The 115,343-nt window shown below is 40.4% G+C and carries 125 protein-coding genes, 4 pseudogenes and 2 riboswitches (2 of these 131 running past the window's edge); of the genes and pseudogenes, 50 read left to right on the top strand and 79 right to left on the bottom strand.

Going from position 1 to position 115,343, the window contains the following annotated elements; translation table 11 throughout:
• The 9 genes from ilvD to ilvA all read left to right on the top strand — a co-directional run.
• Positions 1 to 1,311, top strand: partial view of a dihydroxy-acid dehydratase gene (gene ilvD, locus KS242_RS07065; protein ID WP_217323676.1) — the 3' portion only. It extends 357 nt beyond the left edge of the window; only the last 1,311 of its 1,668 coding nucleotides appear in the window; its start codon lies off the left edge, out of view; its stop codon occupies positions 1,309 to 1,311.
• A 322-nt stretch (positions 1,312 to 1,633) separates the two neighbouring features.
• The gene (gene ilvB, locus KS242_RS07060; protein WP_217323675.1) at positions 1,634 to 3,367 is read left to right on the top strand and encodes a biosynthetic-type acetolactate synthase large subunit; all 1,734 of its coding nucleotides are present in this window, start codon (positions 1,634 to 1,636) and stop codon (positions 3,365 to 3,367) included.
• Positions 3,364 to 3,888, top strand: coding sequence for an acetolactate synthase small subunit (gene ilvN, locus KS242_RS07055; protein WP_077309939.1), 525 nt, complete (start codon positions 3,364 to 3,366; stop codon positions 3,886 to 3,888). Before ilvB ends, ilvN begins: the two co-directional genes overlap by 4 nt.
• A 33-nt stretch (positions 3,889 to 3,921) precedes the next feature.
• Positions 3,922 to 4,968: a ketol-acid reductoisomerase gene (ilvC, locus tag KS242_RS07050; protein WP_217323674.1), complete on the top strand. Its 1,047-nt coding sequence runs from the start codon at positions 3,922 to 3,924 to the stop codon at positions 4,966 to 4,968.
• Positions 4,946 to 6,487 carry a 2-isopropylmalate synthase gene (locus tag KS242_RS07045; protein ID WP_217323672.1) on the top strand — a complete coding sequence of 514 codons (1,542 nt, stop codon included), beginning with the start codon at positions 4,946 to 4,948 and terminating at the stop codon, positions 6,485 to 6,487. The genes ilvC and KS242_RS07045 overlap by 23 nt, the downstream gene beginning before the upstream one ends.
• Before the next feature lie 23 nt (positions 6,488 to 6,510).
• A complete protein-coding gene (gene leuB, locus KS242_RS07040; protein ID WP_217323671.1) occupies positions 6,511 to 7,596 on the top strand; it encodes a 3-isopropylmalate dehydrogenase in 1,086 nt (361 codons plus the stop codon).
• A gap of 19 nt (positions 7,597 to 7,615) precedes the next feature.
• Positions 7,616 to 9,031 (top strand): 3-isopropylmalate dehydratase large subunit, encoded by a 1,416-nt coding sequence (gene leuC / locus KS242_RS07035; RefSeq protein WP_217323670.1) that lies wholly within the window; start codon positions 7,616 to 7,618, stop codon positions 9,029 to 9,031.
• A 12-nt stretch (positions 9,032 to 9,043) separates the two neighbouring features.
• Positions 9,044 to 9,628, top strand: coding sequence for a 3-isopropylmalate dehydratase small subunit (leuD, locus tag KS242_RS07030; RefSeq protein ID WP_217323669.1), 585 nt, complete (start codon positions 9,044 to 9,046; stop codon positions 9,626 to 9,628).
• A gap of 6 nt (positions 9,629 to 9,634) precedes the next feature.
• Positions 9,635 to 10,633, top strand: coding sequence for a threonine ammonia-lyase (gene ilvA, locus KS242_RS07025; protein WP_217323667.1), 999 nt, complete (start codon positions 9,635 to 9,637; stop codon positions 10,631 to 10,633).
• Positions 10,634 to 10,664: 31 nt separating this feature from the next.
• On the opposite strand, the gene KS242_RS07020 is transcribed toward ilvA, so the two are convergent.
• Complete coding sequence (locus tag KS242_RS07020) at positions 10,665 to 10,829, bottom strand: type II toxin-antitoxin system antitoxin (protein ID WP_077309951.1); 165 nt, start codon at positions 10,827 to 10,829, stop codon at positions 10,665 to 10,667.
• A gap of 12 nt (positions 10,830 to 10,841) precedes the next feature.
• A complete protein-coding gene (locus KS242_RS07015; protein ID WP_217323665.1) occupies positions 10,842 to 11,681 on the bottom strand; it encodes an SPFH domain-containing protein in 840 nt (279 codons plus the stop codon).
• Between the two features lie 124 nt (positions 11,682 to 11,805).
• Here KS242_RS07015 and KS242_RS07010 point away from each other — a divergent pair, with 124 nt between their 5' ends.
• On the top strand, positions 11,806 to 12,597 hold the full coding sequence (locus tag KS242_RS07010; RefSeq protein WP_217323664.1) for a serine/threonine protein kinase: 792 nt from the start codon (positions 11,806 to 11,808) through the stop codon (positions 12,595 to 12,597).
• Here the strand turns inward: KS242_RS07010 and KS242_RS07005 are convergent.
• Both KS242_RS07005 and KS242_RS07000 read right to left on the bottom strand, forming a co-directional pair.
• A complete protein-coding gene (locus tag KS242_RS07005) occupies positions 12,594 to 12,815 on the bottom strand; it encodes a hypothetical protein (RefSeq protein WP_217323663.1) in 222 nt (73 codons plus the stop codon). The genes KS242_RS07010 and KS242_RS07005 overlap by 4 nt on opposite strands.
• 72 nt (positions 12,816 to 12,887) lie before the next feature.
• Positions 12,888 to 13,217: a thioredoxin family protein gene (locus KS242_RS07000; protein ID WP_217323662.1), complete on the bottom strand. Its 330-nt coding sequence runs from the start codon at positions 13,215 to 13,217 to the stop codon at positions 12,888 to 12,890.
• A gap of 143 nt (positions 13,218 to 13,360) precedes the next feature.
• Here KS242_RS07000 and KS242_RS06995 point away from each other — a divergent pair, with 143 nt between their 5' ends.
• Positions 13,361 to 14,398 carry an LCP family protein gene (locus KS242_RS06995; protein WP_217323660.1) on the top strand — a complete coding sequence of 346 codons (1,038 nt, stop codon included), beginning with the start codon at positions 13,361 to 13,363 and terminating at the stop codon, positions 14,396 to 14,398.
• A 12-nt stretch (positions 14,399 to 14,410) separates the two neighbouring features.
• On the opposite strand, the gene KS242_RS06990 is transcribed toward KS242_RS06995, so the two are convergent.
• Positions 14,411 to 15,292: a diacylglycerol/lipid kinase family protein gene (locus KS242_RS06990; RefSeq protein WP_217324094.1), complete on the bottom strand. Its 882-nt coding sequence runs from the start codon at positions 15,290 to 15,292 to the stop codon at positions 14,411 to 14,413.
• A gap of 129 nt (positions 15,293 to 15,421) precedes the next feature.
• Between KS242_RS06990 and KS242_RS06985 the strand changes: the two genes are divergently transcribed.
• Both KS242_RS06985 and KS242_RS06980 read left to right on the top strand, forming a co-directional pair.
• Complete coding sequence (locus tag KS242_RS06985) at positions 15,422 to 16,000, top strand: DUF2087 domain-containing protein (RefSeq protein WP_217323659.1); 579 nt, start codon at positions 15,422 to 15,424, stop codon at positions 15,998 to 16,000.
• A 49-nt stretch (positions 16,001 to 16,049) separates the two neighbouring features.
• Positions 16,050 to 17,249 (top strand): annotated as a pseudogene (locus tag KS242_RS06980) (MFS transporter); the annotation flags it as partial.
• A 23-nt stretch (positions 17,250 to 17,272) separates the two neighbouring features.
• Here KS242_RS06980 and KS242_RS06975 read toward each other — a convergent pair.
• The 4 genes from KS242_RS06975 to KS242_RS06960 all read right to left on the bottom strand — a co-directional run bounded on the left by KS242_RS06975 (position 17,273) and on the right by KS242_RS06960 (position 20,724).
• Positions 17,273 to 17,488, bottom strand: coding sequence for a DUF6366 family protein (locus KS242_RS06975; RefSeq protein WP_217323656.1), 216 nt, complete (start codon positions 17,486 to 17,488; stop codon positions 17,273 to 17,275).
• 91 nt (positions 17,489 to 17,579) lie between these two features.
• Complete coding sequence (locus KS242_RS06970; protein WP_217323655.1) at positions 17,580 to 19,286, bottom strand: UbiA prenyltransferase family protein; 1,707 nt, start codon at positions 19,284 to 19,286, stop codon at positions 17,580 to 17,582.
• A gap of 77 nt (positions 19,287 to 19,363) precedes the next feature.
• A complete protein-coding gene (locus tag KS242_RS06965) occupies positions 19,364 to 20,245 on the bottom strand; it encodes a TIGR01777 family oxidoreductase (RefSeq protein ID WP_217323654.1) in 882 nt (293 codons plus the stop codon).
• 35 nt (positions 20,246 to 20,280) lie between these two features.
• A complete protein-coding gene (locus tag KS242_RS06960) occupies positions 20,281 to 20,724 on the bottom strand; it encodes an immunoglobulin-like domain-containing protein (protein ID WP_217323653.1) in 444 nt (147 codons plus the stop codon).
• A gap of 205 nt (positions 20,725 to 20,929) precedes the next feature.
• Between KS242_RS06960 and KS242_RS06955 the strand changes: the two genes are divergently transcribed.
• Entirely contained in the window at positions 20,930 to 21,466 is a 537-nt protein-coding gene (locus KS242_RS06955; RefSeq protein ID WP_254391836.1) for a PAS domain S-box protein, read from the top strand.
• 328 nt (positions 21,467 to 21,794) lie between these two features.
• Here KS242_RS06955 and KS242_RS06950 read toward each other — a convergent pair whose 3' ends face one another.
• Entirely contained in the window at positions 21,795 to 23,060 is a 1,266-nt protein-coding gene (locus KS242_RS06950) for an erythromycin esterase family protein (protein ID WP_217323651.1), read from the bottom strand.
• A gap of 312 nt (positions 23,061 to 23,372) precedes the next feature.
• Here KS242_RS06950 and KS242_RS06945 point away from each other — a divergent pair, with 312 nt between their 5' ends.
• The 6 genes from KS242_RS06945 to KS242_RS06920 all read left to right on the top strand — a co-directional run bounded on the left by KS242_RS06945 (position 23,373) and on the right by KS242_RS06920 (position 29,091).
• On the top strand, positions 23,373 to 24,608 hold the full coding sequence (locus KS242_RS06945; RefSeq protein WP_217323650.1) for a cation:proton antiporter: 1,236 nt from the start codon (positions 23,373 to 23,375) through the stop codon (positions 24,606 to 24,608).
• Positions 24,609 to 24,695: 87 nt separating this feature from the next.
• Positions 24,696 to 24,795: riboswitch (TPP riboswitch) on the top strand.
• 77 nt (positions 24,796 to 24,872) lie between these two features.
• On the top strand, positions 24,873 to 25,478 hold the full coding sequence (locus KS242_RS06940) for a YkoF family thiamine/hydroxymethylpyrimidine-binding protein (protein ID WP_371747629.1): 606 nt from the start codon (positions 24,873 to 24,875) through the stop codon (positions 25,476 to 25,478).
• Positions 25,475 to 26,053 (top strand): ECF transporter S component, encoded by a 579-nt coding sequence (locus KS242_RS06935; protein WP_217323646.1) that lies wholly within the window; start codon positions 25,475 to 25,477, stop codon positions 26,051 to 26,053. The genes KS242_RS06940 and KS242_RS06935 overlap by 4 nt, the downstream gene beginning before the upstream one ends.
• Positions 26,050 to 27,657 (top strand): ABC transporter ATP-binding protein, encoded by a 1,608-nt coding sequence (locus KS242_RS06930; protein ID WP_217323644.1) that lies wholly within the window; start codon positions 26,050 to 26,052, stop codon positions 27,655 to 27,657. Before KS242_RS06935 ends, KS242_RS06930 begins: the two co-directional genes overlap by 4 nt.
• Positions 27,650 to 28,387 carry an energy-coupling factor transporter transmembrane component T family protein gene (locus KS242_RS06925; RefSeq protein WP_217323642.1) on the top strand — a complete coding sequence of 246 codons (738 nt, stop codon included), beginning with the start codon at positions 27,650 to 27,652 and terminating at the stop codon, positions 28,385 to 28,387. The genes KS242_RS06930 and KS242_RS06925 overlap by 8 nt, the downstream gene beginning before the upstream one ends.
• Before the next feature lie 41 nt (positions 28,388 to 28,428).
• On the top strand, positions 28,429 to 29,091 hold the full coding sequence (locus KS242_RS06920; protein ID WP_217323640.1) for an SOS response-associated peptidase: 663 nt from the start codon (positions 28,429 to 28,431) through the stop codon (positions 29,089 to 29,091).
• A 367-nt stretch (positions 29,092 to 29,458) separates the two neighbouring features.
• On the opposite strand, the gene KS242_RS06915 is transcribed toward KS242_RS06920, so the two are convergent.
• From KS242_RS06915 to KS242_RS18075, 4 genes are all read right to left on the bottom strand, one after another.
• Positions 29,459 to 29,914, bottom strand: coding sequence for an immunity protein YezG family protein (locus KS242_RS06915; RefSeq protein ID WP_217323639.1), 456 nt, complete (start codon positions 29,912 to 29,914; stop codon positions 29,459 to 29,461).
• Positions 29,915 to 29,934: 20 nt separating this feature from the next.
• Positions 29,935 to 31,221, bottom strand: a complete 1,287-nt coding sequence (locus KS242_RS18080) for a DNA/RNA non-specific endonuclease (protein WP_254391835.1) — start codon at positions 31,219 to 31,221, stop codon at positions 29,935 to 29,937.
• A gap of 174 nt (positions 31,222 to 31,395) precedes the next feature.
• Positions 31,396 to 31,887 (bottom strand): SMI1/KNR4 family protein, encoded by a 492-nt coding sequence (locus KS242_RS06905; RefSeq protein ID WP_217323637.1) that lies wholly within the window; start codon positions 31,885 to 31,887, stop codon positions 31,396 to 31,398.
• Entirely contained in the window at positions 31,884 to 33,086 is a 1,203-nt protein-coding gene (locus KS242_RS18075; RefSeq protein WP_254391834.1) for an HNH endonuclease, read from the bottom strand. Before KS242_RS18075 ends, KS242_RS06905 begins: the two co-directional genes overlap by 4 nt.
• Before the next feature lie 147 nt (positions 33,087 to 33,233).
• Between KS242_RS18075 and KS242_RS06895 the strand changes: the two genes are divergently transcribed.
• Together KS242_RS06895 and istB are read left to right on the top strand one after the other, a co-directional pair.
• The gene (locus KS242_RS06895) at positions 33,234 to 33,569 is read left to right on the top strand and encodes a hypothetical protein (protein ID WP_217323635.1); all 336 of its coding nucleotides are present in this window, start codon (positions 33,234 to 33,236) and stop codon (positions 33,567 to 33,569) included.
• A 168-nt stretch (positions 33,570 to 33,737) separates the two neighbouring features.
• A pseudogene (gene istB, locus KS242_RS06890) lies at positions 33,738 to 34,487 on the top strand (IS21-like element helper ATPase IstB).
• A gap of 58 nt (positions 34,488 to 34,545) precedes the next feature.
• Here the strand turns inward: istB and KS242_RS06885 are convergent.
• The 26 genes and pseudogenes from KS242_RS06885 to KS242_RS06765 all read right to left on the bottom strand — a co-directional run bounded on the left by KS242_RS06885 (position 34,546) and on the right by KS242_RS06765 (position 60,160).
• Complete coding sequence (locus KS242_RS06885; RefSeq protein ID WP_217323633.1) at positions 34,546 to 34,830, bottom strand: DUF6018 family natural product bioysynthesis protein; 285 nt, start codon at positions 34,828 to 34,830, stop codon at positions 34,546 to 34,548.
• Between the two features lie 245 nt (positions 34,831 to 35,075).
• On the bottom strand, positions 35,076 to 36,119 hold the full coding sequence (locus tag KS242_RS06880; RefSeq protein WP_217323632.1) for a serine hydrolase: 1,044 nt from the start codon (positions 36,117 to 36,119) through the stop codon (positions 35,076 to 35,078).
• Between the two features lie 19 nt (positions 36,120 to 36,138).
• Positions 36,139 to 37,527, bottom strand: coding sequence for a DCC1-like thiol-disulfide oxidoreductase family protein (locus KS242_RS06875; protein ID WP_254391833.1), 1,389 nt, complete (start codon positions 37,525 to 37,527; stop codon positions 36,139 to 36,141).
• A 13-nt stretch (positions 37,528 to 37,540) separates the two neighbouring features.
• A complete protein-coding gene (locus KS242_RS06870; RefSeq protein WP_217323630.1) occupies positions 37,541 to 38,194 on the bottom strand; it encodes a DUF5819 family protein in 654 nt (217 codons plus the stop codon).
• Positions 38,195 to 38,435: 241 nt separating this feature from the next.
• A complete protein-coding gene (locus KS242_RS06865) occupies positions 38,436 to 38,765 on the bottom strand; it encodes a hypothetical protein (protein ID WP_217323629.1) in 330 nt (109 codons plus the stop codon).
• Between the two features lie 206 nt (positions 38,766 to 38,971).
• Entirely contained in the window at positions 38,972 to 39,949 is a 978-nt protein-coding gene (locus KS242_RS18250; protein ID WP_305852603.1) for a M23 family metallopeptidase, read from the bottom strand.
• 352 nt (positions 39,950 to 40,301) lie between these two features.
• A complete protein-coding gene (locus KS242_RS06855; protein WP_254391891.1) occupies positions 40,302 to 40,655 on the bottom strand; it encodes a hypothetical protein in 354 nt (117 codons plus the stop codon).
• A gap of 614 nt (positions 40,656 to 41,269) precedes the next feature.
• Positions 41,270 to 41,452, bottom strand: a complete 183-nt coding sequence (locus KS242_RS18060; protein WP_254391860.1) for an ADP-ribosylglycohydrolase family protein — start codon at positions 41,450 to 41,452, stop codon at positions 41,270 to 41,272.
• Between the two features lie 17 nt (positions 41,453 to 41,469).
• Positions 41,470 to 42,102 (bottom strand): ADP-ribosylglycohydrolase family protein, encoded by a 633-nt coding sequence (locus tag KS242_RS18055; protein ID WP_254391832.1) that lies wholly within the window; start codon positions 42,100 to 42,102, stop codon positions 41,470 to 41,472.
• A gap of 390 nt (positions 42,103 to 42,492) precedes the next feature.
• Positions 42,493 to 42,842 (bottom strand): annotated as a pseudogene (locus KS242_RS06845) (T6SS immunity protein Tdi1 domain-containing protein); the annotation flags it as partial.
• Positions 42,843 to 42,920: 78 nt separating this feature from the next.
• Positions 42,921 to 43,376, bottom strand: coding sequence for an immunity protein YezG family protein (locus KS242_RS06840; RefSeq protein WP_217323627.1), 456 nt, complete (start codon positions 43,374 to 43,376; stop codon positions 42,921 to 42,923).
• A 19-nt stretch (positions 43,377 to 43,395) separates the two neighbouring features.
• Positions 43,396 to 44,121: a DNA/RNA non-specific endonuclease gene (locus tag KS242_RS06835; RefSeq protein ID WP_254391830.1), complete on the bottom strand. Its 726-nt coding sequence runs from the start codon at positions 44,119 to 44,121 to the stop codon at positions 43,396 to 43,398.
• A gap of 396 nt (positions 44,122 to 44,517) precedes the next feature.
• Positions 44,518 to 45,060, bottom strand: a complete 543-nt coding sequence (locus KS242_RS06830; RefSeq protein WP_217323625.1) for a T6SS immunity protein Tdi1 domain-containing protein — start codon at positions 45,058 to 45,060, stop codon at positions 44,518 to 44,520.
• A 14-nt stretch (positions 45,061 to 45,074) separates the two neighbouring features.
• Entirely contained in the window at positions 45,075 to 45,680 is a 606-nt protein-coding gene (locus KS242_RS18320; RefSeq protein ID WP_371747628.1) for a polymorphic toxin type 15 domain-containing protein, read from the bottom strand.
• 1,158 nt (positions 45,681 to 46,838) lie between these two features.
• Positions 46,839 to 47,162 carry a hypothetical protein gene (locus KS242_RS06820; RefSeq protein ID WP_217323624.1) on the bottom strand — a complete coding sequence of 108 codons (324 nt, stop codon included), beginning with the start codon at positions 47,160 to 47,162 and terminating at the stop codon, positions 46,839 to 46,841.
• Complete coding sequence (locus KS242_RS06815; protein ID WP_217323622.1) at positions 47,163 to 47,867, bottom strand: DUF5081 family protein; 705 nt, start codon at positions 47,865 to 47,867, stop codon at positions 47,163 to 47,165.
• Positions 47,864 to 48,166 (bottom strand): WXG100 family type VII secretion target, encoded by a 303-nt coding sequence (locus KS242_RS06810; RefSeq protein ID WP_217323620.1) that lies wholly within the window; start codon positions 48,164 to 48,166, stop codon positions 47,864 to 47,866. The genes KS242_RS06815 and KS242_RS06810 overlap by 4 nt, the downstream gene beginning before the upstream one ends.
• 3 nt (positions 48,167 to 48,169) lie before the next feature.
• The gene (locus tag KS242_RS06805) at positions 48,170 to 48,508 is read right to left on the bottom strand and encodes a nucleoside phosphorylase-I family protein (RefSeq protein WP_217323619.1); all 339 of its coding nucleotides are present in this window, start codon (positions 48,506 to 48,508) and stop codon (positions 48,170 to 48,172) included.
• A 33-nt stretch (positions 48,509 to 48,541) separates the two neighbouring features.
• On the bottom strand, positions 48,542 to 52,981 hold the full coding sequence (essC, locus tag KS242_RS06800) for a type VII secretion protein EssC (protein WP_217323618.1): 4,440 nt from the start codon (positions 52,979 to 52,981) through the stop codon (positions 48,542 to 48,544).
• A gap of 45 nt (positions 52,982 to 53,026) precedes the next feature.
• Complete coding sequence (gene essB / locus KS242_RS06795; RefSeq protein ID WP_217323617.1) at positions 53,027 to 54,331, bottom strand: type VII secretion protein EssB; 1,305 nt, start codon at positions 54,329 to 54,331, stop codon at positions 53,027 to 53,029.
• Between the two features lie 41 nt (positions 54,332 to 54,372).
• Positions 54,373 to 54,627 carry an EsaB/YukD family protein gene (locus KS242_RS06790; protein WP_217323615.1) on the bottom strand — a complete coding sequence of 85 codons (255 nt, stop codon included), beginning with the start codon at positions 54,625 to 54,627 and terminating at the stop codon, positions 54,373 to 54,375.
• Between the two features lie 10 nt (positions 54,628 to 54,637).
• Positions 54,638 to 55,135, bottom strand: coding sequence for a type VII secretion protein EssA (gene essA / locus KS242_RS06785; protein ID WP_217323614.1), 498 nt, complete (start codon positions 55,133 to 55,135; stop codon positions 54,638 to 54,640).
• Positions 55,110 to 58,727 carry a type VII secretion protein EsaA gene (gene esaA, locus KS242_RS06780; RefSeq protein WP_217323612.1) on the bottom strand — a complete coding sequence of 1,206 codons (3,618 nt, stop codon included), beginning with the start codon at positions 58,725 to 58,727 and terminating at the stop codon, positions 55,110 to 55,112. The genes essA and esaA overlap by 26 nt, the downstream gene beginning before the upstream one ends.
• Before the next feature lie 179 nt (positions 58,728 to 58,906).
• Positions 58,907 to 59,203, bottom strand: coding sequence for a WXG100 family type VII secretion target (locus KS242_RS06775; protein WP_217323611.1), 297 nt, complete (start codon positions 59,201 to 59,203; stop codon positions 58,907 to 58,909).
• A 304-nt stretch (positions 59,204 to 59,507) separates the two neighbouring features.
• Positions 59,508 to 59,822, bottom strand: a complete 315-nt coding sequence (locus KS242_RS06770; protein WP_217323609.1) for a DMT family transporter — start codon at positions 59,820 to 59,822, stop codon at positions 59,508 to 59,510.
• Entirely contained in the window at positions 59,822 to 60,160 is a 339-nt protein-coding gene (locus tag KS242_RS06765; protein WP_217323607.1) for a DMT family transporter, read from the bottom strand. The genes KS242_RS06770 and KS242_RS06765 overlap by 1 nt, the downstream gene beginning before the upstream one ends.
• A 40-nt stretch (positions 60,161 to 60,200) precedes the next feature.
• Positions 60,201 to 60,297: riboswitch (guanidine-I (ykkC/yxkD leader) on the bottom strand.
• A 94-nt stretch (positions 60,298 to 60,391) separates the two neighbouring features.
• Between KS242_RS06765 and KS242_RS06760 the strand changes: the two genes are divergently transcribed.
• The 5 genes from KS242_RS06760 to KS242_RS06740 all read left to right on the top strand — a co-directional run bounded on the left by KS242_RS06760 (position 60,392) and on the right by KS242_RS06740 (position 62,285).
• Entirely contained in the window at positions 60,392 to 61,153 is a 762-nt protein-coding gene (locus KS242_RS06760; RefSeq protein WP_217323606.1) for an arylamine N-acetyltransferase family protein, read from the top strand.
• Between the two features lie 121 nt (positions 61,154 to 61,274).
• Positions 61,275 to 61,505: a hypothetical protein gene (locus tag KS242_RS06755; protein ID WP_217323605.1), complete on the top strand. Its 231-nt coding sequence runs from the start codon at positions 61,275 to 61,277 to the stop codon at positions 61,503 to 61,505.
• The gene (locus KS242_RS06750; RefSeq protein ID WP_217323603.1) at positions 61,502 to 61,789 is read left to right on the top strand and encodes a spore coat protein; all 288 of its coding nucleotides are present in this window, start codon (positions 61,502 to 61,504) and stop codon (positions 61,787 to 61,789) included. The genes KS242_RS06755 and KS242_RS06750 overlap by 4 nt, the downstream gene beginning before the upstream one ends.
• Positions 61,786 to 61,983, top strand: coding sequence for a hypothetical protein (locus KS242_RS06745; protein WP_217323601.1), 198 nt, complete (start codon positions 61,786 to 61,788; stop codon positions 61,981 to 61,983). Before KS242_RS06750 ends, KS242_RS06745 begins: the two co-directional genes overlap by 4 nt.
• Positions 61,980 to 62,285 carry a spore coat protein gene (locus KS242_RS06740; RefSeq protein ID WP_217323600.1) on the top strand — a complete coding sequence of 102 codons (306 nt, stop codon included), beginning with the start codon at positions 61,980 to 61,982 and terminating at the stop codon, positions 62,283 to 62,285. The genes KS242_RS06745 and KS242_RS06740 overlap by 4 nt, the downstream gene beginning before the upstream one ends.
• A 107-nt stretch (positions 62,286 to 62,392) precedes the next feature.
• Here the strand turns inward: KS242_RS06740 and KS242_RS06735 are convergent, their stop codons facing one another.
• The 4 genes from KS242_RS06735 to KS242_RS06720 form a co-directional block, all read right to left on the bottom strand.
• The gene (locus tag KS242_RS06735) at positions 62,393 to 62,686 is read right to left on the bottom strand and encodes a putative quinol monooxygenase (RefSeq protein WP_217323599.1); all 294 of its coding nucleotides are present in this window, start codon (positions 62,684 to 62,686) and stop codon (positions 62,393 to 62,395) included.
• A 12-nt stretch (positions 62,687 to 62,698) separates the two neighbouring features.
• Positions 62,699 to 63,343 carry a nitroreductase family protein gene (locus KS242_RS06730; RefSeq protein WP_217323597.1) on the bottom strand — a complete coding sequence of 215 codons (645 nt, stop codon included), beginning with the start codon at positions 63,341 to 63,343 and terminating at the stop codon, positions 62,699 to 62,701.
• On the bottom strand, positions 63,340 to 63,792 hold the full coding sequence (locus KS242_RS06725) for a MarR family winged helix-turn-helix transcriptional regulator (protein ID WP_254391859.1): 453 nt from the start codon (positions 63,790 to 63,792) through the stop codon (positions 63,340 to 63,342). The genes KS242_RS06730 and KS242_RS06725 overlap by 4 nt, the downstream gene beginning before the upstream one ends.
• 117 nt (positions 63,793 to 63,909) lie before the next feature.
• Complete coding sequence (locus KS242_RS06720) at positions 63,910 to 64,734, bottom strand: SDR family oxidoreductase (protein WP_217323594.1); 825 nt, start codon at positions 64,732 to 64,734, stop codon at positions 63,910 to 63,912.
• 188 nt (positions 64,735 to 64,922) lie between these two features.
• On the opposite strand from KS242_RS06720, the gene KS242_RS06715 reads away from it, so the two are divergent.
• Positions 64,923 to 65,981, top strand: coding sequence for a tetratricopeptide repeat protein (locus tag KS242_RS06715; protein WP_217323592.1), 1,059 nt, complete (start codon positions 64,923 to 64,925; stop codon positions 65,979 to 65,981).
• Here the strand turns inward: KS242_RS06715 and KS242_RS06710 are convergent.
• Together KS242_RS06710 and KS242_RS18205 are read right to left on the bottom strand one after the other, a co-directional pair.
• Positions 65,978 to 66,589, bottom strand: a complete 612-nt coding sequence (locus KS242_RS06710) for a cell wall hydrolase (protein WP_217323591.1) — start codon at positions 66,587 to 66,589, stop codon at positions 65,978 to 65,980. The two genes, KS242_RS06715 and KS242_RS06710, sit on opposite strands and share 4 nt — an antisense overlap.
• 36 nt (positions 66,590 to 66,625) lie before the next feature.
• Positions 66,626 to 66,757 (bottom strand): hypothetical protein, encoded by a 132-nt coding sequence (locus tag KS242_RS18205; protein WP_256444535.1) that lies wholly within the window; start codon positions 66,755 to 66,757, stop codon positions 66,626 to 66,628.
• Between the two features lie 61 nt (positions 66,758 to 66,818).
• On the opposite strand from KS242_RS18205, the gene KS242_RS06705 reads away from it, so the two are divergent.
• Positions 66,819 to 67,088: a hypothetical protein gene (locus KS242_RS06705; protein WP_254391828.1), complete on the top strand. Its 270-nt coding sequence runs from the start codon at positions 66,819 to 66,821 to the stop codon at positions 67,086 to 67,088.
• A gap of 79 nt (positions 67,089 to 67,167) precedes the next feature.
• Positions 67,168 to 67,320: a DUF4021 domain-containing protein gene (locus tag KS242_RS06700; RefSeq protein WP_217323590.1), complete on the top strand. Its 153-nt coding sequence runs from the start codon at positions 67,168 to 67,170 to the stop codon at positions 67,318 to 67,320.
• Between the two features lie 486 nt (positions 67,321 to 67,806).
• Here KS242_RS06700 and KS242_RS06695 read toward each other — a convergent pair whose 3' ends face one another.
• The 6 genes from KS242_RS06695 to KS242_RS06670 form a co-directional block, all read right to left on the bottom strand.
• Complete coding sequence (locus KS242_RS06695; protein WP_217323589.1) at positions 67,807 to 68,178, bottom strand: DUF2513 domain-containing protein; 372 nt, start codon at positions 68,176 to 68,178, stop codon at positions 67,807 to 67,809.
• An 86-nt stretch (positions 68,179 to 68,264) separates the two neighbouring features.
• Entirely contained in the window at positions 68,265 to 69,344 is a 1,080-nt protein-coding gene (locus KS242_RS06690) for an ABC transporter ATP-binding protein (RefSeq protein WP_217323587.1), read from the bottom strand.
• Complete coding sequence (locus KS242_RS06685) at positions 69,341 to 71,047, bottom strand: ABC transporter permease (RefSeq protein WP_217323585.1); 1,707 nt, start codon at positions 71,045 to 71,047, stop codon at positions 69,341 to 69,343. Before KS242_RS06685 ends, KS242_RS06690 begins: the two co-directional genes overlap by 4 nt.
• Before the next feature lie 18 nt (positions 71,048 to 71,065).
• Positions 71,066 to 72,076 (bottom strand): ABC transporter substrate-binding protein, encoded by a 1,011-nt coding sequence (locus KS242_RS06680; protein ID WP_217323584.1) that lies wholly within the window; start codon positions 72,074 to 72,076, stop codon positions 71,066 to 71,068.
• Between the two features lie 13 nt (positions 72,077 to 72,089).
• Entirely contained in the window at positions 72,090 to 72,875 is a 786-nt protein-coding gene (gene surE / locus KS242_RS06675; protein WP_217323583.1) for a 5'/3'-nucleotidase SurE, read from the bottom strand.
• Complete coding sequence (locus KS242_RS06670) at positions 72,872 to 73,252, bottom strand: hypothetical protein (RefSeq protein ID WP_217323581.1); 381 nt, start codon at positions 73,250 to 73,252, stop codon at positions 72,872 to 72,874. Before KS242_RS06670 ends, surE begins: the two co-directional genes overlap by 4 nt.
• A 527-nt stretch (positions 73,253 to 73,779) precedes the next feature.
• On the opposite strand from KS242_RS06670, the gene KS242_RS06665 reads away from it, so the two are divergent.
• Both KS242_RS06665 and KS242_RS06660 read left to right on the top strand, forming a co-directional pair.
• The gene (locus KS242_RS06665; protein ID WP_097042129.1) at positions 73,780 to 73,980 is read left to right on the top strand and encodes a cold-shock protein; all 201 of its coding nucleotides are present in this window, start codon (positions 73,780 to 73,782) and stop codon (positions 73,978 to 73,980) included.
• A 347-nt stretch (positions 73,981 to 74,327) separates the two neighbouring features.
• Complete coding sequence (locus KS242_RS06660; RefSeq protein WP_217323580.1) at positions 74,328 to 74,501, top strand: hypothetical protein; 174 nt, start codon at positions 74,328 to 74,330, stop codon at positions 74,499 to 74,501.
• Between the two features lie 30 nt (positions 74,502 to 74,531).
• Here the strand turns inward: KS242_RS06660 and KS242_RS06655 are convergent, their stop codons facing one another.
• The 5 genes from KS242_RS06655 to solA all read right to left on the bottom strand — a co-directional run bounded on the left by KS242_RS06655 (position 74,532) and on the right by solA (position 80,340).
• Positions 74,532 to 75,311: a nucleotidyltransferase domain-containing protein gene (locus KS242_RS06655; protein WP_217323578.1), complete on the bottom strand. Its 780-nt coding sequence runs from the start codon at positions 75,309 to 75,311 to the stop codon at positions 74,532 to 74,534.
• A 20-nt stretch (positions 75,312 to 75,331) separates the two neighbouring features.
• Positions 75,332 to 77,044, bottom strand: coding sequence for an IS1182 family transposase (locus KS242_RS06650; RefSeq protein WP_217323577.1), 1,713 nt, complete (start codon positions 77,042 to 77,044; stop codon positions 75,332 to 75,334).
• A 180-nt stretch (positions 77,045 to 77,224) separates the two neighbouring features.
• On the bottom strand, positions 77,225 to 78,733 hold the full coding sequence (locus tag KS242_RS06645) for a murein hydrolase activator EnvC family protein (RefSeq protein ID WP_217323576.1): 1,509 nt from the start codon (positions 78,731 to 78,733) through the stop codon (positions 77,225 to 77,227).
• A gap of 214 nt (positions 78,734 to 78,947) precedes the next feature.
• A complete protein-coding gene (locus KS242_RS06640) occupies positions 78,948 to 79,118 on the bottom strand; it encodes a hypothetical protein (RefSeq protein WP_217323575.1) in 171 nt (56 codons plus the stop codon).
• A gap of 100 nt (positions 79,119 to 79,218) precedes the next feature.
• On the bottom strand, positions 79,219 to 80,340 hold the full coding sequence (gene solA, locus KS242_RS06635; protein ID WP_254391827.1) for an N-methyl-L-tryptophan oxidase: 1,122 nt from the start codon (positions 80,338 to 80,340) through the stop codon (positions 79,219 to 79,221).
• Positions 80,341 to 80,523: 183 nt separating this feature from the next.
• Here solA and KS242_RS06630 point away from each other — a divergent pair, with 183 nt between their 5' ends.
• The 3 genes from KS242_RS06630 to KS242_RS06620 all read left to right on the top strand — a co-directional run bounded on the left by KS242_RS06630 (position 80,524) and on the right by KS242_RS06620 (position 81,559).
• Positions 80,524 to 80,664 (top strand): hypothetical protein, encoded by a 141-nt coding sequence (locus KS242_RS06630; RefSeq protein ID WP_217323573.1) that lies wholly within the window; start codon positions 80,524 to 80,526, stop codon positions 80,662 to 80,664.
• 108 nt (positions 80,665 to 80,772) lie between these two features.
• A complete protein-coding gene (locus KS242_RS06625; RefSeq protein WP_217323572.1) occupies positions 80,773 to 81,057 on the top strand; it encodes a hypothetical protein in 285 nt (94 codons plus the stop codon).
• A gap of 100 nt (positions 81,058 to 81,157) precedes the next feature.
• Positions 81,158 to 81,559 (top strand): hypothetical protein, encoded by a 402-nt coding sequence (locus KS242_RS06620; RefSeq protein WP_217323571.1) that lies wholly within the window; start codon positions 81,158 to 81,160, stop codon positions 81,557 to 81,559.
• Positions 81,560 to 81,592: 33 nt separating this feature from the next.
• Here KS242_RS06620 and KS242_RS06615 read toward each other — a convergent pair whose 3' ends face one another.
• A complete protein-coding gene (locus KS242_RS06615) occupies positions 81,593 to 82,246 on the bottom strand; it encodes a reverse transcriptase-like protein (RefSeq protein WP_217323570.1) in 654 nt (217 codons plus the stop codon).
• A gap of 157 nt (positions 82,247 to 82,403) precedes the next feature.
• Here KS242_RS06615 and guaC point away from each other — a divergent pair, with 157 nt between their 5' ends.
• Both guaC and KS242_RS06605 read left to right on the top strand, forming a co-directional pair.
• Complete coding sequence (gene guaC, locus KS242_RS06610; protein WP_217323569.1) at positions 82,404 to 83,387, top strand: GMP reductase; 984 nt, start codon at positions 82,404 to 82,406, stop codon at positions 83,385 to 83,387.
• A gap of 119 nt (positions 83,388 to 83,506) precedes the next feature.
• Entirely contained in the window at positions 83,507 to 83,824 is a 318-nt protein-coding gene (locus tag KS242_RS06605; RefSeq protein ID WP_217323567.1) for an antibiotic biosynthesis monooxygenase, read from the top strand.
• Positions 83,825 to 84,089: 265 nt separating this feature from the next.
• Here the strand turns inward: KS242_RS06605 and KS242_RS06600 are convergent, their stop codons facing one another.
• The 6 genes from KS242_RS06600 to KS242_RS06575 all read right to left on the bottom strand — a co-directional run bounded on the left by KS242_RS06600 (position 84,090) and on the right by KS242_RS06575 (position 93,779).
• Positions 84,090 to 87,131, bottom strand: coding sequence for a beta-galactosidase, LacZ type (locus KS242_RS06600; protein WP_217323565.1), 3,042 nt, complete (start codon positions 87,129 to 87,131; stop codon positions 84,090 to 84,092).
• A 25-nt stretch (positions 87,132 to 87,156) separates the two neighbouring features.
• Positions 87,157 to 87,981 (bottom strand): carbohydrate ABC transporter permease, encoded by an 825-nt coding sequence (locus KS242_RS06595; RefSeq protein ID WP_217323563.1) that lies wholly within the window; start codon positions 87,979 to 87,981, stop codon positions 87,157 to 87,159.
• Positions 87,978 to 88,880 (bottom strand): carbohydrate ABC transporter permease, encoded by a 903-nt coding sequence (locus tag KS242_RS06590; RefSeq protein WP_217324087.1) that lies wholly within the window; start codon positions 88,878 to 88,880, stop codon positions 87,978 to 87,980. Before KS242_RS06590 ends, KS242_RS06595 begins: the two co-directional genes overlap by 4 nt.
• Before the next feature lie 102 nt (positions 88,881 to 88,982).
• On the bottom strand, positions 88,983 to 90,257 hold the full coding sequence (locus tag KS242_RS06585) for an ABC transporter substrate-binding protein (RefSeq protein WP_217323562.1): 1,275 nt from the start codon (positions 90,255 to 90,257) through the stop codon (positions 88,983 to 88,985).
• Positions 90,258 to 90,518: 261 nt separating this feature from the next.
• On the bottom strand, positions 90,519 to 92,294 hold the full coding sequence (locus tag KS242_RS06580; protein ID WP_217323560.1) for a sensor histidine kinase: 1,776 nt from the start codon (positions 92,292 to 92,294) through the stop codon (positions 90,519 to 90,521).
• 12 nt (positions 92,295 to 92,306) lie between these two features.
• Positions 92,307 to 93,779, bottom strand: a complete 1,473-nt coding sequence (locus KS242_RS06575; RefSeq protein ID WP_217323558.1) for a response regulator transcription factor — start codon at positions 93,777 to 93,779, stop codon at positions 92,307 to 92,309.
• Positions 93,780 to 93,960: 181 nt separating this feature from the next.
• Here KS242_RS06575 and KS242_RS06570 point away from each other — a divergent pair, with 181 nt between their 5' ends.
• Positions 93,961 to 94,119 (top strand): hypothetical protein, encoded by a 159-nt coding sequence (locus KS242_RS06570; RefSeq protein ID WP_217323557.1) that lies wholly within the window; start codon positions 93,961 to 93,963, stop codon positions 94,117 to 94,119.
• Positions 94,120 to 94,246: 127 nt separating this feature from the next.
• Here the strand turns inward: KS242_RS06570 and KS242_RS06565 are convergent, their stop codons facing one another.
• From KS242_RS06565 to KS242_RS06555, 3 genes are all read right to left on the bottom strand, one after another.
• Entirely contained in the window at positions 94,247 to 95,113 is an 867-nt protein-coding gene (locus KS242_RS06565) for an SDR family oxidoreductase (protein ID WP_217323555.1), read from the bottom strand.
• A 103-nt stretch (positions 95,114 to 95,216) separates the two neighbouring features.
• On the bottom strand, positions 95,217 to 95,726 hold the full coding sequence (locus KS242_RS06560; RefSeq protein WP_254391826.1) for a DUF402 domain-containing protein: 510 nt from the start codon (positions 95,724 to 95,726) through the stop codon (positions 95,217 to 95,219).
• 56 nt (positions 95,727 to 95,782) lie between these two features.
• Positions 95,783 to 96,217: a DUF3139 domain-containing protein gene (locus KS242_RS06555; RefSeq protein WP_217323554.1), complete on the bottom strand. Its 435-nt coding sequence runs from the start codon at positions 96,215 to 96,217 to the stop codon at positions 95,783 to 95,785.
• A 189-nt stretch (positions 96,218 to 96,406) separates the two neighbouring features.
• On the opposite strand from KS242_RS06555, the gene KS242_RS06550 reads away from it, so the two are divergent.
• Entirely contained in the window at positions 96,407 to 96,793 is a 387-nt protein-coding gene (locus tag KS242_RS06550; RefSeq protein WP_217323552.1) for a nuclear transport factor 2 family protein, read from the top strand.
• 42 nt (positions 96,794 to 96,835) lie between these two features.
• Positions 96,836 to 97,684, top strand: a complete 849-nt coding sequence (locus KS242_RS06545; RefSeq protein ID WP_217323551.1) for a nucleotidyltransferase — start codon at positions 96,836 to 96,838, stop codon at positions 97,682 to 97,684.
• A 46-nt stretch (positions 97,685 to 97,730) separates the two neighbouring features.
• Here the strand turns inward: KS242_RS06545 and KS242_RS06540 are convergent, their stop codons facing one another.
• The 3 genes from KS242_RS06540 to KS242_RS06530 form a co-directional block, all read right to left on the bottom strand.
• Entirely contained in the window at positions 97,731 to 98,753 is a 1,023-nt protein-coding gene (locus KS242_RS06540; RefSeq protein WP_217323550.1) for an NADH:flavin oxidoreductase/NADH oxidase, read from the bottom strand.
• Positions 98,754 to 98,880: 127 nt separating this feature from the next.
• Positions 98,881 to 99,300: a MarR family winged helix-turn-helix transcriptional regulator gene (locus KS242_RS06535; RefSeq protein ID WP_217323548.1), complete on the bottom strand. Its 420-nt coding sequence runs from the start codon at positions 99,298 to 99,300 to the stop codon at positions 98,881 to 98,883.
• A gap of 130 nt (positions 99,301 to 99,430) precedes the next feature.
• On the bottom strand, positions 99,431 to 100,408 hold the full coding sequence (locus KS242_RS06530; protein WP_217323546.1) for an aldo/keto reductase: 978 nt from the start codon (positions 100,406 to 100,408) through the stop codon (positions 99,431 to 99,433).
• A gap of 381 nt (positions 100,409 to 100,789) precedes the next feature.
• Here KS242_RS06530 and KS242_RS06525 point away from each other — a divergent pair, with 381 nt between their 5' ends.
• From KS242_RS06525 to KS242_RS06515, 3 genes are all read left to right on the top strand, one after another.
• Positions 100,790 to 100,957, top strand: coding sequence for a hypothetical protein (locus KS242_RS06525; RefSeq protein WP_217323545.1), 168 nt, complete (start codon positions 100,790 to 100,792; stop codon positions 100,955 to 100,957).
• A 197-nt stretch (positions 100,958 to 101,154) separates the two neighbouring features.
• A complete protein-coding gene (locus KS242_RS06520; protein ID WP_217323543.1) occupies positions 101,155 to 101,718 on the top strand; it encodes a DUF7010 family protein in 564 nt (187 codons plus the stop codon).
• 230 nt (positions 101,719 to 101,948) lie between these two features.
• On the top strand, positions 101,949 to 102,227 hold the full coding sequence (locus tag KS242_RS06515) for a hypothetical protein (protein WP_217323542.1): 279 nt from the start codon (positions 101,949 to 101,951) through the stop codon (positions 102,225 to 102,227).
• Between the two features lie 55 nt (positions 102,228 to 102,282).
• Here KS242_RS06515 and KS242_RS06510 read toward each other — a convergent pair whose 3' ends face one another.
• Positions 102,283 to 103,257 (bottom strand): MBL fold metallo-hydrolase, encoded by a 975-nt coding sequence (locus KS242_RS06510; RefSeq protein ID WP_217323540.1) that lies wholly within the window; start codon positions 103,255 to 103,257, stop codon positions 102,283 to 102,285.
• A 78-nt stretch (positions 103,258 to 103,335) separates the two neighbouring features.
• The gene (locus tag KS242_RS06505) at positions 103,336 to 103,944 is read right to left on the bottom strand and encodes a transglutaminase-like domain-containing protein (RefSeq protein WP_217323539.1); all 609 of its coding nucleotides are present in this window, start codon (positions 103,942 to 103,944) and stop codon (positions 103,336 to 103,338) included.
• Positions 103,945 to 104,468: 524 nt separating this feature from the next.
• Between KS242_RS06505 and KS242_RS06500 the strand changes: the two genes are divergently transcribed.
• A complete protein-coding gene (locus KS242_RS06500) occupies positions 104,469 to 104,669 on the top strand; it encodes a cold-shock protein (protein WP_217323537.1) in 201 nt (66 codons plus the stop codon).
• 111 nt (positions 104,670 to 104,780) lie between these two features.
• On the opposite strand, the gene KS242_RS06495 is transcribed toward KS242_RS06500, so the two are convergent.
• Positions 104,781 to 105,671: an alpha/beta fold hydrolase gene (locus KS242_RS06495; protein ID WP_217323536.1), complete on the bottom strand. Its 891-nt coding sequence runs from the start codon at positions 105,669 to 105,671 to the stop codon at positions 104,781 to 104,783.
• Positions 105,672 to 105,955: 284 nt separating this feature from the next.
• Positions 105,956 to 106,618: pseudogene (locus KS242_RS06490) on the bottom strand (Type 1 glutamine amidotransferase-like domain-containing protein).
• A gap of 525 nt (positions 106,619 to 107,143) precedes the next feature.
• Here KS242_RS06490 and KS242_RS06485 point away from each other — a divergent pair.
• From KS242_RS06485 to KS242_RS06460, 6 genes are all read left to right on the top strand, one after another.
• Entirely contained in the window at positions 107,144 to 107,527 is a 384-nt protein-coding gene (locus KS242_RS06485; protein WP_217323535.1) for a hypothetical protein, read from the top strand.
• Positions 107,528 to 107,720: 193 nt separating this feature from the next.
• Complete coding sequence (locus KS242_RS06480) at positions 107,721 to 108,755, top strand: serine hydrolase domain-containing protein (RefSeq protein WP_217323533.1); 1,035 nt, start codon at positions 107,721 to 107,723, stop codon at positions 108,753 to 108,755.
• Between the two features lie 430 nt (positions 108,756 to 109,185).
• The gene (locus KS242_RS06475) at positions 109,186 to 109,341 is read left to right on the top strand and encodes a hypothetical protein (protein ID WP_217323532.1); all 156 of its coding nucleotides are present in this window, start codon (positions 109,186 to 109,188) and stop codon (positions 109,339 to 109,341) included.
• A gap of 935 nt (positions 109,342 to 110,276) precedes the next feature.
• Complete coding sequence (locus KS242_RS06470; RefSeq protein WP_217323531.1) at positions 110,277 to 110,885, top strand: hypothetical protein; 609 nt, start codon at positions 110,277 to 110,279, stop codon at positions 110,883 to 110,885.
• Between the two features lie 5 nt (positions 110,886 to 110,890).
• Positions 110,891 to 112,720 (top strand): DUF6792 domain-containing protein, encoded by a 1,830-nt coding sequence (locus KS242_RS06465; protein ID WP_217323530.1) that lies wholly within the window; start codon positions 110,891 to 110,893, stop codon positions 112,718 to 112,720.
• 3 nt (positions 112,721 to 112,723) lie between these two features.
• Positions 112,724 to 113,059 carry a hypothetical protein gene (locus KS242_RS06460; protein ID WP_217323529.1) on the top strand — a complete coding sequence of 112 codons (336 nt, stop codon included), beginning with the start codon at positions 112,724 to 112,726 and terminating at the stop codon, positions 113,057 to 113,059.
• Between the two features lie 82 nt (positions 113,060 to 113,141).
• Here KS242_RS06460 and KS242_RS06455 read toward each other — a convergent pair whose 3' ends face one another.
• From KS242_RS06455 to KS242_RS06440, 5 genes are all read right to left on the bottom strand, one after another.
• Positions 113,142 to 113,636 (bottom strand): hypothetical protein, encoded by a 495-nt coding sequence (locus KS242_RS06455; protein ID WP_217323528.1) that lies wholly within the window; start codon positions 113,634 to 113,636, stop codon positions 113,142 to 113,144.
• 22 nt (positions 113,637 to 113,658) lie between these two features.
• Positions 113,659 to 113,799, bottom strand: a complete 141-nt coding sequence (locus KS242_RS06450; RefSeq protein ID WP_217323527.1) for a hypothetical protein — start codon at positions 113,797 to 113,799, stop codon at positions 113,659 to 113,661.
• A 607-nt stretch (positions 113,800 to 114,406) separates the two neighbouring features.
• Positions 114,407 to 114,733, bottom strand: coding sequence for a hypothetical protein (locus tag KS242_RS06445; protein ID WP_217323526.1), 327 nt, complete (start codon positions 114,731 to 114,733; stop codon positions 114,407 to 114,409).
• Positions 114,730 to 114,900 (bottom strand): DUF6792 domain-containing protein, encoded by a 171-nt coding sequence (locus KS242_RS18315; protein WP_371747627.1) that lies wholly within the window; start codon positions 114,898 to 114,900, stop codon positions 114,730 to 114,732. The genes KS242_RS06445 and KS242_RS18315 overlap by 4 nt, the downstream gene beginning before the upstream one ends.
• A gap of 130 nt (positions 114,901 to 115,030) precedes the next feature.
• Positions 115,031 to 115,343, bottom strand: the 3' portion of a protein-coding gene (locus KS242_RS06440; RefSeq protein ID WP_217323525.1) for a hypothetical protein. The gene runs 302 nt beyond the window's last position; 313 of the gene's 615 nt are visible here — the last part of the coding sequence; its start codon lies beyond the right edge, outside the window — the gene reads right to left on this strand; it ends in the stop codon at positions 115,031 to 115,033.

Here is a 115,343-nt window from a genome sequence, read left to right as displayed (position 1 = left end):
GATAAGATCACACCAGGAATGCTAATGGCGGCAGCGAGAACAAACGTCCCTTCCGTTTTTGTATCCGGAGGTCCAATGGAAGCTGGTGTTAGTCCAGAAGGCAAACCATTGAATCTAGTATCTATGTTTGAAGGTGTAGGTGCCGTTCAGAATGGCACCATGACAGAAAAAGAATTAGCAACCATCGAGACACTAGCTTGTCCAACATGCGGCTCCTGCTCAGGTATGTTCACTGCCAATTCGATGAACAGCCTTATGGAAATGCTCGGCATGACTGTTCCTGGAAACGGAACACTGCTGGCAACGTCTGATGAGCGTCACGAACTAATCTACGAAGCGGCCAGGCATTTGGTTCGCCTCGTGAAAGAAGATATTCGTCCTCGTGACATTTTGACAAAAGAAACCTTTGATAATGCCTTTGCTTTGGATATGGCAATGGGCGGATCTACCAATACGGTACTCCATACCATTGCAATAGCGCATGAAGCAGGTATTGATTATAACTTAGCTGATATTAACAAGATTGCTGAAAAGACGCCTTATCTATCTAAAATCAGTCCAGCATCTGACTATTCGATGCATGACGTTCATCTCGCCGGCGGAGTCAGTGCCATTATTAAAGAGCTTTGTAAGATTGATGGCCTGCTTCATAGAGAACGCATTACCATTACCGGTAAAACAATTGCAGAGAATGTAGAAGATCACGAGATATTGAACAAAGATGTAATCCGTCCGCTGGATAACCCTTACAGCCCTGTAGGCGGTCTAAGTATCTTATATGGCAACTTAGCGCCTGATGGCAGTGTCATTAAGGTTGGAGCTGTTGACCCTTCCATCAAAAAATTCCTAGGAGAAGCAATTGTATTTAATTCCCAGGACGAAGCACAAGAGGGTATTTCGAATGGTACGGTGCAAGCAGGTCATGTTGTTGTGATCCGTTATGAAGGGCCAAAAGGCGGACCAGGAATGCCAGAGATGCTAACCCCCACTTCTGCTATAGCCGGGCGCGGGTTAGCAAAAGAAGTTGCACTAATTACAGACGGACGTTTTTCTGGGGCGACACGAGGTATCTCTGTCGGACACATTTCTCCAGAAGCAGCCGAAGGTGGTCCAATCGCATTTGTTGAGAATGGCGACCCAATCTTAATTGACCTAGAGACGCGCAGTATTGAATTGCTCGTCGATGAAGATGTACTCAAAGAACGCAGTAAGAACTGGGAGCAGCCGGAACCGAAGATTAAAACCGGTTACCTAGCAAAATATGCAAAACTCGTAACTTCTGCTAATACTGGCGGCGTTATGAAGATATAACCAAATCAAAGACGGGACCATAGTGACGGATACATTATATTCACAGAGAGCCAGGGACGCTGAAATCCTGGCAATATAATCCGTCATCTCTCTTCCCCGAGTGCAAAGCTGAAATCAGAGTAGGCTGAGCCAGGTGTGCAGCACCTGTTATCAAAACGGAGCGGAAGTTCAGCTCCACGAGGCAGTTTACCGTGAGGAAACTGTGAACTTGGGTGGTACCGAGAAAAGAAGAGTCTTTTTTCCCCATTTCTTGCAAGCTTGCTTGAATGGAGAAAGAAGGCTTTTTTATATATAACAAACAATCTTTTGGAGGGATAAAACCATGAAGGTGAAGGCGCAAGCCGTACAGGAAAGAAATCCTGCCGCAAAAGTTCCCAAGACTGGTGCTGATCTATTCGTAGAAACATTGCAAGCAGCCGGTGTAGATACGATTTTCGGCTATCCAGGAGGAGCAGTACTTCCAATTTACGATGCCTTGTATCGCGCTGAACCACAATTCAAGCATATTCTAACCCGCCATGAACAAGGTGCAATTCATGCAGCAGAAGGATATGCAAGAGTGTCTGGAAAACCTGGCGTTGTGATTGCTACTTCAGGGCCTGGTGCCACCAACCTGATTACTGGAATTGCTGATGCCATGATGGATTCTTTGCCTTTAGTTATTTTCACTGGCCAAGTAGGCAGAAGTGTGATTGGTACTGATGCATTCCAAGAATCAGACGTGATGGGTATTACGACACCAATCACGAAACACAACTATCAAGTGCAGCGACAAGAAGATTTGCCGCGCATTGTCAAAGAAGCATTCTACATTGCGACAACAGGACGACCTGGTCCCGTTGTAATAGATATTCCAAAGGATATTTCAGGCGAAGCTTACCAAACGGCTGCAACATCACAAGCGATTCACCTTCCAGGTTACCAGCCGACAACAAAACCGAATACCAATCAAATCAAGAAACTGATTCATGCGATTGCAAAGGCGAAACGTCCAGTACTTTTAACTGGTGCGGGAGTATTACATGCAAAAGCAGCACAGGAAGTTGAGCATTTCGCAAAACGTTTCCAGCTGCCTGTCGTTTCAACCCTGCTTGGACTTGGTGCCTTCCCTTCCAGTGATCAACAATTTCTTGGGATGGCAGGCATGCACGGTACGTATGCCGCTAATCGTGCCCTGTACGAATGCGATTTACTAATCAATGTAGGTGCTCGTTTCGATGACAGACTGACTGGAAACTTAGCACACTTCGCTCCTGACGCAACAATCGCGCATATCGATGTTGATCCGGCTGAGATTGGTAAGATTATTCCAACAAGCATACCGGTTGTGTCAGATGCCAAAGCAGCAATCGAGGCACTTATGGCTGAAGAATCGAACGCAGCAGCTAGTGAAGACTGGCGCAATCATTTACAGCAATACAAAGCAGATTTTCCGCTTTGGTATAACAATCCAGTACAAGATCTAACCCCGCAATGGGTCATGCAAGCTGTGCATAAAGCAACGGACGGTAAAGCAATCATTACGACTGACGTCGGCCAGCACCAGATGTGGGCAGCGCAGTATTACGGATTTGATCAGCCCAACAGATGGGTCACTTCCGGAGGTCTCGGCACAATGGGCTTTGGCTTCCCTGCTGCTATCGGAGCTCAGCTAGCGAGTCCTGATAGTACCGTTATCAGTATTGTGGGTGATGGAGGCTTCCAAATGACAATGCAGGAACTGTCTGTTCTGCAAGAACGCAGACTGCCTGTCAAGGTACTCATTGTCAACAATCAAAGTCTAGGTATGGTTAGGCAATGGCAGGAATTCTTCTACCAAGAGCGCTATTCGGAATCATTGCTAAATGTACAGCCTGATTTTATCAAGTTGGCGGACAGTTACAGCATCAAAGGAGTGCGACTTGATACACAGGAACAGCTGGTCCAGCAGCTCCCTTCCCTGCTCCATTCTGATGAACCTGTTGTTATTGATTGCCGTGTTCTGCGGCAGGAGAATGTATTCCCAATGATCGCACCTGGAAAAGGTTTGCATGAAATGATTGGAGTGAGTCGATGAAGCGAGTCATTACTGCTACTGTTCAAAATCGGAGCGGGGTGCTCAACCGGATTACTGGTCTGATGCAAAAACGCCAATTTAACATTGATAGCATTTCTGTTGGCAAAACAGAAGTCGAACAAATCAGCCGCATGACATTCGTCGTCGAAGTCGAAGACATGCAAAAGCTGGAACAACTCACAAAGCAGCTGCACAAGCAAATTGACGTGCTGAAAGTTGCGGACATTACCGATCATGCCATTGTGGCCAGGGAACTCGCACTAGTAAAAGTTGTCTGCCCCCCTGCCAGCCGCAGTGAACTGCAAAGTATCATTGCCCCCTTCCGCGCAAGTGCGGTCGACATTAGCAAGGATAGCATGATTGTTCAAGTCACTGGCGACTCCGATAAGATCGAAGCATTTCTCGAGCTTGTTAGGCCTTATGGCATTAAAGAACTGACTCGAACTGGTGTAACGGCCTTCCTGCGTGGGCACCAGCCGCAAACTGCGGATGGAAACACGTATTCACTTATAACAAACTAAAACCTATTAAAAATGGAGAGGAATGACACGTTTATGGCAAAAGTAGTCTATCACAATGATATCCAAGAAGAGGTACTAACAGGGAAGAAAATCGCAGTAATCGGTTATGGCTCCCAAGGCCATGCTCATGCGCAGAACCTAAAGGAAAGCGGATTTGATGTTGTTGTTGGGCTTCGTCAAGGTAAATCTTGGAATCAAGCAATCGAGGATGGACATGATGTTCGTTCAGCAGCTGAAGCCGCACAAGCTGCAGAAGTTATCATGGTGCTTGTACCGGATGAATTGCAGCCTGCTGTTTATAAGGAAAGCATTGAGCCACACTTAGAAACAGGCAATGCACTAGTATTTGCACATGGTTTTAACGTTCATTTTAATCAAATTACACCTCCTTCAAATGTTGATGTGTTCTTAGTTGCGCCAAAAGGTCCCGGACATCTTGTTCGCCGTACTTTTTCAGAAGGAGCTGGCGTACCTGCACTTTATGGTATATACCAAGATGTAACCGGCACAGCTAAAGAAGTCGCACTTGCTTATGCAAAAGGGATTGGAGCTGGCCGTGCCGGCATCTTGGAAACTACTTTCCAAGAAGAAACCGAAACCGATCTGTTCGGCGAGCAGGCAGTGCTTTGCGGCGGACTTACAAGTCTTGTGAAAGCTGGATTCGAAACGTTGACAGAAGCTGGCTATCAGCCAGAAGTTGCTTACTTCGAATGTATGCACGAACTAAAACTGATTGTTGACCTGATGTATGAATCTGGTTTGGAAGGAATGCGTTACAGCATCTCTGATACAGCACAATGGGGTGACTTTGTTTCCGGCCCGCGTGTAGTGAACGCTGAAACAAAAGAGCGTATGAAAGACGTATTGACAGATATCCAAAACGGTACATTCGCTAAAGGCTGGATCTTGGAAAACCAAGTAAACCGTCCGCAATTTAATGCTATTAACACGAAAGAATCAAATCATCCAATTGAAACAGTCGGTCGTGAGCTCCGCGAATTGATGCCATTCGTCAAACAAGGCAAGAAAAATCAATCCGCTGAGGAAGTGATCGTCCATGGCTCAAATAAATTTTTTTGATACAACTCTTCGGGATGGTGAACAAACACCCGGAGTCAATTTGAACAAACTGGAAAAGCTTGAAATTGCCCGGCAGCTGGAGCGCCTCGGAATGGATGTTATGGAAGCGGGATTCCCCGCTTCCTCCGAGGGTGACTTTCTGGCTGTTCAGGAAATCGCACGTTCCATCAAGACTACTGCGGTTACCGCATTAGCTCGTGCAAAGAAAAGTGATATCGATACGGCGTGGGAAGCCTTAAAGGACGCGGAGCAGCCAAGAGTGCACGTGTTCCTCGCCACCTCCCCTATCCACATGGAGTATAAGTTAAAAAAGACACCGGAAGAAGTATTGCAAACTGCTGTCGAGATGGTTTCTTATGCCAAAGAGCGATTTCCAATCGTCCAGTTTTCGGCAGAAGATGCTTCTCGTTCTGAACTCAGCTTTTTGGCACAAGTTGTGGAGGCAGTCATCGATGCAGGCGCAACTGTGGTAAATCTGCCTGATACAGTTGGTTACGCAACACCAGCCGAATATGGCAAGATGTTCGCTTATATGAAAGAACATGTGCCCAATATCGAAAAAGCTGACCTTTCTGCCCACTGCCATGATGATTTAGGAATGGCTGTTGCTAATAGCATTGCTGCTATCGAAAACGGCGCCACTCAAATTGAAGGAACAGTCAATGGTATTGGTGAACGCGCCGGTAATGCCGCTTTGGAAGAAGTTGCAGTGGCTTTGCATATCCGTAAAGACGCTTATGAACATACATCTCGTCTCGTCTTACAGGAAATTAAACGAACGAGCAGCCTTATCAGTAAACTGACGGGCATGAATGTTCCAGGAAATAAAGCAATTGTCGGAGATCATGCTTTTGCTCATGAATCCGGCATTCACCAAGATGGCATGCTGAAACACGCTGAAACGTATGAAATTATAACACCTGCCTTAGTCGGCATGAACGCTACCAACCTTGTACTTGGAAAGCATTCAGGTCGCCATGCTTTTAACACAAGATTAAGTGAACTGGGCTTTGTTCTATCTGACGTGCAGCTGCAAGAAGCATTCGACCGTTTCAAGCGTCTGACTGACAAGAAAAAAGAAGTGACAGATGATGATCTGTTTACCATTGCACTAGACGTCCAAACGAAGCATGATCCTGTACGGACATACGAAGTAAAAGCGCTGCAAGTAACGATGGGGCCGCAAAATCTGCCGACAGCAACAATCGCTCTGCAAACACCGGATGACGGAATCAAAGAAACAGCCCGAACTGGTCACGGGACAGTAGAAGCTATTTACAACACGTTGGAAGCTTTAATTGCCGAACAAGTAACACTCACCGACTACCGTATTCATTCGGTCGGCAAAGGAGAAGATGCGCTGGCGGAAGTACATGTGCAGCTGCAAGTGGACGGAGAGCCGTATACCGGCCGAGGCACAGCTAATGATGTCTTAAAAGCTTCCAGCCATGCCTTTGTAAATGGCGTGAACCGCGCTCTGCGGGCAGCTACCCTAAAGAAAACACAACCAGTAACCTAAAACTTGTTTGGAGAGTGTTGATTATGCAAAAAACAATTGTTCTGCTTCCAGGAGATGGAATTGGCCCTGCCGTGACAGAAGCTGCTGCTTCTGTCCTGCAGCAAGTAGCAGCTAATTTTTCTCATACGTTTACCTTTCATACAAAAGAAATCGGCGGTGCAGCCATTGATGCAACTGGTGAGCCGCTGCCAGCTGAAACGCTGCAAGCTTGTGAGGAAGCAGATGCTATTTTATTAGGTGCTGTAGGAGGTCCGAAATGGGAACAGCATCCCCCTCATTTACGGCCTGAAAAAGGATTGTTGCAGCTGCGTAAAGGGCTTGGACTGTTTGCCAATTTACGCCCTGTAAAGACCTTCCCTTCCCTGCTGGGCAGCTCGCCGCTGAAGCCCGAAATTGTTGCTGGCAGTGATCTGTTGATTGTTCGGGAATTAACTGGCGGTCTTTACTTCGGGCTCCCAAGTGAGCGTCGTGACAACGGGCAGACTGTGGTAGACACGCTGCATTATAAAAAAAACGAGATTGAAAGAATTGTCGATATCGGTTTTCAAAGTGCAATGCTTCGGAATAAGCGTCTTGCTTCTGTTGACAAAGCAAACGTTCTTGAATCTAGCAAAGTCTGGCGGGAAGTTGTTAATGAAAAAAGTATAGATTACCCGGAAGTAACCGTTGAACATATGCTTGTTGACTCCACTGCAATGAAGCTGATTACCAATCCGACCTACTTTGATGTCATTGTGACAGAGAATTTGTTCGGCGATATCCTGAGCGATGAAGCATCTGTGCTTACGGGATCTCTCGGCCTCCTCCCTTCAGCAAGTCTTCGAAAAGATGAGCTCGGGCTTTATGAGCCAGTGCATGGCTCCGCTCCGGATATAGCCGGAAAGGATATCGCAAACCCGCTTGGTGCCATTTTATCGGCAGCTATGCTGCTGCGCTACTCCTTCGGGTTGGAAAAAGAAGCAGACAGTGTTGAGACAGCTGTAGACCATGTACTAAAAAAAGGATATGGCACAACTGACATGCAAGCTGAACCGGCATTTACTGTTGGTACCGAGAAAATGACATCTCTAGTTCTTGAGCAGCTGCAAGCTGAGAAAGTACGCGCTTAACGAAAGGAGTAAGATTACGATGAAACAGCCTAAGACAATCATCCAGAAAATCTGGGAAAAACATACCGTTGTACAAGAGACCGATAAGCCTGATTTGCTCTATATCGACCTGCATCTTGTTCACGAAGTAACTTCGCCGCAAGCTTTTGAAGGACTGCGCTTAACAGGACGCAAAGTACGTCAGCCGGAACGAACATATGCCACAGTAGATCATAATGTTCCAACGATCAACCGCCCAATCATTCGCGATGAAGTTGCTCGTAAACAAATGGATACATTACGAACCAATTGCGCGGAGTTTGGTATCCGATTGGCCGATATTGATCACCCGGACCAAGGCATCGTTCATGTAATCGGACCGCAGCTTGGTCTGACTCAGCCTGGTAAAACAATTGTTTGCGGTGACAGTCATACGTCGACACATGGTGCATTCGGAGCGCTTGCATTCGGTATTGGAACAAGTGAGGTTGAACATGTTTTAGCGACCCAGACACTTTGGCAAAACAAGCCAAAAACATTGAACGTCCAGATTGACGGTCCGCTCGGTCCTGGTGTGACAGCGAAAGATTTGATACTTGCCATCATTGGTACATTTGGAGTCAAATTTGGTACTGGTTACGTCATTGAGTACACGGGAGAAGCAATTCGCGGCTTGTCTATGGAAGAACGCATGACAGTTTGCAACATGTCAATCGAAGCTGGTGCTCGTGCTGGATTGATTAGCCCAGACGAAACGACATTTGAATATTTGCGCGGCAGAAGATATGCACCTGATGCTGCAGCATTTGAAGAAGCAGTGGCAGAATGGAAACTGCTTGCCACGGATAAAGGCGCCACCTACGACAATACTGTTACGCTAGATGCAACAACAATAGAGCCGCAAGTAACCTGGGGAACAAACCCTGGTATGTGCCTGCCTATTTCTGCTAGTGTGCCGGATCCTGCTTTAATTGAAGATCCAGACGAGAAAAGTGCAGCAGAACAGGCAATTGCTTATATGGGACTAGAACCAAACCAACAGTTAACATCGATTGAAATCCAGCATGTATTTATTGGTTCCTGTACGAATTCTCGAATTACCGACTTGCGCAAAGCAGCAAGTGTCATTCGCGGAAGAAAAGTGCACCCTTCCGTACGAGCAATGGTGGTTCCAGGTTCTTTTACAGTTAAAATGCAAGCGGAGCAAGAAGGACTGGATACTCTCTTCCGGGAAGCAGGGTTTGAATGGCGCGATGCAGGCTGCAGTATGTGTTTGGCAATGAATGAAGATGTTGTGCCTGCTGGTGAACGCTGCGCTTCCACTTCTAACCGGAATTTTGAAGGCCGCCAAGGTACGGGGGCACGGACCCACCTAGCTAGTCCAGAGATGGCAGCAGCAGCAGCCATTGAGGGCCGCTTCGTCGATGTTCGGCAAGTGATGACACCAACTGTGTAAGGAGGATGAATAATGGAACCAATTCACACACATAATGGCCTCGTATACCCTTTGCCAAAAAGAAATGTCGACACTGATCAAATTATCCCGAAGCAATTTTTAAAACGGATTGAGCGCTCAGGTTTTGGCCAGTTCCTTTTCTATAACTGGCGTTTTGATGACGAGGGCGAGCCAAGACAAGACTTTACATTGAATGAACCAAAGTACAAAGGTGCATCTGTATTAATTGCCGACGATAACTTTGGCTGCGGCTCCTCACGTGAGCACGCGCCATGGGCCCTTTTAGATTATGGCTTTAAAGTAATTATTGCACCGAGCTTTGCCGATATTTTCTATAGTAATACGACAAAGAACGGCATCTTAGCTATTAAACTTTCAGAAGAACAAGTAGACTACTTGCTCAAGCAAGCAGAAAAGAAATCGTATATACTGACAATAGATCTGAAAAATCAGATAGTATATGATAATCTTGAGTTCAAGGCAGGCTTTGATATTCCAGCCTACCATAAGCATATGCTTTTAAATGGACTAGATGAAATCGGCATTACACTGACGTATGCCGATCAGATCAAACAATTTGAACAGACACATAATTAAAGGAGTGTGAAGGGCATTGGGGATTGCTTAAGTCAGAAGAAAATACAAGCAGCAGCAGCTTATTTGGAGGATTTGGTGCATCATACACCGATTCGAACTTCAACCACTTTGGACCAATCGGTAGGAATGAACGTTTATCTGAAGATGGAAAACGAACAAAAGACAGGTGCTTTTAAAGCTCGTGGGGCTTGCTTTAAGATTGGCTGCCTGGATGATGAGGCTGCAAAACGCGGCGTTATCGCGGCTTCTGCAGGCAATCATGCACAAGGTGTGGCATTGGCTGCGGCAAAACGGGGTATTCAAGCGAAAATCTTTATGCCGATTCATACACCAAAGCCTAAAGTAGAAGCAACCAAGAGTTACGGAGCATCTGTTGAGCTAGCAGGAGAGAACTTTCAAGAAGCTCTTTTTGCTGCCCAGAAAGAACAGCAGCAAACGGGGAGCACTTTCATCCATCCCTTTGATGATGTGGATATTATTGCAGGTCAAGGTACGATTGCCATTGAGATGCTCAAAGATCAGCCTCAGCTGGATACTTTAATCGTCCCTATCGGTGGCGGCGGGTTAATTAGCGGTATTGCTTTTGCTGCTAAACAAATGAAACCGTCCATCCGAGTTATCGGTGTACAGACAGAGGCAGCTTGTGCAACGTATCATACTTTTCACAAGCATCTGCTGCCTTCCTTAACTTGCAAGACAATTGCTGAGGGAATTGCTGTGAAGGAACCTGGCAAAGTGACGATGCCGTTGATTCAGCAATATGTGGATGATGTGGTTACCGTTTCAGAGCATGATATTGCAGCAAGTATCCTGCAGTTGCTCGAACGGCACAAAACGCTTGCAGAAGGAGCTGGTGCTGCAGCATTTGCTGCCTTGATGCGCCATCATCAGAGCATTCATTCCAAGCATTGTGGAATTATCATCAGCGGTGGGAACTTCGATCTTCAAAAACTGTCTGAGCTGCATGCACATACGATGCATCTCCCCGCCAACAGCATGGCATAAAAAATGAGCAGAAAGCACATCGCTTTCTGCTCTATTTTTCTTTCTCTGACTTCAGTCGTCCAGCTTGCTTCAACTGCTCGCGAAGCAGATATTCGATTTGAGCATTCACACTGCGAAAATCATCGTCTGCCCACTTCTGCACCATGTCGTAAATTTCCTGATTGATGCGCAACGGAAAACTCTTCTTCTTTGCCATAATACCCCTGCTTTAATATAGCGATCCATTGTTTACAACGGGCTGTGTCCCGCGATCGGAAACAATGGCCACCATCAAATTATTCACCATCTGTGCTTTTCGTTCTGCATCCAGCTCTAGATCACCATCATTCAAAGCTTCGACAGCATCCATTGACATGCCGACTGCACCTTCTACAATCATCTTACGTGCAGCAATAATAGCAGATGCTTGCTGACGCTGCAGCATTGCTTGTGCAATCTCTGTCGAGTAAGCTAAGTGTGTGAAACGTGCTTCCATCACTTCCACGCCTGCTTCACTTAACCGCGCTTCCAGCTCTGCTTGCAGTTTTCCAGTGATTTCATCTCCGTTTTCACGCAGCGAATAACCGGTCTCTTTAAAATTATCGTACGGATAATTGGAAGCAATATAACGTACCGCTGCTTCACTTTGGATCGCGACGAACTCTTCATAGTCATCCACGTTAAATGCCGCCTTGGCCGTATCTATTACACGATACACAATCACGGCTGCTATTTCAATTGGATTTCCTTCTATATCATTTACTTTTAGGGTCTTGGAGTTGAAGTTGCGAATACGCAGTGTAATTCGCTGTCTTGTTGTTAACGGAATTGTCAGGAACAGCCCGTTGGCGCGTATAGTGCCGATGTACTTTCCGAAGAAAGTCACCACATAGGATTGGTTTGGAGGTACAATGACGATGCCGGTTATAAGCAGCAAACCAACAATAAACAAAAGGATAGCCGGAAAAATAACCCCTTGTGCCAAACTAAAGATACCAGCACCCACCAGAGCGAGAATAATTAATACACCGAGGAAACCATTCAAGACAGCAGCCTGCTTTTCTTTCATATACGTCACTCCTACATTTTAATATTAAAGTGATATCACTTTAATATTATTATATATTCTGATATCTTTCTTTGCAACCTCCGAACAAGCCGATATACTAAAAGAAAAAGACTGGAGAAACTACATGCTTTATCACATGATTAGACCATTTCGATTGCTGCACCGTCAGTTAGTTGATAAGAATTATCCGCCTGGCACGCACATAATGGAAAGATACAATGTTATACGAAAACTCGGTTCGGGAAGCTACGGCACAACTTACCTATGTAAAGATATTGCGCACGATCAAACCTGCACTGTGAAACAGCTGCGGCGCAGCAGACAAAAGCGCAAAAAATATTTCGCTATGTTTCAGCGTGAATTTGAGCTTTTGCAAGCACTTCAGCATCCTGCAATTCCTGGAGCTACATCCTTTTTCCATACAGAAGATGGCTATTTCTTTGTTATGGACTATCTAACTGGTGAGAATATCGAACAGCATATTTTTGATACAAAGAAAACGTACACCGAAGAAGAGGCAATCAAACTGACAATTGATATTGCCCATATTGTGGAATACCTGCATGCAAAGCGTGTTTACCATGGTGATATTCGCATTCCGAATATCATGTTAACAGAAGGACGTGCTTCTTTAATTGATTTTGGTTTGGCAGCACAATTTACAGGGACGGAAACGAGAGAAGAACAGCTGCGAAAGGAACAAGATTTGTTTGATCTAGGCGATATCCTGCTATACCTCTTGTATACAACGTACGAACAGACAAATAAAAAAGCCCTTCCTTGGACAGAAGAGCTTACCTTATCAGCAGATTGCAAATTAGTGCTGGAAAGATTACTTGGCATTCGAGAGCCATTCGCCACGGCTGCGGGGGCAGTTAAAGCAATGGAAAGAGCAAAAGAAAAAACAGCAGATTAACTGCTGCTTCCATAACCCCGGCGTTTATATCGGCTGCTGCCTCCATAACGATTGCGGCCATAACCGCTGCTTCCGCTCGAACCATGACGACGGCGGCCGCGATGGCTGCTGGAATCGTAGCGACGGCCTCGGTGGCCGCTGGAATCGTATCTTCTGCCGCGGCGATGACTGCTGCCGCCAGCGGATTCTTGTAATTTACGGATAAACTTCTTGAACATAAGATTTCCTCCCTTAGTTCTGCTGTTTTCTATACGACTGAGGAGCCATGTAAGTTCCGAAAGATTGTTTCTTTATTTCTGTTTTTTCATTAACGAACTGATTTTTTCGAGTTTCGCAGCGAAGTCTTCCAGACGGACGAAGCGGCCTTCTCTAAATTGTTCCTTACCTTCTGCAAATACTACTATTGTTGGTGCTCCAAAAGCCATAAACCTGCCGACTACTTCTGGCACCTCACTTGCATCTGTATACCCTAGCTGTACATCGGGCTGACTTGCTGCAAGTTCCCTTATGCGGGGCAGAAGTGCTTCACAAACACTGCAGCCAGGTGACGAGATAAACAAAACAGCTAGCTGATTTTCGTTTATAAATCGCTCAGTCGTTTCCATACTATGCAATTGCACATGTATCACTCACTTCTTGATTCTTCCCTTCATCATATAGAAAATCTCCCTTGAAAGCGAATGATATGTTATAGTAGACTCTGATAATATTTAAACAAATATTGACAAAAAATTAGTTTAGCAATTAAAGGAGAAACCTATATATGCCTAAAGAAGAAAGACAGGAGCTGCGCAGATCGCAGAAGAAACGGAAGAAATCACGCAAAAAGCGCGTTATCCGAAATATCTTCCTAATTGTTATACTTTTGCTCCTTATCCCGGCAGCATACGCCGGTTATCTATACGTGAAAGCCGGAAACTTAGCCAGCGATTCTTATCAAGATGATGGCCGCGATAAATCTTCGCTTCGCGACAGTGCTGTCGATCCCGCTGAGGACAGTGTCAGCGTGCTGTTTATTGGCTCTGATTCTAGTGAAAAACGGAAAGATCAAAACATTGGTAAACGATCTGACACCATGATTCTTGCAACATTTAATAAAGAAGAGAAAAGCATTAAAATGCTTAGCGTTCCGCGTGACACATACACATACGTCCCTTATTTGGAACGGAACACTAAAATAAACGCTTCCTATAACGGCGGGCCTACTGCAACAGTTGAAGCTGTAGAAGAATTGCTTCAAGTACCCGTTGATTATTATGTGGATGTTAATTTTGAAGCCTTCATTAGTGTTGTAAATGCTTTAGACGGTGTTACAGTTGATGTTCCATATGAACTGGAAGAGATGAATTCCAAAGATAAAAAAGGTGCTATCCACCTGCAGCCCGGGGTTCAAAAGCTGAACGGTGAGGAAGCTCTAGCTCTTGCCAGAACGCGCAAACAGGATAATGATTTTGCCCGCAGTGAAAGACAGCAGCAGATCATTAAAGCTATGATGGACAAAGCAACAGACCTCAGCTCTGTGCTGAAGTATTCTGACTTGTTAGAAGCTGTTGGAAGCAATATGCAGACAAATATGACGTTTGATGAAATGAAGAGCTTCGTCTCTTATGGCGTGAATAATAACCTGTCTATGGAAACGATTGAACTTGAAGGTCAAGGCGGAACAGGTATCGTTCCCGGATATAATGCTTGGGCATTTGTTCCAGATCCCACTTCCCTTGCTAACGCTACGCAAACACTGCGTGATCAATTGGAGCTGCCAGCACTTGACTCTAGCACTTCTACAACCTCGCCTTCATAAGGTGGGGTTTTCTTATACCTCTTTTGGTACAATCACCTGAATCTCCTCTGGCAACACCTCCGCTTGGAACGGAAGCGGCACTCCTTCATCTCCATCAATATTCACAACCAACTCTGTATCTGCTTTAACTCGAATCGACTTTGCTTTAAAATAAGCTACTTGCGCATTCGAATCCAAACTTCCTTTGAACAGGTCTGGAATAATGGAAACAGCCTTTGGAATGGAAAGGTCCTTTAATAAGAATATGTGCAATTGATGGTCGTCTACTTCGGCTTGCTCTGCAAACTTCTCAAATCCAGCCACAGAATTCGTCATGGCCGCCAGCATCATATATGCTTTATCATGGTAAGCTTCTTTCCCGTCCGCTTCAATTTGCAGCTGAAATGGCGTCTTGTTACGAAATGCCTTTGCCCCTTCCATCAGATAAGCAAAGTGACCGTATTTGCTTTTCTCCTCCGGTGAGACATCGTAAACAGCCTCGGCAATAACTCCAACTGCCAGTACATTCATAAAGTAACGATCCCCCAATTTCCCGATATCCACACGCTTTGTATAATAATCTTCCAGCAAAGCCAGTGCTTCCTTCGGCTTTTTGGGAATCTGCAATGCACGCGCAAAATCATTTACGGTCCCAAGCGGAACAAAGGCAAAAGCAGGTTTTTGTTTCTTCTCAGCCAAACCATTCACACATTCATTAATTGTGCCGTCGCCGCCCATAGCAAGCAGCGTTTCATATGTACCATCACAGGCTTCAGCCGCAAACTTTGCCGCGTCCCCTTCTTTTTCTGTGTATCTAATTACAACTAAATCATGCCGTTTACCAAGTATTCCAACTGCCCTTTCTTCATAGTCCATTGCCTTTTCCTTCCCCGATGAAGGATTAATAATAAGCATAGCTCGCACCGTTTTCACCTCTCTTATGTTTTTTCCTATCTATACCTTTTTCTTACATAATTAAAACCATCACTAATTTTACCCATATCTAATTAGATGATAATCTAATCTATAAAGGAGATGATTGGAATGCAGCTCGATAAAATTGTCCGTTTCCACAAAGCTGTCGGCGATACGACAAGAATGCGAATCATCGCAGTGTTAAAACGAGGACCTCTTCATGGGCAAGCTATTGCGCATAAGCTTGGACTAAAGCCCCCGACCATCACACATCATATAACAAAGCTGCGAGAAGCAGGTATTATCTACCCAATTAGAGACGGCAACAGTATTTACTTTTACTTAGACGAACCGCACTTAGAAAGACTATCCAAGAGTATCTTGCAACTAGGGGAAGAAAGTGTGCATCCAAGTGCGCAAGTAAATTCAGAGGAAAAGCTTAAATTGGTAAAGAGTTTCTTTTCTTCCGATGGGAAGCTTGTCCAGTTACCAGCCAAAGAGAAAAAACGCGTCATCGTTTTAGCGTATATGATTCAGCATTTAGAAAAGCATCGTGTTTATGAAGAACAAGAAATAAATGCGTATATCCAGCGGTACCACTCCGATTATGCGACTATCCGTCGTGAGTGGATTACACATCAATTTCTTTATCGTGACAATAACAACTACCAACTGAATCCAGAGGAAATGTGGCCCGCTAGCTTTTGAGAGCGGGCAGCTTTCCCACTACTAATTAGATACTCATCAAACTAGGAGGGAAAAGATGAATTTATTGATCAATCGTGATTTCCGTCTGCTGCTTGTTTCCAGTATCTTTTCGAGTTTATCCATATCTATGTATCTGCTAATTGAACAATGGTATGTGATTAACGAGTTAGACGCCCCTGCACTAGTCGGTATTGTGCTGTTAGCGACAACACTGCCTCGTGTGATTTGTATGGTTTTCGGCGGTATACTTGCAGATCGACTGCGAAAAAGCCGTATTATTTTCTGTTCACTTTTTGTTAGAAGTTTGCTGCTTATGCTGGCAGCTTTTCTTGCAGACAGTAACATGCTGCAGTTTATTCCACTGTTATTTTTTGCTGTTACTTTTGGTATATCAGATGCTTTCTTTTGGCCGGCACGAGACAGTATCGTACCGCAAATTGTACCAGAAGCCAGTTTAGCAAAAGCTAACGCCATGATGCAGACGATAAACCAGCTTGGTGTTGTACTCGGACCTCTTACTGCCGCACTCCTGTTATCCAAATTTTCATATGCAGCGGTGTTCTGTCTGATAGGCGCATCCCTTCTCTTAGGAAGTATTTGTCAAATGATGATCAAGGAACCGAAAAATAACAGCCATGTTAACTTTTCCTTACGCACCGAGATGAAAGAAGCTATTCAATTTATTAAAAATAGTCTTATACTCAAACTGCTAATGCTGACATTTATTGTGGATAATTTACTTTATATAGGTCCATTAATGCTAAGTATTCCGCTTTTTGCAGGAAACATTTTGGAAGGAGACGCATTTACACTTAGCTTCCTGCAAATCTCTTTTTCAGGCGGAATTGTTATCGGCGGATTTCTGCTTAGTTTTTTTCCAATAAAAAAGCAAGGACGCTGGATTGCAGCAGTCTTGCTTTTAGAGGGCTTTTTGCTCGGTATATACAGCCAGTCTGATAGCTTTGTTGCAATTAGCCTATTTCTTTGCCTGCTCGGAATATGTGTCTCTGCCATTAACATACCCGTTATCAGCTTAATCCAGCAGATTGTACCAAAACACTTAATTGGCAGAATAATAAGTGTAAGTACACTAGTTTCCATTGGATTGATTCCTTTATCTTACGGAATTGTTTCTCTGTTACTGCTGTCAGGTATCTCGATTCTAACCATTCTGTTATTGTCGAGTTTTAGCATCATTGTATTCAGCACAATTCTTTTGCTGCAGCGAAATGGTTTACGTAGAATCTGACCATCACTTATCAACACAGTCGTTTAACTAAAAAATAGCCAGACGGCTGCCAAAGCTATGATAATAATTAGCAAGATAATGCCAGTACCTTTCCAACCTAAACCACCAACTAAGTCTGCAAGATTGCCTTGCTCAGAACGGTTTAATCCATCATGAAAATTTCCGCCAGGATTATGCTTTCGCTCTTCTTGGCGCAATCTTTCTCTTCTTTCTTTTGGTGATTCTTTCTCCTTACTCATACCATCACTCCTTTTGCTTTTGATTATAGTGTTCTATACCCAACTAGATAAATAAAATAAAGCCAGCTTCCTTAGAAAGCTGGCTTTAAGATTAATTTAGCCCATCAATGGTGACTTGTTCAATTGTTGCTGATGAAGCATCCTCGTGCATCGCAGCTTCAAAGCTGACTTGATCTCCTTCTTTCAAGAAGATCGCATATGGTGCATCAGCCGAACTAATGCTGTAAATGGTATCCTGACCTTGCAGCAGGAACTGAATTGTTTTCGTCCCGGAACTTTCTCCGGAAATGTACAAGCGGGTTACTTCTCCGCTCACCTGCTGTACGGGCGCATCACCAGTAGATTCAGCGGTGCTTGGATCGGTACTAAGCTGTAATCTGTAGGCCTGTAGTGTACTTTCTGCATCATCGCCGAACACAACATAATCAGAATCCGCGGCTCGCACGTAGGCATATTTTTTAAAGATGCCATTTGCATCAAGCACGCTGACTACCCAAGTCGGATTGCCGTCAATATTGTACAGAACCGGCATCTTGCCTTCCCACTTTTTCTCGGGATATTCTTTTTCGACAACTTGCACTGCACCGGAGGAATCCATAATACCATTGTTCTTTTCCCCGCCAAAGAAGGTTACTTCCCCTGTTCGGCCATCTACCATACTATATCCAAGAGCCGAGTCAATATTTTCTTTTGGCGATTTGAAATCGGTAAAGTACTGGATGCTGCCGTCTTCAGAGAAAACAGCTGTCACACCATGCTCTGTGCCATTATCATTCGGTATCTTCACACCAGCTTTCCCAAAGTATCGATTCCAGAAACCGCCGCTGTACTCGCCATAATACGTGTTCAGTTTGCTTGCCATTTCCGGAGCAATCGTATTCTCAATAAAGGCAGGTGCTTTTGCCGCATCATAAATTTCAGACTCGCCATTATACGGATTCACGACAACCACTTGGATGTCATCTCCATTTGCCTTTCCAGTGAACAGCTTCGGCTGGTATACTGTCTGCACATACCATGCTTTTCCATCTTCGTCGATTTCTAAACGAGCTTCTCCTTCTCGGATGTACGTTGGATAACGAGAATAGATAATACGTTCTAAATCTTTGTGAAAGTAGGCAGATGGTACATAAGCTAGCTTGTTTTCAACGAATTCCGGCTGTGCGCTTAAACTAGTTGCATCGATAACAAAGTACCCTGACGTTTCGCCGCCTTTTATCCATTTAAAAAATCCATCAAATTCAACAGGAGCAATATATTCATTCGTCTCCCCGACAGTCTGCGTCTGAAGACTGCCAAGCTGATACAGTTGTGTCTCCGGAACGACGCTCATCTTCTTGTTCATCATATTTCGCACCGAGCTTGGAGCAATAGCAATTGGCGTTTTCTCTTCATCAAGCGGCTTTGCTTCATCTTCGGTTGATTTGACAACATGATCATATGTCGATTGATAAACTGCGAAATTCGCAATCACACAAACAACTGCTCCTATTAGCAGCACTGCAAACAGTCCTGCTGTCAGTTTCAATCCTGTCGTCTTTTTCGTTTCCTTTTCTGTCTGTTTGTTTGCAATAAGCACAAAAATAGCGAAGAGGATACCGATGGCGTTCAGCCAAAGTATATTTTGAATAATAAAAGCAGGTAAAACGAAGTAAATAATTAAGAAAAGCACAATGTAGCCCGTGATTCCTGAGAAAACATATTGTTTAAGTCTTGCTTTTCCTCCTCCAGCTGCCAAATCGGCCAGAGCAATCAAGATAAAACCAGCCATGCTGGCTAACGCGATAAGAAATATCATGCTGTTCCCCCTTAAGTGTCGTACTTTCTATACGAAACAAAAGCAGAAAAGTTTCACTCTCCCTATATACGAAGATCTTACAGTATATCTTGTAAGGTCTTCTCTAGAGATTTAAAACGGAACGTATAGCCTTCCCGCTCTAACCGTTCTGGAACAACCCAGCGGCTTTTCAAAACTAACTCTGTTTCCGTTCTGATCATAACGGACCCTGCTTCCAGCATCCATTTAGGCGCAGGCAAACCAAACGGTACACGCATGGTCTTTCTCAGCGTTCGCATTAACTCGCGATTGGAAACTGGCTCCGGAGACGCACAATTAAAAACACCACGCAGTTCTTGTTTCTTTTGTAAGAAAAGAATAATCTGATATAAGTCTTCCACATGTATCCAGCTGAACATCTGATTCCCCGTCCCCTGATTACCTCCGAGTCCGAGTTTCACTAAGTTCTTGTAGGGCGTAATTACACCGCCATCTTTTCCTAACACAATAGCTATGCGTAAAGCAGCTTGCCTCGTTCCCGGCAGTTCATATGAAAAGAAAGTCTCTTCCCATTTCGTCCCTACATCAACAGAAAAGCCCGTTCCAATCTCTCCTTCAGCTTCTGTCATCGGCCGATCTTCTGCATGCCGATATATGGTGGCAGTACTGGAATTAATCCACAATGAAGGCGGGTTTTCGCACGCTTGGACAGCTTCTCCTAATAATGTTGTCGTCTTTACCCTTGAATTCATTATTTCTTTTTTATTTGCTTCATTATAGCGGCAATTTACTGATTTCCCAGCTAAATTGATTAGCAGTTCTGCTCCTTCTACAGCCTTTATCAGTCCTAGCTTATTGTCCCAAGAAAAATATGGATTTTTCCTAGAGATAACAATAACCTCATAACCTGAATCTTTGAATTTATTAGCTAAATACTCTCCAATAAAGCCAGTTCCGCCCGCAAGTACTACTTTTCTCATATAATTCTCCTTTCTGATTCTGTTTATCTCTAATTTCACCTGATGACATGGAAAGTATCACTCAAAATAATATCTCCATAAGGTTTAATCAATCTGTACTCGCCTTCTGTCAAGTTATAATCTAATACATTAAAAGACGTGTTGAATCCCCCTTCTGTATGGGAAGACAAAAGCATACCATCCTCTTGAAATGCAATATTCTTTTTAAATGGTATCCGCATCCATTTTCCATCAACATATTTCTCAATACTATATTCACGACCAAAGCCTATTTGTTTATCGGTATCGTTCCGTATCACGTAGGCTAATTCGTCTTCCTCCATTGCTATTGTATCTTCCTCTATGACGAGTGTTATTCCAGTCGATTGATCCATCTTTAAGATTTTATTTCCATATGTACTTGGTTTTAATTGTTCCGTTTGCTGACTACAACCTGTAAACATAATTATCAGACACAAAGTTAACCCACGTTTTCTCACCTTTTCCCTCCCTCTAGTTTCCGTGAACCATCCTCTTTAATAGGAGCAAAGTTAGACATAATTCTTTTATCTATGTATATACTTCTAGTTATTTAGAGATTTCCCTTGTTAAAACAATCACAAAGTCTACTCATTTCTACTAAGAAAGTGTCTCCCTTGTTTCACCAAGACAAGTTATCTATACTTATAGTTTAAGAGGGATAATATGATTGAGGATATATCGAAAATTGATTATCAAGAAGTTATTGAATATGCACTGAATCCCTTGATTGTACATACTGATCCTAAGATACTCTATGTTAATGCTGCCGCTGAGGCATTTTTCAAAGGAAGTAGGAATGACATTGTAGGAGCAAGCCCTTTAGATATTTTCCAAGAAAGATCAAAGTCCGCCATTGATAAAAGAATCCAATCCGCTTACGATGCGCCTGCAGAAGTGATAGAAGAAACAATTTTCAAACTGGACGGGGAGAAAGTGGATGTCGAACTATATTGCCATCCTGTTTTTATCGGCAATAAAAAGGCAATTCAAACTTATGTAACAGATATCTCGGAAAGAAAAAAAACAGAAATGAAACAACAATTAATGACGAAACAAATAAACGAGCTTTCTGCTACCTTAGTGCCTTTATTAAAAGGAATTGCTGTACTGCCCCTGGTAGGTGAAATAGATACAATATGCGCCTCTCAACTATTCCAGCTCGTTCCGGAGAAAGCAAACAGCAAGATGTTGATTGCCTAATTATCGATTTTTCTGGCACTTATCAGTTACACCAAGTTGCTACAGATTATTTATTAAAACTCAGCCATGTTCTTGATTTATTAGGAATAAAGTCGATCTACACTGGTATACAGCCAAAACATGCTATCGAAGCAGCAAACTTAGATATAAGCCAGCTTCGAACGCCTACTATGACGACAGTAAAAGAGGCGCTAGAACACCTCGGTGTGCATTAAATTGCAATCCCCCGCGTTCTTTTTATTCATTTAAAGCAGGAAAAGAAAATCCTAATACGGATTATTTCTTTCCTGCGGATGCGCCAACATGTTATCAACTTCTTAATTCCAGTTTAAAGCACTACCCTCTCTAAAACTAATGGCTGCAGCGCTCTCGATTCCTCGATATAAATAAAAGCATCGTATCGCTCAGACATGACAGAGGGTACATAATTACCGAACTGTTCGAACTCGGGCCGATATACAACACCAATTGCGCGGTGACCTATCCGCTGCTGAAAGTTTGTTTCGTTCTCCTTGTTAAAAATCAGTATCTTGTCATATGCGCCTGCTCGATGCATCAGTTCCTCCCATGATCCTTTGATTGCATTTGGTACTATCTTCACATCATGATTGACTCCCCATTCATCTGCCGCAATGACTGTTCCACTGTAAGTTCCAAGTCCAACTGCAAATACATCCTCTGGGGCATTTTGCTGCCGGATAAGCTGGCCAACATTGACCATGCCGTTATGCACCATATCCGTAGCTCTCGCATCTCCTATATGCGTATTATGTTCCCAAACAATTGCTTTTGCAGCTACTCCGTAAAATTTCATTACCTCATTCAGCGCGTCCACCATGTGGGTATCTCGTATGTTCCAGGATTCCTCATCACGCAGTACCATCGAGCGGTAATAGTGCTCCGCGTTATAGGCGACTAGTGCATTGACTTCCAGATTCAGTCTAGTCTCTTGTTCACATGGATATTGTTCCCTTTTCCGCTGAATTGTTGCGAGCAATTTTGACACCTCTGCGACACAGCCGTCGGAATACAACCCAGCTGATACGGCATATTCCTGGTTGTCACGGTTAAACGGTTCAAAGCATGTAAAAGCTTTCTTTGCTACTTCCACATCAGGTGAATCAATTCTTGTTAAATAAGCAATCACTTCTTCCATGGATTCCCACAGACTATACATATCTATTCCGTAAAACCCTACCTTAGGCCGCGTATCTTGCTTTTCATTGTGATCTTTCATCCACTCTATCAAGTCAATCATCTCTTCGTTCGCCCACATCCATGTTGGCCATCTATTGAAATTGCTAAGCACATCACGGGCAGTATTGTGTTTTGTGTCGTAGCCCTTGATGTAGCGATTCACTGCCTGACAAGCCGGCCAATCTCCTTCCACAGCAATAAAAGTAAATCCTTTTTCTATAATAAGTTTTTTGGTTAACTCGGCACGCACCGTATAAAATTCTGACGTACCATGAGAAGCCTCCCCCAGCAGGACAAATTTTGCGTTACCAGCAGCATCCTTTATTTGTTCCAAGTCAGCTGAACCTGATAAAAGCGTGCTGTATTTTTCTATTGCTTGAACCACTTTATTTTCCATACTACCCCAGCTTTCGTTTGCAGATATACAATTACTTTTTGATAAATTCTTCAAAAAGATACTGTATTTAAATCTTTTTCTCCAGCTGGCATTACTTGTCTCAAGTAAATCATCAAAAGTGAAAGACGAACACTTTGTCAAAACGTACCCATTTTAAGTATTTTTATATAGTGACTCAATTATTTCCTTATCAAAATGGATTATCAGTAGAGAAATATTAAATATGAAAAAATCATGCTATACCAGACAGCATGTTGGGGAACTATTAAGGAGAATTTATTATCCAGCACATCTTCTAAGGAGCGTATCATCTTGCATCATTTTAATGAAACATTTATCCAATTACTTATCCTGCTAGCAATATCTGTAACAGTTATTGCTCTATCCAAGACATTTAAGAAACCTTATTCGATTGCCTTAGTGCTTGTCGGATTAATTCTAGGTCTTGTTGATATTCCCTTTTTAGAAGAAGCAGAGAACTATATCGTTCAATCCAATGTATTTCAAGCTGTAGTGATTTCTTTATTCTTACCAATATTATTGGGTGACGCGTCTATTAAGTTACCTTTTTCTCACTTAAACCAAGAGAAGAAACCTGTAATTGCGATGGCATTCGGCGGAACACTAATTACATTTATAGCCGTCGGTTTCAGTGTTTATTACTTCATGGATTTGCCTATTGTCGTTGCCTTTACGTTTGCAGCATTAATGAGCGCAACCGATCCGATCAGTGTTATCTCTATCTTTAAATCGTTAGGAGTCCCAAAAAAACTGACTACAATCATTGAAGGAGAATCCTTGTTTAACGATGGTATTGCCGTGGTGCTGTTTCAAATTGCATCTATGTACTTGCTTACATATATGGAAATGGGATGGGAAGGCCTTGGTCAAGGTTTATTACTATTTTTGAAATTCAGTCTAGGCGGCGCTGTTGTCGGTGCTGTATTAGGCTGGATTATTTCTCGGATTTTCAAATTTTATGATGACTATCCTTTGGAAATTGTGTTTTCTATGCTGTTATTTTTCGGGAGTTATTTTATTGCCGAGCATTTTGAAGTTTCCGGTGTTATCGCCGTCGTCGTTTCAGGACTGATCTTGGGGAATTACGGAGCAAGAATCGGAATGTCTGAAACAACGAGGATGAACATTGATTCTTTCTGGGATACAATAACGCTGATTGCCAACTCACTCATATTCTTAATGATCGGATTAGAAATACAAAACATTGATTTATCAGGAAAATGGGGGCTGATTGTTGCGGCAATTGTCATTGTGTTAGCTTCAAGAACGATTGCTATCTACGTAAGCACACTGCCGATTAAAGGCTTCGAGTCAACCTACAAACTTATATTAAATTGGGGCGGGCTCAGAGGAAGTTTGTCCATCGCATTGGCATTAAGTTTGCCGCAGTCTTTTGAAGGCAGAGATAATATACTCATCTTAACCTTCGGGGTTGTACTATTTTCTTTGCTCATTCAAGGTCTTACTGTTGGTCCATTAATTAATAAGCTGAAAATCGGCCAGCAAACAGCGAAAACAGATGAATAAATCTTTATAAGTTCAAAGAATTTGGAAAGAAACCCTTTACAAAAGTACGTGTATTTCTTACTATATACCTAACAATTGCATAAAATTGCGACGCACTAGGGGAGCTGGAAACGGCTGAGAGGATTTGTTCTGACCCTTATAACTCGATCTGGATAATACCAGCGTGGGGAAGTGCAGCCAGAATGCTCTTACTCTTTTTGTATATATTCTGCGACTGCACCCTATGGTGCAGTCGCTTTTTTTATGCAAAAAATAGGAGGATTCATAATGGAAAATGTTTGTGGAACAAGCCGCATTGCCGGCTGTAGTTTTTCGATTTACCCGATGGCAGACAAATTTAAGGAAATTATTTTAGACGCACTAAATCAAGTAGACACGTCAAAGGTTTGGATAGAAACAGACGATGTGACTACACTTGTGCGCGGAAGAATCCCTCATGTATTTGATGTTACATCGGCAATCTTTTTAGCAGCCGCGAAAACAGATGAACATGTTGTTTTTAACGGCACCTATTCGATCGGATGTCCAGGTGATTCAACTGGCGATGTGTATATGGCAGAAGATGAAACAAAATTAAATATGTACAACACCAAAGATATAAAACTGGAAACCGCTTCTAAATTTTCTCTATATCCATTAGGCGGCGGTAATTATATGGATATCATTTACACACAAATTGAAAACATGCGAGCGCAAGGGATTACGGTATCAAAATCACATTACTCCACTCGCCTCGATGGCGATGCATACGATGTGTTTACAGGATTGGAGCACGTCTTTACCGAAACAGAAGCATCTGGTTCTTCTCATACTGTGATGACAGTTACCATGTCGGCAAACAGTCCTTCTGCCAAAGGAGCAACCATATGAAGAACTGGCGTATGAAGGATATTGTTGTTATGGCAGCACTAGCTGTCGTATTTGGAATTGTGTACTTGGTATTTCTCCCTGTCAACGTTGTGATGATGGGATTGATTGGACCTATTGGAACAGACATTATCTTCGGAGTTTGGTTCCTCGTATCCATTGTTGCTGCTTATATCATTCAAAAACCTGGTGTCGCTCTTGTCTCGGAGACAATTGCTGGAATTGTTGAAGTGCTGATTGGCAGCAGTGTCGGACCAATTGTTATACTTTCTGCTGTCGTTCAGGGGCTTGGGGCGGAAGCTGCTTTCGCTATAACCCGTTATCGCTCTTATCATGTGTTTGTTTTGATGGGAGCCGGCATAGGAGCTGCAATCACAAGTTTTATTTGGGGATATTTTCGCGGCGGTCTCACTGCTCTAGATCCTTCCTACGTCGTACTCATGCTGGTTGTACGTATCATTAGCGGTGCGGTAATCAGCGGATTAATCGGAAAAGCAATCAGTGAGGCGCTGGCTAAAACAGGCACATTGACGAGCTTCCCGCTCGGCAAGACCTATCGTCAGCGAAAAGCAGGATGAAAGATATTCTGCTCGAAGTTAATCAACTGTCCGTTACATTTGAAGAAGAAAGCCGCCCTACTCTAAATGAATTGAGCTTCAGCATTAAGAAAGGTGACAGCATTCTTTTACTAGGTCCAAGCGGATCTGGCAAGAGTACGCTCACTTATTGTTTAAACGGTTTATATCCAAAGGAGCTTGATGGAGAGATGGGTGGAACCATCTCATTCTGCGGCAAGTCACTCCAACAATATGCCAGCGGGCAGCTCAACCTAGAAGTAGGAACGGTTTTTCAAGACCCAGAAACACAGTTTTGTATGCTGACGGTAGAAGATGAAATTGCTTTTGGCTTGGAAAACAAGAAAACAGCTCCCGGGCGAATGGATGCAGAAATCGAGCGGGTTCCCTCTCTTGTCGGGTTAGCGCACCGGAGAAAAGATAAAATTCATACACTCTCTGGCGGACAAAAACAAAAACTCGCCTTAGCAGCAGTTCTTGCGTTAAATCCTAGCATGCTTATTCTCGATGAGCCAACAGCTAATCTGGATCCAGCCGCCAGCAACGAGCTGGCAGAGACAATTCATCAGCTGAAAGAGCAGCAGAACCTTACACTTCTAATCATTGAGCACAATATTGATTACTGGCTTCCAGTAATTAATCGAACGATATTATTAGACCAAGATGGCACCCTTTTCTTTGATGGGGAGATGACAGAAGCAATCAATCAATACGATGCCGAACTCGAGCAGCGCGGAATTTGGCTGCCTGAGGCAACCCGACTTGCCAAAAGTGCAAAACTAGCAAAGCCATGGCCGCTCGCAGCCGATCAGCTGCCTAAAGGATTAACTTTGCATGCAGAGAGACAATCCGCTAACCAATTTGATAAGGTTCTGTTAAGAATTGATCGCGGCCGCTTTAAGAGTAAAGATAAACTCCTTCTGGACATTCCATCACTTGTTATCCATCGGGGAGAATTCATCGCAATTACTGGAAGAAACGGCAGCGGAAAAACGCTTCTATCGCAAATGATGACCGGCCTGCTAAAGCATGCATCAGGGAAAATAGAATTTATGGGCAAACAGCTCAAACGGTGGAAGCAGGAGGAACTGTATCAGCAAATCGGATATGTGTTTCAAAATCCAGAACATCAATTTCTGTCAGATTCCGTTCGCGAAGAAATTGCTTTTGGCCAATCAGCCAGTACAGCTAAAACGGAAAAATTATTAAAGGAAATCCAGTTAATCGAACATGCTGATAAACACCCTTTCCTCTTAAGTCAGGGTCAAAAAAGGCGACTCAGTGTCGCGACGATGCTCGTTCAAGAGCCGCAGCTGCTTGTGCTGGATGAGCCAACCTTCGGACAAGACAGCCGTACGACAGCTATGTTAATGCAGCAAATGACAGCACAGCATCAGCGCGGTTGTACAATTGTCATGATAACGCATGATATGGAGCTGGTTAACCGTTATGCATCTCGTGTTCTCCTGGTTAATGAAGGAAAAATTATTCTTGATAACACACCAGAACTTCTTTGGAAAACGGCCAGCTTGGCGGAATATGGGCTCTCTCTGCCATTAACAGAAACCTATCAGCAACAAGAACAGAAGGTGAGCCTTCATGCATAACATCAACCCTAGTATAAAAGCAGGTACTGTTACAATTGCAGCCATCGCCGTTGCATTTCTGTTTGACCCTGTTACCTTGCTGTTATACGCCGGCTGGACAATGGCTGTCACCTTGCTGTTCGGGAAAGTACAGATAAGAAAATACCTCCTCTATCTGCTTCCCTTCACAATCTTTGCACTTGGTATGCTAATTTCGACTTTGCTATTTGCTAAAGCACCAGAGCATCCTTCTGTCACACAGCAATTTCTATTCTGGAACTTACCATCGGAAACTGTGCAAGATGCACTGGCTTTGGCTATTCGCGTGTTTAGCTATGCTACCTTATCCCTTTTGTTTGTCCTGACGACCGACAAAGTTGCCTTTATTTTAAGCTTAATTCAGCAATGCCGTGTATCGCCAAAGCTTGCATACGGCATATTAGCCGGGTATCGTTTTTTGCCGTTACTGACAAACGAATTAGCTACCATCCAATCTGCCCACCTTGTTCGGGGAGCCAGAACAAAAACAAGCAGACTGACGAGATATAAACAATATACGATTCCTTTGTTGGCAAGTGCTATTCGTAAAGCCGAAAGAACTGCCGTAGCCATGGAATCCAAAGGTTTCACCGGAGAAAGAGATCGAACATATTACCGCTCTTATCACATACGATGGACAGATTGGGTCTTCAGTTTTGTCATGATCTTCGCACTTGGCTTGTGCATAGTCTTTTCTAAATCGTTTCAGTAGCTGCCAGAAAGGTTATACTGGAGGAAAAAAGGAGCTTTAACATGTGCGGCAGATTTACACTACTAACGCCCTGGGAAGAACTTTTGCGAACGTTTGACGCTGTCTCGGAAATAGAATCACTTGAGCCAAGCTACAACATTGCACCAACCCAGCAAATTGCAGCAATTATCCATGACGGCAAAAAACGCAAACTAGGCAGTCTGCGATGGGGACTGATCCCGCCATGGGCACCTGATAAGAAGATCGGCAGCAAAATGATCAACGCCCGAGCGGAAACACTTCAGGAAAAACGCAGCTTCAAGAAAGCCTTCCAAAAACAGCGCTGCCTCATTCCTGCCGACAGCTTCTACGAATGGAAAACCGAAGACGGCAAAAAACAGCCCATGCGCATCCAGCACAAGGACAAAACCCCATTCGCCTTCGCCGGCCTCTGGGAAAAATGGCAAGACGACGACGGAAGCAGCATCTACACCTGTACCATCATCACAACCGAAGCCAACAGCTTCATGCAACAAATCCATCACCGCATGCCCGTTATTTTACCAGCCCATTCACAAGACATCTGGCTGGATCGATATGAGCAGGATACGGAAGCACTACAGCAAATACTAAAGCCTTTTTCAGAAGAACTGACTGCGTATCCAGTTTCAACGCTAGTAAATTCACCGAGGAATAATAGAGAGGAATTGATTAATCCATTGTGAGAGGAGGCATGTGTAGAGCATGCTTCTTTTTTCTATAAAATAAGCAAAGATGGATTTTCTTTTTTAGATGCTCATCATGAGTTTTTGTCTATATCATCCCTTAGTCGACCTTGACTCAAGGCTTGCATACACTCAAAACATTACGAAATTTACAATCTTACTGCTTATTATGTATTTATTAATTTCATTCTAACGCTTTTTTAGTGAGTATTATTAGGCTAACTCTTATCCTTATACCCTATTTTATTCTGTGTTCATCATTGCACATAAGTTTTCTACATGAAAAAAGTACTTGTTGTCCTTTTGACAATCATGTACTTTATAATAACGTCCAAAATAATTAAAATCTTTTTGAGCAGGTTCCACCTTAAAGGTTGTTACTTTTTATTTCTTCAAACCACTCATCTGCAATTTGACGAGCGGTTTTAGTATCGTGATTAGTATAGACTGGCTCATATTTATACTCAGCTTTGAAACCACCACTTTTCACATCAAATATTAATTTCATTTCCGTTGGCATATCTTTTCCAAATTCTTCACACAAAACTTTTATTTTTTCAATATCATCATTTATGGTGTCTAAAACTTGAAATCCTCGCTCCGGAGACACATCATACTTTTTAACTCCATCTTCAATTGCATCATTTAATCTATGACTCTTCACATAATTATTGTTAATTAAATAAAAAAACCTACTAGAAATAATACTTTCTTCATACGAAGCATAGACATAAACTCTATCCGCCCTGTCTTCAACAAACTCCATACAGATAGATATCATATCTGCCTGCAATTCAGTAAATCTGTCTTCAAATTCTTTCATAACAAATATTCACTCCCCAATCAATTTAGAAGAACTTCTTTGTTCCACTCACCATCTATAGTATATTTAACTATAAACTTTTCTGGTCGCATATCTTTCCCACTATACATTATTTCGACATCAGTCGTTACCTTTTTAGGAGGAACTTCATTTAATGCCGCAGCCCATTCATCCTCAATCTTCTTATACTGTTTCAAATTAACATCAGATAACTGCGATACCAAATTATCCAGCTTAGGTGAACCACCAAATCTATCGGCTGCCAAATGACCTGCATGGTCCTTTCCTTTTATTTCACCTAAGGTATTTCTGCTATGGGAAAGTCTTGTTTCTCTAGAAGTTAATTGTAAGTTGTCCGTTTCAAACTTAGAGATTCTACCAACATTATCAGTTTCATAGAAGTAATCGTATTCACCTGTTTGGTATCTAATATTCGGCTTTAATCTATTTCTTCTACCGTTCGTGAATTGTCTTCCCTTATCAACAAATGTCTTTATATCACTTACTTCAGTTGTAAGCTTATCCGTACCCTTAGAACCTGCCCCAAGTCTATCTACTACCTTCGTAGTCCCTGATTCTAGTTTATTAAAATTACCGGGAGATGCAAACATTATACCGTTATCTGTCGCTAAGCTTGCTTGTGGGAACATATTCAGGACTTTTGTAATTCCTGCGTCTCCCTTTTGTGCGACTTTGATTGCTTCTTCGCCGAGTTTGTTTTTTAGAACGCTTGTGGAATTTCTAACAGAATGACTGGCGTTTCTTAATCTGGATGATGTTTGCTGACCTGCTGTTTCTACTAGTTGTTTTACTTTAGATGTTTGATGAGCGGTTTCACCTGCTAGTGAGGAGCTTAGTTTTGTTTTATTTAGTGCGCCCCCTAAGTCGACCACTTTATTAGTGGTGCGCGCTGTTCCTGTGAAGGTTGTTGCGGCTTTTCCTACGGGCAATATATCGACTGGTGCCGCTAAGCCGCGCACCCAGCGCTCTGATGTTTCTAGCTCCCGTCCAGATGCCCAGTCCTTCCCGGATATAGCGCTACCCATTTCTGCGCTCGCATAGGCGACACCCAATACCGCTCCCGCCGGAGGACATACAACTGTAACCGCAACTGTAACAACAAGGGCGGCTATGTTAACCCAAAATTCCTTGGTGAATTGATCGTCCTCTATAGACTCATATTCGAAAGCACGCGTGTTAACCGCAGTGGTTCGGTAGTCTTCTTCGCTGATATCTTCGTCCGGGTTTTCAGCTTTATATTCTGCAATGGATACTGTAAAATGGCTGTTCGATGATGTTAATATCATAGCCACACTTCTTCAACTCTCGTTGTATCTTAGTCATCATGAATTCTCTATTTCTCATAAGTTTTTTGATTGATTTCCACCAATTTTAAACATGCGAAAAAGCACTTGATGCCTCAAGTGCTTTTTCTCTTTTGTAACTATTATTAATACATGTAGCCTTATCTTATTTCAATGTTAGTCATGCAGTTTATCCAGAAATTCTGTAAATGTTGCTGCAACATAATATACATTTTCTCTTGCACTTTCTTCAGCCTGATCTTCTGTTAATCCTTCTTCTTCCAATAACATTTCTTTTTCAGCAGCGTTTTCATGTTCCCAAAAAACTACAATTGGATTATTTTCATGATTTTTATAATCAAAACATATTAAATTTCCTGCAGGGTCAAAAGCAAAAGGTACTAAATCCTTAGGTAAGGAAGAAACATAGTTATCATATACTTTAACGATATTTTCACTACTATCGTTATTGTAAGAAAGGAGCGTTCCAAACACTCTAGTTATTCCATCAACATCAAAATTATAAGGTATTACTGCAGAACCGTTATTTTGAACAGCACATTCTACATAATCATTCGGAAGTATATAACCAATTTTTTTTCCTACCTCAATAACATAATCCTTTGAAACTGTTTCATCTGGTATTGGCCATGTCAAATCGCTTCTCATCTTATTCCGCCTCCCCATAATTTGTTACCGCCAAGGTGATTCACACCATGTTTATCCGATATTACTAGTTGCATTTTACCAGGTACTTGGTGATGATGCCATGTTAGCCCCTCTATACGTGGTAATTCTAGTTCTATCATCTTTAATTGTCTTGATGTAAAAATGTCCCTTGGTATATTTCCTTGCTTTATTTCTTCTTTCAATTGCTTTGTACATTCCACAAATTGTTTATCATCTTTGGCAATATATAAATCTACTTCTAACTTATGTGTAAATTTAACATCATCACCTTTAAAAATCGGAAAACCTAAAACATCATAATCTACGCCTTTCACGTGTTTTCCTCCCGCCAATCCTTTATTAACTATATTGTTCTTTGGTGAAGCATTTAAGTAGTCGTCTACATGTCCTACAACCACCTTAAATTCCTCTACACTGTCGTAACCAAATTCTTTTATCGTTCTATCGTCAACAACCTTTAAAAAGTCTTCAACACTATCGTAACCTTTTGGAACAATAGATCTATTTACCAAGTTTCCATTCAAATCATAATCTTTTTTTATTACTTCATCAAATTCAGAACGGTGAACATTATCCGTACCCTTAGAAGCAGACCCAAGTCTATCTACTACCTTCGTAGTTCCTGCTTCTAGTTTATTAAAATTACCGGGAGATGCAAGCATTATACCGTTATCTGTCGCTAAGCTTGCTTGTGGGAACATATTGAGAACTCTTGTAATGCCTGCATCTCCCTTTTGTGCGACTTTGATTGCTTCTTCGCCGAGTTTGTTTTTTAGAACGCTTGTGGAGTTCTTCACTGACTGGCTGGCGTTTCTTAATCTGGATGATGTTTGCTGTCCTGCTGTTTCTACTAGTTGTTTTACTTTAGATGTTTGATGAGCGTTTTCACCTGCTAGTGAGGAGCTTAGTTTTGTTTTATTTAGTGCTCCCCCTAAGTCGACCACTTTATTAGTGGTGCGCGCTGTTCCTGTGAAGGTTGTTGCGGCTTTTCCTACGGGCAATATATCGACTGGTGCCGCTAAGCCGCGCACCCAGCGCTCTGATGTTTCCAGCTCCCGTCCAGATGCCCAGTCCTTCCCGGATATAGAGCTGCCCATTTCTGCGCTCGCATAGGCGACACCCAATACCGCTCCCGCCTGTGGACATACAACTGTGACGACAAGGGTGATTACAGCCACGGAAATGTACCACCTCTGCCATCTTATTTACCACAGAGTGACAAACAATTTACCAGTTAATGCCACGGCCTTTACCACTAAAACTAATACCATTTATATAATGAACTTGCACACCTATTGGCGTGACATTATATAGGAGGTTTTTTTATGCTTCAATATTCTAGAATTTTGAGATTGAAAGCAAAGGGACTTAGTTTAAGAAGCATTGCATCAAGCACAGGGAATTCAAGGCAGAAGATTACGGAGGTCATCGAAAGAGCGAAAAAGAAGGGGTTAGTTCCGCCTTTAGATGACGAGATGAATGATAAGTGGCTTGAGGAATTCCTATTCCCTGCAAAGTCGTTTGAGAATTCAGGAAGGTTCCCAATTGATTTCGATTACATCTATGCGGAGCTGGCAAAACCTAATGTCACCTTATCTTTATTGAATTATGAATATGAGTCAGACTGTCGAATCCTATCAGAGTTTTGTTCGTCATTATAGTAACTATGCGAACAAGCACAAGACGACCATGCGTATACGGTGCAAACCCGGAGAACAACAAAAAAATCGATAACGAACAAGAATTGACGAGAAAAACAGAAGCAAGAAATAATAATTACGGTTTCGTACGTGGAGCTGCCTCTGCCTATTACGGAGGGACTGAGACAAATGAATAAACAGACATTGAGCAAATTACACGAGATGAAATTAAGTGGAATGGCAGAAGCTTATATGGAACAGGCATCAAGAAGAGATTTTCACAAGATGGACTTTGATGAGCGCCTCTCTTTGCTTGAGGACTTGGAACATTCACGTAGAAAAAGCAACAAACTTCAACGTCTCATTCAGGCAGCCTCCTTTTTAGATATGAATGCGTGTATCGAAGATATTGAATAGCATGCTGATCGGAGACTGAATAAAGAATTAATTTTAAAACTAGCCGGCGGAAGTTATATTCTAAATGGCCATAATATTATTTTAAAAGGTCCAACTGGATCGGGAAAAACATATTTGGCGACAGCACTTGGTGTATCCGCATGCAGGCAATCTTTCAAAGTCAAATACATCCGTCTCCCAGAGTTGCTTGATGAGCTGACATTAGCTAAGCTCGCAGCGGACGGAAGTTACCGAAGGTTGATTAAGAAGTACACAAAAGTGGATTTACTGATTCTTGATGAATGGTTGTTGACTGATCTTTCTACAGAAGAGTCCGCCATCTTGCTTGAGATTTCTGAATCACGTCACAAAAAGGCTTCTAACATATACTGTTCCCAAATAGATACGAGCGGATGGCACGTAAGATTAGGAAATGAAACAATAGCGGAGGCCATCTTAGATCGTATAATCCATGACTCCTATCAAATAATGATCGACGGTGAGGTCTCCATGCGTGAGCGATACGGTTTGAACCCAGCCTAAATAACAGAAAGACTCCATAGAAGCATCGTTAGAAAAAGTATATAAGCCCCACGGTTTGTCAGGCGCCGTAGGGCTTATAATGATAAGTGGTAAAGTGGTTGGCACTCACTGGTACAAAGGTTGTCACTGAGTGGTAAATATTTTGGCAGAAGTGGTAAAAAATCATGGTTGTAATCACTTCCTGGAGCGCCTCTTTTTTATTACGTGTCTTACAACGATAGAACTCTCTTTGACCACCTTTGTAAATGTACTCAATTTGAGCTCTTGCCTTCATGAACCGTTCGATCCTTGCTAAGCCATTACTTCTTGCACTTATACTTGATTTTGCTGTGTTGCTCCCCATGTTTAAAACATCCTTTCTGAAGATAATTTATATAAAACGCAAAAAGCGCTCTCCAGAGTCTATTAAATACACTAATGTGTAGACAATAGCTCCAAAGAGCGCGTAACGTTTCATAGTAAGGTTATTAATCACCGCGAACCAATAATGGTTGCTTTAAAATAAAAAAGAAATTTCTTTATAAACTTAGTATACAATAAATTTCGGCTTTTAATAAAGTTGTAAAGGATTTGTGTTAGCCCAGTGCTTTAGTAATATCTTATGGAGTACTCTCCCTTTAAGACCATTTCAACAAATTCATCTATATTATTAGTAACTTTAACTTTTTCATAGTCGTCTAAATCTTTCGTGAAAATTACGATATCTTTCTCGCCTTCTTCATCAATCTCTTTGAATACTCTATTTACGACATTGATAGTCTCTCCATTCTTACCTCCTTTATAATCAACTTGGTTTTGATTAATCTCTAATATGTCTAAGAGCAACGAATTATATTTGTCTTCATTGAATTGAGTATCCAGATTATTTAATAGCTTTAAATATTCTTTTGCTGTAGATTTTGGTGCATTATCTGACCATAATTTCTGCTCTTCTGCTGTAGGATAAAAATTTTTATATTTGGGATAGTTGTTGGCTTTCAATAGTTTGTTTATTTCTAAAGAAAGTTCTTCGTATTCCGCTTCGTCCATACTTGAAATCGTATTTACGATATCCTCGTTATCTAAACCCTTTACTTCATTTAGATAATGAGGAATAAGAACACTTGCTCCAATTGGATATATATTTGTATGTGAGCTTGATAATGTCTTTGCGGTATGATTTATTTTATCTAACCCTAATCGTTGAATCAGATAATCAGTGTTCGGGTTTGAACTATAAGTAATCATTCCTTTTGCTATTTCCTTTATTGTTACGTACTTTTTATCTCGTACTACTTCATCTTTCCAAGTTTCGTGAGTTGAGTTAGCGTCCTTTATAAAGTTATAAAATTCAACCTCCTCTAATGGTATCTTTTCATTAATATCAATTGAGTTACCCTGATATTGATTAACTAATTCCACTGCAATAATTACTTTGAAAACACTTGCTAACGGCATTAGTTTATCTGCACCAAACTCAAATGAAATATTGTCATTTTCACTCATCACTACACTAATCTTCTCTGGATTTGTTTCAACTAGTCTTGCAACAAATCTAGGATCATCTTTCTCCAAAAGATAATTCCCAAGTAATAAAGAGGAAACAGCAAGTACTAATATTGAGATAGCAACAATTATTATCCATTTTTTCATGATTAAATATCACCTTAATTTATTCATCTTTGAATTTATTAGAATAGCTGTGATAGTCCACGCTACAATTATCGGTGCACTGTCCTACTGGAATAATGTTTCTTTTAGACGCAATATAATCATACAAACGCTGACCAAATCCTAAGATCTTTGCAGTGTACAGAATTGGAAGAGAGATCCATAACAAAGGCATTCTTTGTATTATTTGAATAAATGCATCAATACCTTCCTTTGGTTTCTTTTTCTTATCAAAAGAATGCATTCTTTTTTCTAATCTCTCGATATCTATATTGTATACCTTAAGGATTTCAGGATTTCGGAATGATTGAAACGATATAGTATTAAAGGTATCCAGTTTCTTTAAGTTTGTTATGCTCTTAATACACATCGGACACCATCCGTCATACAAAACCGTAATAGTGTTTGTTTGTACCGAGACTTTCTCATTTTTAGCTACCTCGTGCGTCGCCTTTCTATTTTTAATCGAATCATTTAACTTTTTTGTGTATCTTGATACTGCATTATATTCCTTATCTGTAAAAAATAATAGTTCAGCTACTATCATCGTTAGAGAAAATGTAATCAATCCCATGAAAATTCCTATACCTATATGAAAAAGCACAACTGAAATTACAGCTATATATTTCGTGTTTTTATTTGTAATTAGAAATGGGAACGCCAGTTTAATTACTACTGATGCATAAGTAGTAAGTACCATTAATGTTTCATTGCTTAATGCTATACTTGAGAAGTTTGGATTTGAAAACACATCAGCTTGCATAATGTAGTACAAAGCAGTACCATTTGACCACATTTCCCCCATAATTTGATACAACCCGGATACGAAATAAAGAATACAAACTTGTATTATACAAGCTAAGACAGCAAAATTATGAAACGTACTTTTAATCTTCTGAAAGTAATTTGAGTAATCTTTAATAGCTTTTGATTTAAATGAATCGAGTGAGTAATAAGCAGTAGTGTTGGCAAATAGTAGATAAAAGAGAAGGAGATACATTAGATTATCTCCGCCATCTGTCATTAAGAAAGCCACTTGAATAAAAGAAAACGTAAATATGTAATTTATAACACTGATAATTCTTCCTTTATAACCAAGTGTAAATAAGATTGCGAAAATAATACCTGCATGATATAAGAAATCAAAGTAAAATTGGGATGAAGATAACGCATATAAAGTGAAGTCAATTGTATAAAGATTGTCTCCTAGAATGCCTTGAGGACTAAATAACACATCTCTTTGAAAATACAAAACTGTGTAGTTATACAATATAATCAAACCTAAACCGATTCTTGCAAGACTGGCTCCTTTAAGAAAACGATCTTCACTCATATACCAAAAGAATCTCTCTAGAAAATTACCTTTAGATTTAATTATGTTATTTTTCATTTATCATTGCTCCTTAAAATAAAGGTAAAACATCATCAGAAATAGGCTGTTTCTCTATAGCTGCAATAAGTTCCCATTCTCTTTCTTTATTCTCGTTTCTCTCACTATAAGGTATGCTTTTCTGATTAAGAACTCTCATTTCAATAGTTTCTATCTTTTCATGTGGAAAAAGGTATTTTGCGTAAGAACTAGCGTATCTTAATAAATATTCATGATTAGTATCGTATCTATTTTTAGATTGCTTATCCAATTCAGCTAAACTTTCATTCTTATCATCTTTTGCTTTTATTGATTCTCGAAGATCATGTACCAAGGGCTCTTCACTTAACATTTGCGATGTAATAGATTGTGTTATTCTTCCAAGCCTATTATAAGGAGAAAAATAATTACCGTGCATCTTTTCAACTATCGGATTAGTAGTATCAATCCATCCGGTCCCTCCTTCTTCAAACTCTAACTTTATATGCAAAGCATCATTGGAACTAATAGGGTCAGGAGCGAAAAGTGTCCATGTTTGAGTAAACAAAGGATTGACGTAATTTGTAATCTGTTTGTTATACTTTAAAACAACAGGATTAAATGGGATTACAGAAAATAGCAATATAATAAAATGTGCTGTCAGAATAAACGTCAAGATTATTGGTATAAACTTAATCATTTTTTTCATTTAATCACCCAAATTTTATTCAAATTTTAATAAACAGACATTCTTCAGTTTTATATGAAATCAGTCTTAACCAGAAGAATGTCTGCTAAATTAGGCACTTTATAAATTAAACAGTTATAATGGCTAAATACAAATATCTCTTGGTTTGATACCACATTGGGGATGTTGCTATATATATTAGCCTATTATAAATATTGTCTAATGAATTACTGATACCGTTTACAATAACAGTGAGTGGAATTTAATTATCAAATAAGTATTCTAATTCTTCTTTATCGATATTGGAATCTTCTGAGTGTTGCACACCGCCTAATCCAATCATACTTTTAAGACCTTCTTTAACCATCATTTTGTCTGCGGCTGGGATAGCTTTCCAAGCCATAGTCCCTGCTCTTGCTGCAGCCACTGCGGCAGCAGGAACTGCTTGAGGTTCATACGTTCCATTGTCCGAATCCACTACAACTGCTTGTTTTTGAGATGCTTCTTCAGAAGATGCTAACGCGGATGTACTAAGTCCTCCTGTAACTACAAGTCCTGTCACAAGTGCTCCTACCAAAAACTTCTTTTTCATTGGTATTACCTCCTTGTAGAATTTTGTATTACAGTAAGGAATTATAGATTATATTCGGGAAATTGGAAATAGAAATCCAAATTAGTTTACATATAATTAACATAAATGTAATTGAAATGGTTAATTAATACTAAATCATTTAAACATGGACAAACTTTAGTCCCAAAGAAAAAACACTTTCATTTTAATGAAAGTGTTTTTTCTTATTACTTAAAGATTTGTGCAATCGCTCTAGGAATTGCTAGTATGAAATCCGTAAAGGTTAATGCATTCTCAGCTTTTTCTACTCTATCTTCAAAACTATCTTTGTTCTCTTTTTTGTTAGATATAGTATCTCCTCTTATAGGCTCATAGTCATCTTTAAACCTGATACGAATTGACTTGGCCTTTTCGAGATCTGCAGAATCCATAACTTGAAAATGTAAATGGGGTTCCGAAGAATTACCGGAATTTCCACAGTGTCCTATATGTTGACCCTCATTGACTTGTTCTCCAGTCTTTACTTTTATTGAACCTTTTTTTAAGTGCGCCAACATACTATACTCTTTATTTGCGTGCTCTATAATCACATAATTACCTTCTGGGTTATTCGCATTCATCTCTCCTGGTACATTATCTTTAACCCCGTCTATAACCTTTATAACTTTCCCATCCTCAGGTGCAAGTATATCTTTACTAAAGGCGAAATAATTTTCGTTTAGATAATCAGTATCTTTATTTGTTCCATTATCTTTACCGGTCTTCACTAAGTCATATGCGTATCTTTGATTTTCATATGTGTAATGGTAATTTACCATTTCATTAGCTCCACCCCAATATACAACCCATTCGTCTTCTATTGGCATACTATACTTATTCTTAGTATAGACAGTGTCGCTTTCAACACTAGCTCCATATGGTTTTAAAAGGAGAGATTGAATTTGTAAATTCTTATCAACAGATACGCTTATGGCCTTACTTTCTCGATCGTCTAACCAAATATAATGATTTAATCCTTTCAGAATAGATTTAAATTCAAGTTTGTAATAATTTACACCTTCATTAAAAGACATGGATAATTCTATGAAGTCTTCTAACGAAATTAAATCTTGAAAATCTTTAGATGAAAGGGAATAAATTTCTTCAAATTGCTCGTTCTTAAACATTTCTCCAAATTCTTCCGGTTTAAACAGACTACTTATCAATTTTAAAACCTCCATCTTGAATTTTGAGTCACTTAAGAAATTGAACTTATACTGTCTGAAGGATGGTATTACATTATCCTAACATATATATCTGTGGTTATAACATAATATACCAGCTGCTTTTTCAGTAAGGAAACTATTCTCTTTAAATCTAGTTTTACATTCACAATATACTTAAACTGTTCTAAATCAGCCAATTTTATTGTATTTGGCAAGTAGAAAATGCACTGTTTGGCACTTAAAAATGCAGCGCCTGCCAACCTAATCTTATTGTTGCTGATTCATTATGGAATCCTTGTGACGAAAACTATCTCGATTAAACACGATTAGATGAGAGTAGTGTATTAGGCGATCAATAAAAGCTTCTATTAACTATATTGTTCTTTGGTGAAGCATTTAAGTAGTCGTCTACATGTCCTACAACCGCCTTAAATTCCTCTATACTGTCGTAACCAAATTCTTTTATCGTTCTATCGTCAACAACCTTTAAAAAGTCTTTAACACTATCGTAACCTTTTGGAACAATAGATCTATTTACCAAGTTTCCATTTAAAACATAATCTTTTTTTATTACTTCATCAAATTCAGAACGGTAAACATTATCCGTACCCTTAGAAACCGACCCGAGTCTATCCACTACCTTCGCAGTCCCTGCTTTAAAACAAACTGAGCTCCTCACTAGCAGGCGATACCGCTCATCAATCATCTAAAGTGAAACAACTAGTAGAAACAGCAGGACAGCAAACATAAAATTACCGGGAGATGCAAGCATTATACCGTTATCTGTTGCTAAGCTTGCTTGTGGGAACATATTGAGAACTTTTGTGATTCCTGCGTCTCCCTTTTGTGCAACTTTGATGGCTTCTTCGCCGAGTTTGTTTTTGCGGCGATAGCTTGATCGGTTTCAATCATTTTCTCCAGTGTATATATAACCCATGCGCAGTTACAGACATAGTGATTCTACAATTTCTTAAATCACTATTAGCATTCGGGATAGGCTTCCACCGATTTTACTGACTAATTCTTACTTTCCGGCAGTCTCTGGGAAAGCATATGACAATCAAACAGTTTAATAGTAAGTTAAATACTTGTTATACGTTTTTTTACAGAGCTTCATCTTTTGTGTTATATGTAAGAAGCACTTGATGCATTTTAACAATCAAGTGCTTCTTGCTAGGTTTCCATAATTTTTCTTTGCAGATACAATTTATAATTTTAGAGACTACCATACTCCTCTATAACTGCTTTATCAGCACTGAATTCATAAAATCTTTTAATTAGACTATCTATATCCTGCTTTTTAACTATTTGCTCTAACCATTAATTGGGAATACTATCCATTTTGTAAATCATGCCCGCTAACGAACCCGTAATTGATGCGACAGTATCAGTATCGCCACCTAAATTAACTGCTGTTAATACTGCATCTTTAAAATTATTTGAATTCCCCAAGCTCCAAATTGCTGCTTCTAGCGTATGAACTACATATCCATCAGATGCAATTTCCTCTCTATCTAATGTTAGAAAATTATCTTCAAAAATTCGTTTATACTGATGTAGTTCCTCCTATATATATGATCCTCATGAAAATTATCAAAAAATAATCTTTGTATGCCTTTTATAGACTGTTTTAATGAATTATTATGATATAACCTAATTAATAGCTCAACATATATAATAGATCCTACTATTGACCTAGGGTGAGAATGGGTGATTTCTGTATATTGTTTAATAACTTCTATTTTCTTCTTAAAATTAAATTCTTTGCAAAGCAGAAAAGCGAGCGGTGCCAATCTCATTACCGCGCCATTCCCGTTATCGTATTCAGAATCCCCACCACATTGCTCCACGGGCATGCCAGATTTATATTTTTCTATGGCTTCATTAGTCGTCCTACCAATATCAAACATTTTACCGAAAGGTGTACAATAGCCTGAATCTCTATATAATAAAAATTTATTCATTAAATCATTTAAAGTTCCTTTTTCAACTATGTTCTCTAGTAAGCATAAAGTTAGAGATGTATCATCCGACAATGTTCCCGGCGGCTGATTATAAGTACCATACCCTTCGATATCAACTATATTAAATGTATCCCTTTTTTTAAATTCAACTGGGACACCAATCAAATCTCCTAAAATCCCTCCATACATAGTTGGGTATAACCTTTTTTTATATTTAACCTAAGGAAAATCTTGTTATCGTCATTCCATCTATCTTCCATTCTTCTACCCGACATACATTCACCCACTTATCTAAAATCAAAATTACGGTAATTTTTTATTTCCTGTTCTACCAGTACATACAAAACAGTATTCAGTGCTTTGCAGTATCATAAGTATCCCCGCTATATAAAATGTCATCTCGCTCGGTTCTCGAACCTTTTTCGACAGTTAAAGTATTACAACCGTACTCCATGATGGTATAGACATCATGAGGTCTCTTTTTTATAGACCAAATAAACATAATCGCGAAAAAGAACACGTGGGTTGCCAAAATGCAATCAAGTGTTCTTTTCTTCAAAACTCTTATCTATTGAAATATTATTGAATAGGTCCCATTAGTTGAGTAATTATGAGAATATGTTCTTTTAATTTCATTTTTTTTAAGTTCTCAACTTTTTCAGGGCCGCCTAAACCCAACAAAGGTGTATAACCGAAACATTCATCATAGTCCAGTTCGTTATACTGATTAACTGCTTCCGGGTAAGGTTTCCAAGATAGATCTTCCTCTCTAAATTCTCGATCGTAAATATCTGAGAAGAAGAATTCAAATGTAAACATGATTATTTTTATTTTCCGTATCTATAAATTAACAATCTTACATATCCATCAGACCATATATCTAAGTCACCAAATCCTGTAGCAAAGAGGAGAATTGAGTCCTCATATCTCTTAACGTAATCAGTCAATAATATTACAAGTATAAAAAAGTACTTGTTGCCTTTTGACAATCAAGTACTTTTAATTAATTAAATATTGTTACTTCTTATCTCCTCAAACCACTCATCAGCAATCTGACCAGCCGTTTTTGTTTCATGGTTAGTATATACTAAGTCATACTTATATTGAGCCTTAAAATTTCCATTGTTGACATCATAAATTAATTTCATTTCTGTTGGCATTTCTCTTTCATGTTCATTGCATAACGCTTTTATTTCTTCTATATCTTCATTAATTATACGCATTACTGCAAGCATTCGTTCAGGAGACACATCATATTCATACTCCCCCTTCTCCACTGCATCATTAACTTTATGACATTCCAAGTATTTATTATTTATTAAATAAAAAAATCTGCTCGATATAACTCCTTCTTCGCATGAAGCATAGACATACACTTTTTCGGCTCTATCTTCAACATATTCTAAGCAAATAGATATCATATCTGATTGGAATTCACTAAATTTATCTTCAAATTCTTTCATTCTAATCATTCTCCCTAGTTTAGTTTATAAGAACTTCAGATCCCGGTTTACCATCAATAAAGTAATTAACTATAAATTTATCTGGACGTACACCCTTCTCGGTATAAGTTATTTCAACGTCAACCGTTACTTTCTTAGGTGGTGTCCCCTTTAAAGCTGCAGCCCATTCATCCTCAATCTTCTTATACTGTCTCAAATTAACATCAGATAACTGCGATACCAAATTATCCAGCTTAGGTGAACCACCAAATCTATCGGCTGCCAAATGACCTGCATGGTCCTTTCCTTTTATTTTACCTAAGGTATTTCTGCTATGGGAAAGTCTTGTTTCTCTAGAAGTTAATTGTAAGTTGTCCGTTTCAAACTTAGAGATTCTACCAACATTATCAGTTTCATAGAAGTAATCGTATTCGCCTGTTTGGTATCTAATATTCGGCTTTAATCTATTTCTTCTACCGTTCGTGAATTGTCTTCCCTTATCAACAAATGTCTTTATATCACTTACTTCAGTTGTAAGCTTATCCGTACCCTTAGAAATCGCCCCAAGTCTATCTACTACCTTCGTAGTTCCTGCTTCTAGTTTATTAAAATTACCGGGAGATGCAAACATTATGCCATTATCTGTTGCTAAGCTTGCTTGCGGGAACATATTGAGAACTTTTGTAATTCCCGCATCTCCCTTTTGTGCGACTTTGATTGCTTCTTCGCCGAGTTTGTTTTTCAGAACGCTTGTTGAGTTCTTCACTGACTGGCTGGCGTTTCTTAATCTGGATGATGTTTGCTGTCCTGCTGTTTCTACTAGTTGTTTTACTTTAGATGTTTGATGAGCGGTATCACCTGCTAGTGAGGAGCTTAGTTTTGTTTTATTCAGCGAGCTTCCTACATCGATTACTCTGTTTGTGGTGCGCGCTGTTCCTGTAAAGGCCGTCGCAGCCTTTACAAGCCTTATGTAATGTCACCTCGGTCGTTTCTCACACTTTTTTGGATAAAAAAAGTTTACAGGGTACTCCATGATGGTACCACCATCATAAGGTCTCTTTATGTAAGTATTTATTGATCAAATAATCTATAATGAAAAAAACACTTGTTGCCTGAATGCAATCAAGTGTTTTTTCTTTAAGACTCTTATCCATTGAAATATTTATTGAATAGGTCCCATTAATTGAGTAATTATAAGAATATGTTCCTTCAGTTTGACTTTTCTTAGATTCTCTACTTTTTCTGCTCCACCTAATCCTAATAGCGGTGTATAGCCGAAGCACTCATCATAATCCAACTCACTATATTGTTTAAGGGCTTCGGGATAAGGTTGCCAAGACAAATCTTCATCTTTAAACTCCAAATCATTAATATTTTGAAAGAAAAATTCAAATGTAAACATAATTGTCTTTACCACGCCATACCTGTAATTAAGTAGTCTAACATATCCATCTGACCAAATAACTAGGTCACCCATACCTGTAGCAAACAACACAACTGAATCCTTGTATCTTTGACTACTCTCTCCCAGAATATCTTTAAATTCCTCTGGATTTACACTTTTAAAATACCCTTGCGTAAATGTACCAAATCCATAATTACTCCATAGATCTATAATTTCATTAGGTACCAGTTGCCTATATTTTTCAATGATTTCACTCGGAACTTTATTATGCAATTTGAAATCCTTTAAGTATTTTTCCATTTATACTCCTCCCACTAATGTGTTAATTTCACATTCAAATAATTATTTTTTAGTTGTTCTGGTGTCATACTTTTTGCTAATTCCTTGATTTGTTCATCAACAACATCAATCCTATACCGCCATTGACTACCTATTGATGAATTTATTCTCTTATCTCCCATACCGCCTATTACTTCTGCCTTTCCTCCCGCTATCTGGTCTGGGTTGTGAAGTGCAGCTTGAGTATCTAACCACGCCTTAGCTTGTTTCTTAGCTTTCGATAACGTTAATCCTTCTCTTTGTAGTTCATTTACCTTTTGCACATAAGCTTCTTCCCTAGCAGCTTGTTGTGCAGCGTTACCTTCAATTGCACGCCCTTGTTCAATATACTTCTCACGATTTTTTAGATACTCATCAACTGTAAGTTCATTCATTCCTTTTTCTTGGTCTTTCAATTGTCTTGCAAACTCTTCAGAGTCATGTTTATCATTTCTTTTAAAATTAACTTCAACTTCTTTTATTCTTGGTATATCATCCAGATGCTTTGCATTACCCGTACCCTTAGAAACCGCACCAAGTCTATCTACTACCTTCGTAGTCCCTGCTTCTAGTTTATTAAAATTACCGGGAGATGCAAACATTATGCCATTATCTGTCGCTAAGCTTGCTTGTGGGAACATATTAAGTACTTTTGTGATCCCTGCGTCTCCCTTTTGTGCGACTTTGATTGCTTCTTCGCCGAGTTTGTTTTTTAGAACGCTTGTGGAATTTCTAACAGAATGGCTGGCGTTTCTTAATCTGGATGATGTTTGCTGTCCTGCTGTTTCTACTAGTTGTTTTACTTTAGATGTTTGATGAGCGGTATCACCTGCTAGTGAGGAACTCAGTTTTGTTTTATTTAGTGCGCTCCCTAAGTCGACCACTTTATTAGTGGTGCGCGCTGTTCCTGTGAAGGTTGTTGCGGCTTTCCCTACGGGCAATATATCGACTGGTGCCGCTAAGCCGCGCACCCAGCGCTCTGATGTTTCCAGCTCCCGTCCAGATGCCCAGTCCTTCCCAGATATAGCGCTGCCCATTTCTGCGCTCGCATAGGCGACACCCAATACCGCTCCTGCCGGTGGACAGACAACCGTAACTGCAACTGTGACGACTAGGGCGGCTATATTAATCCAAAATTCTTTGGTGAATTGATCGTCTTCTATAGACTCATATTCAAAAGCACGCGTGTTGACCGCAGCGGTTCGGTAGTCTTCTTCGCTGATATCTTCGTCTGGGTTTTCGGCCTTATATTCTGCGAAAGAAGTTTTAATTTGATCGGCGTAATAATTATCCCCGCTAAGGATATCGTCTATGTTGATTTCTTTTTTCTCTGTCTCATATTCCGAATAGGCACCGTATCCATAGGGCATGCTTGTTACTTCAACTGCGCCGATGTGGTTTTTCGTTGTATAGTTGGATATCGATGCATCTCGGACTGTATGGACAAATTTATCGATGTCTTCATAAAAGGGCTGATCGATGGTATCTTCTACAATATTGCCGACTTTTGCTGTGAATTTTTCCAAGACTTTATAATCTTTGTACAGCTGCTGGTACTTATTTTCATCACTCTTATAAGAGAAGGAGACAACGCCGTCTGGGTCGTTCCTTCTCACTGCGTCACTGGCATCCTCGAGGTTTTTGGTGACATCTTTCATTGTATCAATGCCGCCTTTTCCCCAACTGCCTAATTCTATAAAGTCTCGGATACCTTCTCTGGTGTTTTCCCATTGCTTGCTCCGATAATGTACATCCAATCACTACACCTCCAGTTCATCGATAATTTTTGCGGCAATGGCTTGATCGGTTTCTATCATCTTTTCCAGTGTGTGAACGACCAATGTTGAGATCCGCGCGTAATGGTCTTGCAGTTCCATGAATTTATCGTTCGCATCTGGATAAGCTTCTATCGCCTTCATGGCTTTGCCTGATTTGTAGAAATTAGAATCCTTGATCTTGTTAATCGCTGGAAGGGCATTGGATTCTAAGTCATTCATAATAGCGAGCAGCGCTTTATATATACTCGTGATTTCCGCCGGATCAATCGTAATACTAGCAGTTGAACTACCTTGCGATGCGTGCAATTACCTTACCTCCTTCTGACGATATGGAAAGTCCAAAGCATCAAACAACAGCTTTAAAAACCAATGTTGACTGGCTTGGTAATAGTCCTTTTGATACGTATCAATCATAACCAGCTTTTCAGCTTTCGTAAGGACAAGCCATTGCTGATAGTAATTCGGATTGCGAGCAGACTGCGGCTTCACGCGTGGACGAAACAGCTCGATATTGATCATTCCGTCACTTGCTTCCAGCTGGTTGATTTCTTCTTTATCTGCTTCTGACAATTCACGCCTTAAAAAGTTTACCTCTCCTGCCAGCGGCTCACGGTTTAAAAGCGGAACTCTCTCTCCTAGCAGTTTAAGCACAAGCGGTTTTGCCATAATATAAAGCCTGTACGATGCTTCTTCCGTCTCCGCCAGGATGATCACTTCATTCGCCTCTTTCTCACGGAACGCGAACATCAAATTATTAATTCGAACGTATTTTTGGCTAAAGAAGTATTCATACAGCGATTGAATAATAACGATGCCATCTTTCGTCATTTTACCCTCAGGAGTGAAAATGTCTTTCTTTATAAGGCGTTCATGTGCTTCTCGCCAAGGTTCTTCCCCTTGAAGCTGATAAGCTTTTTTGTCAGGTAGTCCGAATAAAGCTTCTGCATCAAAAGCTGAAGCAAGCAAATACAATTCGGTAACATGAAAGCTATCTGTTTCCTGCTGGCTCATAGATTTTTCACTTCCCTAACTGAACTGTGGTTAGAAAAGTCAGCTTTATAGTCTTCCAAGTTATCCAGTGCTGTTTTCTGCAGATCGGCTGCATCTTTTAAATCACCATGATATTGTATAAGCAATTCCAAATAAGCCAGAAAACTATCACGCGATTTGCCTTTCCAATTTGACCCTTGCACTTGAGCTAGCAGATTCTCACTTTGCGCATACGTGTTGTTCAATGATTCTTTGAGCTTCGCTGCTGCTTCTTTAGCACTACTCCATTCCTCTTGATCAATTACCACATCTTCAGCCATTCGTTAATCCTCCTTTGCCTCTTCGATTGCTTTACGCTTGTAATACAAATACCGGTCATATGCCTGATTGCTTGCTGTAACAAGTCTGCTTCGATAGTCCATTTCCTCGTCCATATAATTGGAGAACTGCTTATCTAAGCGCTCTTGTGCAGGGAGAAAATCATTGGCAGGTATTGAATCACCTGCTACACAAGGCATGCTGTTTTTGTAAGAAGAAAAGGCAGATTCCGCTTCCTTAATCAGATTGTCGTGTTCTCTCCTCAAGTCTTCTAACTTATTGTAAAGATCATGATACTCGTCTCTTTTCCTCTCATTTTCTGTACCAATAAGCCAATCCCACATTTTGTATCCCCTCCCCTCTTCCATTCAGAGATTCTAGTTCGGTATCTTCACCTTCACATGCTGATGATCCATTGCTACATAGCATTCATACGCTTCTGGATATTGCTCCTGGCGAATGTACGGCTGCTTGAAAATATCCTGATCACCCAGGCGCATCCCAACGAGTCCAAAGATTGCTTGGCTTCTAAGGTACTTCGGAATTTGTTCGTAGCTGATGCCCAGATAGGTATAATCGCTGCAGATAATGAAGTGTATACCAGCTTTTGAACCGCGCTCCATCATATAGGTAACTTCATCCAATGTTAATCCGGACCGTTCGATAAAGTCCTGCAAGTCTGCAATTTGGATAAGCCATTTCGAATCGGTACTATTACTTGCATTTCGCTGTTTGATTTCATTCATAATCTCATTTTTAATCGCCGCGATGCCGACGTCTTCAGACACGTAGTTATGCATACTGCTCCCGATGTCCGAGAAGTCTTGATCAGCAGTATCAATCAGCATCGTCTGGTATGTTTCTTTCAGCAGCGTGACGTTTTTCGCCACTGACAGAATCATACGATCCAGTCCATCTTTGCGGTCACTGACGACCGTTAAGTTGCCGTGTTGTGCGGGGTTAAATCCAACTGGCAAAACTTCTTCGAAATCTAAGCCAAGTGGTATTTTTTTCTCTTCGACCATTCGTTTTGTTCTGCGTTGTTCTTTGAATTGCTGGAAGTCCACAACTCCTTCGGGCATCATTGGAATTGGATCTGGATAGTCGCCTTCCCATACGTCGTTCATCTCTTTTGCTAACCCTTGGATGTTGTCGAGTATTTGCAATGGTTCTTCGCCGTAAGCTGGAAGCATGGTCTGGAACAGAGCGGGATCTTCCAGTTTAATAAGTCCTCGGCCTGCAATTTCTTCAATTTCAATGTCAGTTCTTCCAACAATAGAACGCGCTTCATTACCTTCAATTAAATACAATGCGATTTGTGTCTTGATATTGGACAATAGCGGCATACGCATGGCACTTTGACGACCTGCACTGATAATAAGATGAATACCGATGCTGGCGCCTTCTCGGGCTACTTGTGTAATCACTTTTTCAAAATCATCACCAAAATCACTGTCTTTAACCGATTCATAGTTATCAATTACCAGACAAATGTTCGGGACGGTCTCCCCGCTTGCTCTTTCAAACAATCCTATATTCGCCACACCATATTGGCTCAGCTTCTGTTTGCGCTGCTTCATCACACCAGTCAGCATCCGAACGAGCTTTCCGACTTTCTCGGTCTGATCGACGAGGAATGTATCAGCCACGTGCGGCAGGTTTTTCAATGGCAGCAAACCATTTGTACCAAAGTCGAGCAAATAAACATGCAAATGCTCTGGATTATGCTGCTTCACTAAATCCATCACTACGGTTTGCAAGAAGGTCGACTTCCCGTAACCTGGACTAGAGAATACTGCTATGTGCCCGTCTTTGGAAAGATTCAATGTGAGCGGTGCTTGCTGCTGCAATTCCGGCTGATCAAGCAGTCCGATCATTGGCTGCAATGGCTGCTTCGGCTCTTTCCATGCATCTTGGAATACAAGAGGATGGAGTTCCGGTCCGAATAGCTTCTCTGGGAGCGGCGGCAGCCATGGACGCGCCAATGGTTCCATTTTCTGCTTTTCTGTGTAATCTGCAATATGATCAATAACAGCATCCAGTTCAGAAGGTATTTTTGCAACGGTTTCTTTCTGTTCCAGGCCGCTCAAATCTTCTGTTAAAATGTCGTACTGCCCTATGTCGTTGATAGCATAAATGGTTAAGTCAACATGGTCTTCGTCATTCTTATCCGGCACATAATCTGCTCCGCTCCAAGCACTTTGGAAAAGTTCGTAGATTTCGTTGTTACCGACTTGTAAATACGCTCGACCAGGAAGGGTGATTTCCGCTGCATCTGGTGTTTTTATAATTTCGTTTGAATCGCCAGCATTTTGTACTTTTAATGCTAATTTGAATTTTGAGTTCGACCAGATTTGATCATCTACAACACCGGTTGGTTTCTGCGTCGCCAAAATCAAATGAATCCCTAAAGAACGTCCAATTCGTGCAGTGGAGACAAGCTCTTTCATAAAGTCCGGCTGTTCGGATTTCAGTTCAGCAAACTCATCCGAGATAAGGAATAAATGCGGCATCGGCTCGTCCGCTTCTCCTTGCTTGAAGAGTTTCTGATATTGATTGATATGATTCACTTCATATTTTCCAAACAGACGCTGTCTCTTTTGCAGCTCCGCTTTAATAGAAGCTAAAGCTCGCATGGACTGTGCTTTGTCCAAGTTGGTAATCGTACCCATCAGGTGCGGTAACTTGTTGAACAGATTCGCCATGCCTCCGCCTTTATAGTCAATTAGTAGGAACGCGACTTCATAAGGGTGGAAGTTGACAGCAAGCGATAGAATGTAAGACTGGATGATTTCCGACTTACCAGAACCTGTTGTACCAGCTACTAAACCATGCGGTCCGTGTGCTTTCTCATGAAGATTAAGCCGAACAATATCTTCTTTACCGCGAAGCCCTAATGGAACAGCCAGTGTCTTGTACGTTTCATTACGCTGCCAGCGATTCTGAATCGCTAGTTCCTCTACTTTTTCTACACCATACATTTCTAAGAAAGTCACTTGCTCGGGTATCGAGTTTTTTAGGTTTTGTAAATGGTTGAGTGGCGCTAGCGCTCGCGAAACAGCTTCTTTATGGAAGTTCTTCGGAAAATGGTCCGGACGAAATGCTTTATTCACGAGTTCGCCTTCTTCTAGCACAATCTTACCGTCATTGCTGTCGCGAATGTCAATAACTGTTTTCACATGCTCTGGCAATGCCCGTAATACGTCTTGAACGAATACAAGTGAAACGCCATATTCACTTGGATCTTCATTGAAGAATTCCATAATTGTATGATCAAGGACAAGCTTTTCATCCGTAAGCAATACAACGTAATGCGGCGAGAAATAAATCTTCTCATTGGAATTCTTCTTCTCATCGACCTGCTGCTTGCGTTCCTTCAGTACTTGGTACATGCTGTGCAAAACTTGGTCGCGTGAGCGTTCATGGTAAACGAATCCGCGCACATTGATGTCACGTACGCTTGCATGCGGAAGCCAGCGCATCCACTCCCAATCTTTCTTCTCTTCTTCCGGAAAAACAGTAACAAACTGCAAATCATGATAGCTGTGAAAAAGCGACAGCTGCATAACAAGCAACTGCAATTGCTCCAATACTAACTTTCGCGGTCCAATATATCCGACAGGTCCTTTTCGTAGAGAAGTGATTACAGGAACATTTCTTAATTCATCGAATTGGCCCAGCAAATGTCTAGCTTCATCTACTAATTCATCTTTATCTTGCGTAAATTCTTCCTCGTTAAATGAAATTTCAAAGCTTGCATCGACGCTTCCTAAGCCCGTTCGAAAGTTTAAGAAATCATGATGGTACATTGTTTTTTCATAGATGCGTGCTTCTGTCGCAGCAGCCATCTCTGAGATTTCTTCAACATCCGGATAGTGATATTGCAGTGCATGCCGCTGTTCTTCACTAGCGGCATACAATTCCTTCGTTTTACGCTGTAAATATTCTTTATATGTTTTCTCACGGTGTTTCATATTTGCTTTATACTCTTTCACACTCTTTACATAAGAGGTAATCGAGAAAATAATCGTAACTGTTGTCACAGCAACCATAACAATAATGAAAATACCTCGCGGCTGTATTAGTGAAATAATTACCAAGGCCGCAATCATAACTAACGGAGGTATGATCGTTCTCGCTAACTGCTCACTTGGCTTGCTTGGCTTATTGGCAGGTTTAGCAATTGTCTTTTTTTCTTCTGGCTCTCGGTATATAATTCGTGGAGAACGATGATAATCTGGATATTCGCCGCTATATGGCTTTTCTTGCCCAATCAATTCAACTAGTGACGTATCTATTGCTTCGTCTGCTTGTAGTTCAATGCTGTCTGCGCTTATTTTTAATAAGACACCGTCAGCAAACAGGATGTCGCCCTCTTCTATCAGTATCTCTTGATCATGCGTTACAAGCTGATAATTGTGGTAGACAGCCCCACTTTGAATATCCAATTCAAAGACAGGTAACGATTCTCTTCTCATCAGAACAAAGTCTGCTTTCCAGTTCTGTTTGCTAATTGCATTATAAGAAGCTGCTCCAAAAGTAAGATTTGACTGTCCGGCAATATCGTACAAAATAGTCGTATGCGCATCTATTACATATAAGGAAAGCTCTCCTATGTGTTTTACATTGGTGATTATTTCCTTGTCATCATGTAAGTTGTGTCCATCCCATTCCAATACCAATTCATTTGGAAGCGCAGCTATTGTTACTTGGTTTTTACGGCTGTTTCCTATGGTTATCGTTTGGCCGGAATCTGCCGGTAAATGGCATTTATGCAATTTTTCTTGATATGCAGCTAGCAGTATTTTATGTGCCATCGTTCCTTCTTCCTCTCTATGCACGCCATCCATTGCTGATCGACATTATTTCTCTTCTTGTTTCTTCTCTTCTTCTGCCTTCTTCTCTTCCTCGTTCTTCTGCTCTTCCTGAGATGCGCCTTCCTGCTCTTCAGATGCTGACGCAGCCTCTTGCTCAGGTCCCTCTTCTGTTCCGGCGTCTTCACCAAGAGGATCAAGATTGTATTCTTCCAGCAATTTATCCAGCTGATTTTGTAAATCTTCTACTTGTTTATCGCGTTCTGTTCCCGAGATGTCTGGGTTGTTTTTCACTTGTTCCATTTTTTTAATTAAGCCATAGATAATCAGCTGTGGATCGTCGATAAATTTAGCTTTTTCTAAAGAAGCATCAAATTCACCTTGTCCGTTGTAAATCCAATAAAGCAAATAATCTTGATCGCTTTGGAGCGTTACATTATTTAAAATTGATTTTTTCTCTTCATCTGATAGAGATTCGGCTTGAATGTAAGAGTAAGCTAACGCATATTTCGTTTGACTCGGCAGTTTAGCTGGATCTTCATCTTCTAAAGTGGAAATCACTTCGTTATAGTCTTCTGCCAAAAACTTCTCAAATGCTTCCAGCTGCTTGTCCTGAAAAGGCTCTTTGATCAGTGCAAAGTAAACAAGTGGTACTGCTAATAATACACTGAGAATAATCATGACAATCGTCAACTGTTTATAAAGGCGGAAGCGTTTGGTTGGTACGAAGCTCATTACTTTATCTGTTTTCTTCTGCTCTTTTTCATAGCTTTCATGAAGAAACTTTCTGAGTGCTTCTATAGAATCAGCTTGCTGAACACCTTTTTCGAAATCTGACTCATTAGCATTGTCTAAAGAACCATGGTAAAGCTGATCAAATGTATACTTTTTTGAAAACATAGCAATACTCATGCATTTGTATTGTTTTAGGAAAGTTTCTGACTGTATGTCAAATGGGGGTACAGTCTCACGCACACCGCGATGAATAAGTTGCGGCATTAAATTCTCATCGAATACTAGATTGTCTGGATGAAGAAAGAACGTGATTCGACTGGAAAGGAATTTTTCAAGCTTACCAATATTGCTAAGAATACGCAGCTTATCATGGTGACGCAGCTGTTGTGCCTCAGACCATTCTTGGCGTTGATCATGAATAGTGTAAATAAAATCTAAACTATCCTCATTATCTTGTGCCTCCATCGGTACAAAAAAATCAGAAGGCTGATGCATTAAATACAGCTGTCGAATATCGTTAACAGCTGTTTGTGATTTCGGTATAGTAATTCGAACTGTTTGGTTTTCTCGCCGCAGATTATATATGGCGTTATCTAATTCTATCTTTTTCTCATTCATAGTGGGCTGGCTCCTTCACAATCAGCACAGACGGCAGCAGTTTATAAGACAACAAGTACGTCGCCGTCTGTTACTGGATAGTCTCTCAGATAGTCATCATCCGCCAAGACAAGATTCTTCGTCAGAATCTTGATTGTGGAAATAGTGTAGCTTTGTTCAATACGCAATGTTTCCATTACATGATGAAGCAGCTGCTTCACCGTCAATTGGGTAGGAATACGTAAGTCATAAACAGAATTTTCTCCGCTGACACGATGAAAATCCATTGTTACGTTAACATGTTTCGTATTAGCCATCGTCTTTCTCCTAGTCTAATAATTTTCTCATCAGCATGTACAAACCAACACACAGTACTAGCGCAATTCCGGTTAAGAAGATTAAAACGCCTTTTCCTGAGTCCTCTTTCGTTTCATCCGATTCCTCCTGTGCAGTTGCTGCCTCCGACGTATAGTCAGAAGTAAATAACGAATCCTGCACTTGCTCATTACGCGTTGGCGCATCAATTTCAAGGGTGAAGATCGTATTTTGCAGGTCTTCCAATCCTGATTTCTGCTTTTCAGATTTTTGCTGAATTTCTTCCGTGGTATCGGCTTTAAATAGATTTGGAAACTTTTTTTCCTTTTCTGTTTCTTGGTTTTCCGTTACGGCATCCTTGTCTTTTTGGATACGGTCGATTTGCAAATCCAGGCTACCATCTTCATTTTTATCTTCAGAATGAGTTTCTGCTGATACTTCCAATGGAAGTATCAGCAGAAAGATAATGAATATGGACGCCAAATCAAACCGTTTCTTGTTGGTCTTCATCGGCAATATCTACTCCTTTGTCCGTTTGACTGAACACCAGCAGGTTCACAATTGCCCCTGCTGCTGCGGCAACAATCAAAATGAATATCGCAGCGGTATAGTTGACGGAACCTTCTACAATACGAAGCATAAATGTTTCCATGTACTGCAAAGGAGAAAACTTCTCAATAGCTGGGAATGCTGTGCTTGCTGTCCCGATTGCATCCGTAAAGAACAGATACACACTGAATATTGCTAGCAGGATGAACATCCCTATCATTTTTAGCTGCCTCAGCAGGTATGTTGCTACTAGCAGCATAGCTGTGATAAGAAACGCCATAACGGCTGTTATCTGCAGCTTGTTCATGTCATCGATAGGCAAGTAATAACTTGACACGATACCAATAACAATACCTTCTAGCACACCAAGACCAGCGGTAATAATAGTGATTGGTACATTCTGTGCCAATAAGGTGCTTTCTGATGCAAATTGGTCACTTTGTTTACGCTTCATATGCAATGTTGAAATCACATAAGCTGTAAACAATACGACAATGAAGCTAATCAGCACAAGATAATAAGGCGTGAAGATCGTTTCACTTTGTGCTGCAATGGTACCCTCGTTACTAGTTTGAACAGGATTTGATAGGAATTCATATAAATTTTCGTTCTGTCTTTCCCCAACTCGGCTATTTTCCAATACTTCTGTAAAGTTCTCTGTAAAGTTACGGTCATCCGATAGTTTATCGGTCATATTGGATGCGAGCTGTTCCGCCTCGCTCACTAGTGTAGTACCGCTTTCTTCAATCTGTTGCGCTTGTGTATCGATACTCTCAAAAGTATCATAAACTTGGTCAGCTGTATTTGTATTACTCTGAGCCTGTTCAGCCAAAGCTTGACTTGACGTTAACAGCGGCTGGAACTCACTATTAAGTGTAAGAACAGCTTCCTGCTCGCCCTGTGCGTTCGTCTGAATCTCTGCCTGCTGCTCAAGCAATGCCAGCATTTGATCCCGCCATGCTGCTACATCCTCTAATGTCTGATTCACACTTTGGTTCAACACTGCAGCTTGTTCATTCGTGGCAGCAACTTGATTCGTCAGTGAATCAGCATTTGCAATCGTCTGCTGTAGCTGTTCTTGGTAATTGCTTACTTGCAGACGGAATGTTTCCGTCGGTGTACGCAGCTGTTCTGTTACACTGCCAGTAATCTGACCAGTCATATAGTCTGTAAGCAACTGTTTAATATCTTTTTTATTAAACAGTGAGTGAAGTGAATTTGGCGTCGAAAGACTATCTAATGACTCTTCATTGAAACCTTTAGGAAGCCCATGCAGACCAAAGCCATAATAGCTTTCGTACAGTGCGCCTAACTCTTGGTAACCAGAGATAGAATTTGCCGCCGTTTGAATTAACGTTTTTGTAGTTTTATCGAGATCTTCTACAGATGAGCTAATTTCATGCTTGATAACGTTGTTTTCAATATAAAGCTTCTCTGGCTCTTGTTCTTCCTTGTCTTCGTCCGGTTCATCAGCACCAGGATTTTCTTTGTCTTCATCAGGTTTATCTGTTCCAGGGTTTTCTCCGTTTTCATCAGGTTTACCTGTCCCAGGTTCCTCACCTGCATTTTCATCATCAGTTGGCTTTTCACCATTAGACGGTTGTTCAGGCTTTACGCCACTTTCATTTCCTTGTTCCGTTTCAGGTGTATCTGTGTTTCCTTGGTTTGAATCTCCATCATTGTTTGGCTCTTTTTCCTGGTTCGGTACTGTTTCTGCTTCCTCTTTAGGAGGCGTCGTAGCGTTTGTGTTATCTTCTGTGTTGCCATCCTCAACGTTCATATTGGTTTTCGTATCGATATTTAAAGAGGCGAGCAGTTGTCCAGAAGCAGGTGCATATGCCAATTCGTCTGGCTTGTCCACATCTTTAATATCTTTTTGTTCTAACTCCCAGCTCCAATTGATCGGGTTAAATACATCAAAGTTTTCTGCTTCTTCTTTTCGTAGTGTAAGATTTACTTTGAACTCGCCCTCACGGTTTGCTGGCAGCTTAACTTTTCTTTCTTCTACAATTTTAGTTGTATAGTTTTGCTCTTCTTCACCTGGAAGCTGGAGTGTTAGATTTTCAATGGTGAATCCGTCTGGTTTATCTAAAGTGAAGATTTGACCTTCTTTTTTGTTTTCTTCCAGGATCACTGTATCTGTTACCTGTACTCCTTCTTCCGTTAACTTTTCATTCAAGCGATTGAATTCGTCTTTTAAAGTGTCAGAATCAGGGTTATAACTCTTATTATTTTCGGACAAATACTTGTTCGTTGTTGCAATCACGTTCGTAATCTCATTAACAACGTTATTGTCTTCATCCTCTAATCCTACACCTTGAAAGTCTTCCGGATCCAAAGATGGAAGTTTTTCAATAGCAGTGTTTATTCTAGTTTTAGCTACCTCATCTGGATCATCGAAAAGCATGTTGACAATCTCTATACTCGAATCTTCTTCCAAATCATTTACAATCGTGTTATTGATTCTTTCACCGATCTTATTTCGAAACTGTTCATTGCTTTCTGTTAAGTAGGCATTAATGTCTTGCTGTAAAGCTGCCACTCTTTCAGATGATTGCTGCAGCTGCTGTTTTAATGAGACAGATCCAGAATAGATGTTAGCTGTATTGAGCGCTGTGACAGGTGTGCGCATCACGGATGTATTGGCAGCATTTTCACGGTTAGCCGCAAACTGTTGATTGATGGCCTCATTTGTAGCTGCCAGCTGATCGAGCTGCTGTTCTACCTCTGCAGAAGTAAGACCTTCACTAAATTGAGCCATTTGTTCTTGGAAGGTTGCTAGATTTGTTGTATTCGACTCTTTTAATTGCATTACTTCGTCTAATTCATCAACAAAATCTGTGCCTGTCTGTGATTCCTCTACTAACTGTTCTTCATAAGAAGCTAATAAATCTTCGAAACTTGTAAAGCTCTCTTTGGATGCTTTTGTATTGTCTTGCACGCTGTTAAATTGATCTGTATAACCTGATAGCGGCTGATATACATTTGAATTATAGGAATTCGTATATACTGCCTGTCGGTTCACCATTTGGCCGATGCTATCTTGCGCATTTTGCAGATTTCCGATGATGCTGGCAAAATAAACGTCAATGATTTGACGGTTAAAGTCATTCAATATATCGCTTGCTGTCTTTTCTGCTTGCTGCTTTATTTGCGGCGATTCTGATGCATTAACCTTATATTGAAGCACTACCTGCTCTGGCGCTTCAGCTGTTATGTTTAACGATTTTTCTGAGAAGTCATTGGGAATTACAATCATCATGTCATATGTATTATTCTTTAAGCCGCTTTCCGCAACTCCCCGACTCACAACGAACCATTCATTATTTTCGTTCTCACTAACTGAACTGATAAAGGCATCTCCAAAGGCTAGTTCGGTTCCATTGAAAGTAGAGCCATTATCTTCATTGACGAGAGCGATAGACATATTTTGTGTCTTCGGCTGCTCTGCTGTCTTGGTCGTTTCTTGGTGAAGCGTTAGGTAAGATAAACCAGACGCTAGCAATACAATCAGTACTAGAAACAAAATCCATCTTTTATCAAACTTTTTCAATGTATTTTCAACTCCTGGTGTCTCCAGTTTGTATATTTTGTTGTTTTAAACAAACACTAAGTAAAACAGCATGGTACATTATGACCTGTCTTTCTACATTAATTAGGCTGCATAACGCATGCGTCATGCAGCCCACTCTGTCGTCTCATGCGACGGTTACGCAGCAGCCAGATGGGTGCTTATCTGAAACCGAAGTTTTGGGATAGTGCTTGATCTTGCTCTTGTACTGCTTGTGCTGTTTTTTCCAACTGTGCTTGGATATCAAGCATAAGCTGAGAGAACTCTTGAACTTTTGGTCTTAGCTGAACGAATTGATCATCAAAGCGATCGAATGCTCTACCTTCCCACTCTGTGCGAAGTTGGTCTTGCAAGTTAGATAGTGTGTTTAGAACATCATCGATACGTTGAGAACTAGTACCATATGTTTTTGCGTGGTTTTGTAATTGCTCTGGGGTCATGCGAATTTGTCCAGACATTTACTCAGCTCCTCATCATTTTTTTACAGAAGGTTGTATCTATTCCAATAAATGTATACCCATTACCTTCACAGTTAAATCCTAAAGAAAGTAAAAATTAAAGTCAACGGACTATGAAACGATTTCCAGAAATTGATTAGTAAGTCATGGTGTTGGCTAGGATTATATCCCGGTTATTGCCACATAATTATAAACATCCGTTATAAAAGTCTTATAAACTGGTAAAATGAGGATTTTTGTCGAATTACATAATAGCAGCATAAATGTCATAAAAAATAGAGCGTGTAGGTACACGCTCGCTAAACTAAGCAATCAATTTCAATCCAATTGCAGCTGCTAATATCATCGCAATACAGACAATTCTCTTCCAATCTTTTGATTCTCGGAAGAAAAGCATGCCGACAATGGCTCCTCCTGCAGTTCCGATTCCTGTCCAAATCGCATAAGCGGTTCCCATTGGAAGGTAAGCCATACTATATGATAAACAGCCGAAGCTTCCTGCAAATCCCAGAATAAACAAGCCTATATTAGCTGCAGTTGGTTTTTCATTAAGTTTATTAATCATGGTTACACCAAACACTTCAAATAAACCCGCAATAATTAATACAATCCAAGCCATTAGGTGCTCTCCTCCTTCTGTTCTTCCCCAGTTACAAGCTTGAGTCCAATCACTCCTGTTAGCAGCACAGCGATTAACACAACTTTAGCCAGCTGGAAGGGTTCACCGAAAAAGAGCATATCTGCAATAACCGTACCTGTTGATCCAATACCAACGAAAACGGCATATACCGTTCCGACAGGCAAATGTTTACTCGCCCGCAGCATCAAATAAAAACTGAGTAAGATACAAAGAACCGTACCAGTCCATTCCCAAAAGTTGCTCGCATGCTTCAAGCCAATCACCCACAGAACTTCAATAATCCCTGCCAGCAAGACATACATCCATTGTTTTGTCATTGTCATTTCCTCCAATCAAAAAAGCCTGGGAGAATTTTTCATCTCCCAGGCTTTTATCCTTCCGTGTCACAGCAAAGCTGTGTGTTTTCTCTCGGACCAGGCCAGCATGCAGCTGCGGAACCCTAGAAAACTATTCCCCGTATTATTTCTGTCAGTATAAAGGCTTAGCGAGCAGGATGCAAGCATTCAAAGGGCAGAATCTTTATAATAATGTTAGAAGGAAGTGTATGTATGCAATCATTAAAAGCTTTACTGGAACAACGGATTGGACTAACAGAAGAAGTAACTCTTGCTTCTCTGCCGAATTTTCTTGAGAAATTTTCACAAGCAATACCATTTGAGAATCTACGTATAATAAACCAAGAGGCAAGCCCGCTTACTAAAGCAGAATTGCACGAGAAGATTCTGCTTCGAAACGAAGGCGGCGTCTGTTATGAATTAAATACACTTCTCTACTATTACTTACTAGAAGAGGGATGGAATGTCACCATGCTGACAGCCTGCATCTATAATCAGCAGGAAAATGTATGGAGTGCAACAGGCAATACCCATGTAACCATCCTTTTAGAGCATAAAGGAAAGAAATTCATTGTTGATGCAGGGTTTGGAGCGAATATTCCCCTTGCTCCTGTACCTATAAATGGGCAAGCAATTTCAACTCCTAATGGTCTTTTTCGGATCAAACAGCAGGATAGGTTTTATCTACTTGAATTAAATTTAGCAAATCGTGATCACAATTGGCGCATAGGTTATCGTTTTTCAGAAGCAAACAAAATTACGGACGTAAAACAATTAGAACAGATCCAGAAACGAATTGAGACTGATGCTGCTTCACCCTTCAATAAGTCACCTTTACTTACAAAACGGACAGCAGCTGGACTCTTTACTTTGACGCCAACTTCGTTTACAGAATGGAGCAACGGTGTAGCTGCTAAACAAACAATTAATGAAGATACGTATCATATGATGCTAAAGACTAAGTTTAATATATAATAGCCGCAGATATTGCGGCTATTTTTTCTACGCGTTTGTAAGCAGCACAGACAACTTTCCCTTCGCATAATCCCCTGACCTAATCACATACTAAGTGAAACAAAAAAGGATGGATGAGCTGATGAAAAGCAATCAATTCGGTGTTCATGAGATCACGGATTTACGGGAACTTAGTAACTTCAAATGGGCTTGTCTGACACAGACGCAAGCTCAGCTTCAGCAAGTGGAGAACCACGACTTAAAACAACTTCTTCAAGCAAGTGCAGAACAAGACAAGCTAACGATCAAGCGTATGCTGCCTTTCTTAGAATCGGCCAGCCAATCATTTATGCATGGGGAGGGATCTGTATGAAAGAACAACCGTTATCTGTAGCTGATCGCGGAATTGCTACCGATTTGTTGTTTAAAACAAAAGCTTCCATTAAAGACTTATCTGCTGTCATTTCAGAAACGACTACTGGGGAGCTTCATGAGCTTCTGACAGATGAACTGCATAAAGCCATTCAGCAGCATGAAAAAATTTATGGTTTCCTGCAGGACCGCGGTATTTATGATGCCTATCGGGTTCCGCATCAGCTTGAGAAGGATAGCAGCTATATTGCTGAAGCATTGGAAAGGTCAGGTGGGATGCAATGAAAGCTGGATTACATGAAGAACTCGAACTACAAGAACTGCTGCACTTCAAAAGTCTTTGTCTGACCAAATCGTCCATGATGAAAGCTTTTGTTTCTGATTCTTCTTTAAAACGCCTAATGGTATCCGACGCTGATACATCCCTTCAGCACGTGCAGGAATTAACGAATCTGCTGGAAAGGACAAGAGAAATATGAATGAAATAGTAAAAAAGCTTATAGGTATGGGTGCATTCAGTGATCAAGTGATTGCATCCGATATGCTGCAGTCAGCAAAAGCAGGTATCAAAAGCTACGCACTTGCCATTACTGAAACTGCCACCCCTGAAATTAGACAAGTACTTATAAAGCAATTGGATGATGCTATCAAGCAGCATCGAGACATCTCCTTATATATGATGGATAATGGCTATTATCATCCGCAGGACACTGCTCAGCAGCTAGAGCAAAACTTAAAAATTGGACATACAGCTATTTCATTAGCTAACGGAAAAGACTGACAGTACTATTTCTCGGTTTAATTTCCTTTTCTCAGCAAAAGTCACTAGCATGAATAAAGATAACACTGCACAAAAAAAGGGATGACCGCTGCGGTCATCCCTTTCCATTAATTTACTTTATCACCTTGGTAAACATCCACATCTAAAGGTGCGCTCAGCATTTCTTTTGCAGCTGCACTGAATTTCTGGAAGTGGCTGCTATTATTATGTGCTTGTACAGCGTCCATGTCTTTCCAGTTTTCAATCATAATAAGGCTATTCGCATCTTTCGGATCTTGGTATAGGTCATAGCTATTGTTGCCTGCTTCTGCCTGGCTTCCTTCTATAACAGCGTCAATTTCTTTTAGGAATTCTTCTTTCTTCTCGGGTTTTACTGACATTCTAGCGTGAATAATAATCATAATTATCTCTCCTTATTTCCATTCTGTAATTTGTTCTACCGGTAAGCGGTAAGATTGATGGCCATTATCGAGGGCCTTTCCAATTGATAGCAGCATAACGGGCGCATAGCGATTTTTGTCCAGTTCGAATACTTCCGCTATTTTATCTTTCTCAAATCCGCCAATTGGATTCGTATCGTATCCATAAGCTTTGGCTGTCAGCATAATCTGCATGGACACCAGACCGCTATCTATCAACACAGATTCGCGATTTCCCTGTTCGGAAATACCAGATAGCAGGCTGCGGATAGAAGTCACTTGCTGCTCTTTCACATCCTGTGGCATCATGCCAAGTTCAACAGCTTTGTCGTATATTTCTTCAAGGTAATCAAGATTTTGCAGGTCGCCAAACACTGCAATTACTGCTGATGATGTCTCAACTTGCCGCTGATTAAACCATGCCAGTGGCGCAAGCTTCGCCTTTGCTTCCGGACTTTCAATAACAACAAATCGCCATGGCTGCAAGTTGACAGAAGATGGCGCCTTTGTTGCAGCAGTCAATATCTCAGTCATTTCCTCTTTACTGATTTTCACATTTTCATCATAACGGCGAATCGAGCGGCGGTCATGTAAAACTTGCAGAAACGCCTCTTTATTATAAGTTGATGCCTGGTTCATTTTTGTCCTCCTAGGTGCTGTTTCGTGACGCGTGAGACATTATCACTAACTCTGCTTAACATATGCAGGAATTGCTCCAGCTCTTTCTCACTAAATCCAGCAAATGTTTCTCTAACAAATTGTCTTTTTTCCTCATAGGACTGCTCAATGTGTCGCTTTGCTTCCTCATCCAGCTTTACCCATGTAGCTCGCTGATCATCTGTTTTCTTATAGCGAACAATGGTGCCGGCAGTTTCGAGTTGTTTTAGGTGTCTGGTGACAGCTGCCGCATCAATATTAACTTCTTTTTGTAAAGCAGATTGCGGAACTTCACCATGCCTCAGTAAATAATGCAGTATTTCCACACGGGAAGTACTAGCACCGAAGCACGTCTCGAATTTTGAACAAAGATTTTTGTTCACCGCCTGCAACTGTAAAAAAATCTGTAAACGAACGGAACATTCATCCATTGGCAAAATCCTTCCTCTTTAATTGATAGCTCAATGTTTGATACGTCAATTATATATAGTACACTGCACGCTGTCAAAAAGCTTGCTCAAAAAAAGAGTGATGCATAAGCAACACTCTCAGTCGGTTGTTTTCTTCCAGCTATCGTTCATTACCATTTTACCTGGCCATGTGTAAGCAGTCAGTCCGCCATCCACAACTAAATCCTGCCCGCTAATGTAGGAACTGTCATCGGAAACGAGAAAAAGTACTGCATTGGCAATTTCCTCTGGTGCACCCAGCCGGCCCATTGGAGCCAGCCATTTGTTCGCTTCACGGAATTCCTTGCCTTGCTCCTCCGCTTTTGAACCAGATAATTCATCGATTAATGGGGTTTCAATCGTACCCGGTGAAACAGAATTTGCCCGGATGCCTAATCTGCCATAATCAATGGCTGTTGCCTTGGTGAAATTGATGATACCACCCTTGGCGGCATTATAGCCTGAACGGTCAAGATCTGCAAAGCTGCCGCTCATGGACGCATTGTTCACGATCGCACCTTTACCATTCTCCAACATGAGCGGAATGAGAAACTTACTCATTAAGAATGTACCGCGCAGATCTGTTTTTTGGATAGAATCGAATAATTCAATCGGATATTCATGCACCTTCCCGCCTTCTTGATCAATACCAGCATTATTGAAAAGTACATCTACTTTTCCATACTTTTCTTTAACGATGCTTACAAATTCCTGCACACTATCTTCGTCAGATACATCTACCTTAAAAGCCTCTGCTTGACCTCCATCTTCTTGGATAGATTCCGTCAGTTCCGTTAAATCCTCCTGCTTTAAATCAGCCACAAGAACTGCAGCACCTTCTTTTGCAAATAAAGAAGCAGTCGCTCTGCCAATACCGGTTGCCCCGCCGGTAACGACTGCAATGCGATTATCTAATTTTCCCAAGTCTAAAACTCCTTTACCATTATACTTTCTGTAGTGTTTTACCAACTTCGCACAAAACAAAACATTTACAGCATAGGCAGTTTAGCTCGGACTATTTTTTCGACAGATTTCATCATTTTCTTCCTTAAATTGTATATTATTGCCGTTTAATCTGCTAAAATAAAGGCAGATATCCGAACAATCTTCTTGTGTTTGAAGAGAAAGGACTGGAAAACGACGTGCAAATCACATTGAAAGATAGTTTTCACCATCAGCTAGTGAAATGGTACGAACGTGTTAAATTACATGATACAGCTAAAGCCTTAACATATCGTAATATGCTTGAGGAGCTGCCAAAATCAAAAAGCGAGTGGATGCTCTTTCGGCTGTTTGATGTGAAGCACCTGCTGCAAAACCATTACATAGCACAAGCAAAAAGTTTAATGAAATCCATATGTGTGCAGGAATTAGATAATAAATATCTGTATTATTATTGTCTCTTTCAATCTGATATTTTTCTTTTAGATGGTGAACATAAAAAAGCAATTTGTACTTTGGAAAAAGCGGGAAAATATGTGGCAGCTGTAGGAGAGGATGACACTGCAGAACTGCATTACAAGCTCGGAACCAATTTCCACTATCTTGGCATAACACCGCTTGCAAAGCTTCATTTTGAACAGGCATTTCGAATATTTAGCAAGGATAATACTTCTTTAGTGCGTAAATCACATGCACTCATGGGTATGGGACTAACTTCTCTAAATGCTGGTGAAGAAAAAGATGCAGAAAAATATCTATTGCTTGCCACAAAAATAGCTGAAAAATTAGGACATAAACAATCACTGGCTTCTGTTTACCATAATCTTGGTGCGCTATTTCTTCATCAAAACAGAACGGCAGACGCACTTTTTTATCTGGAAAAGGTTAGTGAATTTGCGGATTCCTCCCTCCTTATTGCAAATGATTATTTGCGTACGGAGGCTTATATGAAACAAGAAAATCATCAGAAGGCTTATCAGTCTTTTGAACATGGATTCCAATTATGCAAACAGGAAAACAGTCAAGATTATTTGTGGCGTTTCGCCATGCTTTTAAAAAAGTTTGATGATCCAGAGGGCTTTCGTGTATTAGTAGAACCCAGCTTGTCCCAGCTCCAAGGAGCAAGACACGAACATGTAACAGAGCGCTTCCGTCACTTGCTGACTACATATTTTACAGAAAACGAGCAATTCGACCAGGCTTTTAAAATCCAACTCGCTACCTGTTAGCGGTAAAATACATGATTTCCGATTTGCTTCACTTGTTCTTGCGTATCGGCGATCCAGTTTGTTGTAGAAGTTTTTGGGTTCATGAACCAGACAATATTATTCATATTATCTTTCTGAATTAGTGCATCAGCTACAGCTTGTTCTGTCTCTTCTGTTGGTTCACTCTTCCAAATAACACCAGTCATTACTGGCTGGAACTGCCCCTCTTGCATAATAACATCATGAATGGTATCTGGAAACTCTTCGCTTTCTATGCGATTCAAGACAACTGTCGCAACTGCTACTTTACCTGGATAGTCTTCCCCACTCGTCTCTGCTTGTACTAATCTTTGCAAAAGATGAATGTCTTCTGCCTTGTATTGCTTTTGTTTAAAGGTTACCTCGTCTAATTCAGTTTTTTGCTTCTCTTGTTCCGATAACACAAGGGAATCTGGACCTTCTACTGTATGCAGGTTTTTTTCGTTTAAAGAGGGCTGTATTCTTTCATCTGCGTAGACTTTTGCTGGATATACACCTTGCTTCATATTTTGTATCGGCAAATAAAGCAATAGACACAAGTTACTAACAACAAAGAAGATTAATAAGGAATGCGAGAGTAGTTTTTGCATAATCCAGTCCTTTACTATGTTTATGTAAGTTAAAATTCATCCATAAACGCTTAATACCCACTCATAACTAATGACAAACATGGACTTGCTATGGCTAGTGTATGTGCGGATCGTGAAAAATAGTCCTGTCATTTGCTTGCTAACTTGGAATTCTTTTCTCTTCTTCAAGTTACTTGCCCATCCTTCACTGGACGATTGTGCATACAGTAAAGAGATAGGAGGAATGAACATGAGCTATACACACTATCCGTATCATCCAGCACAGACAGCATATACAAACGCATATGCTCGAAATAATGGGGAAGATCAGCGCTTTGGGTTTGCTTTCATCCCATTCCTTGGCGGTCTTGCTGGCGGGCTTCTAGGCAGTGCATTCGTAAACGGTCCGGGATATGGTTACAAATACAGCAACCCTTATCCGGTACCTTATCCAGTCCCTTATGCCTATCCTGCACCCTACCCTTACGGCAACTACTATTATCCAGGGCGGCCGCGTTAATATAAATTGGGCAGCTATTGCTGTCCTTACATATTATTTAAAAGAATGAGCCACACTACTAGTCAGGAGGTGGCTTGATATGCAGCAAAAACAAACAAAACCTATTCAGCGCGATGAAGCAGCAGAAGCAATCGGACTAGATCAGAACGAGCAAGCAATGAACGGGGAGTACGGTCATCCGGAAACAGAATATGAAAATAATGTCCATAAACAAGAGAAAACACAGCGATAATAGCTGTGTTTCTTTTTGGACTATATTATATAAACTTAGAAGCAATATAAGTAACAACAAACCATACTGCGAGTGCCACAACTATACCTAGCATAAATCCTCTAATAAATGAATACCGACTGCGCACGTACTAGCACCTCTTTTAGCTTTTAACCCTAGTCTGCACATTCTTACATCTTTTTATAAGTACGCAGTCTGTTTCAAGCTTACTTTTTAATAGCGGTTGAATTAGTCTTTGCATTAACTTTAGCTGCCTGCTGCTGCTTTTGATAATCTTCTTTAAATTTATCCTTTGCCGCAGAATAGATGCAGAACATGCTCGACCCTCCTCTTTTGTTTGTTACTTCTGTTTTGCCAATTTGCTGATTATTAAAACTCGTTTTTTAATCTTTTTTAAGTAGTATGCTTAAACCTCTCCGCGGATGTCAGATAATGCGAAATACGCACCAAAATATCCGCCCTTCTTACTTAAAAACCGAATCATATTTATTCAGCAGCATAATATGCCTCTGCTGCTTTCGCTGCCTGCTTCCTTAACACAGAAAACGGCATACTCCCCTTCTCCCTTTTCAGTTTTACTACTAGTTGCTGCCAAATTGCTTCTTCGCGAATACTGTCCAACAGTTCATGTCCGTCCCAGGTTAGCCCGTAAATGAGCAGCTCCTCTTCCTCTTCTTCCTCATCAAGAACCATTTCCAACTTGATTAACTTCGCTTCCTTCATCAGCTGCAAATGATAATTCATCTCCTCTTCTGTATAATCATCCTCCTCTGTCACCTCCAATGCAAAACCGCCCTCGGTATATTCTGATTCAATATCCAATAGAAGATCTCTGATAATACTCATATTTCGCTTCATGCGCGTCACCTCTACCCCTTAATTTCTGCCTGGAGTGGTTTATTCCTTCAAAAAAGACTTCCTTTCAAAAGGAAGTCTCACTTTTACTATGTTATTTCTAAAATCGTTGGTTCCATGAAAGAAGCAGTACGCTGTCCCTTAATTTGCAGCGCTACATGATCGCCTTCCTGCCAAGCGGGAAAAGAAATAGGCAGAGAAGCTTGATAATCCATATCGCCAACTTGGATAACGTAATGCCTTTCTGTTCCTTGGAATTGGCTGAGTGTAATCTGCCCCGGCAGTCCCTCCTCTTCGGCAGATAGAAGCTCCCATTGTTCTGGTCTGACCGGAAATACGTGCTGCTGCTTCAGCTGCTCTGCTACACCGATATCTTTCCAGAGAAGATTCGTGTCAGCTGGCGTAAAAAACTCTCCTTTCCAGCTGCCTTTAACAAGGTTTGCTTTTCCAACAAAAGTCGCCACAAAGGTTGTTTCAGGACGCTGGTATATGATTTCTGGTTTGTCTGCTTGCTCTATGCGTCCTTGCTGCATGACGAGTACTCGATCAGCCATTGCCAGCGCTTCTGTCTGATCATGCGTAACATATATAATCGTGGCCCCTAGCTTCCGATGAATCTGCTTAATTTCTTTCCGCATACTAATGCGCAGTTCTGCATCCAATGCACTGAGTGGTTCATCCATAAGCAAGACATCCGGTTCTGGGGCAATGGCCCTTGCCAGCGCCACACGCTGCTGCTGCCCGCCGGAAAGTGCAGCTGGATATCTTTTTCGAAAAGCTTCCATACCGACTAACTGCAGCACCTCTGTCACTCTGTGTTCCTGCTCATTTGCTGTCCTTTTCTTAGCATATCGATGATTTTTTAAGGCGAAGCGGACATGCTCTTCGACGTTCATATGCGGCCACAGCGCAAATGACTGGAAAACCATCCCTATATTTCGCTTTTCTGGTTTAATTGATTTTAGGGAATTGGCTACTTCTTTTTCACCAAACTGGATCGTCCCAGCTGTCGGTTTCATAAATCCTGCCAGCAAGCGAAGCAACGTTGTCTTACCACAGCCGGAAGGGCCAAGAATAGCTAGAAATTCACCATCTGGTATGGTCAAATCAACTTCATGCAAAGCAGTCGTATCACCATATCGCTTTTCAATACCTTGTAATGCTATCATTCTTTTCTCCCCTTTTGTTTCCATTTATGCTGTATCAACAAGTAGCCCAATGCGCCAAGCAATATAGCCAGAACAATGAGGGATGAGAAAGCGGTAGAATACGTACTGTAGCCTGCTTGTTCGAAGCTGAAGATAATCACACCCACTGTTTCAGAACCACTCGACCACAGCATGCTCGATACCGTTAATTCTGTTACTGCCGTCAGAAAGACAAGCAGTGCACCACTAATGACACCAGGTAAAATGAGCGGCAGTAAGATCTGTTTCCATCGCACAAAAGCGCTTGCACCATTCGTTCTTGCCGCTTCTTCCATCCGCTCATCCAGCTGTGAAAATGCTGTATGGCTACCGCGAAATTGCAGCACAAAGAAACGCGTGATATAAGCAATCAATAAAATGGCCGGTGTTCCGTAAACGCCTGGATACCAGCCTGGAAGCGGCTGCATCCACATGAGAATGATACACAGCGCCAATACTGTACCCGGAAGTGCATAAGGCATGGTGATGATTGCTTCCATTATTTTTGGCAGCTTTCCTTGATTTCTAGCGCGATAATAAGCGAAAAATGTACCGAAGAGGAGACAGACAGCCGACGTGACTCCTCCAAGCAGGATGCTGTTACGCAGGGACCGTATCACTTTTTCATCTTCAAATAAAATATAGTGATAATTTCCAAACGATAAATTCTCCCACGTTACATCCACACCATAAGCTTGTACCAAACTTACTGTTCCCATTGCCAAGAATGGAACCAGACTCGTTCCAAGCAGGAAAATCCAAAGAATCATCTGTAAGCTTCTCCGTCTGAATGACGCTAACTGGATGCGCGGTGCAGAGTCAGCTATTGTTGTTTCGGTTACGTTACTTTTTCGTAATAGCCATACTTGAATGAAGGTTACAGCTATGGCGAGCAACCCAAGCAGCACAGACAAAACGGCAGCTCGACTAAAAGCACTTGGCCCATAACCAATTACTTGCTCGTAAATGTATGTACTAAGTACTCGAATATTAGCTGGAATACCGAGAAAAGCTGGTACCCCAAAATTATCGAGATTAGATAAAAACGCCAGCAGTCCGCCGCTCAGTATGCCGGGAAGAGCCATCGGCAGAATGATCTTCCGCCAACACGTAAACCGAGATGCACCAGAGACCATGGCAGCTAATTCTGCGTCACGAGGAATTCTCCTAAGCACTTGCACCGTCATTAGATAGACAAGCGGATAATGTGAAATACCCAGTACAAATAGGATGCCGCCTACACTATATAAATCTGGCCGCATCCAATCCGGCAGACCCCCAAGCGGCCCAGAAGCGCTAAAAAACTGCACCCACGCGAGGGTCGTAATATAAGACGGAATAATAAAAGGCAAGAAGATGAGCAGCTGCATGACCGATTTGCCCCGCACGTCTGTATATGCCATAATTGCAGCCATTGTTATGCCAAGGATCATTGATATCGCTGTGCTGCCAGCCACAATACCAATTGTATTCCAAAGTGTTTTCCACGTAACAGCATCCTGCAGCACCTCTGTATAAGCACTGACGGAAAGACTCTCACCGGAAGTAAAACTCATCATAATGAGACGAATGATTGGTAACAAGAAAAAGAAGATGAGCATTAAAATACCGATGAGCGGAGGCAGCTTCTGGAGGGAAGCATGCCTGCCTTTCTCAAGATGCTCTCGTTTCATTGTTAATTGCATACGGCGCCCTCCTTCTGCTTATTCCCCGAACAAGTCTTCGAATTGCTGTTTGTCTTTGTTTCGGGAACTGTACAATTCTTCTGTATCTGCTTGCAGCACCTTCATTTCATCATAGGTTTTTAACCCTTCTGGCGCATCAATTCCCTCTCTAATCGGCGTATAACCAAGTTCAGCTGCCAGCTTTTGTCCATCTTCAGATAATACATAATCGACAAAAGCTTCGGCAGCGGCAATATTGTCGGTATTCTTCGTAATGCCAATCGGCTCTGTAATAACCGGCACCCCTTCCTCCGGGTATACAAGTTCAACAGGAGAACCATCTGCTTTTGCTCTGGCTGCAAGGAAATCGACGATAACACCATACTGTTTCTCGCCAGATGCAACGGATTTCAATACATCTCCATTTCCTTTGACTACGGTTGTGTCTTGCTTTTTCAGTTTTTCATAAAACTCCCAGCCAAAATTAGCTTGTCTAGTCAAGACACCAAGATTATAAGCAGCCGCTCCGGAGTAAAGGGGACTTGGCATGACCGTTTGGCCGCTTTCATCCGTAAGTGCTTTCCAGCTTTGCGGAACCTCTCCGTCTTCGGTGTTAGCTACAATTCCAGTTGCCATAATCTTTGTACCTGTGTAATAGTGATCTTTCCCCTCAAACTCATCCGGAACTGCATCCAGTTCACTCGATTCATAAGTCTGCAGCATATCCTGCTCTTTCAAATCTTCAAACGTCACACTGTCTGCAACAAGCAGCACGTCAGCCTGAACATCTCCGGCCATTTTTTCTGCATTCAGTTTAGAGATAACTTCTTCTGTACCAGACCGGTATGTTTCCACGTTTACCTCCGGATATTTTTTTTCGAATCCTTCTACTAGTTTCTGTGCATCTGCATCCGGCTGTGATGTGTAAAAGCTAAGTGTTCCTGCAACCTCGCCTTCTGCACTTGTACCTCCTCCCGTTTCTTCCTGTCCGCAAGCTGTTAATGCCAGCAATGCAGCACCGGCAATTCCTGCCATCCATTTTCGTTTCATATGTAACTCTCCTTTATTCAGAAGTATTTGTTTCCGTTGTTTTAAACCAGCGTTCCACTTGTTCCTGCTTCCGTCGATAATGGCTGCGCAATTCTATTGGAGAAACAGTTATGTATCCTTCTTTTAATAGAAGATAATCACTTGTCGGATGGAAAGCCGCAAGCTCTTGCAGCTGATCCTTCAGCCAGTAATAAATTTCTCCATGTGGGTCACGCAGACCGACAAAACGATAACGCGATACACTCATATCCGTCGGGATAACTTGGATTCCTTTAAACTCCCGCTTGTCAATATTCGGCAAATTCACATTCAGCAAACCGATTGATTTTGACTTATGCTGCAGGAGCACTTCGGCGACCTGATAAAACAATGTCTTCACCTTCGAGTAGTTCACGTGGTTTTGATTGCTGCAATTCAAACTGACAGAAGCAGCCGGAATGTTGTACAGAGAAGCTTCTATTGCCGCTGCTATTGCGCCGGAATAATAAATATCCCGCCCTATAGCAGGCCCAAGATTGATGCCAGAAAAAATAAAATCCAGCTCGTCCTCGATAAGAACTTCTACTGCTAGTTTCACACAATCAGCAGAAGTTCCATTGAGACACCATGCACCTGCAACGCCCGGAAAATGATACATCTCTTTGACACGAATTGGCTGACGCGGTGTAACGGGATGACTGATGCTGATCGCTTGATCTGGACAAACAACATACACCTCACCAAAATGCTGAAGTGTCTCAATCATCGCTTCCACGCCCGGCGAGAAGATGCCGTCATCATTAGTAACAAGTATTTTCATATCACATGCTCCTTTGCCTGCAAATGCTGATGAATGGAGGAATAATACTTAGCCAAGCTCTTGTAACCCGAATAAATTGCAATGAAGTTTGTGTTTAATTTGACAGCTAGTTCAATTGACAGAATCATACTATTTACAGATGCTGTTCTGATGCTGCAATCGATACTTGTAATAGGTAAATACCAGCTGGAAGCGTGCATCGTAAACTGCGTTCCGCCCGGTTTTGTTTTACGAATGACGAGCGGATTACTATCATGAAAGAATACATGCTGTGCCCAAATCTCTATGCCTTGCAGCTGATCACTAGCATCCTGCCGCACAACTTGTTCTACAGGCTCAAGCCAACACAAAGTTGAAGAAAAACAATTATTCCCCAAAGCACTATCTCCCTTCATTTGTTCTTATATTGTTAACTGTACAAGCCAAATATGAAGCTAGTGTTTAAAAAATTGTGAAGATATGTTTAATTACCGTAAAGAATTAATAACAATATAAATCCCCTGCCAGTGCGCTTACTTGCGCATACATACAGTCTTACTGCGTAAAGATTTTATATATAGTTAACAAAACAATGGACTTTTCTTATATAGAGGGAAAAATAATGCATCGCTTTGTCACGCCTAGCCGCAGGTATTTCATCACTTTTCATTTTTACAGCTTAGCTAAATCATTCCGAAAATCCATATGAGAAATATAAACCCTGTCGCTGGCCCATGTGATTAGGCAGAGAAACAAAAATTTATGGAAATATCCACCTATTTTCATGCTCAAGCAGGCAATAAATTCTATTTTTTATGGAAACCATGAGAATTTAAGTTTAAAACAGCTTTATTGTGTTATTATAGGAAATAGGCTAGATTCAAACATTATCTAGTGAAGTTTTTAGATTCTAGGAGGCAATATAATGGAACAAGGTACAGTGAAATGGTTTAACGCAGACAAAGGTTTCGGTTTTATCGAAGTTGAGGGTGGAGACGATGTATTCGTACATTTCAGCTCTATTCAAGGCGAAGGCTTCAAAACTTTGGATGAAGGCCAAAAAGTAACGTTTGAAGTTGAACAAGGTCAGCGCGGACCACAAGCAGCAAACGTTCAAAAAGTATAATAAACCCTAATAAATTATTTTTATTTTGGTTTGGGACTGCCTCTGTCATAAAGACGGAAGCAGGAACAATGACAAACAGCCAATTGCCGGTACTCTATCGGCAGTTGGCTGTTTGTTTGTCTGAAAATAGTATGTTCCTTCGCATTTTAGACTATAAAGAAAGAAGAAAACACATCCCATTTCTCTACAACATTCGCTTTCTCTCTCCAAATTGACTGAAAAGAGACACATTTCACAGTTTTACCACAAAATCTTAATTTAATATTCACCTGCGTCCCTATACATGGCTCTACCACTATGAGAAAATAGCAATAGAACGAAAATAAATAGGTGAGGAAGTGTGTTCTATGTTCTATAAAATAGCAAGAGAAGCGAACGGAACAAAAACCTACCTAAAACATTCCAATACATCTTCAGATATGCTGTTTCGCAATGAAGCGGATGCAGCTGATTTGATGGAGAAGCTTAATACTCACACGAAAAGCAATGTCGTTTGGTCGGTCCAGCTCTGCATAGATTAAAAGCCATATCCGTTGAGGATATGGCTTTTCTTATGGTTCCGTTATTTGCTTCTCTGTAATCAAACACTCTAACAAAGGTTCTATTATTTTTTTCTCTTCCCCTTTTAAATGTTTCTTCAGGAAAGTCTTCTCGCTGTTCAGCAGCTTTAACAAAGCTGCTGCTGCCTTGTCGTGACTGGTTGGTGTTACATGTTCTAATACATCTAATAAATTACTGTATACGGCAGCCGGAAGGAGCTGCTGCGCTCTCTTTAGACCTAGCAAGGCACGGGTCGGTGCATAATGATGCAGCAGCATTCGCGCTAGCGGCTCTGTTACTTGCTGAAGCATTGCAGCAGCCCATGCCGCATTACCTCTTAAAGCCGCTTTCCGGTACTGAAACAGAAACCACGTTAAGTCAATTACTTGCTCTCCATACATGTTATCCGTCATTGTCAATGTTTGCGTTTCTTTGAATTGTTCGAGTCGATTTTGCGGATCGTAAAGGACAAGAAACTGATCTGTTTGTTTAAAATTCTCCTCCGTTACAGTAAACAAGTCTACATGCAGCAAATTATCATACACAACAATTAGTTGAGGCGCGATAATAAACAGCTCTTCGCTATAAAGAACTTCACGGTAAGCAGCGAGTAAGGACAGTCTTTTCGCTAGAAATACTTGTATATCTGATTCTTCAACCAAACAATACAGATCAATATCCGAATATGCATCGTCTTCTCCCCTGCCGAAAGACCCTTTCACAAAAACGGCCTTCACTTCTTTTTCATGCGCCAATATCTCTGTTAACCTATGTAATGCCTCGCGCTGCATACATCTTCCCCCCTCTGTGTTTATATTCCTACTATCTTACATAAAATAGAAAGAAACGAGAGCGGGACATAACTCCTCTCTGACACAAAAAAGATCTCGGTCACCAGGAAAATGGTGACCGAGATCTTTTTTGATCTGATATTTTTTGAATTCCTTACTATACTTGCTGATCTGGCGGTGAACTTCCTGATGTTCACCGCCATGAAGGCGAATCCTAATTCGTTTTCCACTTTCTCTTTACTTCGTACCGAGAAACGAGTGAAACACAAATGAGCCTTCAGAAATCCGAAGACTGGCTCGACATCTATTTTACGTTTTCCGTAAATTTTCCCTGTTTCTTTTTCGCTGAGTAATTGCTGGGTATATGCTTTTTGTTTTTCCCATCTTTCGTTGTAATAGATTTTCCGGTTGTTTCCTTCTTTCGCTTTCGTACATTCTGCACGTAAGGGACAAGCAGTACAATCGTCACATTCATACACGCGATAATGACGCTTGAATCCAAATTTGTCGCATCTTTCGGATAGGTACCGAAACGCTAATTTCCGGTTATTCGGGCAAGTGAAAAAGTCGCCTTCGGCATCATAATCCCAGTGAGCTACTTGGTAAGGATCTTGTTTATATTTCTTTTGCTTTTCTTTTCGGTAGTGATTATAGGTGATGAGAGGGATGCGCTTCCGATTATTTACCACATCATCATAATTTTGCTCACTGCCATATCCGGCATCCGCGACAATATAGTCGGGCAGCTCAAAAAAGTCCCGTTCAATCTTATCAAGGAAAGGGATGAAAGTTCGCGTATCCGTAGGATTCGGGAACACATCATAGGCCAGGGCATATTGACCTTCAGTAGCCAGCTGCACATTGTACCCAGGTTTAAGTTGGCCATTTTTCATATAATCATCTTTCATGCGCATAAAAGTGGCACCATGGTCAGTTTTGGAGTAGCTATTTCTGTCTCCGAAGATTTCCATGTCGACCTGATATTTTGATTTCCGTTTAATGAAATCATTGACTTGCTTTCGGTACTGTTTTGGTGCTTTACGTTCGGAACGAAGCTGCTTGCGTTCGGCAGTATCATCACTTGCTTCTATGCGGCGATCGTATTCCTGCACCTTTTCGTCCAGTTTTTCTGCTACTTTTGTTAACTCTTCGCCCGATAGGGCTTCGGGGTTCTCCAGCTCGATTGCGGGGATAATTTCCTGCTCCAACAGTTCTTCATACATCTGAGCCGATCTTTCCACCAATTGCGTACTGTATTTCTCAGTGGACTTCCGCCATACAAAAGTAAACTTGTTGGCATTTGCTTCGATTTTGGTGCCATCAATAAAAATGGCTTCTTCTTCAATGACTTTTTCTTGAACCAGCTGGCTGCGAAATTGGACAAAGCACTGGCGTAAGAGTTCTTTTACGTGAGGGTTCACACGGAATCGGTTGATGGTGCGATAGCTGGGCTGATAATCTTGGGCAAGCCACATCATGCGTACGCTGTCTTGAAGTAATGACTCAATTTTACGGCCCGAGAAAACGGATTGCGTATAGGCACATAAAATAATCTTCATCATCATGCGAGGGTGATAAGCAGGGTGTCCGGTTTCCCGACGGAAACCGTCAAAAGCTTCGTCTGGAATACTTTCTACTAAATGGTTAACGGTAAAAGCAATATCATTTTCAGGTAATTTTCTTTCCAAATCTAGAGGTAAAACGACTTCACACATGGTATAATGTTTAAACATAAGGACCCTCCTCTTTTGTGTTTTGTGTCGTAACTTAATTCTATCAGAGGGGTCCTTTTTTTGCTTCTATAAACAGTAAATTAACGATAAAAAGATGAGGCAGGCATCTCCGAATTCTCGGAGACGCCTGCCTCATTTTAATTTCTCATTTTTTGGGGTTTTGTCCCGCTCTCGTTTCTTTTAATTAAGGTATGAACGCGGATCAACCGCATTTGATTTGGAATCATTCCAAGAACCTGTATGCAGTTCAAAATGCAGATGCTGTCCATGCGACATACCAGTGTTTCCCATTGTACCGATTTGCTGCCCTTGTGAGACGCGCTGATCTGCGCTTACGTTCATCGAGGTTAAGTGAGCATACACAGTCGTATACGTCTTGCCATTAATCGAGTGTGTCACAAATATCACATTTCCATAGCTAGATGAATAATACGCTTTTGAAACTCTCCCCGATGCAGCTGCCCAAATTGGAACTCCTGCACCACGTTTGGCAAAATCAATACCATAATGATAACCGCCAGATCGCGGACCAAAACCAGATGAGATGTAACCTGGTGCTGGCGTAATGAAATTAGCACTGGAGGATGGAGCTTTAGACACTTGCTGCTTCTCTTGCTTCGGTGCAGAACTTGCCGGTTGTTTAGGCTGCGCTGCTGGCTGGGAGTTAGATTTCTTCTCCACTTTTTGCTTCGATTCTGTTTCTGTTTTAGGTTGCGATTCTTTAGCAGCAGATGCTACACGCTTCTCTTCTGCATCTTCTTGTGCTGCTTCTTTCTGTTTTACTTCTTCTTGTTCGGAATTCGCTTGAGCTGCTGCCTCTTTTTCAGCTTCCGCTATACGCGCTGCTTCTTCCTGCTTCGCTTGTTCAGCACGCTGGCGTTCTGCTTCCTTACGAGCCTCTTCTTCTGCCTTCTGTTTATCACGATAAGCAGCCTCAGCCGCAATTGCTTCTTCTTGAGCAGCCAATAAATCTGCTTCTTCTGTCAGGCTGAATAACGCTTCAGACGTCAAATCGTATTCCTTCATGACATCGTCAATAAGCTTGTCCTTCTCATCTTGCTGATCAATCAGTGTTTGTTTTGTTTCTTTAAGTACGGCAGCTTGCTGCTCCACACGTACTAGCTTTGTTTGACGCTCTGTCTTTTTCGACTCAACATCATCCAAGTCGCGCTGCTGCGCATCCATTAATTCCTGATCTGCACCCATGATTGTACTCACGGCATCTACACGGTTAAGAAAATCAGCAAAGCTCTTTGATTCCATAATGACATCTAAATAGCTGACTTGTCCGCCATTTTTCTGCAAGGAATGAATCCGATCCTTCAGTAAACGATGACGCTCTTCAATTCTTTTTTCTAAGTCTGCAATCTCTGTCTTTAATGATTTGATATCTGATTCCAGCTCAGCAACCTCAGATTCAGTCTCCGTTAGTTTTATATTTGTTTTTCCTATTTTACTATCAATCTCTTTTAAATCGACGCGCAGTTTCTCAGCAGCAGCTTGCAGGTCGTCCTGCTTCTCTGTCTTTTCTGACTGCTCCTCTTTTATCGCTTCTTTCTTCCGCTCGACTTCTTCCTTCTTCTCATCTAAATCTTCATAGGCATATGCAGCATTTCCAGATACCGGCAAAACTAACGCAGCTGTTCCGATCACTGCAGCCAAGCCAATATGTAGCCATTTTCTTTTCAAGTTGTTTCCCCCTGTGAATCTATTGTATAGGCGTTAGGCATTCCTAGTTCGATTAGTCTGCGATGAATTAGAATAGAAATAAAGTTATCTCCGGAAACAGTATACTACACGATAGTCTGACAAAACATTACAATAATATTTCATTTTTCATATGCTGGAGAATTATCACAATATTTTTGTAGAAAAATAAAAACATGCACGACAGCGCGCATGTTTATAAGACAAATAATACAATATAGGACACGATATAAATAAATGCTAGAACGATCGCTAAGATTGTAAATGGCACTCGCATTTGCTTACTCTTAACAGCGCCTAAAACTAAGAGCCCGACTGTGAGCAAAACAAATGCCGAAATGACAATTAAACGTACTGCTGGTGGCATGAAACGCATCTCCTTACTAATAATCTGCATTTATTATACCATGACAGCGTGACACAAATTTTCTATTTATGACCATTCTGTCACAAAAGCTCTTATTTTTCTATTGGAATCTTGTATTCCGAAATGAGCTAACGTCTATTGTTGTCTCTTTCTCCATTGCCATTTCACTCAAAACCTCGCCAATTGCACTGGCGAACTTGAAGCCATGTCCGGAAAAGCCAAGTGCATATAGAATTTGCGGATAATCTGGATGATAGTCTATGAGAAAATCTTCATCCGGCGTCATACTGTACATACATGTTTTTCCTTCTCGCAAGTTGAAGGAACCGTCCCCCATGAATCGTGTCAAGAAACGAAGCAGTTCCTCTGTATCTCCATCATGGTAAGGAGTGCCTTTATCATCTGGATGAATTGGTGTACCGGTGTCATGGCGTCCGATCTTTAATCCTGTATGGTTGATATTCGGGAAACCATAATAAGTACCCAATTCTGTATCAAAGCTAAAACACGGGAAACTGCCTTCTCGAAAGTGTTTATCTGCATGCAGCCACGCAAATGTCTTCCTAGTCACCTGAATCGGCAGTTTTAGTCCAAGCTGTGCCAACAGCTCGCCTCCCCATGCTCCCGCTGTTACGATCAATTTCTTCCCTCGGTATGTATGCTCCTTCGTTTTAACTTCCACTAAACTATCTTTCATTTGGATGGTTTCCGCGCGTTGTCCGCCCGCCACGACAGCCCCATGAGAAGCAGCCAGCTGTGCATACCCTTTTAGAATTGGATCTGTCAGCAAATAACCAGCGTCTTTTTCATAGCAGCCAATATAATCAGATGGAACAGTCAGACCTGACCAGCGGTTCTTCATTTCGGCAGCAGTAAGCTGCTCGACTTGCAGATCATAAGCTTTTCCGCTCTTTATAACGTTTTGAATAAAAGGACTTGTTTCCGGTCCGCTGTTTAATACGCCAGTCTCTGCAAATATATCTCTACTTAGTTGCTGTTCCAGCTCTTTCCACAATTCTTTTGCCCGCAGAGCCAACGGTACATATGCTTCTCCCTCACCATATGCATACCGGATAATTCTTGTTTCTCCATGATGGCTTCCATGTACATGTGGCGGGTAGTATGAATCTAGTAACAGCACTTGCCGCCCTTTTTTCGCAAGCTGGTAGCCTGCGCTCAAGCCCATCGATCCAGCTCCAAGAACAATAACATCATACAACATCTTCATTCACCTCATTTTTCATTATCGAAAGTGTATCGAACTATGTGGACGCAAACAAGCTTTTCCAACCAAACATGCCTTCATTTTACCTAGTATAATAGATGCGATTATGAGCTATTCTAATGAAGGTATTCACAAACTACGGTAGGAAATGAAACCTAAACATGCAGGAGGTAAATCAAGTTGACTAAACAACTGGACCAAGCGATAAGATTCATTGATAAAACGCTGAATAATGGACTTTTCGATCCGCTCGCAAGGCAAGAGATGCTTCGAATGAAGCAGCAGCTGGAGCGAGCATCAAAACAGGGAAAAAGTCCTTAAAAAGGCTTTCTTATGCTGATTGTGACCTTCCTGACTTTGGTTGAATATACAGAAACTATGCCTTATAGTTGTTTTTGCCATTATTAATTCTTAGTCAGGAGCGATTTTATGGAACAACAAGAACAATCAACCCGGGCAAACAATCATCAGCTCGGTATTATGGATTGGGTTTGGACACTGTTATTACTCGCACTTCCAGTAGTAAATATCGTAATGCTAATCATCTGGGCAGTTGATCGAACGAATCCAAGAAGGAATTTTGCGATTGCTTATTTCATCTTATTTGCGATCGGTATTGTGCTTTCCATACTCTTGATGATTGTATTTACAATCATCGGTTTTTCCTTAATCCCAGACACGGATCCGACATATTCAACAACTTATACGTATTAATCATTTGTCAGAATGTTAACAATTCTACCTCTAGCCTTCTAAAATCTCCGAAAATATCATATGATAGAGGTTGCAGACAATAATAGAGGAGTTTTTCGTCGTGACTGTACTTACAAAAACTGAAAGTCTGGATAAAGTTCTTGCTGAGATGAATATGCGTTCTAAGAAAAAGCGCGCTCGCAAGAAATTCATCAAGCAGGCTATGCAGCAGCTCGAAACTGAAAAGGATACAGCTGCAGTGAAAGCTGAAGCACCGCTTGCAGAAACACAATCAGCAACAGCATATGCTTATCATAAGCTCCCTGTTGGATTCATGATTAAGACAGGTAAACAGTACTTCCCAGAAGAAGCTGTCTTCCGTTTCTATTATAATCAGAACCATCCGGAGGAGTATAAAAATAAAGATTTGCTGACAGAACGTTTCCAGACACTAGTGGAAGCAGCATCTGGTTCAACCAAAACTAGTTTGATCGAAGCGCTTGATCAACAGACTTCCAAATAAAAATGACCGCCCGGCCAATTATGTGCCAGGCGGTCATTTTTGTATGGTACTGTCGATCTCAATCTTTTTCAGCGCCTGACTTGCTAGCTGGTCTGCTTCTTTATTCTGCTTCCGATCCACATGTGTATACAGAACCGTAATCCCGCATTCCTTTATCAAGTCATCCGTTTTATCTGCCCAATACTGCAGTTCTTTTTCATAAATCGGCCACTCTCCAGACATTTGCATGATGACAGTACGAGAATCAGCGAATACTTCTATCTCTTGATTTTGTACACCGATTTCCCCTAAGATACCAATTGCAAAATGCAAGGCTGCAAATTCTGCTTCGTTATTAGAAGCTAGCTGCTCTATTTCTCGATTGCGGCGCAGACGATATTCCTTCTGATTTTGTTCGTAATGCACAACACAGCCGAGCCCCGATCTTCCAGTATGCTTTTCAAAACCGCCATCAGCAAACAGTCGAACATGATGCGGTTCTGTCTCAAGTTCCTTCATATATGCTCGTAATTCTTTTAACGTCCATTCTGTTTCATACTGATCAAGTATTTCCGTTTGCACTACTCTGCTATTTTGCTGCATATCTTCCATTAGCAGCAATACAGCACCAGCCGGCATAAATTCTGAATGAAATGCGGCTTCCGTTCCTCTTGGTGTGCAGTACGTGATATTCATTCGAAGTTTCATCTTCTATCCCTCCATCTATAGCTTACCCTATTTGACACTTTTTTTATTTTTCTAGGTAAAAACCTTTGCTTTGTTTTCTGAATTATTGTATAGTACCAAAGGGCGAACGAAATAAATAGTATAACCAAAAATAATTCGTCTTTAGAGGGGTATAAACATGGAAAATGTATTTGATTACGAAGATATTCAGCTAATTCCTGCAAAATGCGTAGTGGAGAGCCGTTCAGAATGCGACACAGCGGTCACACTAGGGAACCATACATTCCGTCTGCCGGTCGTACCAGCTAATATGCAGACGATCATTGATGAAACAATTGCCACTTACTTGGCTAAAAATAATTATTTTTATGTAATGCATCGCTTTGAGCCAGAGACTCGAATCGCATTTATCAAGCAAATGCAGGAGCAGAATTTGATTGCTTCTATTAGTGTCGGCGTAAAAGAAGATGAATACGGCTTTATTGAGGATCTAGCCAAGCAGAACTTGGTTCCAGAATACATCACAATTGATATTGCACACGGTCATTCGAACGCTGTTATCTCTATGATTCAGCACATAAAGAAGCATTTGCCTGAAAGCTTTGTAATTGCCGGTAACGTTGGTACACCAGAAGCAGTCAGAGAACTTGAAAATGCAGGTGCCGATGCTACAAAGGTAGGAATTGGACCAGGTAAAGTATGTATTACGAAAATCAAGACCGGCTTCGGTACCGGCGGCTGGCAGCTGGCTGCGCTTCGCTGGTGTGCCAAAGCAGCTAGCAAACCAATCATCGCGGATGGCGGTATCCGCACACACGGAGATATTGCAAAATCTATTCGTTTTGGCGCTTCTATGGTCATGATTGGATCTTTATTCGCGGGTCATGAAGAATCTCCTGGTGACACAGTTGAAAAAGAAGGCAAACTGTACAAAGAATATTTCGGTTCTGCGTCTGAATTCCAAAAAGGCGAGAAACGCAACGTGGAAGGCAAGAAAATGTTCGTTGAGCACAAAGGCGCTCTTCAAGATACATTGACAGAGATGGAACAAGATCTGCAGTCCTCCATTTCTTACGCTGGCGGAAACAAACTAGAAGCAATTCGAAACGTTGATTATGTTGTTGTGAAAAACAGTATCTTTAATGGAGATAAAGTTTATTGAAAAATTGGGGCTGTCTTGCACAGCTCCTTTTCTTTTATCATTGATAATCATTCTCATTGACTGCTATCTTTTTTTCTGATACCGTTAAAGTAGAATCAGTTAAATAAGGAGGCAATCCTATGTTTGTCAATCAAGTTATTTTTGAAGGCGACATTGCCAATGAAGATAAAATTATTAATAAAGTAAAACATACAATGGAAGAGCTGACAGATGTCAGCGGCTTACACACAGCTGAATGCTGGAATAAAGATACAAAGAAAAATGATACGGTTGCTTATGCAATTGTGACGAAATGGGATAAAAAGCAAGATTTCGTCGCTTGGATTTCTCGTGAATCTCATGTAGCAGAACACCGTGCCATGCGCAAAGAGAAGAAAGATCAAGCTCCAGTGATGACGAAAACATTATTACAGTACGAAGAAGCTGTCTTTGCATAGAATAAGAGGCTGGGACGAAACCTTTTTATGGTATATAAAAACCAAGCAATGCTGCGTTAAATGTAGCATTGCTTGGTTTTTTGTATTGGAAACGAAGTGGTGAGCACCGCTTTGGAAATACACTCCGCTGATTTGTGTATGGGAAACCCTTCACTCGTGTAGGGAGAATACGATGACTCCTCGAAAATAAGAAACAACTTTCTTGTCGGTGTCTTAATCGTTCACTTTTAGGATGAATGAACCTTGTTTTGTTCCTGGCCTTTTTTTACGCTCTATCAATGAAGAATACAAAGGACTGTTCTTCCCCAGCTGCTAATCTATACTCCGGATGTACTGGTGCTCCCCAGCTGTCATCTCCTCCAACACCCATCTGCTTGCCAGCAACAGTTAAGACTGTGTAATGGACAGGCGGCAGCTCATAAGTATGATTTGCTTGCTCGATTTCTAAAGCTGTATAAGGAGATGCATTGCACGTGAGCGGTGCATCTGCTGCTTGTAGCTTAATACCGCTGCCTTGATTGTTCGTCAGTGTCAGCCAGCGGACTCCTGTTCTTGTGCCAGACTCCTGCGGTCTTGCATATGCTGTTCCGTTTGTTTCCACCGTATTTTCGAAACGGCATAGTCTTGCACCGTGACTCCGGTCTTCGTAGTTCTCTTCTGGTCCTTTGGCAAACCATTCCAGATTGCTGTAATCAGCACTCGTTTTGAAAGAAAGAGCAAATGTTGGCAGATCCGGCAAGTTGGCTGCACCATTGTAAACGGCTTTGACACGAACTTTTCCATCAGGGAACACAGAATAAAGGCTTTGTACGGTCACCTTTTCAGCTGTAGCGAACGTGTAAGTGAATGTAACGTCCACCTGCTTTTCATCAGCATGCAAGACTACATCTGTACACTTTCTCGCTGTACTAGCCGCCAGCCACATGCCTGCTGTATAGCTTTGCTGGTAGCCATTGTCATTATCTGTACTAGCACGCCAGAACGTTGGATAAGGAGGTATCTCTATCATTTCTCTTCCATCGTAACGAAGGGAAGTGAGACTGCCTGCTGCTTTAGAAAATTGGACCGAGAAATCTTGGCCGTGTACCCCGATATTCACATCACCTTCGACAATACGAAGTTTTCCAGATGATTTCGGTGCAACAACCTGTTTTTCCAAAACATATTGTCCAAACGCGACTTCAAAACCGGCATTGGCCCATAGGGAAGACGTAGCTAATTTCATGCTTGCATCGATTGTAAACACACCTGCTTCGGCTAATAAACGCTCTGGAATAGAAATGTTATAAGCTGCTTCCTCACCGGCTGGAACATTTTGCTCGATGGATTCTTCATACAAAGTCACACCATCTCTTCGCAGTGTCCAGATTAATTCATATGCAGATGTATCTACAAAAAGGTTTTCGTTTCGTACCTTGATTGTCTTATCCGTTACATCTAACTTGATGTTTTGATACAAGTATTTTACTTCCTGCATTTTTGGCGACAGTTTGCGGTCGGCAAAAATGAGTCCATCGGTACAGAATATATAATCGGTCGGACGATCGTGAAAATCGCCTCCGTAGGCAAGAAATTCTTGACCGTAACGATCTTTTTTCATTAATGCTTGATCAATATAATCCCAAATAAACCCGCCTTGATACATCGGATACTTATTTTCCAGTTCGGTATATTTGTCCATACCGCCCAATGAGTTATTCATCGCATGCATGTACTCGCAAAGGATAAAAGGTTTCTCCGGATCATTTTCCAGATAAGTGATAATATCCGCAGCCTTGGCATACATGCGGCTTTCCATATCACTTGCTTCGTCGTACTCTCTAGCATGGAACACGCCTTCATAATGAACAAGACGGCTTGGATCCTTTTGACGGAAGTAGTTCGCTACGTTTACAATTACTTCACCGGCATATGATTCATTACCACATGACCAAATCAAGATAGAAGGGTGATTTTTATCTCGTTCCAGCATCGAAATAGCCCGGTCCATCACAATATCTTGCCATTCCGGTAAATTTCCCGGGATATTCCAAGACGGCTCTACCTCACCGAGCTTCTGCCACGACCCATGTGTTTCCAAGTTCATTTCATCAATCACATACAAACCGTATATGTCACATAACTCATACCAGCGGGTTTGGTTCGGATAATGTGATGTCCGGACGGCATTGATATTGTGCTGTTTCATCGTTTTAATATCCCACAGCATATCCGCTTCCGAGACTACTCGGCCTGCACGAGCGTTAAACTCATGCCGATTGACGCCTTTGAATACAACGCGCTCTCCGTTCAAGCACATTACTTTATCAATCATTTCAAAACGTCGAAAGCCAACTTGCTGCGGAACAACTTCCACTAGCTGCCCTTCTTCGTTGTAGATTTGCAGATACAGTGAATACAAATAAGGATCTTCTGCACTCCATAATTTCGGTTTGTCAATTTCGAAAGGCACAACTGCTGTTTGTTCGCTGAATAAAGCTTCTGCTTCCTGCACTAAGCTGCCGTTTTTATCGTAGAGGCTGCCCGTTATTTTAGCAGCCGCTGGCAATGCTTCTTGAAACTGCATGGCTGCTTTTAAAGAACCTTTTGAATACGTATCGTCCAATCTTGCTTGCACTGCCAAATCAAACACATGTATCTCTGGTGTGGTATAGAGATAGACGTCACGAAAAATGCCGGAAAAACGCCAGAAATCCTGGTCCTCCAGCCAACTGCCTGTACTCCGCTGGTACACCTCTACCGCTAATTTATTGTCACCTGGCTGCAAATAATCGGACAAATCAAATGCTGCCGGTGTAAAAGAATCCTCACTATAACCAACAAAGTGACCGTTCAGCCACACATAAAACGCAGATTCAACTCCTTGGAAAGAGATGAACAATGGCATATCTTCCATATGCTCTGGTACTGTAAATTGTGTCACATAACTGCCGACTGGATTATCCTCCATCGGCACCTCTGGCGGCCGAATATCATGTACCCCATCCCAAGGATACATTGTATTTACATATTGCGGCGTTCCGTGCCCTTCCAGCTGGATATGTGCCGGTACAGTAATCGAATCCCAACTACTGCAATCAAATCCTTGTTCATAAAAGGAAGCCGGACGAGTTGCGGGGTTCTTAGCATAATGAAATTTCCATTGGCCATTTAAGCTGTGACGCCACGGCATCTCTCCACACGACTTCGCCTGCTCCATCGTTTCATAATACAAGTGATCCGAATGTGCAGCTAACCGATTAACTGCAAAAACACTTGTATCACTTAGCCAATCCAAACTTGGTGTCACTTTTGTATTGTACGTCATAAAATTCTCCTCCCTTTTCTATCCATTACTTCACTGAGCCCATCATTCCTGCAACGAAATGCTTTTGCATAAAGAAGAAGATAATCGCTGTCGGCAGCGTCGCAATAACGATTGCCATCATAATCATGCCGTAATCTGGTGAGTAACTGGACCCTAGCGTTGAAATAAGCAGTGGAATGGTCTGTTTTTCTGGCGACTGCAGTACAACGAGCGGCCAGAGATAGTTATTCCAGCTTGCCATGAACGTGATAATGGCAGCTGCCGCATATGTCGTCTTCATTGTTGGTACATAGATACGGAAAAAGATACCGAGCTCCTTCAACCCATCTATACGACCTGCTTCTAATATTTCTTTTGGGAACATTTTGGTACTCTGCCGGAAAAAGAAGATTAAGAAAGCTGTTGTGATTGTCGGAAGAACAACAGCAGAAAGTGTGTCAATACCAATGAACGGCAGCACTGGTGTGATAGAACCGAACATCCGGAATAAAGGTACCATCAAGGCAGCAAACGGAATCATCATTGACAATAGTAAAATATTAAATACAACATCTTTTGCTCTGCTTCGGTAGATTTCAAACCCATACCCTGCTAAAGAGGCAATTAACAGACTCAGTATCGTCGACCCTATAGCAATTACTGCTGAATTTGTTAAAGCGGGCACCAGATCAACTGTTTGTGTAAGGTTCTTAAAATTCTCAATAAAATGCCCGCCTGGCAGCAGACTGCCTCTTGTGACATCTGCTGAGGTGTTGGTCATACTAACGACCATCCAATAAAATGGAAAGATTGAGATGATCGCACAAATAGCAAGAAACAGGTAGCCAATCACTTTATTTGGTAATTTCATTTTTTATCACCTGCCGCTTTAAATTGGATGATCGAGAAGATGACAATTAAGAAGACAATGCCGTAAGAAACCGTTGCAGCGTAGCCAAAGTCAGGTGTGTACTTAAATGATAGATTATAAATATATTGAGAAATGGTCATGGTTGCATTTCCCGGACCGCCCGCTGTAATATTCATAACTTCGTCAAATAGCTGCAACGTACCGATTGTAGATGTGATGGAGGTGAACAAGATAATCGGTTTCAGCATTGGGATAGTAATCTTAAAGAACTGCTGTACCGCGGAAGCACCGTCAATCTTAGCAGCTTCATAGATAGATCGATCCACGTTTTGCAGCGCCGATAGATAGAAAATCATATTGTAGCCAGTCCATCTCCATGTAATAGCCAGAATAATTGTGATTTTTGCCCAAAAGGGATCTGTCAGCCACTGAATTGGTTCAGCGACTAGATTAATCTTAAGCAGCATCATGTTAACGATGCCATCTGGTGCGAACAAGTACTTGAACACAACAGAATAGGCTACAAGTGACGTGACACATGGCAGGAAGATTGCCGTTCGGAAGAACCCTTTCCATTTGAGCGTCTTATTATTCAGCACAACAGACAAGAATAATGCCAATAAGATCATCACCGGTACTTGGATAATTAGATAGATTACTGTGTTTTTCACAGTAGTCAGAAACACAGGATCCTGGAATAAACGCACATAATTTTCAAATCCGACAAAAGACAGATTCACACCAGATCCGGACTGAAAGGACAGAATCAACGCTTGCACCATCGGATAGAAATAGAAGATTCCAATAAGCACAGAAGCTAACGAAACAAATGACCAGCCAATAAGCGTATTTTTCAATCGCAATGACCGCGCCGGGCGTGGTGCTGGCTTTTTAGCAATTTCTTCTGGACCAAGGTTCTTTGGTATATTCACGATAAGGTCTCCTTTCTAAAAAAGCCCCAGGAAGCAGCATAATTGTTTGCAGCGTCCCAGAGCCATTGATTACTTCGCTTGCTGTTCTGCCAGCGATTGTGCATTATCCATCACAGCATCCAAATCTTCGCCATCTAGATACTTCTGAATTTCGTTTGCTAGGATGTCTTCAATGACGTACGTGTGCAAACCATAGTTCACCTGTGGAATCTCTTCTGTCCAAGAAGCGAAGTCAGATAGAATCTTCTGGCCGCCGAAGAACTCATCTTCTGCTTGATATGCATCTCCTTCAAGTGCTGGCTGGTAAGTTCCTACACCGCCAATCTCCTCAACAAACTGCTGATGGAATTCGCTCTCTGCTCCGAATGTTTCACCAAGGAATTCGGCCGCTTTTTCTTTACCTGGGATATTTAACACATACCATGAGCTTCCACCTAGGTTAGATGCATTGACAGATTCCATACCAGGCAATTTCGGGAATGGAGCTACTGCCCATTTACCAGATTGTGATGCCTCTGCTTTAATGGATGGTGTAATCCAGTTACCACTCGGCACCATGGAAATATCTCCATTATTAATGGATGCAATGAACTGACTCCAATCCGCATGTGGTTTTACTAAATCTGCATCTATCATTTCCTTGTACAAACGGAAAGCTTCTTTCAATGCTTCGTTATTGGCGATATTTGGTGTTACACCATCTTCTTCCAAATACCAAGCTCCACTTGTCTGAATCATCATGCGCAGCAACCCAAGATCTTTTGGATCTTGTGTGATCATTTGTTTGCCTGTTGCCTCTTTCACCGCTTTACCAATTTCAATTACTTGCTCCCAGTCAGCATTCTGCAGATCTTCACTGCTGTACCCAGCTTCTTCTAAATAGTCCGTTCGTACATACAAACCTGCTACACCAGAGTCAAAAGGTACACCGTATTGCTTATCTTCGAAGCTTGTCGGCGGAATCTTATATGGAGCAAATTCTTCTGTAGTGACAGCATCATCTACCGCATAAAACATATCCGGATAGGATTGCAAGAAACTTTGTGCACGATAATCCTCAATCAACACAATGTTTGGCATCCCTTTGGTCGTACCGGAACTAAGACTTGTGTTCAGCTTTTGTATAATATCATCTTGGGCGTTTTCAATGATTTCAATGTTCAGCTCACTATTTTCTTCTTTATATGCTTCTTTGGCAAGCTCCATCGCCTTTACATTGAAGTTTGGATCCCATGCCCAAACTTTGATATCGTTTGTGTCGGCATCAGCTTCCGAATTTGAACCAGAAGAACATGCAGACAGCACGAACATACTAACAAATAAAAGTGCTAAAAATCTCTTCATCTTATAACCCTCCCCATTTTGTAAGCGCTATCTTTATGTTCTTATCGTAGCATGTGCACTTCCTTCTCTGTTAGGAATTTCTTTATCCAAACTAGGAGTAAATCACTTTGTTGATAGCGCTTACATTAGATGGATTAGGAATATCTTTTGTATTTTGTACTTTGTTTTGATTTGCTGTTTTCCTGTTGACCTTTATAACCAATTAACCCGGACGATTACGTTGGTGAAAAGGCTTTATTATGCCTTTCTTGAAAAGCACACTTATATGACATTTTCCTCACCTGGATCCGTATGAATTGCCGGCAGCCGCAGCTTTACAGTAGTTCCTTCTCCTGCCTTGCTAGTTATTGTTACACCGTAGTCGGTACCATATAACAGCTGAATCCGCTCATGCACATTCTTTACCCCTATTCCGGAAAATAACTGCCGATTTCTGTTTGTATTCGGAAGCTGGTTGTTATCTGCTGCCATGCCATCGCCGTTATCCGCAATTTCACAGAGCAGCTCATCTGCTTCCTTCCATACAAGCACAGAAATTGTTCCTGCTGTTGTTTTATTAAAAGCATGGAAAAATGAGTTTTCAATAAAAGGCTGCAGAATTAGTTTTGGTATTTCATATTGCATACAATCCGGCGCAACCATGAACTGCACCTGTATCTTGTCTCCATAACGTTTCTGATTGATAAGTACATAGTTTTTTAAATTAGCTAATTCCAATTCTACTGTAATGGACTCATCGACATTTCCGATTGTATTTTGCAGCAGTGTAATAAACGCATCAATCGTTTTCTCTGCTTCCGAACGTTCTCCCATCATTACTAAAAACTTAATGGAAGCCATCGTATTGTATAGAAAATGCGGATTGATTTGCTGCTGTAAAGCCGCCAGCTCAGCGTGACGCTGCTGCTTTTGGGCTTTAAGGAGTTTCTCCACATGCTCTTGCAGTTCATCCATCATACTGTTGAAAGCCAGGCCAATTTGTTTTGTTTCATAAGTGCCCGTATAATCCAGCCGCCGCTTCAGCCCTTTTTCAGGTACTGCCTCAATGTCATTAACGAGTTTGGAAAGCGAATTGGTTAGCCGCTTGGTAACAAGGAATACGATCACCAGAGCAAGCACAACGACACCTGCCAGCAATAAAATAATCTGCTTGGTATCAATTAAATTACCGACTGCTGCCTGTTTATCCACCATATTAACAAGATACATATTAAAGTAAGGCAAATATTCTGCCACCATTATCTGACTCGTATCTTCATCATTAATTTCCCTGTATAACTCTCCATCCAATACCATCGTTTCAGCTTGTTGATGAAGCTCCGGGAGCGATGTACCGATTGTATTGGATAAACTGCTTGAGACAACTTGCCCCTCTTGATTCAACACATAAAAATCGTTCCCAGGCTTCACATAATCTTGATAAAAAGAACGCAGCTGCTCTTCCTTAATTGGAAGAAGCACAGCACCATACGCTCGATCAGTCTCGCTATCCATCAGTGTCTTAGCAGCTACGACGTAATCATCAGAGTTGCCTTGGGAAGCTTGAAAATAAAGTAATTTATTCGGCTCAGCTGTGATTGCTTGTGTAATCCGATGCGCAGAGATATCCGCGGAAGCAGGCCAATATGTATAGTTTGTTGTATATACAATTTCCGATTGATCCGTAACGGCAATCTCAACATTTTGATCTCCAAGCTGCTCCCGCAAATTATCAATTTGCCGCATAACCAAAAACAAACTGAGTATCCGTTCATTATCTGGTGCCTTTTCTGATAACAAGTGTGTTTCAATGGTACTGCTTTTACTAATGTCCGTGGATGCCATCACAATGCTATAATTCAGATCCTCAAAGTCATCCTGAATCTGATTAATAATTTGGGAATTTGTAATACTGAACTTTTCGATGAAAAATTGCTCTGCCATCCGGATTGTTGCAAGTGTTACCGCCACAGCCACTAGCATTATTAGTGCAACCGTTATGAAAAACATCTTCATAAACAACCCGTTAGGATGAAGCCGGTCCTTAATGAATCTCATCTCATCGCCCCCTCAAGGCGTTATCCTTTTCCGCCGGTATTGGGAAGGAGAATAGCCTGTTTGCTTCTTAAAAACGCGGCAGAAATAACTATGGTCAGAAAACCCTACTTGCTCACTTACTTTTGAAATTGGGATATCATTTTGTCTGAGCAATGCGATAGCTGCCTCGATCCGAATCCGGTTGAGGTATTCACTGAATCCTTCTTTGCTATGAGTAGAGAAGTAATTGGACAAGTAAGACGAGCTGAAATGAAAATGCTGTGCAATGTCAGAGAGTGATAATGACTCATGATAATGCGCCTTAATATAGTCCGTCAGCTTACGCATATGCCCCTGTTCTTTCTCCGTCTTTACAACCCCTTCTGCATCTGTTAAAAATGACTTCACCGTATCGTTGGCGGTATATACATCTGCTGCTTGGCTGATACGCTGAAAATACGCATACTTCTTTGCTTGCAATACTTCTGTTTGGTAGTTCAAATTACCAAGCAGTACCATCAGATTAAACAGAATATTATTAAGAAATGCTTTGTATTCATCAACATCCTGCTGATAATCATGTGCCATTTGTTCCACATGTTTATCTAAATAAGAAAAAGCTTCTCGAAAGTTATCCCTCTTGCAGGCATCTATAAAATAGTCCAGCTGAAATACACGCCTTTCGCCGAGTGGCGGAAGTGTACTCTCTGATAGAAAAGTACTATCTGGGAAGAAAAACTGATACTTCTCCAGCTTCACCAATTCTTTTTGTTTGTCTTTAAGTTCAAAAAGCTTGTGAAAAGCATTCGTACTGCAGACGATATCGGATTTCAATAAACCGGAGAAGTTGTCTTTAACGAGCGGCTTCCTGCCATTCCACAAGTAAACATAATAATCCGGTGTGGATAACAGCGTCGTCAAAGAACCGCCCAGTTCCTCAATAGCACTAAAAATCGGCGCAGTACCTTGGTCAGCTTTATTTTTGTAACTGATTACTTGAAAAACACTGTCCGGAAATCTTGCTGCCGTTTCACTTTCAATGCTGATATCGTTTCCTTCGTATAGCTTTCGCAGTTTTTCATTTAGTGTTTGTTCATGCTTTTCATTCCTGTTCAATTCCATATCGCCTAATTGACCTGCTGCTTGACGCAATGCATTGAGCAAACTCTCTGCATTCAGTTTCGGCTTCAGAATATAATCGACGACCCCATTTTGAAAAGCACTTCGAACGTAATTAAATTCACTAAAGCTGCTCAAAACGATTAAACCAATATGCGGGTATTTCTCTTTTACAGCTTTTGTTAATGCTTCGCCATCCATAATCGGCATGACAACATCTGTGATAACAATATGCGGATCGAATATGTCGATCATCTCTAAAGCTTCTTGACCGTTCGATGCTTCTCCTACTATTGTAAAGCCTTCTTTTTCCCAATCTATATAATGCTTAATTCCTTGTCGGATAAGAATCTCATCATCTACAATTAATGTTTTACATAATGCCATATGTGAATGACACCCCTTTATCCAGTTATCACTCCGCATAACAGAAAGCGCTTTCTTCAATAGTGTTATCATTTCCTTCTTTTGTCAAGACGCAGTCAAATCTGCACACATTTATTTACAAATACTGTTAGCGTATATGTTATAATAAAACTAACAATATTAACTAAAGGGGAGATGCAACTTGACGCCTCGTGAAAGAAGGAGACAGCGAAAAAAGGAAGAAAATCAAAATTACACATGGGATATTATTGATATACTATTATGGGTTCCGGAGCTGCCAATTCGTTTTGTTCTTTGGATTGGGCGAGGTGTTGTTCGTGCTTTTCATATGTGGACTTAAGAGCTGATTACCAACGGGAACTTACTTAAGCACAATTACCCTGGGATGCCTAAGCTCATCCAGTAAAATCAATAATGAATGCGTAAAAAAGTACCAGCCGGCACTGGCTGGTACTTTCTCTCTTTGATTAGGAAGATGTATATTTTCCGCCGTTAATGTGGATTGTCTGACCTGTCATATACGAGCTTTCATCTGAAGCCAGCATCACGTACGCCCATGCATGCTCAGACGGCTGTCCAGGACGACCCATTAAACTGCTTTGACCGAAGTTCTCGATATTATCAGCTGGAATAGAAGCCGGAATAAGCGGTGTCCATACTGGTCCCGGCGCCACAGAATTGGCTCGAATGCCTTTGCCTGCTAAGCTCTGTGCAATACTTCTTATCCAAGCAGTAATTGCACCCTTCGTAGCTGAATAATCCATAAAGATGGCATTCCCTTGGAAAGCATTAATGGAAGACGTGGCAATAATTGAATCACCTTCGTTCATATGCTTCACACTAGCTTTAGTCAAGTAAAATAGTGGGAAAAAGTTAGTGCGGAACACTTCCTCGAATTGCGCACTTGAAATATCAAGAACGTCATCGACAACATACTGAATAGCCGCATTACTTACAAGGATATTCAGTTTGCCGAATTCCTCCACTGTTTTTTCCACTATATTGACACAATGTTCTTCATCTTTGATATCACCAGGAAGCAGCAAGCATTTCCGGCCTTCAGCTTCGACTAATCGTTTTGTTTCTTCCGCATCATCTTGCTCATCCCAGTAAGAGATAGCAACATCAGCACCTTCTTTTGCATAAGTGATAGCGACAGCACGACCGATACCAGAATCACCCCCGGTAATCAGCGCTACTTTATCCTGCAGCTTACTAGAACCTTTATATTCCTTCGGCTGATGCGGCAGCGGCTCCATTCTGGATTCAATACCAGGCTGGCGATCCTGCTCCTGCTTTGGTGTTCCATTTGTTTGCATGTTTTTCGGTTCCATGATTATCTCTCCTTTGCTGAGTTATCTCATGGATACTCTTTCCACGTTTGGATGGAAGTGAAACAAATGAATAAATTATGTGATAAAGCAAGAAGAGTCGGATTTACCGTTTGCTCTCAGACAAGTAAACCAATCCACTACCGTCAAAAGGAAAAGAAGCTGTGTGGATCCTTTTCTGCAACCGCTCCAATGACTGTAAAGCATAGTTCTTCAGGTCAGGAGGATAGCCGTATTTTACAGCATTGGATTCGAATTCATCTTTGTCGATAACTTGCCAATCCTCTTTTCTTCTCTTAATTAAATCTAAATCCAAATCAATATAATGGAGTTCATCTCCATTCCATACCGACGGCGTAGCAATATTGCAATAAAAAGAGAGGATTTCCCCTGCTCCCACCTCCATCGCGACAGTAAATCCTTCTTTAAAAAAGAAGTATTCCAGCGATGTGAGGTCTATCGTAAATGTAATACCTTTCGTATGGTGTTTCAACTCCCTTCCTTTTTCACAAAGCACCATAGCGTAATCTGGCGTTTTTTGGAGCAAACGTCCTTCCCATTCATAGTGAGGTATATTTGGATATTTATAAGATTTTAAGTGTATGATTTCGCTCATCTTACCTCTCCTCTTTGCTGTGTTAAGGACTTTGTTCTGCAGTGTCCTTGTTGTATTTACCTATTACCCATTGAATCAATGCATGTACTCTCGCTATGCTTCGCAGATGGCTCATCCATTGATTTCACAATCTGCAACGCATCATCCGACTCAGCTTCTCCTATTTCTTTCTCACAATATTGCACAACTTCCTTTCCATGACGCTTTACTCCATATGTATAGACGACATTCGGTTCATCTTTAAACCGAACAACAAAGCCATCTGTATAAATATCTTTGTTTATCCGATAGTTAGGCAGAACCCAGTACGCCTCCAAATAATCATCCTCTGTATATCCTTGTTCGGCCAGATGCGCTGGTACTTGTTTTTCTGTCCAAAAGCGTGTATATGGGTTTCCGTTATTCATAAGATAAAGAATTACAAAAGGCGTGCTGATTAACAGTAACAAGATAACTCCTGTTCCACTGACCCACCATCGATATCTTTTCACCAAGAAAACCTCCTTCCTAGCAAGTAACTGATTCATATAGAACTATTTTTACCTGTTAGGTTTGCTATTATTGTGAATTTCTGTTCTGTATATGGAAAAATCTGATAAACTCAATTTAACACATCAACTACATTAACAGTTCAAGTTCATCGATAATTTTCAGGATACAAACATAAGGGAGGTAAGAATATGGAAGATTTTCATGTTTTTATTAATCACTATCTAGCCAAATGGAAAGCAGCGGATGTTGAATTTATCGAGAATTTAATTGATGATACATTTCAAGGAATGGAAGTGCGAGATGGAAGTATTTCTAGTTACGGAAAGGAATCATCAGTAACAGGATGGAAACAAGCTTTTGCTTATTTTAAAGATAAAAAGATGGAATGGGTTCTCACCCCGATATCCATCCTGCCTCTCAATGAAAAAGATATAATGGCGATTATCAAAGCAACAATGACTCTTGACGGAAAACTAATCAAAACCTCAAATCTATTCTTTCAAACGTTCACAATGAAAAATGGCAAATGGAGGCTGATACGCTCGTATGAAGAAACAGGTGTTACTAATCTATAATTAGATACATAGCTTTACAATTAGAAAACAAGGAGATGTACATTGACACAAATTAAAAATATTGGCCGCTTTTGCCCAAATGATGATGCCGGTTACATCATAAACGAAGCAAACCAAACGAAAATTGCATCTGCTTATAGCGATTTAATTGAGAAGGTTATACTTACTTATAAACGCAAGCTTGGTTCAAGTTTGCACAGTATCTACCTACGAGGCTCTATTCCGCGCGGTCTGGGGATTTTAGGAGTTTCTGATTTGGATACAATTTGTATCACAAAGGACCGAATGAAAGATACAGATTTAGCTTGGATTAGCAAAGCGGAAGAAGAATTAAATAACAGCTTCCCATGTGTGAGCGGTATTGAAATGAGTGTTTATTCAATCGAGGATGTTTGCGATACACAATCTTTCTCCATCATACCGTTTATGATCAAGACACATAGCGTATGCGTATTAGGTGAAGATGTCAGTTCTCTTCTACCATCTTACAAAGCGGATAAGACGCTGGCTAATCACCATATTGTCCACTTAAAGGGTCAAATCGAACAAGCGAGAATGGAACTTCAAAATAATGAAGATAAGGAGGATGTTTTAGATTGCTGCAGCTGGATTATGAAGATTATTGTCCGAGCTGGCCTTGCTTTCGTACTGGACTATGAAAAACATTACACGCGAGATTTATACCCTGCTTATGAAGTATTTGCTAAACACTATCCGCAGTACAAAGCCAATATGAGTCAAGCACTAGAATATGCAATTAATCCTGTTTCAGATTGGAAGCAATTAGTGGCTTTTCTAGATGAGTTGGAAGAACGGCTGGTTAGAGAAGCTGACAAATGGCTGTTGCATCATAACCCGCACAGAGTAAGAAACATGAAACTGCACTCCTAAAAAAAGCCCGTCTGTTTAAACAGACGGGCTTCATATGATAATTTACTTAAAATCCAGCTTCATACTGCTTCGGTACATCAGTCTCTTTTCGCAGCTGCTTCGCCGCTTCCAAAGTCCAGTATGGATTTCGCAGCATCCCTCTTCCAACTTGGACAAGATCTGCTTCTTCATTTCCGATAACAGCATTAGCCAATGTTGGGTCATCAAGTCTGCCGACTGCCATTACGGGAACTTGTAGTGCTTCTTTAATTTGACGTGCTAACGGCACTTGGTAAGCTGCATGTGTTCCTGGTCTTCCCCAAGCAGCGATCTGGCCTTCACCGCCAGAAGAAATATCAAACACATCTGCTCCTGCTTCTTTATATGCTTTGGCGAACTCGATACTTTCCTCAATACCATACCCGCCTTCCACATATTCTTTTGCGGAGATTCGCATAATTAACGGCATATCAGCTGGCATTTCCGCTTTGGCTGCCTCAATAACTTCACGGCCGAATTTCGTTAAATCTTGACCATATTCATCATCACGCTTGTTCGTAAGCGGAGAATGGAACTGGTGGATTAGGTAGCCGTGTGCACCATGAATTTCAATTGCATCAAACCCCGCTTTTACGGCACGTCTTACTGCCAAACGGAATTTTTCTACCATTCCTTTCACTTCGTCCGTTGCAAGTGCTCGAGGTGTTTTTGAGTTCTCATCAAACGGAATCGCAGACGGAGCTACTGGCTCTGCTGCATCCTCTGCTTTACGTCCAGCATGTGCAATTTGAATAGCAACTTTAGCGCCATGACTGTGCACTGCGTCAACAATTCTTGTCAGAGCTGGGACTTGCTCATCCGACCATAAACCTAAATCATAATCCGTAATTCGTCCGTCAGGCTCTACATCTGTCATCTCTACGATAATTAATCCTGTTCCGCCAACTGCTCGGCTGACATAATGCTGATAATGCCACTCATTCGCGATACCGTCTTTCTTTTCAACGGAATATTGACACATCGGCGGCATAACAACTCTGTTTTTCAATTCCAGATTCTTTATTTTGTATGTACTAAACAAATTTTCCATGTTTAACACTCCTCTAATTAAATACATGCATTACACATGCATTTAATTTAACGCTTCTAAATCGTCCTGTCAATTTAAAGACTTCACCAAAAAAAGTACCCTTTTAGGTACCTTTAGATCATTGTTATTATAGCTTCTGCAATAATTGCTGGAAGATACCTTGCGAATTAACTGCGGAGAGATTTGTCTTTAACACTTCATGAAATGCTTCCAAGCCACGCCGCAGTTTTTGTTCCCCTATCTCTGTTAGCTGCGTATATGTTCCTCTGCGGTCATCTGTACATTCTTTCTTTTGCAAAGCACCACAGTCGCTCGCTTCCATATTGCCAACCAGCCTGGACAACGCACTTTGACTCAGACCAATCAATTCCTGCAGTTGCTGTAAACGAAGCTTTTTTTCAGGAGCTTTGGAAAGATAGTATAAAACGTAGAACTCTTTAATTGATAAGCTATACTCTTTTTGAAGAACTGTTTCCAGTTCTTTTTTTATTTTTAATTGTAAGTTGTCCAGTGCCAACCACTCATCCATGAACGCCTGGTTTGTCATAAGAAATTCCACCTATTCTTATCTCGAATACTATACGTCCTACTATACTGGAATTAATAGAACAGCTCAAATTTAATTTGCAAACACAAAGAAAAGGAGGGTAACTTCTCCCTCCTTCAACTCTTTTCGCTTACCAAGCATACGCTTGCGGTGCGGGACCTCCTGGACCTGGGAAAATCTCATCCAATCGTTGTAAAGCAGCTTGATCTAGATGCGTTTCAAGCGCAGCAAAGGCGCTCTCGAGCTGTTCCGCCGTACGCGGTCCGATAATCGGCGCTGTTATTGCGGGATTAGCAAGCTGCCATGCTAAAGAAATAGTATCTTGGGATTTTCCTAACTCTTCACACAGACTCTTGAATTGTTCCAATTGTGCCCGCTGCGAGTTTATCTTTTCAGCAATATCCCCACTGCGGCTTCCAGGCAATATCTTGAGCGCATTTCGGCCAAGCAGCCCTCCATCCAGCGGACTCCATGTGATAATCCCAATACCGAGTTGTTTTGCTGCGGGAAGTACTTCTAATTCAGCATACCGACAGTTCAAATTATACTTATGCTGCTCGGATACGATACCGAGAAAATGACGGTTTTTAGCAGCACCTTGTGCCACTGCAAGCTGCCAAGCTGCAAAATTACTAGAACCAACATATCCGATTTTCCCTTGGCTGATACCTACTTCGAATGCCCCCCATAACTCTTCCCAAGTGACGGCAGGATCAATGTGGTGCATCTGGTACAGCTCGACATGATCCGTTTGCAAGCGATCAAGCGATGCTTCAAGATGTCGCCGTATCTTATATGCTGACAATCCCGATTGATCATTCGGACCATCTAAAATATCATGCATGGACCCGTAAACTTTTGTACCAAGCACTATTTTCTCTCTCCTTCCTCCACCTTGCTTAAACCATTTGCCGATAATGGTTTCCGTCAGACCAGCATTTTCACCACCATAAACATTGGCCGTATCAAAGAAATTGATGCCAGCATCAAGTGCCGCATCCATAATACGAAATGCTTCCTTTTCGTCTGTAGCAGTACCAAAATTCATTGTGCCTAAACACAGCCTGCTCACTCTTAAACCAGATTTACCAAGGTATTGATAGTCCATGTTTGGATCTCCAATCTATCTGTTATTTATAAAACTACTAATCTCGCTTTTCATTACCTGTCATAACCATCTCTTCGGCTTCCCTTCTTTACACCCAATCCTGCTTAGACAAATAAATGAAAAAGCAGCTATTGCCAAAGTCCTCAAAAAGGATTTCTACATTAGCACGCTGAATCCCTGTATTAGCGAAAGTTTATCTGTTATCACCGTCTTTCCTACTGACTTGAAGTGTCAAATCAGTTCGTCTATCGTCTTATGAAAGAAATGCTGACAGTCAACTTGAAATTTCGCATTTATATTTAAAATTAGGCGAGAACAACACATGATGTACACAAGAGATTCTTATAATGAGTACAAACGAAAATGTAAGGAGATATAAACATGTTATTGTTCTTATTCGGCTTTCTTGTTGTAGCCATTATCACATTCTTAACGCCCAAACACCTTTTTCATTATCCTGAGGAAATCTCTGCGGCAGCAGCACAACAAGGTAAAACGGAAGCGGCTAATTACTTAAACGCAAACCGCAACAACAATGTTAATCACTAAAATCATTACGTTAATAGAGCATCTTGTTATCTGGACAGCGAATAACCATAACAAGTTTCCTTCTACTAGTTCACTTAAAAATAAGTGGGCTATTTTTTTGAAGCATTTTGGAAGAATTATGATAAAATTGTTAGTAATATCTTGAAATAATTGTCTATAACCAATGCAGCAGATTGGTTAAAAAAGGAGGAAATTGCTTGGAGATAACAAGAATTAGAAATGAATTATCAGTCAAAAGTAAAAACGGGATAGGATTTTTACTATCAGCTGTTGTCATCTGGAGCATCATCACTATATTGTTTTTGCTGCCTCTAGAGTTAAACCAGAAAAACATCTTTATGTTATTTGCAACAGGCCTAATGTTTCCATTATCCGTTGGCATTTCCAATTTAATAAAAGCTGATTGGAAATCCAAAGATAATCCATTGGGCGATCTAGGTTTATATTTAAATCTTGCTCAGCTGATCTACTTTCCTATTCTTTTTTGGGGAATTATAGAAAGCCCTAGTAACGCCATTATGTTATTTGCAATCATAACAGGAGCTCACTTCTTTCCTTATGGTTGGTTTTATAATGCGAAATCATATTATGCAATGGCCCCAATAATCTCGATAATAATTATGCTATTAGGACTATTTTTAGATGGGAAAATTCTATGGTTAGAACCACTTGCAATGGTTGTTCTTTTACTATTTTTAATTTTAATGGTTCACTTGGACTATAAGAAAAAATCATTTAAATACATAAGGAAAGGTGCTTGATTACCCAGGTTCCTTTAGTAGTCTGTTGCTATGTTATATTTCAAATCCGCGGTTAGTAATCGAAAAATAGTCTTATCTCTTTATATGACAAATCAATACATTCCAATTTCCTCTTTCTGTTCAACCCAAATAGATAGTTTTCATATCAATTACGAGAAAATTGTATCAAATAACCTTAGATCCTTTATATGGAAAAGTGAAAGTATCAGAAAAGAATAAGGAGGAATAAAATGAGTTTGTTTTTAATAGGAGTTATCGGCATTACCGCTGCACTATTAATCATCGTAGACAAAGATAAATACAAATGGTTAATTGCACCAGCAGGATTCAAAAACAATCACAAAGCATCTATCATCTTTTACGCTTTTGGCGGAGCCGCATTAATAATTTGTGATGTTATTAATCTCCCGTACATAATTGAGTTTATCTTACCAGCTTTCATTGCGTGTTTATCTCTTTTTACAATCTTAATAGTGAGAAAGCGAAATGATGATAAACCAGTCGGTTAATTACAAAAGGGATTTCCTTTAATACAGTGACAAGATTTAAAAAAGCAGAGGAATTTCACCTCTGCTTTTTTCTTGATACATCATTAGAATAATAATTAAATATACTAGAAAGGTTTGTTTGTATTCCATTAATGCCTCCCCAATCTTTATACTCCTCGTATAGCTCATATCCAGTTATAAATTCTGGAAGCGATAATTCTCTATAATGAGCTTCTTTAGCCTTTCGAATTAAGAACTTTATGTAGTCTGCTAAAGTGTTGCACAAATCCTTATTGCCCACATTCCCATGCCCCGGAACAACGGTATCTATATCCATGTGTTTAATAGTCTCCAGTATAGATACGAATTCTCTAGGATCATATATTGGTAAATGTAGATTCTCCGTTACCAAGTCACCTGTAAACACAATTTTATCTGCCGGCAAGTACATGAAAGTGTCGCTTGGAGTATGCCCTCCACCTAAACAGCTCAATTCTACCGTTCGTTTTGATCCTATTATGGTGAGTTTTTGCTCAAATAGCAGTGTAGGCAGCACCAACTTTAACCTAGGTAAATCGGCTAGTAATCTTGTCGTTTCATCAAATTGTTTATACAAACTTTTCTTTTTAATAGTTTCTTCCGTTTCCCGTATTTGATTTTTTAGTTTAAGCAAATACTGCTGCATTACTTTCTCTTCTGTTTTCAGATTTCCAAGCCTGTGTTTCTCTGTACACAGTTTTTGCGTCTCGGCAGTTGATATAATTACCGTATCGTTAAATGCTTGGTTCCCAAATACGTGATCACCGTGATAATGGCTATTTACTAAGTATTTTACTTTCTTACCCGTCATAGACTCTGCGATTTTACGTAACTCTGCACCGGCTGTAGGAGTGCCATGAGAATCAAATACGAGCAGTTCTTCTCCTAAATCAACAAAACCTGCATTACTCCATGTACCTTGACCAGGTTTTGCTGTTACTGCATAAACACCGTCACATAAAGCATGTACAGAAAAATAATCCGTTTCTAAGGTTAATTTTGAATTCGTCATATGAACCCCCAAGTCTAATATGTGATTTAAGAGTACTGTCTTTTGACAATTAAAATCGTTACAAGTAATTACAGCAGATTATATTCTTGTGGGTAAATAATGTTTGTACATGTCTAAAGCATCCGCATGTTCATTTAATACAGCAACAATATCGGGGTGAGGACTCGTATAAATTACTGGATAGTCTATTTCGTCCTTTTCCGTTTCTGTAATAAACGCTAACTTTTCCTTGTCCACAGAAAATTGTGCATTTATCCCTTTCTTATTTCCACGTGCGTCTAACCTTACCCACTTATCCATTGATTGCAGATAAACTGCGTTCAAAGCATGGATACAATAGCCTTTTTCAGGTACGTCAAATAACATTAATCGCTGATAGCAAAAGCCCGTTGGTATACCCTGCGAACGTAACAAAGCAGCCAAAAGATGTGATTTTGCGTAACAAATCCCTTCTTTATACGCTATAACCTCCGATGCTTTACAAGTAACCTGCACTGATTGGATATCCCAGGAATGCGCTATTTCATCTCGAACAAACTCAAACGCAATTCTTACTTTTTCTATCTCTGTTTGTGAAGGATTGAAAAGTTCTCCTATTTTTTCTTTTACTATAGACTTTGTGTAATCAACTTCATTTGATTCAAGTAGGTATTCCTCTAAACTTTCCGATTCACATAGTAGCTGCACAACTCCACCCCACTGTATAAATTTTCAAGTATATAAGATTTATCATAGACGTACTTTTAGATATTCTCAATTGTAATACCAAACTTCTATATTTTTTATTCTATTTATATGTCAGAAGGCTTTACCAATTCCAACTATAATAGTTCTCCCAAAAAATCATCATCTGTTTGAGACAGTACAGATAAAGTGTCATTAAAGAAAGACATCTTATAAATGCCCATGCTAACTGTCACTGCTCTGTCTTCTTACACTAGTTGTCCAGAACTGTGATACAACAGCGAAAAAAATCATCTTATATAGCAGGAGTGTAATTACAGATATAATTACGAGAAGTAGTAAATATGTATGAAAAAATTAAATACTATACGCATTTGCTATATTGAGTAATAGGTGCTATACTAAGGTTAATTATTTTTGTTCGGTGTAAAATTTGCGAGAAGAGAGATCTCTCCTTTAGAATTTTTTATCTTAAAAACAAGGGTAGTAATATAAGTGTGGGACATCCCACCACAGGAGGCAATACTATGGAACAAGGTACAGTAAAATGGTTTAACGCAGACAAAGGTTTCGGTTTCATCGAAGTTGAAGGCGGAGACGATGTATTCGTACATTTCAGCGCTATCCAAGGCGAAGGCTTCAAATCTTTAGACGAAGGTCAAAGAGTATCTTTCGAAATCGAACAAGGTCAACGCGGACCTCAAGCTGTTAACGTAAACAAAGGTTAATTATAAAAAAAGACTCCATATGGAGTCTTTTTTTTATTTGTCCCTTTCATATAAACAAAAGAAATTTGAATTCATGATATCTACTTAATATCCCAAGGTTCGAATAAATTATTAAGTTATGAATTCTCGTATTACCCTTACATACTTTTCAGGTTCCTCGAACCTCGGAAAATTTCCGCTTTGACTAAACATAACTATCTTACGGTTGGCCTGACCATTTGCAAATGCAGTCAGTTGATTTTTACTGGTTACCCAATCATATTCACCTTTAATTAGTAGCATCGGACAAGTAACAGAATCGAGTTGCGGTAACAAAGATTCAAATATTTTCCCTTCTTGATAGAGCTTTTGTTGATGATTATATGCCCGTTCCCAATTTTCTTGTGGAATACCAGAGTTTTCAACAAGATAATCAAAAAAATGTTTATCTTCCCCGTGGACATACAAATTGTCTTTATATTCATCCAAATCAATAAGAACCTCTATACATATTCCCCAAACTTTTTCAGTATCTCTTATACTTGAAGCAGCATAGTATTCATTGATCTTTTCATATTTTCCTAATCGTTCGTACTCCTGAAGCGCTCCTGCAATTAGTGAGCGAGCAGAACTTCCCAGATCAAGCGTTGGACATTCCAACAAAAGATATGTCACCTTCTCAGGATATTTCAATTGATATTGCACAGCCAAATAACCACCAACTGAATGACCAATGATTCCCCACTTTTCTATACCAAGTTGGTCACGGATAGATTCGCAATCATCTATTAAATCATGAATTCCGAACGGCTCTTCATCATTAATTGGATCCGAACGTAACACCCCTCTTTGATCAATTGCAATTATCTTCAGAAATTTTGAAAGCTCTTGACCTTGATGTTCAATAAAATCATAGGAACCAGCTCCTGGTCCGCCGTGTAAATACAAACATACAGGTAGATGGGCATCACCATGGCTCTCATAATAGATTTTCTTATTTTTAACTGTTATATAGTTAGACACACACTCTCTTCTTTCTTATGTGAATATGGGCTGCCATATTGTTTAAGTCGTTTTGTATATATGTTATAGTCATCACACAAAAATACATATAATAACATTTCCCATTGTATCTCTTACTGAGTCTTACACATTACTGCCATTTAACGCGTTTAAATACTACTACATTCGACAGCTCCTTGTTTAGCTATTAGCCTCTCTTGCTGATAAAAAAATAACTCACTTACAACTAATACTAAGATCCGATTGCTGTAGTTAAATTAATTTAAGCAAGTCATAGCCAGTCACTACAACCAGAGCGTCTCATCCAATTTCTGAATATTAGAACGGGAGATTAAAAAAACATTGCCTAAAATGTCGATTTTGTCCCCTCTTACCCGTACAGCACAATCTTTGTTCGAAGCATAAATATTCATTTCTTCAGATAAAAGGGATAGTTCGTTTTGAACTAGTGCGATATTGTTTTCGAGATCAAAATGAGAAAGGACGGAAAAATTGTCAAGACCAATTCCGTTGTACACAGAGCTTTTTTCAACTTTAGATCCAATTTTTTTCGAGCATAACCATTTTGCAGACATATTAATTGCACCAGCATTTGTTCCCATCACAATACCGCTGCTCTATTTATTCAAATTCGATAATTCATATTCTATTAAGAAATCATTTTGTTTAAGAGTGTCTCTTCCTAATAAGAAAATGACTGAAGCATTTTGAATCATCGTTTGAGCATTTTCCTTCTGTACGTAATAATTAATTAAATGATATTCATCGAACTTAATGCCAGCTTGGTCAAGCCACGAGCGTTCCGTTGCCCCATTATCTTCATTAATAGATGGATTTGAGCTAATCATAACAAGCGATTTTCTATCAGTTATATCTGCCTTTAACACACTGCTCAAATTCTCTGGAAAGAAATTGTTAAACCAACCTAAATAATAATGAGTTTTCATAAGTACCCCCATTTCAAACTGGAACTTGTGATTTATCCTTTGCAACATCATTCTGTTTTTTTGTCTTCAAAAAATCTCTCAATGAGCCTATTGTTGAATACAAGTTAAACTTCGTTAGATATACGAGAATATTTCAATTACTCTAACTTTAAAACAGGCTCTTAAATAGGTTGCAAATTTAATTGATTTTCGCATACCACTGAAGCTATACGAAATAATATTCTCCCCTTCTTCCTCTCATGTACCATGTCTCCAAATACACAATCAGCTGAGAGTATTATGCTTTTTAGATTATTCTTCCCTAGATGCTTGTTGTATCGCTTTCTTAGTCATCACCATTAGTATCATCTGTTTACTGCGGAAGTCTTCTTCAACAGAGAAATTATTCCAAGGAAAACTTGTACATTCCTCATGCCTACTATTTTCTCCTCTCCTCAGCAAACAAAGAAGCAATAAACTTTTATAGTAATTATTGGTAAATTATGATATATTTTTAAGGTATTTTTTATAAAGGTGGTTTTCTATATGACTATTAAAGTTACTCGTAAAAAGAATTTTTATGGTGGTTTAGCGCTCATTAAATTGTATGCAGGTGATCAAATGCTAACTAAACTTAGAAATGGCGAGACATATGAGTTTGAACCGGACAGCAATCTCGTCGATATAAGAACAACCGTTCAAGGCGGCGGATACAGTAATAAGATTGAAGTTAATAATGATTCTTCAGTCATCGTAAGAGTGAATCCCTTGTCACAAACTTTATATCTTATCGGTGTGATAGGTATAATTTTAGCCTTGCTAGTTAAATTTGAATTTTTCATTGTTTCTTTAATAGCATTCATTACTACAGCTATAATAGCTTTTAATAAAAGTCACATTTTAAGTGTAGAAAGCGACCCTGGACACTAAGTTACTTGTACATATAATTAGTTAAGCTACTAACAAAGCAGCCAATCGAGATATGGGTGACACGAACTTGCTGGCTGATTAAAAACAAGCACATCACACGCTTCACCTAAAATCTTTATAGCTATAAGTCGAAGGTGCGTCAACAAGTATCAGCCATTTGGCGTACATAGGAGTTAATTCGGGGGTTGTTTTAATGAAAACACTAAATACCAACATACAATATCTTATGGAAGATTATAGTGTAACTGGATTAAGCATCGCAACCATTGATGATGGTACCATAAGTAGTACAGAATGCTTCGGCTTACTCGAAGCAGAAACAGATAAAAGTGTGAAAAGTAATTCTATATTTAGTGCTTGTTCAATCAGTAAATTTTTGACCTCACTACTGGTGATGAAATTGACCGAACAAAGAATCCTGGATTTAGATGAGAATGTAAATGAAAAACTAACATCATGGAAGGTTCCTCATAGTGAACTAAATAAAAATAAGAAAGTTACCTTAAGAAATTTACTTAGTCACCAATCTGGTATTATGGACCCCGAAGGAAGTTTCCTAGAACTCAATTCCAGGATAGATCCTCCCTCAATAGTCGAAATATTAGAAGGAAGAACACCCTATTGTAAAGAACCTATTGAAATTAAGTATGAACCTGGGAGCACCTTTGAATATTCAGACGCAGGTTTTTGCATTATACAGCTTCTGATTGAAGACGTTACTGGGAAACCTTTTAATGAAGTAATGAATGAACATATCTTTTTACCATTAAATATGGAGAATAGCACATTTGAACTTCCAACATCAGAAGTAACAAACTATTTCTCTTGCGGTCACCACAAAAATGGAAAATTAGTAAATGGAAAATTTCCAATCTATCCATATCCAGCAGCTTCTGGGTTATGGTCAACGCCTAAAGATTTAGCTCTTTTGGTTATTGAAGTAATGAATTCTTTAAACGGTGAAAGTAAGCTTGAGCTATCAGTAAGTAAGGCAATGGAAGTTATTAATCCTCAAGGTTGTAAGGAGTGGACTGGGCTAGGAGTTTTTCTGGATAAAACCGATAAAGGAATTGAAATTTCATCTCTTGGTTGGGGTGTTGGTTTCCAATGTATGATGGTGGCTTATCCTTATTTAAAAACAGGATTAGTCGTAATGACAAATACCGATCTAGGTGTTCATCAATTAAAAGGTATCATTGGGAAAGTCTATAATGCTTATCCCTTTTGAATATTTGGTATTTAACAAACGCGGGGCTTAAATTCCGTAACCGGATTACTTGTATAGTTCTCTCCGCAGACTGAATAATATAAGATAAGTAACTAGGATGAAATAATATAAGAGATTTCAAGTCAATTGCCCTTGGCTTTTAATTGGTATTACCCTAATATAACTACGAAAAGATAAGGGTTGTTCTTCTTCCTAATCACTGATAAACCTGAAATAATGAATCTCTTCTTCCCTTCAAATTATATATATTACACCTAACACTTTTATCTTCAAAGCCAGCATGCATAGACGGACTTGCTACTGTAGACTATATTAAAGATATAATATAGTCGCGGAATCTGTTTATCAATTATATACAAAACAAATAAGTTTCCTATGGTCCTTTTCCCAAACAAGTAAAGATAAAATTATGTCCAAAGGAGGTTGACTTGTGGAAGAATTATTACGAAAGATACTAAAGGAAATACAATTAGTGAAACAGCTAGTTAGTGGGAGAGATGGACTTAAAAAGGATATTATCGAAATAAAGCAAGGTCAAGAAGAAATGAAGATGCAGCTTGACAGAATCGAAAGAAAGTTAGGTTAAGAGGAGGAAGCCTTCATCAGTAGTCCTGAACTGAAAGTCTATTTTCTTAGTCCTTCATTCCGGTAATAAACGTCACGTTGCTTAAATTCAATGCGAATGCTGCGCTTTTCTTTCCACATGCAACCAACAAGCCCGTCGTCTACCTGGCACGCATGTAAAAGAATGATGTTAACTTGCTGGCCGACTCTAAGCAGAACCGGCACCAATTCAAAATCCAATGGGAATAATTATGGTCACATCTCTAAAAACGTCAGCCAGAATACTATAATTCAGCTCCAAAAATACAAACCATCTTAAGTCGGTCGCCAAGTGGAAGGCGCGAAATATGACGTCAAGTAAAAATGCGAGCAGAGATAAACCCTAGAACCATTGCGGCTCTAGGGTTTATTTAGTGATTCCGATTGGACTCGAACCAACGACCCCTACCCTGTCAATTTTGTTATAGGCGTAAATAGCGTATTTTAAAGGGTTTTTCTGTCCATATAGTCCATTAATTCCGTTAAAATCAGCTCAAAAAATTAATTACGTTAGCATTGACGTTAGCAAATGGCCACTTATCTTTCTGTATTAGTTAAATAAGAAAAACAGAACTAACACAGATATCCTCAATAAGTCTCGTCTTCTTCTACTACGATTCAATACATATTGCAAATGCAAGCTTCACTATTTAAAGAATAATTTGTCATATGTTTCTTATTGCCATTTATAAAACGTGTTCTTGCAACGTCGTATCCTCACATCTTCACACCCAATGGTAATTATACCTAAGACAAAAGAACGGTTTTTTGTAAATATCCACTATATCCCTGTGATTGTAGTATCTGTTTTTGTATAATTTTGTGCAGTAAGCATCATAAGAGCGGAGGTATTACTCTGTGAAAACTAAATTTCTAGTACTAATATTATTAACAGCGTTTGTGTTAGGAGGATGTAGTATGTCAAACGGAAAAGGATCTGCTTCACCTTCCGAGATGGATCCACAAGATTTACCGGATGTACCGGCATTTCAAAATGAATTTACTCGTGATTTTCTTACATCAACAGAACCGGTTCGAGAAGGATATTACCCGTTTGAAGCGAAGTCCGGGAAATTTACAATGGATTTCCCAGGAGATATGAATATAGTTGAGAGAAGTTATAATAAATCCTCAAAGAATGACAGTGAATTTCTTACTATATCTCATACCGATGAAAGCCTTGACGTATTCACCAATATACAATTAAAATACTATGGTTTTATGAGTGACGTGGAGTCAACTAAGGATGGACTGTCCGCTAAGAGAAATGAAGAACTTCAATTTCAGTCAAAAAACACTGAATTTAAGGGACAGAACATTGAAGTTGCTGATTATACTGATGGAATCAATCCTGGATTTGCAACATTGATTTGGAATGATAATAACGAGAACATACAGATATTCACTAGTATGATCTGTGGTGATAACCTTTCTTCAGATGAGTGCTCAAAATTAGTAGAGGATGAAAAAGAAAGGGTATTAAATATATTCCAATCCATAAAGTTGACTCAGAATGAAGGTGATTGATTTTTATGTCATTGGATAAAATCACATCAACTAATGTGTGGATGCGACTTACAAATACAGAGTACGACAATCTGAAACCTGATGAATTAGAGGTGAAATTTAAATCTATTTATTTAGAAGAAACAGGCGAACTTTTTGAGGGAAAGGTCAAAATTTATCATTCATCTGACTCAAAAAATACATCTAATCTTGAGTCGGGTTATGATGGCACCTCACTTTTAATATCTGAAGGTGGAGAAGAAAAGCTATATGTGATAAACCAAGGTTCTGTAGATGGAGCTGATTGGAGTGAAAATATAAAAGGGCCGTTTGCAGGAAAATCTACAAAACAAGCTGAAGCAACAAAAGTTTTTGTAGATGATTCTAAGAATCACTTTGGCATAAAAGATGATACAGAAGTTGTTTCTTTTGGTCATTCACTGGGAAACCATAACAGTACAATCACTGGTATTGTAGATGATACATTTGATGAAATATATGGAGTTAACGGGCTTCAACTACCTCCACTCGAAGTATATGATTATGACCCAACTTTTTTTGAAGCAGTTAATCAACACTTCGGAATTAAAAATCCTGATGATGTAACTAAAATACCTTCTAATGATCTCGCCGAATTTACAAAAGACTATTACAAAGATTCTCCAGTAAAAATTCATCAAAAAATCTCCAAGGATGATCCGCTGTTTGCTGTTACAGAGAAAGCCGGATTTGTTACATTTGGCGATGTAGATATGATAGATACGAATCCGGAAGTTGACGGAATTAAAAATCTCGTTGATGATATCCCGGATGATGTAATAGCAAGCTTCAGAGACCTGGCGATTGATTATTCAGTTGCTGATAATAAAGGCGGCGTAAATGAAGTTGCTTCTCAGCTTCTTGGAGTAAAGTTAGAGTACCTCGAAGGAATTAAAGGTAATATGGACATTTTACAATGGTACGCATTCGATCACGATGAATTTGATGAGACAATAAAGGCATTAAAAGATAACTTACCTCCATTATTAGAAAAGGTAAGTGTAATAACCCAAAATGCTGACACTATATTCGGCCGGCTTTATGAAGAAGGATATATAACAGAAGACCAAAAAAATATAATAATAAAAGAAGTTGCCATCTTAGAAAAAGATTTATCCGAGGCGTATGCTGCTATTTATGAAAATGCAGACATAAACGAAAATCTTAATGAGTTGTCTCTGTACGGTGACTATCGCTTGTATAAAGCATTTCAGAAACTTAAGAGTTCATTTACGGGTTCAATTGAAAATATTCTAAACAGTGGAATTTTAGAAAGGCTGGAATCCATTAAGGATAGCCACAGTATTAATGAAATGCTTAATGCTTTGGCTGGCGGCAGTAAAAGCTATTCGGGGAAAGACTTAATTTATACTTCTACCAGTGCCAGCGGGGAACCAATTGAAGTAAATATGTCAGCTGCTTTAAGGTTATACCGCGAAGGTGCGTTAATATTTGAGGACAAGATGTCTGCCATTGCAAAACTGGAAAAAACCGTTCACGAAGAAATACAGTTAGCTTTCAAGGAAGAACGAAAAAAAGTACTCGACGAAATATATCACATCGAAAGTAATCCCAAAGGGTACGCATACAGTCGAGGTTGGATGCACAGATATCCCCTTTATGAAGTTGAATCGCTAAAGGTGATGGATAACGTGTTTCCGCTAGAAAAAGCTGATTTGGATGCACAGATATATGAAATGAAGTCGAGTGTGGATAGCGGCTATAAGCTCATAGAAGACTATAGAAAAGCTGTAGAAGATTTATTTGCGGAAGAGGAAAAGCTATCACAAATGTTTGATTTGGTAAGGGGGATCTAATGGATGGAATTCACAGACTATGAAATGACTCAAATAATTCCGAAAGATGATCACAGTCATAAAATTAGGATGCTGAAGAACCTCGCTGATGATATCCAGAGCCAGGACGAAAGATTTTATGCTTTGGTGAAAAGTACGATTGAAGGAGAAGGCCAAAAAGGTAAAATAGCTGCACAACTAGGTCTTGCCGCAACACTAAGAAAGCAGAAAGAACAAGGCTTATATATGTCCCTTACTATGAAGACAATTCAAGTCGTAGGTAACTTTAGCGAGCAAGTAGAAAGTAACAAACAACAAAAGATAGTTATTAAATACAAAGAAAGCGCAAAAATAAAATAGATACCTTAAACAAAAACAGCAACTGTTTCTGTATGAAACAACTTTGCTGTTTTTTTTAAGATCATAAATAACTCCCCTACTTCTATTGCGCTTCTCTTATGGACTCGTTCGGACCTTTTTTTTGGTCAACTGTTTGATCCTGAAATTGAATTGATCCTACAACCTCAACTAAGGAATCCTCTATTGGTTTAGCCTCCGTTTCACATTCTTCATCACTTAAACCTTCCTTACAAACAACAGAAGCGAATATCTGAATCTGTTGATTATTGTCATTCCATACTAAACCAGATAAACCTGGATAAATACCATCTTTATTTTCAGCATATTGTATATGCTGATCACTTTTAACTGACTCTAAGGACTTAAATTCAAGTGTACCGCTACTTCGTGCAGTTATACTCTCTTTGCTGTTCTCTTCACTGCTCATTAAATCATAATAATGTAATTTAACTACAGGTACTGCATCTATCTTATCTCTTTCAGATTTAGGAAAAGAGAGCTCAATCATTTCAATCCCATCATTCTCATCTTTATTGTAGCTTCCTCTAATGACAACCAAATTCCCTGGAAAGTCCATCGTAAAACTGTTCGATCCCGACTTAAATTGAGTAGTACCCTTCCTTTGTAGGCTCAGAATTTTGTATAAAGTCACGCGTGAATTCATCCTGAAATGCTGCAACATCCGGTAATTCAGATGGATTCATTTCAGAAGGAGATCCTGACTGTTTATCACCACCCATACTACACCCTCCTATAATCAACGTTGTTAAAATAAGAACAATTACGAATTTAGTTCTCACTAAGCCTAACCCCCAAATGTTGCTTTTGTCTTAAAAATCACATTGAAAATATCCATTATTTCCATAATCTTAATAACTAAATAAAAAAACAATCCTTAAGTCGAGGTCTGTAAGTCCCTTTAGAGAAATTCCAACAGTACTAAAAAAACTGATTCAATCAATAATACTATACATAAAATAGTTCAAAATCGTGTAGTATACATATTTATTAGCAGCGAAGAAACAAGTAAGAAGGAATATCAGGAAAAATAGATGGAGAGCTTAATTATTAAGGTAAACCAAAAGGGTATGCGTATTCTCGTGGATGGATGCACAGATATCACTTAACGAAGTAAATCTCTAGTATTTTTTTCTTTTCTTACTCTACTAGATCCTTGCACTTGTCTTCAGTAAGACTGTCCCTGCATAGAAATTGTGACTGATAATATCGTTCTATGAGCTTATGACGCTATCTACACTTGACTTCATTTCATATATCTGTTGATTCAATTCAGCTCTTCTCAGTCCTCCTCGAGGGCTTTTTGTTTGGAAAAATGCAGCTCCTCCTTTACGCAAGGATGGCATATGGAATACCAAATAGCAAAGCAGCAACAATTACAAAGACTAACATAACAAACCCCTGTGTCTTCCAAAAAGACTTCTTCTCCTCCTTTGATTTAAAAGGAAACATAGCTAGGAAACAAATTATAAACGTCAATAATCCCGCAGCTAAAATCGTAATTGATCCCATTAGAAACATCCCCAGAAGTATCCCATCTGCAATATATTCTAATTTTTGTATTCCATCATCTATGGATTTGAATACCTCATTTAAGCCATAGTCTTCCCCTTCAATTACTACAGATTGCACGATAAATCTATCGAATAACCTCATATAAATTCCTCCATAAAACTATAGGACTGAGTCCCTTGATTAATTATGAAGAGTTCTTCCTCTCCATCCTCAGATATATGAAGAGCTGTTCCAGCATATCCTGTCTTTTCTGGATTAACCGATTTAGACTCAGAGGAATGAAACACTTTTAAGTCGCCCTCGAATATCTCTCCTGTTTACTCCAGATGAATATACTTAAACTTCTCTTCAAGTTGAGAATGGGGTAACTCATCATACTCTGTATTTACTAGCCGCATCCATACATCTGTGGCAGTGATTTTGTCTAGAGACATAAAATCACTCACTTTCGTCTTTCGTAAAGTGAATTGAACTTATTATATCTAGGATTTTTTTCTTTTCTGACTTAACCGATTCCTCGCATTCTTCTTCATTAAGATTGTCATTACATACGAAAGTCGCGAATATCTGTATTTGCTGGTCATTGCCATTCCATACTAAAGCAGCAATACCTGGATAAGGTCCTTCAGTAGTATCAGCATATTCTATATTCTGATTTTCTTCTGTTTCTACTTGTTTAAATTCAAGCTCTTCATTTATTTTCCCTGATAGCCCTTCTTTACTTGATTCTTCGCTACTCATAAATTTGTAA

Origin of the sequence: Terribacillus sp. DMT04, from assembly GCF_019056395.1 — a bacterium.
GTDB lineage: Bacteria > Bacillota > Bacilli > Bacillales > Amphibacillaceae > Terribacillus > Terribacillus aidingensis_A.
Note: the sequence above shows the minus strand (reverse complement) of the source record. Positions and strands in the feature narration are given on the sequence as shown.

Bases quoted from the DNA above. Each gene is read 5' to 3' on its own strand.
- KS242_RS06745 (WP_217323601.1), top strand. From the start codon at position 61,786: ATGAAAGCTGGATTACATGAAGAACTCGAACTACAAGAACTGCTGCAC.
- KS242_RS06905 (WP_217323637.1), bottom strand. From the start codon at position 31,887: ATGAGAAGCGATTTGACATGGCCAATACCAGATGAAACAGTTTCAAAG.
- KS242_RS06650 (WP_217323577.1), bottom strand. From the start codon at position 77,044: ATGTTTAAACATTATACCATGTGTGAAGTCGTTTTACCTCTAGATTTG.
- KS242_RS06480 (WP_217323533.1), top strand. From the start codon at position 107,721: ATGAAAACACTAAATACCAACATACAATATCTTATGGAAGATTATAGT.
- KS242_RS06760 (WP_217323606.1), top strand. From the start codon at position 60,392: ATGCAATCATTAAAAGCTTTACTGGAACAACGGATTGGACTAACAGAA.
- KS242_RS06790 (WP_217323615.1), bottom strand. From the start codon at position 54,627: ATGGCTAATACGAAACATGTTAACGTAACAATGGATTTTCATCGTGTC.
- KS242_RS06615 (WP_217323570.1), bottom strand. From the start codon at position 82,246: ATGAAACTTCGAATGAATATCACGTACTGCACACCAAGAGGAACGGAA.
- KS242_RS06685 (WP_217323585.1), bottom strand. From the start codon at position 71,047: ATGCAATTAACAATGAAACGAGAGCATCTTGAGAAAGGCAGGCATGCT.
- KS242_RS06540 (WP_217323550.1), bottom strand. From the start codon at position 98,753: ATGGAAAATTTGTTTAGTACATACAAAATAAAGAATCTGGAATTGAAA.
- KS242_RS06840 (WP_217323627.1), bottom strand. From the start codon at position 43,376: ATGAAAGAATTTGAAGATAAATTTAGTGAATTCCAATCAGATATGATA.
- KS242_RS06665 (WP_097042129.1), top strand. From the start codon at position 73,780: ATGGAACAAGGTACAGTGAAATGGTTTAACGCAGACAAAGGTTTCGGT.
- KS242_RS06485 (WP_217323535.1), top strand. From the start codon at position 107,144: ATGACTATTAAAGTTACTCGTAAAAAGAATTTTTATGGTGGTTTAGCG.
- KS242_RS06580 (WP_217323560.1), bottom strand. From the start codon at position 92,294: ATGAGATTCATTAAGGACCGGCTTCATCCTAACGGGTTGTTTATGAAG.
- KS242_RS07005 (WP_217323663.1), bottom strand. From the start codon at position 12,815: ATGTTCAAGAAGTTTATCCGTAAATTACAAGAATCCGCTGGCGGCAGC.
- KS242_RS06870 (WP_217323630.1), bottom strand. From the start codon at position 38,194: ATGAAAAAAATGATTAAGTTTATACCAATAATCTTGACGTTTATTCTG.
- KS242_RS06465 (WP_217323530.1), top strand. From the start codon at position 110,891: ATGTCATTGGATAAAATCACATCAACTAATGTGTGGATGCGACTTACA.
- KS242_RS06725 (WP_254391859.1), bottom strand. From the start codon at position 63,792: ATGGATGAATGTTCCGTTCGTTTACAGATTTTTTTACAGTTGCAGGCG.
- KS242_RS06830 (WP_217323625.1), bottom strand. From the start codon at position 45,060: ATGGAAAAATACTTAAAGGATTTCAAATTGCATAATAAAGTTCCGAGT.
- KS242_RS06815 (WP_217323622.1), bottom strand. From the start codon at position 47,867: ATGAGCCAGCAGGAAACAGATAGCTTTCATGTTACCGAATTGTATTTG.
- surE (WP_217323583.1), bottom strand. From the start codon at position 72,875: ATGAAAATACTTGTTACTAATGATGACGGCATCTTCTCGCCGGGCGTG.
- KS242_RS06925 (WP_217323642.1), top strand. From the start codon at position 27,650: ATGCATAACATCAACCCTAGTATAAAAGCAGGTACTGTTACAATTGCA.
- ilvN (WP_077309939.1), top strand. From the start codon at position 3,364: ATGAAGCGAGTCATTACTGCTACTGTTCAAAATCGGAGCGGGGTGCTC.
- KS242_RS06460 (WP_217323529.1), top strand. From the start codon at position 112,724: ATGGAATTCACAGACTATGAAATGACTCAAATAATTCCGAAAGATGAT.
- KS242_RS06515 (WP_217323542.1), top strand. From the start codon at position 101,949: ATGAGTTTGTTTTTAATAGGAGTTATCGGCATTACCGCTGCACTATTA.
- KS242_RS06930 (WP_217323644.1), top strand. From the start codon at position 26,050: ATGAAAGATATTCTGCTCGAAGTTAATCAACTGTCCGTTACATTTGAA.
- KS242_RS06770 (WP_217323609.1), bottom strand. From the start codon at position 59,822: ATGGCTTGGATTGTATTAATTATTGCGGGTTTATTTGAAGTGTTTGGT.
- KS242_RS06805 (WP_217323619.1), bottom strand. From the start codon at position 48,508: ATGTGGGATTGGCTTATTGGTACAGAAAATGAGAGGAAAAGAGACGAG.
- leuB (WP_217323671.1), top strand. From the start codon at position 6,511: ATGCAAAAAACAATTGTTCTGCTTCCAGGAGATGGAATTGGCCCTGCC.
- KS242_RS06990 (WP_217324094.1), bottom strand. From the start codon at position 15,292: ATGCTTATTATTAATCCTTCATCGGGGAAGGAAAAGGCAATGGACTAT.
- leuD (WP_217323669.1), top strand. From the start codon at position 9,044: ATGGAACCAATTCACACACATAATGGCCTCGTATACCCTTTGCCAAAA.
- KS242_RS06525 (WP_217323545.1), top strand. From the start codon at position 100,790: ATGTTATTGTTCTTATTCGGCTTTCTTGTTGTAGCCATTATCACATTC.
- KS242_RS06985 (WP_217323659.1), top strand. From the start codon at position 15,422: ATGCAGCTCGATAAAATTGTCCGTTTCCACAAAGCTGTCGGCGATACG.
- KS242_RS06510 (WP_217323540.1), bottom strand. From the start codon at position 103,257: ATGACGAATTCAAAATTAACCTTAGAAACGGATTATTTTTCTGTACAT.
- essB (WP_217323617.1), bottom strand. From the start codon at position 54,331: ATGAATGAGAAAAAGATAGAATTAGATAACGCCATATATAATCTGCGG.
- KS242_RS06605 (WP_217323567.1), top strand. From the start codon at position 83,507: ATGTTTGTCAATCAAGTTATTTTTGAAGGCGACATTGCCAATGAAGAT.
- KS242_RS06450 (WP_217323527.1), bottom strand. From the start codon at position 113,799: ATGGGTGGTGATAAACAGTCAGGATCTCCTTCTGAAATGAATCCATCT.
- KS242_RS06775 (WP_217323611.1), bottom strand. From the start codon at position 59,203: ATGTCTGGACAAATTCGCATGACCCCAGAGCAATTACAAAACCACGCA.
- essA (WP_217323614.1), bottom strand. From the start codon at position 55,135: ATGAAGACCAACAAGAAACGGTTTGATTTGGCGTCCATATTCATTATC.
- KS242_RS06875 (WP_254391833.1), bottom strand. From the start codon at position 37,527: ATGAAAAATAACATAATTAAATCTAAAGGTAATTTTCTAGAGAGATTC.
- KS242_RS07020 (WP_077309951.1), bottom strand. From the start codon at position 10,829: ATGGCAAAGAAGAAGAGTTTTCCGTTGCGCATCAATCAGGAAATTTAC.
- guaC (WP_217323569.1), top strand. From the start codon at position 82,404: ATGGAAAATGTATTTGATTACGAAGATATTCAGCTAATTCCTGCAAAA.
- KS242_RS06680 (WP_217323584.1), bottom strand. From the start codon at position 72,076: ATGAAACGAAAATGGATGGCAGGAATTGCCGGTGCTGCATTGCTGGCA.
- KS242_RS06705 (WP_254391828.1), top strand. From the start codon at position 66,819: ATGAGCTATACACACTATCCGTATCATCCAGCACAGACAGCATATACA.
- KS242_RS07010 (WP_217323664.1), top strand. From the start codon at position 11,806: ATGCTTTATCACATGATTAGACCATTTCGATTGCTGCACCGTCAGTTA.
- KS242_RS06740 (WP_217323600.1), top strand. From the start codon at position 61,980: ATGAATGAAATAGTAAAAAAGCTTATAGGTATGGGTGCATTCAGTGAT.
- KS242_RS06500 (WP_217323537.1), top strand. From the start codon at position 104,469: ATGGAACAAGGTACAGTAAAATGGTTTAACGCAGACAAAGGTTTCGGT.
- KS242_RS06955 (WP_254391836.1), top strand. From the start codon at position 20,930: ATGATTGAGGATATATCGAAAATTGATTATCAAGAAGTTATTGAATAT.
- KS242_RS06865 (WP_217323629.1), bottom strand. From the start codon at position 38,765: ATGAAAAAGAAGTTTTTGGTAGGAGCACTTGTGACAGGACTTGTAGTT.
- KS242_RS06895 (WP_217323635.1), top strand. From the start codon at position 33,234: ATGCTTCAATATTCTAGAATTTTGAGATTGAAAGCAAAGGGACTTAGT.
- KS242_RS06595 (WP_217323563.1), bottom strand. From the start codon at position 87,981: ATGAAATTACCAAATAAAGTGATTGGCTACCTGTTTCTTGCTATTTGT.
- KS242_RS06585 (WP_217323562.1), bottom strand. From the start codon at position 90,257: ATGAAGAGATTTTTAGCACTTTTATTTGTTAGTATGTTCGTGCTGTCT.
- KS242_RS06755 (WP_217323605.1), top strand. From the start codon at position 61,275: ATGAAAAGCAATCAATTCGGTGTTCATGAGATCACGGATTTACGGGAA.
- KS242_RS06735 (WP_217323599.1), bottom strand. From the start codon at position 62,686: ATGATTATTATTCACGCTAGAATGTCAGTAAAACCCGAGAAGAAAGAA.
- leuC (WP_217323670.1), top strand. From the start codon at position 7,616: ATGAAACAGCCTAAGACAATCATCCAGAAAATCTGGGAAAAACATACC.
- KS242_RS06660 (WP_217323580.1), top strand. From the start codon at position 74,328: ATGTTCTATAAAATAGCAAGAGAAGCGAACGGAACAAAAACCTACCTA.
- KS242_RS07015 (WP_217323665.1), bottom strand. From the start codon at position 11,681: ATGAAAGAAAAGCAGGCTGCTGTCTTGAATGGTTTCCTCGGTGTATTA.
- KS242_RS06975 (WP_217323656.1), bottom strand. From the start codon at position 17,488: ATGAGTAAGGAGAAAGAATCACCAAAAGAAAGAAGAGAAAGATTGCGC.
- KS242_RS06530 (WP_217323546.1), bottom strand. From the start codon at position 100,408: ATGGACTATCAATACCTTGGTAAATCTGGTTTAAGAGTGAGCAGGCTG.
- KS242_RS06880 (WP_217323632.1), bottom strand. From the start codon at position 36,119: ATGAAAAAATGGATAATAATTGTTGCTATCTCAATATTAGTACTTGCT.
- KS242_RS06810 (WP_217323620.1), bottom strand. From the start codon at position 48,166: ATGGCTGAAGATGTGGTAATTGATCAAGAGGAATGGAGTAGTGCTAAA.
- KS242_RS06565 (WP_217323555.1), bottom strand. From the start codon at position 95,113: ATGGAACCGAAAAACATGCAAACAAATGGAACACCAAAGCAGGAGCAG.
- KS242_RS06750 (WP_217323603.1), top strand. From the start codon at position 61,502: ATGAAAGAACAACCGTTATCTGTAGCTGATCGCGGAATTGCTACCGAT.
- KS242_RS18080 (WP_254391835.1), bottom strand. From the start codon at position 31,221: ATGATATTAACATCATCGAACAGCCATTTTACAGTATCCATTGCAGAA.
- KS242_RS06445 (WP_217323526.1), bottom strand. From the start codon at position 114,733: ATGAGGTTATTCGATAGATTTATCGTGCAATCTGTAGTAATTGAAGGG.
- KS242_RS06950 (WP_217323651.1), bottom strand. From the start codon at position 23,060: ATGGAAAATAAAGTGGTTCAAGCAATAGAAAAATACAGCACGCTTTTA.
- KS242_RS06550 (WP_217323552.1), top strand. From the start codon at position 96,407: ATGGAAGATTTTCATGTTTTTATTAATCACTATCTAGCCAAATGGAAA.
- KS242_RS06600 (WP_217323565.1), bottom strand. From the start codon at position 87,131: ATGACGTACAATACAAAAGTGACACCAAGTTTGGATTGGCTAAGTGAT.
- KS242_RS06765 (WP_217323607.1), bottom strand. From the start codon at position 60,160: ATGACAAAACAATGGATGTATGTCTTGCTGGCAGGGATTATTGAAGTT.
- KS242_RS18320 (WP_371747628.1), bottom strand. From the start codon at position 45,680: ATGTTTGCATCTCCCGGTAATTTTAATAAACTAGAAGCAGGGACTACG.
- KS242_RS06575 (WP_217323558.1), bottom strand. From the start codon at position 93,779: ATGGCATTATGTAAAACATTAATTGTAGATGATGAGATTCTTATCCGA.
- KS242_RS07045 (WP_217323672.1), top strand. From the start codon at position 4,946: ATGGCTCAAATAAATTTTTTTGATACAACTCTTCGGGATGGTGAACAA.
- KS242_RS18055 (WP_254391832.1), bottom strand. From the start codon at position 42,102: ATGTATGGAGGGATTTTAGGAGATTTGATTGGTGTCCCAGTTGAATTT.
- KS242_RS06885 (WP_217323633.1), bottom strand. From the start codon at position 34,830: ATGGGGAGCAACACAGCAAAATCAAGTATAAGTGCAAGAAGTAATGGC.
- KS242_RS06730 (WP_217323597.1), bottom strand. From the start codon at position 63,343: ATGAACCAGGCATCAACTTATAATAAAGAGGCGTTTCTGCAAGTTTTA.
- KS242_RS06710 (WP_217323591.1), bottom strand. From the start codon at position 66,589: ATGCAAAAACTACTCTCGCATTCCTTATTAATCTTCTTTGTTGTTAGT.
- ilvB (WP_217323675.1), top strand. From the start codon at position 1,634: ATGAAGGTGAAGGCGCAAGCCGTACAGGAAAGAAATCCTGCCGCAAAA.
- ilvC (WP_217323674.1), top strand. From the start codon at position 3,922: ATGGCAAAAGTAGTCTATCACAATGATATCCAAGAAGAGGTACTAACA.
- solA (WP_254391827.1), bottom strand. From the start codon at position 80,340: ATGTTGTATGATGTTATTGTTCTTGGAGCTGGATCGATGGGCTTGAGC.
- KS242_RS06455 (WP_217323528.1), bottom strand. From the start codon at position 113,636: ATGGACTTTCCAGGGAATTTGGTTGTCATTAGAGGAAGCTACAATAAA.
- KS242_RS06625 (WP_217323572.1), top strand. From the start codon at position 80,773: ATGGAACAACAAGAACAATCAACCCGGGCAAACAATCATCAGCTCGGT.
- KS242_RS06920 (WP_217323640.1), top strand. From the start codon at position 28,429: ATGTGCGGCAGATTTACACTACTAACGCCCTGGGAAGAACTTTTGCGA.
- KS242_RS06915 (WP_217323639.1), bottom strand. From the start codon at position 29,914: ATGAAAGAATTTGAAGACAGATTTACTGAATTGCAGGCAGATATGATA.
- essC (WP_217323618.1), bottom strand. From the start codon at position 52,981: ATGGCACATAAAATACTGCTAGCTGCATATCAAGAAAAATTGCATAAA.
- KS242_RS06560 (WP_254391826.1), bottom strand. From the start codon at position 95,726: ATGAGCGAAATCATACACTTAAAATCTTATAAATATCCAAATATACCT.
- KS242_RS06970 (WP_217323655.1), bottom strand. From the start codon at position 19,286: ATGATATTTCTTATCGCGTTAGCCAGCATGGCTGGTTTTATCTTGATT.
- KS242_RS06655 (WP_217323578.1), bottom strand. From the start codon at position 75,311: ATGCAGCGCGAGGCATTACATAGGTTAACAGAGATATTGGCGCATGAA.
- KS242_RS06695 (WP_217323589.1), bottom strand. From the start codon at position 68,178: ATGAAGCGAAATATGAGTATTATCAGAGATCTTCTATTGGATATTGAA.
- KS242_RS06935 (WP_217323646.1), top strand. From the start codon at position 25,475: ATGAAGAACTGGCGTATGAAGGATATTGTTGTTATGGCAGCACTAGCT.
- KS242_RS06965 (WP_217323654.1), bottom strand. From the start codon at position 20,245: ATGAGAAAAGTAGTACTTGCGGGCGGAACTGGCTTTATTGGAGAGTAT.
- KS242_RS06640 (WP_217323575.1), bottom strand. From the start codon at position 79,118: ATGCCACCAGCAGTACGTTTAATTGTCATTTCGGCATTTGTTTTGCTC.
- KS242_RS06690 (WP_217323587.1), bottom strand. From the start codon at position 69,344: ATGATAGCATTACAAGGTATTGAAAAGCGATATGGTGATACGACTGCT.
- KS242_RS06470 (WP_217323531.1), top strand. From the start codon at position 110,277: ATGTCAAACGGAAAAGGATCTGCTTCACCTTCCGAGATGGATCCACAA.
- KS242_RS06995 (WP_217323660.1), top strand. From the start codon at position 13,361: ATGCCTAAAGAAGAAAGACAGGAGCTGCGCAGATCGCAGAAGAAACGG.
- KS242_RS06700 (WP_217323590.1), top strand. From the start codon at position 67,168: ATGCAGCAAAAACAAACAAAACCTATTCAGCGCGATGAAGCAGCAGAA.
- KS242_RS06535 (WP_217323548.1), bottom strand. From the start codon at position 99,300: ATGACAAACCAGGCGTTCATGGATGAGTGGTTGGCACTGGACAACTTA.
- KS242_RS06855 (WP_254391891.1), bottom strand. From the start codon at position 40,655: ATGATTGATGAGCGGTATCGCCTGCTAGTGAGGAGCTCAGTTTGTTTT.